Raw genomic sequence first — 115,343 nt, forward strand, 5'->3', positions numbered from 1 at the left:
ACCGACCACGCCGACGAGGTTTGCTGCGGCTTCACTCATCGGGTAATAGCGGCTGTCGTCGTTTTGGCTGGAGACACCGCCAAGGTGCAACTGGCCGATATCACCGGCAATCCCTTCTTCGATTTTTCGACCGAGATAAACGAAACGGCGCTGCGGATCACTGTTGATGGTTTGCTGTAATTGCGAAAGCGGGACATTCAGCGCAGAAGCCAGATATTGCCATTTCGGGCTGTTGAGGTCGCTGTGTAGTTCCAGAATACGGAACGGGTCAGCAATAATATCTTTTGACGCCACACTGAGCGCGAGAGGGTGCCCGTTGCGGTCGGCAATCGTGCCGCGCCCGGCGGGAATAATGCTGGAACGCAGTGAACGCGAATCCGCTTCTTTTTCCAGCATGGGCTGATTGAGCAGCTGTAAATAGCCTACGCGGCCCAGCAGAAGTGCCAGACAGCAGACAATGCCGAGACAGATCAGCGCAAAGCGCTTGGTGTAAAAATGAGGTTGGGCGCTGGATTTTCTTGGGCTCGGTGGCATGGCTGTTTCGCAAAGTCGTTGACGCGTTTGAAGCGAAAAGCGATGACGCGAAGGCAGTTAGCCGGATGAAATTAATCCAGACTGTGCCCGATAAAACGGCGGCTCATCGCTCTGAAAGATAATGAATTTATATAACGTTCACATCTTATATTAAGCGATAGCTATGGGTTGTTTAATTCAATTGCTCTTTGTAACCAAGTGCAACCGAGACGCACCTTTTTACTCGACCGAAAGCCATTCGTCGGCTTCTTCAAACATTTCTTCCAGCATTTGGTTTAATTGCGAACGTTCCTGCTTGCTGGCTCCGTGCGTATTCAGCCCGTTGGCCTGCATCGGTTTCACTTTTACTTCAGCGTCAGGGAACATGCGGTGTACCCGCTTAACCAGTTCTGCCTCAATTTTTTCACTGGCATTTGGGATCCTTGAGACATTCCGTTTGTCAAAAATCAGTTCGACCCGCATAGCTTTCCTCGTTTTCTGGCTGGGGGAGAAAAATAACTGTTGAAATATACAGTGTTATCTTTGCGGGTCCAAGCAATTTTTAGCGTAGTTTCTGGATGATGCCCAGACTGTCCAGCCGTTCACGGTTATGGGCGCGTCGTAAATCCAGTTCCGGGCCCGCCGGGACAATTCCGGTCGGATTCAGCCACAGAATTCCGTAATAGCCTTGTTTGATGTGCGCCAGATTGACGGTGTCACTGATCCCCGGCCACTGATAGAGTTCACGCAAATAATTTGAAAGATTAGGATAGTCTTCAATACGGCGGATATTGCATTTGAAAGCGCCGTGATATGCGCTGTCGAACCGCACCAGCGTAACGAACAAACGCCAGTCGGCTTCTGTGAGGTACTCCCCGGCGATATAACGGTGGCTGTCTAAATGGGCTTCCAGCATATCAAGTGTGCTGAAAAGCCGGGTGACGGCCACGCCGTAGCTTTCCTGCGTTTTCGCAAAGCCGGTTTTGTACACGCCGTTATTGACGTCGTGATAAATAATTTCGTTCCAGCGGTCGATTCCCTCGCGCAGCGGGGCAGGGTAGAAATCATCCTGATTGCCGTTGAGGGCGTCGAAAGTGTGGTTAAGGATGCGGATGATGTCGGCTGATTCGTTGTTCACGATGCGACCTGCCTGGCGATCCCACAAAACGGGTACAGAAACTTTGCCGGTGTAATGTGCATCGCTGGCGGTATACAGCTCATGAACGTGGCGGATGGCCGGGATTTTATCTCCGGCATCCTGAGGCTCGTCGAACGTCCAGCCATTTTCGCCAATGACCGGTTGTGCGATGGAAACGGAAATAAACTTTTCCAGCCCTTTCAGATGACGGAATATCAGGGTTCGCGAAGCCCACGGGCAAAGATAAGAAACGAAAAGCTGATAACGGCCTGCCTGCGGCTCGATGTGTGTTTCACGAAACGCGGTTTCCTCGCGATGAAAGGCGCCGTTTTTAATTTCTTCTTTAGCGACGTCGCCGCTTACCCATTTTCCGTTGACCAGTCCCGACACGATGGCTGTACTCCGATAACGTTATTATTGTTGATGAACTTACCGTAGCGGTTTTGTATGAGTTCATAAACGACATAATTTTCAAAAAGAAGGTCAAATAAACTGAAGGGGATTTTGACGGGAAGCGGAAGGGATGATTCCATAAAAAAACCAACCGGTTAAGGTTGGTTTTTCAGGTGTCCTGCAAAACGATTAATTGGCCAGGAAGCGTTTTTCGTCGGTCAGAACCTGTAACAGCAGGCCAAGTTCCGGCTTCTGATCTTTAATCCGTTTACCGTTATTATCGAAGGCGCGGTAATCCCCGTCGCTTTCCAGCTCAAGCGTCTGGTCTGGCGTGGTGATCACCAGCGTTCCGTCGTCGCTGGTCGTGACCCAGTTGTGACGGCGTTTCGCGGCAAACAAATCCTCGCCCTGCGAATAATCTGCCGGTGACGTGGTGACGTGAAGCAGACGCTGCATCAGCGTGGTCATCACATCCGCGTGATCGGTAAGCTTGCTGATACTCTGAGCCGGTGTGCCCGGCCAGTGGATAATCAGCGGAACCTGCAACTGGCGGCGGTTCATCGCGTTACCCGAACCCCAGGTGCCGTTCTCGTTAAACTCGATACCGTGCGAAGCGGTAATCACCACCACGGTTTTATCGAGATCGCCGCGATCTTTCAGCGATTGCAGCATGACCGCAATTTGCTGATCAACGCTTTGCGCGCCGTGCTGATAGCGATGAATAAACGTATTTCCGACCGGAACGCTGTCGCCGTCCTGACGCAATGAGGTGCTGATGCCATTCAGGTTGACGTACGAGAACCACGGACCGTTGCCGCGCACATTCAGCCATTGCTGCCACTGAGAAACGGTTTGTGCATCCGACTGTTTTACAGGCGCAGGCAGGGTGAAATCGGTCAATAGAGCCTGCCGGTACAGCGGGCTGTCAAAGCCGTCCGAAGCAAACAGACCAAATTCGTAACCTTGTTGCTCCAGCGATGTCACCAGCGCAGAAGGTTTACGTGCGGCCAGAATGCCCTGCATATAGGTCGGCGAAATTCCGTAGAACAGGCCAAACTGGCCGGTGTCATTACGGTTGCCGGAGCTGAAATGCTGGTCAAAACGAATATTGTGCTTGGCGAAATCGGCCAGCGCAGGCATGTCCTGATCGAGCGTCGCTTCATGCACGCCGTCCAGCACGACCATCAGCAGGTTATATTTCGAGCCGGTTTTGGCGAAACTGATGCTGTTAAGCGGATATTCCACCGCCAGCGCTTCCGGATTCCCTTGCTCAATCAGTCGCTTCTGGTATTCCTCGGCATTAAGCAGACCGTGTTTTTCGAGGAATTTACGCGCCGTCATCGGATACGACAGCGGAAGATTCGCGCGCTGCATGGTAATCGGACGATAGAAATTTGCATCCGCCCAGATGTACATCAGGTGCGACGCAAAGAAGCTCACGATAAACAGCACAACGATTGGCTTGGCGAAATTACGGCGGTTCAGGCTGCGCAGCTTTTGCCACGCCCAGGTGCCGAATAACATTTCGAGCAGGAAAATAACCGGCACGGCAATAAACATCAGCTGCCAGTCGCGCGCCATTTCGCCCTGACCCGGGTTAACGACCAGTTCCCAGACCACCGGATTAATATGCAGGTGGAAGCGGGTAAACACTTCGGTGTCGACCAGAATCAGCGTCAGCCCGGCGGTTGCCAGTATCGCGGATAAGAATCGCAACAACCGTTGCGACATCACCACGAACGTCAGCGGGAAGATAATCAGTAAATAGGCGGCAAAACCGATAAAGCTGAAATGCCCAAGCCAGCTGACCAGCGCGTAAATACGCCCTTCCAGAGAGGAAGGCCAGTCAGAAACAAACAGGTAGCGGCTGCCTAGCCCAAGAATCAACAGGATATTGAAGAGGGCGAACCAGTGGCCCCAGCTGATCATCTGGGAAACTTTTTCGCGATAGCGCTGACTATTTGTCACCATGAGAGGGTCTGGGCAATGAGTGAATTAATGGGCTTTATCTTCTCTTATCGACGCTTGCAAAGCTTTAGCAAAAGATTGGGACAATGCTTTGCGTTGTGCAGGAGCGACGCTGGTGTTAATAAGGTTTGTCACCATATTGCCCAGGACCATCAAAGAAAGGTCGGTCGGGGCGCGGTGTTTTTCCAGAACAGTTGCCAGCTCGGAAAGGATCTGTTCAACGTGTTCGTCACTGTAACGGGATGATTGTGCCATAGAGTAATGTGCTTCTTGATCTGACAAAGTCCAATATCTTAGCCGATCACGCCACCACTTTCCGCATTTTTATAACGGGGGGCGTGTCGGGGTCGTGATCGTATCTGTGAATCAGTATTTCAGAGGCTGGAACAGGTTGCGGCTTTGCCGCTTCGGTGTTTGAATACGCCCCGCAGGCAGACCCTTCTTACACGGCTGCAATTCTTACAGGAGAAAGTCCCCATGAGTCTGGATATTGAGCAGATCGCTCTGCACCAGTTGAATAAACGTGATGAGCAAACGCTGGATGTTGTGCTGCGCGATACGCTTTTGACCCCGAATGCCGCCGTTGATGAAATGATGGCTGAACTGCACCGTGTTTACAGCGCGAAAAGCAAAGCCTATGGCCTGTTCAACGAAGACAGCGAACTGTCAGTGGCGCTGCGCAGTTGCCGTAAAGGGGACGACGATTTCCTGTCATTCAGCCGTGCCGCGACCGGGCGTCTTCGTGATGAACTGGCAAAATACCCGTTCGCAGAAGGCGGCGTGGTGCTGTTTTGTCATTACCGTTTCCTGGCCGTGGAGTATTTGCTGGTTGCGGTGCTTAACAGCCGCAGCAGCATGCGCGTCAACGAACAGCTCGACGTCAGCAGCATCCATTATCTGGATATCAATCACGCCGATATCGTGGCGCGTATTGATCTGACCGAATGGGAAACCAATCCTGAATCTTCCCGCTACCTGACGTTTCTGAAAGGCCGCGTCGGGCGCAAAGTTTCTGACTTCTTCATGGATTTCCTGGGCGCTTCTGAAGGCCTGGATACCAAAGCGCAAAACCGCGGTTTGTTGCAGGCGGTAGATGATTTCTGTACTGAAGCGCAGCTCGATAAAAACGAGCGCCAGAACTATCGTCAGCAGGTGTACACCTACTGCAACGAGCAGTTGCAGGCCGGCGAAGAAATTGCGCTGGATGATTTATCCGAAGAGCTGCCGCCGTGGAATGACAAGAAATTCAAAGAATTCACGCAGGAACAAGGTTATCAGCTGGAAGAAACGTTCCCGGCCGATCGCAGCACGCTTCGCCAGCTGACTAAATTTGCCGGCAGCGGCGGTGGCCTGAGTATTAACTTCGATGCGATGTTAATGGGCGAACGTATTTTCTGGGATCCGGCGACCGATACGCTGACCATTAAAGGCACGCCGCCGAACCTGCGGGATCAATTGCAGCGAAAGTCCGGCAAATAAAACCTGGATCGCAGCCAATAAAAAACACCGCCGGGGCGGTGTTTTTTATTTGTTCTCGCACGGCGTCCCGATGCGCAACAACTCAGTCAGCGATTAAACGCGAACGAAGTCGATGTGAGCCAGTTTTGGCTTGAACGGGTGACGCTGTACAGCCTGAACTTTAACTTTGGTTTCTTTACCGTCGATAACCAGAGTAATAGCTTCAGAGTAGAACTCCGCTTTAACTTCCATGTTCTTAACAGAATCATGGTCCAGTTTGATAGAAACCGGAGCAGCTGAGCCACCGTAAACGATAGCTGGGAATTTGTTTTCTGTACGCAGGCGGCGGCTCGCACCTTTGCCCTGCTCGTCCTGTGGACGTACTTCTACATTGATAGTGAACATGTATGTTTCTCTATATATAAAAAAGTTTGCCCCGCCACCTGCGACCGAGTGACGAGTTGAGTACTACAAGCTTCCACACAAGGCGAAAGCGGGCGGTATGATACCGGAGCAGGGCAGTTGCAGCAATATAAATAGCCGGTTTCAGGTTATTTACTCACCCGCGCAGCTCATTGGCGCGCCGGTAACGCCCTTCATAATCGAACATTTTCTCGCGCACCTGCCAGAACTGGCCTTTCATCCGCGCGACAACAAAATCCGGATGACGCAGTAAAACCTGCTGCGCCACGATATCGGCGGCGGACTTCCATTCCAGCGGCACGCCCGGTGCGCGCTGATGCGGACGCAGGAAATTATGCAAAAAAGCCATCCGCTGGGCGGGCGTTTGCAGGCGGAAACGCTCGGAAACGTCCGCGCCATCCTCATCGTAATAGGTGATTTTCAGCCATTCGCCTTTGTCGTCGCGCCCGTGTTCAAGGTTCATGCCGCCGCAGCGTAAGACCAGCGCATCTTTCAGGCGCAGCGCGGCTTTCAGCATATCGTCCGGGTCGACCAGAATTTCCTGACACTGATGACAGCGCCGCGCCGCAATATCGTTTTCCGCGCCGCAGTGCGGGCAGCTTTTGAAGCGGAAACGGAAATCACACTGCTCGCGGTTGCCGTCGTCATCTTCCAGCACGCCCTGACAGCGGCGGCCAAAATGTTCTATAACCGTGCCGTCTTCGGTGGTTTTGCCCCAGAAGATATTGGCGAAACCGCAGGCCGGGCAGAAAACCTGCACCGGTTTGTTGTCGCCCGCCGGTTTGTGACTGCCCACCTCCGGCGTAAACAGGTCATGCGGATTTCCGGCGTAATCGAGGATCAGGCAATCCGTTTTGCCCGGCGACAGACGCAGCCCGCGCCCGACAATCTGCTGATAAAGGCTGACGGATTCGGTCGGGCGCAAAATGGCAATCAGATCCACATGCGGCGCATCAAAGCCGGTGGTCAGCACCGAGACGTTCACCAGGTAGCGCAGTTCCTGCTGCTTAAAGGCGGTGATCAGCCGGTCGCGTTCGACGGCGTGGGTTTGCGCACTGATCAGCGCCGCTTCGCCTTTGGGCAGCAAACCGAAAATTTCACCGGCGTGTTCCACCGTTGAGGCAAAAATCATCACACCTTTGCGGTCGTGCGCGAACTCAACAATCTGGCTGATGATGTGCGGCGTGATGCGTTTTTGCTGACGCAACTCATCGTTAAGATCCGCCTCGCTGAACAGCCCGTTGCTGTTGGCCTGCAACCGGCTGAAATCGTAGCTGACGACCGGCATATCGAGCCGTTCCGGCGGCACCAGAAAGCCGTTTTTAATCATGTAACGCAGTGGCAGTTCGTAAATACAATCGCGGAACAGGCTGTTGGAATCGCCGCGCATAATGCCCTGATGGTGATACTGATAAATCCAGCCTTTGCCCAGACGATAGGGTGTTGCCGTCAGCCCGAGCAGCCGCAGACGCGGGTTTTGCGCTTTAAGATGGCCGATAATTTGCTGGTACTGGCTATTATCGTCGTCGGAAATTCGGTGGCATTCGTCGACAATCAGCAGTGAAAACTCACCGCTGAATTCTGCCAGATTGGGCGCAACGGACTGCACGCTGCCGAACACCACTTTACCGCTGCTTTGTTTGAGATTCAGGCCCGCCGCGAAGATATCCGCTTCCAGCCCGTAAGAAAGATATTTGCTGTGATTCTGCGCGACCAGTTCTTTGACGTGCGCCAGAACCAGCACGCGCCCGCGCGCCACCCTTGCCAGCTCGGCAATCACCAGGCTTTTTCCGGCACCGGTAGGCAATACGATCACCGCCGGTTCATCGTGCTGGCGGAAATGACGCAGCGTAGCGTCAACGGCTTCCTGCTGATAGGGACGAAGGGTAAAAGCGGTCACGGGGAGAATCACCTCAGACTGACTTATTAAAAAAGTTTGTTATTAATGATCACTGTTAATAACTACAGTGGTGAAGTATGCCAAGAAATCCTCTTCATGGCGATCTGCAATCAAATCACCTGCCGTGAATGTTTAGCCTGCTTATTTTTCCTCTTCCTCCTAGGATGCGCCGCCAAGCACAGCTATACTCTTCCGCTCAATGCGGCAGTGAATCTGCCCCCTCGAAGTAATAATCACTCGTTGCAGCTATACGAACTGAAAGTATTACGAATCGAACAACCCTGAACCCTGTCAGTTGCCCTGTTGCAGCGGCGGGGTCTTGTGTTTTATCAGTAACGCGATCACTCAGATCGCCATGAAGGCAAGACTATCCAATGCGTCTGGACAAGTTTCTATCTCAGCAATTAGGTGTAAGCCGTGCGCTCGTTTTACGTGAACTGCGCAACAAACGTGTCACCGTTGACGGCGAAATCGTCAAAACCGGCTCGATGAAAATCAGCGCTGAACAGCGCGTCGAGTTCGACGGCAATGTGCTGGATCTCATCACCGGCCCGCGTTATTTCATGCTTAACAAGCCGCAGGGTTACGTGTGTTCCACCGATGATCCGGATCATCCGACCGTTCTGTACTTCCTCGAAGAGCCGGTGGCGTACAAGCTTCATGCCGCAGGGCGTCTGGATATCGATACCACCGGTCTGGTGTTGATGACCGATGACGGCCAGTGGTCGCACCGCATCACTTCGCCGCGCCATCATTGCGAGAAAACCTATCTGGTTACGCTCGAAAATCCGCTGGCTGACGACACCGCCGCGCAGTTTGAAGCGGGCGTACAGCTGCACAATGAAGATTCCCTGACCAAACCGGCCAAACTCGAGCAAATCGAAGAGAATCTTGTGCGTCTGACCATCAGCGAAGGCCGTTACCATCAGGTGAAACGTATGTTTGCGGCAGTCGGTAACCGCGTGGTCGCGCTGCACCGTGAGCGGATCGGCGAAATCGTGATGGATGAAGATTTGGAACCGGGCCAGTACCGGCCTTTAACTGAGCAGGAAATTGCCAGCGTTGGCGTTCCCTCGCGATAGTTTTTTCTGTTAACTGGAGCAGCTGAAAGTGCAAGAAAAACCGGTATCCCACATCGGACTGATTTTCATCCTGGGATTGATATCGATGCTGATGCCTTTGGCTATCGATATGTATCTGCCAAGCATGCCCGTTATTGCGCAGGAATATGGTGTTCCGGCGGGCAGTGTGCAAATGACACTCAGCGCGTACGTGCTGGGTTTTGCGATAGGGCAGCTGTTTTACGGACCGATGGCCGACAGCCTCGGGCGTAAGCCGGTTATCTTCTGGGGCGTGCTTATCTTTGCCGTGGCGGCCGGTGCCTGTGCGCTTGCGCAGTCCGTCGAACAGCTGGTGTGGATGCGTTTCTTGCACGGTTTAGCGGCGGCAGCGGCCAGTGTGGTCATCAACGCGCTGATGCGCGACATGTTCACCAAAGATGAATTCTCGCGAATGATGTCTTTTGTGGTGCTGGTGATGACCGTTGCGCCGCTGCTCGCACCGATGCTCGGCGGTCTGCTGATGGCGATTTTCAGCTGGCACGCGATTTTCTGGGCGATGGCGATTGCAGCGTTAATCGCCGCCACGCTGGTGGGCGTTTACATCAAGGAAACGCTGCCCAAAGAGCGGCGGCAAAAATTCCATCTGCGCACCACCGTTGGCAATTTCGTCTCCCTGTTCCGCCACAAGCGCGTATTGAGCTACATGCTGGCGAGTGGTTTCTCGTTCGCCGGAATGTTCTCTTTCCTCAGCGCCGGACCGTTTGTTTACATTGAACTCAATCACGTTTCGCCGCAGCATTTCGGTTTCTACTTTGCGCTGAACATCGTGGCGCTGGTGATCCTGACGCTGATTAACAGCCGTAACGTGCGCCGTGCGGGCGCGGTGAAAATGTTCCGTTTCGGCCTGTTTGTTCAGCTGACGATGGGCATCTGGCTGCTGGTGGTGTGCGCGTTCGGGCTGCCGTTCTGGGCGATGGTGATTGGCGTGGCGGGCTATGTGGGCGTGATTGCGATGGTGACCTCCAACGCGATGGCGGTCATCATGGATGACTTCCCGCACATGGCGGGCACCGCGGCCTCTCTGGCCGGAACGATTCGTTTTGGCACCGGTGCGGCAATGGGTTCCGTGCTTTCGCTGTTTACCGCCAAAAGTGCCTGGCCGATGGTCGGTTCGATGGCGTTTTGCGTCATTGCCGCCACGTTGCTGTATCTCTACGCCAGCCGTCCGGCGAAAGTCACGGCGCATGTGCTGGCCGAGTAAGGTTTTTCGTTTCGCTGCTGTGCATCACTCAGGTCGGAAATGACCTGAGTGACATCGTCAAGATGCCCAATCTGAACTTCACTGGTCCGGTTCAGTTTACTTTTATCAAGTAATAAAAGGCTTTGCGCCGCGCGCCGGAGCAGGGCGATTTTGTATTCCGCATTGCTGTCGTTGGAATCCCAGATAGCGCCAGCGGCGTCCACCGCCTCGCAGGAAAACAGAAACAGATCGATTTCCAGCGTTTTCAGCTGTGAGAACAGCGCCGGATTTACGTAACAGTCGTATTTGCGCAGAAGCCGGCCGCCGGAGCTGATGAGCTGAATATTCTGGCGTTTGGACAGTTCCCGGCATACGCGGGCGCTGTTGGTAAACACGGTGATGCTGATATCCGGCAACTGCCGCGCCAGCGACCAGCAGGTCGAGCTGGCATCGAGCGCAATCACCATTCCTTCATCAATCCACGACAGCGCCTGCCGCGCAATGTCCGCTTTCCGGCTCTGATGGCTTTTTTGCCGGGCGCGGAAAGAATCCCCGCTGTCCTGCGTTTCCCGTTTAACGATCTTCGCCCAGCCGTGGCGGCGGATCAGCTGGCCCTGCGTTTGTAATTCCTGCAAGTCGCGGCGGATGGTTTCCTTGCTGACCTGTAAATGGCTGGCCAGATTTTCCGTGCTCTGGCTGCCCGTTTCGCGGATCAGTTGCAGGATGGCCTGATGACGCACAGCTTTCATTTTTTATTTTTCTCCCGGCAATGACGGCAATCCCGATTGACCGTTTTTAACATTTTGCGCTGAAACGGACACGCCAATGCGTGGCGGTTTGCGCGAATCGTTCCCTGAATACGGGATAATCAGAAGCCAGTCACATTTTTACCGCCCGGTCACCGGTCAGCGCCGCCTGCGTTACAAAATAAAGTGACAGAAACCAACAATACGCAGACCAAAACCGACGGGGCAAACATGAAAAGAGAACAGCTGGCTGAACAAATTATAGAAACCTGCCTGCAAATGACGCGCATGGGGCTGAATCAGGGAACGTCCGGCAATGTCAGCGTGCGTTATGGCGACGGAATGCTGATTACGCCAACCGGGATCCCGTATGAGGAACTGACGCCACGGCAGATCGTCGAGGTCAGCGAAGACGGCAGACACGATCCGGCCAAAACACCGTCCAGCGAATGGCGTTTCCATCAGGCCATTTATCGCGCACGACCCGACGCACAGGCCGTTGTTCACAACCACGCGGTACATTGCACGGCGGTTTCCATTCTTAACCGGCCCATTCCGGCCATTCATTACATGATTGCGGCGACCGGCAGTACGGTGATCCCGTGCGCGCCGTACGCGATTTTCGGGTCGCAGGCGTTGTCTGATCATACAGAAGCGGCGATCAGACAATCCAAAGCGATTCTTCTGCAACACCACGGAATGATTGCCTGCGGCAGTAATTTGCAGAAAGCGCTCTGGCTGGCGCAGGAAGTTGAAGTGCTGGCGAGGCTTTATCTGATGCTGCTGCCGGTGACGCCGGAAGTACCGGTTCTGTCGGATGAAGCGATGGAAGCGGTACTGAATAAATTCCATCACTACGGAATTATTACGCGGGAAGAAGCCTGAAGGCTGAAATAAAAATGCCCGTCAGAATATGGCGGGCATCAGGGGATCCAAAAGTAATCAGTTCACGCCCTGCGCTTCCATTTGCTGGAGTTTGCGGGCTTTTTTGGCGCGGGCATATTCATCCGCCATGGCCTTGGCTTTTGCCCCCGGGATCAGCGCCATATCGCACTCTTTCGGCAACAGCGTAGTCACCAGCGCGGCAATCAGCAGGGATGCGACCAGTGCATAAATCGCCGTGCTCTGACCGTACAGACTGACTAACACGCCGACCAGATACGGACCGCAGAAACCGCCCAGATTCCCCAGACCGTTAATCACGCCGCGTGCGCTGCCTGCCACTTCCGGCGTGGTGACTTTGCCCGGAATGGTCCAGAAGGCGCTGGTCGCGGCTTGCAGGAAGAACCCTGCACCGACCAGAAAACCGTAGGCCGCCATAATATTGTGACCAAACGCCACGGATGCGGCCAGACAGGCGGCGAAACCGCACAACGGCAGGGCGATAAACATGCGGCGTTTGCCGGTTTTATCGGACAGCACGGACATCGCCAGGATCCCCAGCATGGTGCCCACATAAGGGATAATCGCCAGCATGCCGACTGAACTCATGTCGCCGCCGGTGAGGTTTTTCAGGATAGTCGGCAGCCACAGCGTGTAGCCGTAAATCCCGGTCTGATAGAAGAAGTTAATGACAATCAGTTTGACGATAGATTTATTGCGAAAGACCTCTTTGAGCGGCGCGTTATTGACCGGTGCCAGCGCCCGCAGTGCTTCGCGTTCACGGTTTAATTCGGTGACCAGATAATCGCGTTCGCGCTCAGACAGCCATTTCGCTTCTTCCGGACGGTCGCTGATGGTGAACCACCAGAACAGCATCACCACGAAAGATAATGCCCCTTCGATGATGAACAACCAGCGCCAGTCGAGCGTATCCAGGATCAGGCCGGACAGCGGCGCGGTAATCATCCCGCCGAGCGGCGCGAACATCAGCACATACGCATTGGCGCGGCCACGTTCTTTATCCGGGAACCAGTTGCTGACCATCGTCAGCACCACCGGCAACATCCCGCCTTCCGCCACACCCAGCGCAAAACGCAGGAACAGCAGCTGATACTGGTTAGTGATAAAGCCGGTCAGAATGGAGATCACCGCCCATGCAATCAGCGAGCAGGCGATGAATTTACGGCCGCTGCCGTGTACCGCCAGGCTTCCGCCGGGCACCTGTAAAAACAGATACCCGATGAAGAAGATACCGGCAGCCAGACCGGCCATTGATGCGGTGATACCTAATTCGGCATCCATTCCGCCGGGCATGGCAAAACTAATATTGACCCTGTCCATGAAGGAAATAATACAGGCGATAAGTATTGGGGCTATTACACGTAACCAGCGGGCCTTAGGAATTTTATTATTCATCGTCTTTCCTCTGTGTGCTTGTATCCGGCGATGACCTAATAAAAGCATTTTGAGGAAAGTATTTCGTGACAGGTGTCACGTTGAATTATGTTAAGAAAAGGTGTTACCTGCAACGTGATCCTGCACCGTAGTTGGCATGCAGGATGACAGGAAGGAAATAGCAGAAAAGGGCACGTTAAATCGTGCCACCGAGGGAAATCCGGTAGTGCAAATCGACACGCTCAATGGTCGGCAGTTTTTTGATTTTTTTAAGCAATATTTCGGCGACAACCTTGCCCATTTCAAAGCGCGGAGTAATAACGCTGGCCAGCAACGGCGTGGTCGCCAGCCCGATATCCAGCCCGTGAAAACCTGAAATCGCCATGTCCTGCGGGACGCGGATGCCCAGTTTCAGACATTCCTGTAACACACCGACGGCAATATCGTCGTTGGTACACAAAATTGCATTGGTGTGCGGATACAGCTGGCGCGCCATCGATAACATTCCGGCGCCGATAGACACCGATGAAACCTTATTCGGGGTGATATGCACCGGCGTCAGCCCGCGTTCAGTCATTGCCTGGCTGTAGCCCTGATAGCGTTTCTGGTCACGCGCGTCTGACATCGAACCGAAATACACCGCATGCTCCTTGCCGCTGGCGAGCAGCGTATTCGCCATGTCATATCCGGCTTGCTGATTATCAAAACCTACCGCAATACGGCCATTCTGATCGTCGAGATCCATCACCTGAGCGACAGGAATTTCAGCCGCATTCAGATACTTATCGGCTTTGAGCGTATGCACGGAATCCGTGAGGATCAGCCCTGCCAGCTGATAACCGAGCAGGTTGATAATGTGCTCTTCTTCGCGGTCCTTGCTGTAATCATAATTCACCACCAGCGTCTGGTAGCCCTGCGCGGACGTCACGGACTCAATACCGGCCAGCAAATCGGAGAAAATCTGATTGTTAAAAGAGGGCACCAGAATGCCGATGCGCGGCGCTTTGGCCGGTCCGCGGGCTTCTTCCAGCGGATAACCGACTTCTTCCATGACTTTGGTGATGCGTTCGCGGGTTTCAGGAGAGACTTTTTCCGGCGTGCGCAGAAAACGGCTGACCGTCATCTTGGTAACATCCGCCAGTTGGGCGATGTCCTGTAATGTCACGCGCTGGTTTCTCATGCGGGTTTCCCTGATTATTTCCCAAAATATACCCGATTATTGAAACAGAAAGCGCCGGAGATTGTTATCAAAATGATGATGATCACATCGGGAGTAACAGGGTTTTTTAACATCCTCCAAGGTGATCTGCATCACAGTTTGGCCGCCGGTAAACCGTTGTAGTGGGGCTAACTTTTCATAAGCAGCTTTTTAATAAGGCCAACGTCATGACAAATCTCTTCTCCCTGGATAATAAAAAGATTCTGGTCACCGGTTCTACGCGCGGTCTGGGTTTCCTGCTGGCGAAAGGGCTGGCGCAGCACGGGGCGGAAATTATCGTCAACGGCACGCAGCAGGAATCGACACAAAAGGCCGCTGAAGCGCTGCGTGCGGAAGGGTTTATCGCACACGCTGTGTCATTTGATGTCACGAACAGCCAGGCAGTGAATCAGGCGATTGACCATATCGAAAAGGCCATTGGCCCGATTGATGTGCTGGTGAATAACGCGGGGATCCAGCGTCGCCACAAATTTACCGATTTCCCGGAAAAAGACTGGGACGACGTGATTGCGGTGAATCAGAAGTCTGTTTTCCTGGTGTCGCAGGCAGTTGCGCGTTACATGATCCAGCGTGAGCGCGGCAAGATCATCAATATCGGTTCGATGCAAAGTGAGCTGGGCCGCGACACCATTACGCCGTACGCTGCCTCCAAAGGTGCGGTGAAAATGCTGACGCGCGGGATGTGCGTCGAACTGGCGCGCTACAATATTCAGGTGAACGGCATTGCGCCGGGCTATTTCAAAACCGACATGACGCAGGCGCTGGTCGATAACAAAGAGTTTTCCGAATGGCTGTGCAAACGCACGCCAGCCGCGCGCTGGGGCAACCCGGAAGAGCTGGTCGGCGGTGCGGTTTATCTGTCATCCAGGGCGTCAGATTTCGTGAATGGTCATTTACTCTTTATCGATGGCGGCATGCTGGCCGCCGTTTAGTATAGGAAAATTATGAGCAAAATCGCACTGGTCACCGGCGGTGGCAGCGGTATCGGGCTGAGCGCTGCGAAATCGCTGGCGGGTATTGGGTTTACGGTCATTCTGGCGGGGCGCAATACGGAAAAACTGGCGCAGGCCGTGGCACAGTTTGCACCGGGACAAGCGGTGGCGCGTCAGCTGGATGTCACCAGCCCGCAGTCGGTCGCCGCGCTGTTTGCAGATATTCAGGAAACCTTCGGGCGGCTGGATTTATTGTTTAATAACGCCGGGAATAACGTGAAAGATGTGCCCATTGATGAGCTTGCGGTGGAAGACTGGCTTTCGGTGATCAACACTAATCTGACCGGCGCATTTTTGTGTACGCAGGCGGCGGTCAAACTGATGAAACAGCAGTCTCCGCAGGGTGGCCGCATTATCAATAACGGCTCTGTTTCGGCGCTGTCGCCGCGTCCGAATTCCGCGCCATATACCGCCAGCAAACACGCCATTACCGGGCTGACCAAATCCACGGCACTTGATGGCCGCGCATTCAATATTGCGTGCGGACAGATTGACGTCGGCAACGCCGCAACGGATATGGGCAATAAAGCGCTGGCAGGCAGGATGCAGGCCGACGGGCATATTGCCGAAGAGCCGGTCATTGCGGTGGAGCGCGTCGGTGAAGCCGTGGCTTTTATGGCCGGATTGCCGCCGGGCACCAACGTTCTGACCATGACGGTGATGGCCAGCGCGATGCCGCTGGTCGGACGGGGGTAACGCTTTTCGCATTCAAAAAAAACGGCCCGAATCGGGCCGTTTTGCATTTCATCTTTCGTGATTATGCTTTTCTGACTTTACGCTTTCTGCCGAGCCAGAAAATCAGCACCAGCAGAATGATCACGCCGATGATCATCGCCGGCGCCATGAAAGGTTGCAGTTTTGCCAGAAGTGTCACCGGGCCGCCTGCGCGTAATACCGCCACATCCTGCGCGCTGACCTGAACGCCTGCGTTGCCGTAGTTTTTCAACACATAGTTGGAGATATCCGCAATCTGCTGATCGTCGAGCTGACCGACGTACGAACCCACGCCAAATTTTGGCATCAGAACATGATGGTCGCCCACCTGGCGATCGACGCCGTAAAGAATGGCGGAAATCAGGTTAGACGCATTTCCGAGGCCGGTCGCGGTGTTGTTAAACAGCGACGGATACGCCTGATTTTTGCTGCCTGAGCCGTCCGGCTGGTGGCAGCTGGCGCAATACCCGCTGAACAATGCCGCGCCGTTGTCGATGGTTTTATTCGCGTTAAACGGATGTGCGCCGCGCAGGCCGTCTTCCACATTTACCGGCTTACCGAAGGTGTCTGCCGCCTGTGTATCGCGCGGATCGCGAACCGGCGTGCTGTTTTTCAGGTAGTAGGCAATTGCGTTCAGATCGGTGTCAGACATGTATTGCAGACTGTTTTGCACCGCCTCCGCCATACCGCCCGCGGCCTGATTTTTCCCGGCGGTCCGGCCTGTTTTCAGGTATTCCACCAGCTGAGCCTGCGACCAGTTGCCAATGCCGCTGACCGGATCAGAACTGATGTTCGGCGCGTACCACGGGCCGACCATGCCGCCCGCCAGCGGTTTATCCGTCACCGAACCCATCATCAGATTACGCGGCGTATGGCACGTGTCGCAGTGTCCGGCACCGTTCACCAGATACGCACCCCGGTTCCATTGCTCACTTTTGGTCGGATCCGGCTTAAACGGCGTGCTGTCGAGATACATCAGATTCCAGCCCGCCATCGCAATACGCATGTTAAACGGGAACGGCAGGGCAGTTTCAGTATTCGGCTGTTCGACCGGTTTCACACCTTGCTGGAAATAAACATACAGCGCGTGCATATCGGCATCGCTCATATGGCTGTAAGAGGTGTACGGCATGGCCGGATACAGATTTGCACCGTCCGGACGCACACCTTCGCGCACAGCGCGGGTGAACTGTTCTTCGGTGTAATTCCCGATACCAAACTGCTTCGACGGCGTGATGTTGGTGGTGTAAATCGTGCCCATCGGCGAATGGATTTCATATCCGCCCGCGAACGGCTTTCCACCCTCAGGTGCCGTATGACAAGCCTGACAGTCTGCGGCCGTCGCGACTTCCTGGCCCTGGCGGACGAGTTCTGCCTCGTTGTCCTGTGCAACGGCAAAACCGCTCAGGGACGCAGTTAACAGGCAGGCGGTGAGAAGTTTTTTCATGCTGCACCTGCCAGTTTTTTCGACATATCGTCTGCGGCTTTCAGCGCCAGCGCAGCCATGGTTAGCGTACTGTTCACTACGCTGGACGACGGGATTGCGCCGCCACCCGGTAACCACAGGTTGGCATGATCGTGAGTCCGGCAATCGCCGTTCACCACGGAATCCTTCGGATCGTTGCCCATAATCGTGCCACCCATGATGTGGTTGTTGGCGTTCAGGCTGGTGGTGATGTTGAATTCTTCCGCCATAAACAGCGAGCCGATGTGCTCAAGTTGTTTATGCGCCGCTTCCGCGCCTTTACGCACGTAATCGCCGACGTCGTAATGAATATCCGGGCAGGGTAAACCGTGCGGATCTTTACGGGTTTTGCTCAGCGTCAGGCGGTTATCCGGATCCGGCAACGGCTCCAGGCTGATGGACAAGTCCACGCCGAAGATAGAACGGCGGCGGATTTCTTCGTCCAGCTCCTGACCCACCAGCCCCATCTGCAACGCTTTGGACGTTGCCGGGATCACGCGGCTGATGTTGTTGAGGATCATTTTGTTGGCGGAATAATCTTTGCGGAAATCACCGTCGCGCGGGCCGACCAGACAGCTGCTTTGCGCCGGGCCACGGCCAATCCACAGCGGTTCTTTAGCGATGAACGTACAGTGGAAACCGGAGTGGTCCATCATGTTACGGCCCACGTGATCAGAGGAGTTGGCGATGCCGTTCGGGTTTTTGTCGTTGGCTGCCATCAGCAGCAGACGCGGAGTCTCGATGCCGTTACAAGCCAGCGCGAACACTTTGCCGGTCGCTTTGTGGGATTTTTTCTGATTATCCAGCCAGTGAACCGCCGTCACATTGTTATTTTCGTCGGTATCAATCTTGTAAACCACGGCCTCGGCCAGCACCACGGCGCCTTTGTTTTCGGCGCGTTCGACGTGTGCGATACCGTTGTACATCGCACCTATCGGGCAGATCGGCTGACAGTTATTATTGCCGCAACAGGTCGGGCGGCCATTCCACGGACGGGTGCTGCGTCCTTGCGGGATTGGCACCGAGCGGTAACCGTGCGGGTTCACAATCTCGGCAAAACGCGTATCGCCATAGCCGTAAGGAACCTGTTCCATCGGGTAAGGCTTGCTGCGTTCAGAAGGGGATTGCAGTTCAGGATCGTTCGGGCCTGCAACGCCGATCTCTTCTTCTGCGCGGCAGTAATAAGGTTCGAGCTCGTCATACGAAATCGGCCAGTCGCGGCCCACGCCGTACAGCGTTTTCATTTTGAAATCGTTCGGGACGTGACGCCAGCAGGACGCCGCCCAGTGCCAGGTCGTGCCGCCTACGGTGCGCAGATAGCCTTGTTTAAAGCTGCCCGCACTGGGTCCGGTCAGATGAACGTAGTTATTTTCCGGGAAATACAGCGGGGCCGGGGCATTTTCTGACTGCGGGTACAGTCCCTGGAAATCTGAACCTGCACGGTTTTCAAAAGGCATATTGCGCCAGTTTTCGACGGCCTGCGCACGTTCGATGCGTAAACCGGCTTCCAGCACCAGAACGGAATAACCTTCGCTGACCAGTTGATCGGCAATCATGCCGCCCACGACGCCGGAACCGACAACAATCACATCAGCAGACGCATCGCCGTCTGCGGTAAATACGGGTTTTTTCATCAGGCTTTGCTCACATCAGATTCAGAAATACGGGTAAAACGATCGGCGTTCATGGACTCAGGCATCGCGGCATCAGGCGGCGCGGCGGTGAAGTACAGCGGGCCGTTACCGCAGTAGGTCGGCACAATCAGGCCGTCGCTCACCGGGCGATACATCAGCGCATCTTTATATGAAATCAAAATGGAATCGGTTCCATGTCCGACCGTGCCGGTATACCAGGCTGTGACGATGCTCGTCACCAGTTCGCCCAGACCGTTCTGCTGCGCGGCTTTCTGCAAATCTTTCGCAGCCTGCCCCGGTTTAACCAGTGCATGCAGTTTGCTGACCTGAGCCGGGAAGTCAGGCTGAGAGCGGAAGAAGGCATTGAAAATCTGGGCTGAAGTTCCTTCACTGATATTTTTATGCTCGGTGATGGCCTGTGATACCAGATAGAACTGGCCGAAGATGACCGGCGACTGCGTGGCTGTTTCTTTCTCCGCCTGGCTCAGGAAGGGAAAGCCGATAAGGGTTGTTGCGACCATCGCGGAGGTCAGCCCTTTCAGCAGTTCGCGACGACTGAAACCGGTTCCATTTTCGGTGTTATTGCTTGCCATGATTGAAGGATCGTTTTCCATCTCATTTCTCGCTGGGATTGGGTGTGAGCTAAATAACTCAGGATTTGCTTATCTGATTCTTATTATATGTCGCTAATGTCGAGACTTATCAGCAGGTTGATGATGCCCTGTGGTCTCTGCGATAGGGTATACCAGTAATAACGATGCGGATGATAAGCCAAAGAAGAAGAAATTGTGCAAACAAATTGTGCGGATTTATTAACATTAGATCCAGATTTTAACGTATGATGCGACGCCGTAAATTTTGTAACCAACTGGTTCATTTCAAAATGAAATTAACACCATCAAGAGCGGTGTGAAAAGTCAGGATTGATTTTAACTGACTGATTTAATGCTTTTTATTGACGTTAATGAGAAGACTAATAACATTGATTTGTATATTAAATGTAAATAAAAATGCAATAATAAGTAGCGGCATTTGATTAAAATGGTTGTGAATCAAGACTAAAAAGGTTACAAATAAACCAAAATGAGATCTGCCTCTCAGATTCATCGGGAGCAGTCATAAAAATAGCTGGGTCTGTGAGCTTGCACTGGAATGACGTTAATTTAATGTTAATTATTTGAGCGAGAAGTGGGCAAAGCAAAGTCTGTCGGCTATAACTTAATCCGTGTAGTTGTAGCTATTTTGTAAAAATATCGTGTAGATGATTGGTTAACATCATTGTCTGGGGAACCACGTGAATAATATTCAACTTTCGGTAGTACATCGTTTGCCGCAAAGTTATCGCTGGTTGTCAGGTTTTGCCGGTATCAAAGTTGAACCGATTCCGCTGCCTGGTAACGATGAAGATAACAATCTGATTGGCCTGAAACTGCTCAGTCATGAGGGTGAATTCGCCTGGCAGGTGATGCATCAGTTAACTGATGCCTTAGAAGATATTCAGGTGAAAGCGGCGATTGTTGAAATCGACGGCGAACCGTGTTTATTCGTCCATCGTGAAGATGAAAGCGCGACCCTTTGCTGCCTGAAAAATATCGGCGCGGCGATCGCGGAATCTGTCACCGCACTTTATCCATTCTGAACCGCCTGATAACAACGTCAGGCGGTTTGCTCCTGCGAATCGAACGCATCTGACGCACTCAGCAATTCACGGGTGTAAGCCTGCTGCGGCGCGGTAAAAATCTGCTCGCAATCTCCCTGTTCGACCACTTCCCCGTTCCTGAGCACCAAAAGCTGGTGACATAAAGACCGGACGACATGCAAATCATGGCTGATAAACAGATAAGTCAGGCCGTGGCGTTGCTGAAGTTCGCTCAGGATCGCCAGAATCTGCGCCTGTACCGATTTATCCAGAGACGATGTCGGTTCATCCAGAATCAGCATTTCAGGCTGTAAAATCAGGGCGCGGGCGATAGCAATACGCTGGCGCTGACCGCCGGAGAATTCAGTCGGATAACGGTGACGGCTCTGCGGATCCAGTCCGACTTCCTGCATCGCCCGAATCACTTCCTGTTCGCGCTCCTGCGCACTCACTTTCCGGTGAACCAGCAAACCTTCCGCAATAATCTGCTCCACGGTAAACCGCGGGTTCAGCGCTGAGAAAGGGTCCTGAAACACGACCTGTATCCGGCTGCGGAAGGGCAGCATTTGCTTGCGCGAAAACGTGTGCAGCGGCTGGCCGTCAAACCAGATTTCGCCCTGAGATTTCATCAGGCGTAAAAGCGCCAGCCCGGTCGTGCTCTTCCCTGAACCTGATTCACCCACCACGCCCAGACTTTCGCCGCGACGAAGCTGAAAGCTCACCTGATTAACGGCGTGTTTAACACCGACGGTGCGGCGCAGCAGGCCGCGCCTGACAGGAAAGCCCACATCCAGGTTTTTCACGTCCAGCAAAACGGCAGGTTCACCTTTCAGCGGCTGCGGGCGCCCCTGCGGTTCGGCCTGTAAAAGGTGTTGCGTGTAAGGATGCTGAGGCTGGCTGAATAGCGTGGCGCGCGGCTGCTGCTCCACCAGACGCCCTTGTTGCATCACGGCAACGTTATCCGCCAGACGCCGCACGATGCGCAGGTTGTGGGTGATAAACAGCATCGCCATGCCCATTTCCTGCTTTAGGTCGTCGAGCAGGGACAAAATCTGGGCCTGAACGGACACGTCCAGCGCCGTTGTCGGTTCATCGGCAATCAGCAGTTTTGGCTTTGTCAGCACCGCCATGGCGATCATGACACGCTGGCGTTCGCCGCCTGAAAGCTGATGCGGGAAATCCCGCAGACGGGAAGCCGCCTGGCGGATACCCACACGATCAAGGCAGCTTAGGATTTCGCTCCGCGCCGCATCACCCCGCAGGCCACGATGCAGCGTAAGCACCTCGGTGAGTTGCTTTTCAAGTGTATGCAGCGGATTGAGTGAAACCATCGGTTCCTGAAAAATCATCGAAATCTGGTTGCCACGGATCTGTCGCAGGGTCGAGCCATCGGCTTTGAGCAGCGACCGGCCTTCAAAGAGAATATCCCCTTGCGGATAGACGGCGACAGAAGGCAGCAGGCGCAGCACGGACAGCGCGGTCACACTTTTGCCAGAACCGGATTCTCCCACCAGCGCCAGCGTTTCGCCCGCATGAATATTCAGGGAAACATCGCTGACCACTTCACGCTGCTGATTTCCCTGACGGAAAGCCACGCTCAGGTTGCGGATTTGCAGTAAAGAGTCCGTCATCTCAGAGCGCCTCGCCGTGATGTGCAGAAGGGTTGAAGGCGTCACGGACCGCTTCACCGATGAAAATCAGCAAGGACAACAGGGACGCCAGCACGACAAATGCGCTGATGCCCAGCCACGGTGCCTGCAAATTATTTTTGCCTTCCATCAGTAATGTGCCCAGCGAAGGCGAACCCAGCGGTAATCCGAAACCGAGGAAATCCAGCGACGTCAGCGTGGTGATGGAACCGCAAAGAATAAACGGCAGATATGTCAGCGTGGCGACCATTGCATTGGGCAGCATATGACGCCACATGATGGCCCGATCGCTGACGCCCATCGCCTGCGCGGCGCGGATGTAATCAAAATTACGGGTGCGCAGGAATTCGGCGCGCACGACGCTCACCAGCGTCATCCAGCCCGAAAGCACGGTAATCAGCAACAGCCACCAGAAGTTGGGCTGCACCACGCTGGCCAGAATAATGATCAGGAACAGCGTCGGAATGCTGGACCACACTTCGATAAAACGCTGCCCGAGCAGGTCGATAAGCCCACCGTAATAACCCTGCGTGGCACCGGCAATAATGCCGATCACCGAGGTCAGGACGGTGAGAAAAATGCCGAAGAACAGCGAAATCCGTAAGCCATAAAGGATCTGCGCCAGCACGTCGTGCCCGTTGCTGTCGGTGCCCAGCCAGTTTTTCGCCGAAGGGGGTGAAGGGAAGGGCTGCGTGGTCGAGAAATTAATCGAGTTATAACTGCTGCGCACCGGTGCCCAGATGGCCCAGCCGTGATCTTCAAGCTGTTTGAGCACAAACGGATCCTGATAATCCGCCGGCGTTTCCAGCTCACCGCCAAACGTGGTTTCACTGTAATTCACCATAAAAGGCACATACCAGTGCCCCTGATAACGCGCCAGCAGCGGCTTGTCGTTGGCGAGAACGTTGGACAGCAGCACCAGAACCAGCAAAACCATAAAGATCCACAGGGACCAGAATCCTCGCCGGTTTTGGCAAAAACGTGCCCAGCGTGCCTGAGTGACTGTGCTGAGTTTGAAGAGTCTCACGGTCATCAGTGACGGCCCTCGAAGTCGATACGCGGATCAACCAGCGTGTAAGTGATGTCGCTGACGATATTGAGCAGTAATCCAATCAGCGTGAAAACGTAAAGCGTGCCAAAAATCACCGGGAAGTCGCGCTGGACGATGGCGTCATAGCCCAGCAATCCTAAGCCTTGCAGGGAAAACATGACTTCAATCAGCAGGGAACCGGTGAAAAACATGCTGATGAACGTGGCCGGGAAACCGGCAATCACCAGCAGCATGGCGTTGCGAAAGACATGGCGGTACAAGATCTGCTTTTCGTTCAGCCCTTTCGCCCGCGCGGTCACGACGTACTGTTTGCTCACTTCATCCATAAAGGAGTTCTTAGTCAGCATGGTCAGCGTCGCGAACCCGCCAATGACCGTCGCCAGCACCGGTAATGTGACATGCCAGAGATAGTCGGTGATTTTCCCGTACCACGGCAGCGTGTCGAAATTAGGCGACGTCAGGCCGCGCAGCGGGAACCAGTCGAGATAACTGCCGCCGGTAAACAGAACAATCAGCAGGATGGCAAACAAAAACGAAGGCACGGCGTAGCCGATGATAATAAAGGAGCTGCTCCAGGTATCAAACCGTGAACCGTTGCGCACTGCTTTGCGGATCCCCAGCGGGATCGACACCAGATAAATAATCAGCGTGCTCCACAAACCAATACTGACAGACACCGGCAACGCGCTTTTCACCAGCCCCATGACGGTTGAACCGCGAAACAGGCTATCGCCAAAATCAAAGCGCACATAGCTGGAGAGCATTTCGAAATAGCGGACGTGCAGCGGTTTATCAAACCCAAAGCGATGGGTAATTTCTGCGATAACTTCAGGATCCAGCCCGCGTGCACCGCGATACTGGCCTTCGCCAAACTGGGCCACACCGGGTGACGCTTTTCCGTTACCGCTGTTACCGGCAGAATTCGGCAGCCCGCTGGATTGTCCCATTTCTATCGCCGCTATGGCCTGATCTACCGGGCCGCCGGGCGCAATCTGCACGATAAAAAAGTTGATTGTAATGATGGCCCAAAGCGTTGGGATCACCAGAAGCAGTCGTCTTAAGAGATAAGCGGCCACATTGTGCTCCTCAACGGCGTTGTGCAGGCAGACGCGCTGCACGGTTCATGTCATACCACCACGTATCCAGCTCCAGACCGTTGGCCGGAGCGATCGCAGGCATCGAGAATTTATCCCAATAGGCATAGCGTTCGTGATGGGTATACCACATCGGGATCATATACATATTCCAGGTCAGCACCCGGTCCAAAGCATGGCCGAGCGACAGCAGCGCGTCCGGTTTACCCTGGTTAGCGGCAATCTCATCGGTGAGTTTGTCGATGGCCGGATCGCTGACCCCCGGTTTGTTGTAGGTGGAATCCAGATATTTGGTGTTCCAGTAAATCTGTAAATCGCTGCTCGGGTAAGACATCGCCGGATAAACCGTCGGGATCATGTCGTAATCGCGCTGGCGCATGCGGCGGACAAACTGAGAATTGTCGACTTCACGAATCGACATTTTGATGCCCAGACGCTGCAAATTATGCTGGAACGGCAGGACATACTGCGAGTTACCGCCGCCGGGCAGCAGGAGTTCAAAGGTAAACGGCTTGCCGGTTTTGCTGTTGACCAGCACCTGATTTCTGACTTCCCAGCCGGCTTCTTTCAGCAGCCCCGTCGCCTTCAGCAGATTTGCCCGGTCATTACCGGTGCCGTCAGTGCGCGGCGGCTTATACAGCGTGCTGAACACTTCAGCCGGAATCTGATTCTTGAGCGGCCCGAGCCACGCAAGTTCTGCTACGTTCGGGTAATCTTTCGCGGCGTACTCCGTATTCTGGAAATAACTGTCAACGCGCTGATAGGCATCGAAGTAAAGTGCCCGGTTCATCCAGTCGAAATCAAAGGCCAGCGTCAGGGCTTCGCGCACCTTGCGGTCGGCAAACTGAGGGCGGTGAATGTTGAACGCCAGCCAGCGCGTATCCTGCGCCGCCTGATTTTCCTCATCGGCCTTCACGATAAAGTTTTTGCTGAAATTACCGCCCTGATATTGCGTAGACCAGTTCTTTGGTGAGGTTTCCATACGGAAATCAAATGCACCGGATTTGAAAGCTTCAAGGGCGACGTTATCGTCAAGATAGTAGTCGTAGCGGATCGTATCGAAATTATAACGACCCCGGTTAACCGGAAGATTGGCGGCCCAGTAATCCGGCACGCGCGAGTAAGTGATGTACTGGCCAAGCTTGTAATCACTAATACGATATGGGCCACTGCCCAGCGGTGGCGTGCTCAGCGGCTCATTGAATTTATGTTTTTCCCAGAATGCTTTGGGCAGGATCGGCAGGCCGAGCAGCCCCAGCATCATGTCTTTGTCAGCCTTCGGCAGCACCATGCGTACCGTCAGCCGCGATATGGCTTTGACTTCCACACCCTTGTAAACCACGCGGAACTGCGGAACGCCTTCCGTCATGAATTTTTTGAACGTGAATTCGACGTCGCTGGCGGTGATCGGCGTGTTGTCATTGAAACGGGCGCGGGGATTGATATCCACTTCGACCCAGCGGTACTGGCTGTCGTAACGGGCAGAATCGGCAATCAGCGGATAGTAGCTGCCGATTTCATCACTTGATGTCGTGAAAAGCGGGTCATACAGTGAACCGCTGCGCACCGCCGGATTACCGCGGGAAGCGAAACGGTTGAAATTGTCATAAGTGCCGATGGCAGCCAGCGTGATCTGCCCTCCCTTCGGCGCGGCGGGATTGACGTAGTCAAAACTGGTGAAGTTTGAGACATATTTCGGTTCGCCTAAAATTGCGAACGCGTAGCTGTCTTGTATGACCTCGGCCTGTGCGCTGAGACTCAGCAGGCACAGCGCAACGGCAAACACGCGAGAAAACATCCTGGATCTGCACTCCTGTGATGACGACAGCATGGCGCGGACATGATCGCCGCAGGCTATTGTTCAGTGGTAATCAATTGATCGCTAAGACCTTGTAACACATCAGCCTCAGGTTTCATCCCTGATTTCGGCCTTTTTATCACACTCATGGGCAGACGGCGAAGAGAAAAATGGAACAAAAAGTACAGTGCTGATACAGATTAAATCTGATAAGTCGCTTCTTTCTCATTGAAATCGCGGATGAAATTCATCAGTTCACCGACGCCCAGCGGTTTGCTGTACAGATATCCCTGAAGATAGGTGACGCCGTGATTGCGCAGATATTGCGACTGCAACTCGGTTTCAACGCCTTCTGCCACGGTCTTGAGTTTCAGCTCTTCGGTGAGCTTGAGGACGGTATCCAGCACTGGCGCAATCAGCGTTTTCTGGTCAATGGACATCACGAATCCGCGATCAATTTTCAGGTAATCAAGCGTGAACTTTTCCAGATAAATCAGGGCGCTGTGCCCGGTGCCGAAATCATCAATGGCAATCTCAATGTTGTGGTGGCGCAGCCAGTTGAATTCCCGCAGTGCGCCTTCGGTATCGATCATTCCCCGTTCGGTAATTTCAAAAATCACCTGAAATGCGTTTTCCGGTAATGCCTCGATGAAATTCAGCACGTCGTCATGGAAGCTGACCCTGCTCATGTGGTGCGGGGAAATATTAATACTGAGTTTAGATTTTTCAGGTAAAGCGTGTTGCAGCTGGTGTGCGTCGGCGGCGACCATCGACATCATATGCTGGGTCAGTTCGACAATCAGACCCTGCGTTTCGGCGTAACCGATAAAGATATCCGGCGGAATGCGTCCTTCAATCGGATGCTGCCAGCGCAACAGGGCTTCCAGGCCGGTAACTTTCAAACTTCTGGATTCAATGACCGGCTGGTATTCCACGAAGAATTCTTTGTTTTTAAGGCCGCGGAGAATTTCACGTTCGACGTTGTGCCGGTTGAGCAGGCTGAAATAGATCAGCGCGCACACCAGCAGGCTGAGCAGCAATCCGCCGAGCAGGGTGAAACGAATGTTGTCGCCGGTCAGGGAAGGGGAGTAAAGGCGCAGCGTGAACGGGAGATCGCCGGGGTTCACTTCAGTGAAATGGCTTTGAGGCAGCTTACTGACCGGAACCAGCCCTTCCTCGGAAGAGATCAGCGCGCTGTCGCCGATAAGCAGTGCAAAACCGCGATAACCTGTGCCGGGCAACGCAAAAAGCATATAAGGCGAGAGAGTCAGTTCCAGCGTGGCAATCACGCCATCGTTCGATATGCCGGGATTACGCTGCCAGACAATGATTACTGGCCGATTGGGCACTGCCGGGGTGCCCATTTGCAGGTCGATGCTCATCATTTTATCGAAATCAATATCGTGAAGTGAACGTGTGGCCGAAATGTTCTGGTTACCGGAAGCAGAAGAACAGAAAACCATGCCGTTGCGCACCAGCTGGAAATCGCGGACAGCAATGCTGAATGCGGCCTCGCGGTTAATTTCACTGGCAACGGAAGGGCAGGATTCCGACGTCAGCAGACCAATCCTGCGCATTGTGTCGGTGAGCTGATGAAAATAGCGGGAACTGAATTCTGAGGTTCTTTCGGCAATCTGCCCCTGTTCGCGGGCATTGTTGGCTTTGATCACGGTCAGCGTGACGATAATAAACAGAATAAAGAACAACACTGAAAAAAGGAGGCTTCGTATCAAATAACGGCGCTTGGGCAATACGGTGTGTGTCAGCGCCGTTCGTAAACCCATGTGTTTTGCCCTTTTTCTCGCCAAAGAAATAAAAGTATAACGTAGTTAAAAAACACCAGACCCTTAATACACTTTATTACAGGCATAAAAAAACGCCATCCGGAGATGACGTTTTTTTATTCGCTTGGTATAGGACAACAAGAATTAAATCATGGGGTAACGGAATCAGCCGTTAGCCAGAACTCTTCTTGCTTCGCGGTACCGTTTATTCCAGTAAGTCTCGTTCAAATTCGAAATCATCACACCTGCGCTGGTGGAAGCATGAACGAACTGATCGTTACCTAAATAAATTCCGACGTGGCGCCCTGTTGAGCCCGCACCGAACAATACCAGATCACCCGGGCGTAGTTTAGAACGCTGGATTTTCTTACCTTTTTCTTCCTGTTCATACGTCGAACGTGGAAGGTCCATACCAAATTGTTCGCGGAATGTTACCTGGACGAACGCTGAGCAATCGATACCACGCTTGCTGTCACCGCCTAACCGATAACGAACGCCTTTCCAGCCAGCGTACTGATCCATAATTTTGGATTTAACGTTGACGTTACGAACCATTGCTTCGAATTCATCCTGAGAGGCTTGCAGTAGAAGACCGTCTTTGTCATTTACTGCACGCATATCAGTTTGTGCGTTTTCTGTGTTCGAAGAATGTGTACCACTACACGCAGAAAGAATAATTGCTGCGCCAATCGCGGGAATCAGCCGCGTGATATATCTCAGAAACGGTTGAGACTTGACCATTATTGTTGTTATCCCTTGCTGTCCTTAACGATGAAATCGTTATTAAAATTACCAAACCAAGCGAGACTACCTGCCGCGATCAGATGGGACAAACACCTAACGGGCAAAATGTGCGTCAGAGCACGTTTTTTCCTTCAAACCGGGTGTTTTTGCCACATTTCTGTTCAAGCGTTTTGGAGATTACCGTAATGAATAAGGGATTGCGAGAGGTTTTACGGGATTTTTTATAAGAAATTGTGATGTAAGCTGATGTAAGTAAAGATGTTAAAAACGATGGGTGATTTTTATACTAATTTGGGTTAAATCCGCATCACAAGCGGGTTTTCAAGCCATAATTTAGCAAAGTATATCTGGGAATTGTCTGGAAAAAAGATCATGCAGAACAAAACGTTCTGCATGATCATAATTAAATTATATGTATGGAAAAATCAGGCTGGCGTATTAGGACTTTTTTTACCGGGGAGTTTTCTCTCCAGCCAGTTAATCAGCAAATCACTGGCGGGCGTCATCAGCCACCAGCTTGCCCCGACCAGCACCACAGACAGTGAACCTACCGCGATATCCGTAAACCAGTGCGCTCCGATCATCACGCGCGGCAGCGAGAAGATGGCGGTGATCACCAGTGCAATCACAAATGCCGTCTTACTCAGATAGCGCAACATGAAGCAGGAGAAAATAATCAGCATCATGCCGTGGTCGCCCGGGAAGCTGTCTGCGGACGAATCTTTGGTCGGGATCCCGGTCAGCTGGCTGACGCGATTAACGCCCTCAAAGCTCAGCGACGGGCTCTTATGGCTGACCGGCAGCAAATGCCCGAGCTGATTGAGTACCACGGCGGTGAGCAGCATCACAAAACCAATAATGACGTAACGGCGGCGGCCGGCGGTGTCTTGTTTCAGGAAGTAGCTCAGATAAAGCACCCCCATTGCCAGCAGGGAAATCACGTCGAAAGCCCGGTTATTGGTCACCGCGACCAGATGCAGGAACCAGGCGTCCGTCGTCAGGTGACGGTTAAAGAAGAAGAAAATCGATTTATCAATCGGGAACCAGAAACCATGGTTTGCAGGTAAATAGAAAGATAAGAAAAGAGCAACGCCTAATACGTTGAGTATTAGGATTGCTGGAATATTTCGGCGCCACATAGCAGGAAGCCCTATTGTTAGCAGGATAAGTATTAATTTAGTCAGCGTTAACTTAATCGGTTGAACTTAAACGAACCTTCAACAAAGTGGATTGTAATGTGTTCCATTGTGCTTTATCGCGAGTAATCAGCTCAATTCTGCTGTCTGAGGGCGCCATTGGTTTGGTTTCAATTCTCAGGTCATTACCCTGACGATTTACCAGCAACGTCCCCTCTTTAATACGCAGAATGCCTTTCACACGGTCAACCGGTGCCTGACGCGCCCAGTCGAGAATACCCGCGGTATCAAAGACGGTTTCAGCATCAAAAATCCACCCGCAGCTGGTGTAACCGTCGGCTTCGTTCAACGCACGACGCCAGCGCTGTGTTTCCGGCAGGCTCAGTGCGGCCAGCCCGCGCACCGGGGCGTGCGCATGATGATGTTTACCCGCGGGTAATTCGGCCTGATTCAGACGCGGTAAATCGAGCAGCGCCGGGTCAATCTCACCCTGAACGGCAGTCACCAGCTGACGTCCGCCGCCGTTCAGGCTAAACCATGCATCCAGCGCCTGATTATCCTGCGCCTGCGCCACATCGGATTTATTGGCAATAATGACGTCTGCTGAAGCGAGCTGATCGCGGAAGTTTTCATTACCGATGACGCGCTGATCGCTTAACTGGCGGGGATCAATCAGGCATAACGTCGCGTTGAGCGTCAGCCAGTTTTTGTAAACCTCAGACGTTAATAAAGAAAGGATCTGCTTCGGATGGCCCAGCCCGGTAGGTTCAATCAGCAGACGATCAGGTTTTGCCTGTTGCAATAACATATTGAGACCCACCTGCATCGGCAGGCCGTTCACGCAACACATGCATCCGCCGGGAATTTCTTTGAGCACTGCGCCGCTGTCCGCCAGCAATGCCCCGTCAATCCCGACTTCCCCAAATTCATTTACCAATACAGCCCATTTTTCTCCCTCAGGCTTCTGAGCCAGCAGATGGCGCAGCGTCGTCGTTTTGCCGCTGCCCAGAAAGCCGGTGATCAGGTTGGTTTTGGTCATTTTCATGCATCCTTTAAATAAATTTACACGCCAATGTGCAATGACGACTTAAGAAAATCCAGCGTTGTGCCGATGGATAACATGGATTGCTTAGTTTCGACGTCGCGGCACTCAATTATTTTTAGCGGACCGATGCTAATTGGTTTAGATGTATTAATGTTAAATGGATGTATCGTGAATTTTAAAAATGTAAATTCAAATGAGGTGTTGCCATGAACAGGATCAAATGGGTACTGTTTTTGGGAGTTTTGGCCTCAGGGATGATGCAGTACGCCAGCGCGGGATCAACCGGTACTATCCATTTTTATGGCGCAATTGTTGAAAGTGGCTGTAACTTCAAAACCGGTGGAAATAAGCTTGTCAGCAGTTGTGAGCGGGGCGCTGCGAAAGTCACGCAGGCGCGTCAGATCAGCGCGACGAATCCACTTTCTTTCAGCCTGCCACTGTCTTTAGGCCACGTGACGACACAACAGGTGAACAACAATCCTCATCTGGCGCTGATGACGGTGTCGTATAACTGAATTTGTGAAAAACGATGAGCATTTCTGATTAGTTCATCACCGGTCATTTCTGCACAGACAGTATCAGCGTTAAGTGGCCCGACAACTTTGAAAACTGGCTGACCCAATTTTGATCGGGTCGTCAGTTTTCCCCTCTGGTTCTTCCCCTTTGTGCCCACATGTTATAATTTCCCCTCCTGTATCAGGCATCCGGAGCGCTGAAAAAAGCCGTTTCAGGTGTAGGACCAATTTCATAGCATCACCAGCGGGGCGACATTATGCGACTTTATCAGGAGATTGGCGGCCATCTGCGCCGTGATATCCATGCCGGAAAATACGCCCCTGGCGACCGCCTTCCTCCGGAACGTGATATTGCTGAGTTTTACTCGGTGAGCCGCAGCGTGGTGCGTGAAGCACTGATTATGCTGGAACTTGAGAAGGTCGTTGATGTCCGCAAAGGTTCCGGCGTTTACGTGTTGCACCAGACCGATGTATTGCCGCAGGAAGATGCGGACAGAGGTTACGGCCCGTTTGAACTGTTGCAGGCGCGGCAGTTGCTGGAAAGTGAAGTGGCGGCATTTGCGGCCATGCAGGCCACCAAAACCGACATTCTTCAAATGCGTGATGCGATTGAAGCGCAGCGAAGTTGTATTGCGCGCGGTGTTTCGGATGATGTGGAAGATCAGCGTTTCCACGCACTGCTGGCGCAGGCATCGCAAAACAGCGTACTGGTAAAACTGGTGGACGATTTATGGCAGATTCGCCAGCGCAGCTCTATGTGGGAAGGGATCCACCAGCACGTCGGGGATAAAAACTACAGCCAGATATGGCTGCTGGACCATCAGGCGATCCTTCAGGCGGTTTTACGCCGTGATGCCAAAGCCGCGAAACAGGCCATGTGGCAGCATCTGGAAAATGTAAAAGATATGCTGCTGAAAGTCTCGGACGCCGATGACCCGTCTTTTGACGGCTTCCTTTTTTCGTCAGTGCCTTCGGAACTGAATGACTGATTCTGCTCCACAATAAGAAACGGCTGCCGGAGCAGCCGTTTTTTTATACGGTGGATTTTCAGCCCATGTATTTCGCGACGGTTTTCTTCGCGCCAACCCTTTGCAGGTCGGCGTAAGCATTCTGGATGGCCTGCACCACTTTTTCTTCCTGCGGCAATTGCTCACCGAATACGCCCGTCAGCGCAAGCAGCGCTTTCACACGTGGTTCGCCATCAGCGGTAGACGACACGATTTCAGCCAGAGTTTCAGCCATTGGATCTTTAATCTCGATAGGCTGACCCGCATCATCCGTTCCGCCGATATAACGCATCCAGCCCGCAACGCCGAGCGCCAGTAACTCGTAAGAACCGCCGTTTTTCACATGCCAGCGGATGGAGTCGAGCATACGTTGCGGAAGCTTCATTGTTCCGTCCATGGCGATTTGCCAGGTGCGGTGTTTCAGCGCCGTGTTGCAGTAACGGGCAATCAGGCTGTCGGCATAAGCGGTGAGATCGACACCTTCTACGCTCAGCGTCGGTGCCTGTTCTGACAGCATCAGGCGATGGGCTGCTGCTTTATAATTCGCATCTTCCATGCAATCGTTGATGTGCTGATAACCGGCCAGATAACCGAGATAGGCCAGGAATGAGTGGCTGCCGTTCAGCATCCGCAGTTTCATCTGTTCAAACGGCAGAACGTCGGAAACCATCTGAGCGCCGGCTTTTTCCCAGTCAGGGCGGCCGGCAACAAAGTGATCTTCCACCACCCACTGAATGAACGGTTCGCAGGCAATGCCGCACGGGTCAGTCACGCCGCCCAGCGCTTCGGTGATTTCTTCCAGCGTGGTGTCCGTGGCCGCCGGAACGATACGGTCAACCATGGTGCTTGGGAAAGAAACGTTCTCAGTGATCCACTTCGCCAGTTCAGATGAGCGGGCTTTCGCCATACCCAGAACGGCGTTTTTGACCACCAGACCATTTTCAGGAATATTGTCGCAACACAGTACGGTAAAGCCAGGCAGGCCGCGCTCATGACGCAGACGCAGGGCTTCTACTAACACGCCGGGCGCTGTGCAGGGCGCCTGACCACCGGCCAGATCCTGCTGAATTTTTGGATTTTGCAGATCCAGCTCGCCGGAGCCGGGTTCAATGCAATAGCCTTTTTCGGTGATGGTCAGTGAAACAATTGCTACTTGCGGCTCGGTCAGTTTCGCCAGCACGGCATCCAGCCCGTCAATCCCGCCGTGGACCGACTCATGCGCTGAGCCGACGATAATGGCCTGATTTCCTTCGGCACCTTTTTCCAGCACGGTAAAAAGATGATCCTGCCCGCGTAATCTTTTGATTAATGACTCATTGCCAAACAGGCTGACTTCACAGATCCCCCAGTCGCCACCTTGCTGGTTTAACACCCGGTTGGTCAGCAATGCCTGATGGGCGCGATGGAAAGCACCAAATCCGAGATGAACAATGCGGCTTTTCAATGCGTCACGATCATAACCAGGTAATGACACTGCTGCTGGCAGGGACGCTGTGGCAATAGTTTTCATGCAATACTCCAGGCAAGTCAGAAATAATGAAATTGGTCAGGCCAAATTGGGGCTGTTTACCCGTAAACTGAAAAGTATGCTGGATAAAGCGACGATTTAAGCCGAAATCAGGCTTTAGAGTGTAAAGTCATATGATAGAAAGGGGAATTGGTAAGTCCAGACAGCCACTCGTTTTGTGATACAGATCGAGTGTCTGAGATATTTGTGATGAGAAATGCGGGGCAAAAAAAAGGAACGCCGTGGCGTTCCCTTAAAAAGCGGGGCAACTGACCTTAGTCTGCGCGGCCCATATAACGACGTTCAGCAATATGAATGCGGATTTTGTCGCCGGAGCTCAGATATTCTGGCACCTGAATATTCAGGCCGGTAGCCATCACAGCAGGTTTGGTACGCGAGCTTGCAGACGCACCTTTGATACCTGGCGCGGTTTCAACGATTTCCAGATCCACTGTCTGTGGCATTTCCAGCGCCAGCAGCTGGCTGTCCAGCGTCAGAACCTGCATACCCTGTAAACCCTCTTCAGGAATGAACAGCAGCTCTTCTTCAATCTGCGCTTTATTGAAGGTGTAAGGCGTGAAGTCTTCGTCATCCATAAAGATGTACTCATCGCCGTCAACGTAGGAGAAATTCACCTTACGGCGGGTCAGGGTGACGGTGTCGAGAATGTCGTCACCCTTGAAGCGTTCTTCCACCTTGCCGCCGGTACGCACATCGGCGAAACGCATTTTGTACAAGGTGCTGGCACCACGGGCACTTGGGCTCTGCACATCAATGTCTTTTACCAGCAGCAATTTGCCGTCGTAGTTCACAACGAAGCCGCGTTTAATTTCGTTAGCACGTGCCATATAAATAACCTGTCAGCAGAGAGAATAATAATTTGCGACACGTTACCCGCGCCGCTGATTTCAGGCAAGCAGATAGCGTAAAAAGAGTCGGGAAAACCCGCTTTCTGACGCAATTTTTGTGGTCTGCCCGCCGACATTAAAAATGTTCGATATACAGTGTTAAAGAGTAGTAAATATTTCGCTGGTGGCGGTGTTGCGCGCCTGCTATTGTCGCGCCTCAAAATGAGGCCTGAGGAGGCTGTTAATGGACTGTCGTACCGATTGCGGAGCCTGTTGCATAGCGCCTTCAATTTCCAGCCCGATCCCCGGAATGCCGGACGGCAAACCCGCCAACACCCGCTGCATTCATCTGGCCGATAACTTCCTGTGCCAGATTTTCACCTCGCCGCTGCGGCCAAAAGTTTGTGGCAGCCTGCAGGCCAGCCGCGAAATGTGTTTCACACACCGCGACCAGGCGCTGACATATCTCATCAAACTCGAAGCCGATACCGCGCCTTAAGCTGCGGCTTCCGGCGTTTCTTCCGCTGGCTTATCGACGTTTTTCACATTCCAGATGCACGCGACCGCGCCCACCACCATCACCAGTGCGGCGTAAAACACTGCGTGATACGTCCAGAACTGCGCGATCACGCCCGCCAGTGAACCGGCGAGGATCCAGCCTGCACGGGTGGAATTGGTGAACAGCGTTGTCGCCGCACCCGCCTGACCCGGCATTAAATCCTGAAAATACAGCATGCCGATGCCGGCCAGAATGCCGATGAAAATGGCGTTCAGCAGCTGTAAAGCAATCATCGCTGCGGCTCCGGTCGTAAATAAAATACAGGTGTAGAAAATCACTCCCGCCACCACGGCAAACCGCATCAGGAAACGCTTACCTAACTGTTTTGCCAGATATCCGGCGATCAGCATGGTCGGGATTTCGAGACAGGCGGCGCTGCCCATCAGCACGCCCGCCAGTTTCTCAGGCAAGCCCAGTTCGCGCACCACGTACAGCGGCATATTGATCAGATAAATACTGTTGGCCGCCCACATCAGAGAACAGGCGATAAACAACATCAGCGTGTCGCGGCGGTTGCGGCGCGGGGCTTCCAGCGTGGCAGTCGTTTTGATGTGCGCTTTAGGCATTGAGGGCAGGAACATCCAGACCATTGCGCCACATAACAGAAACGCCAGCGTGGCGGCGCAATACATGAAGGTAAATCCGAATCCCATCGACAGGGCGAAAGCCAGCGGCGGCCCGACAACCCAGGCCAGAGAAACCTGTGCGCGCAAAATAGAGCTGAACATCACGGCTTCGCGCCCGGTTTTCTCGGAATGCTCGCGCGCAAGGGCAAACATTTGCGGGTTGGCGGTTGAGCCGAAACTCGACAGTAAAACGCCGATAAACAGCAAAATAAAGTAGTTACGGTTGAAGGCGAAAAGGACACACGCCAGTGCGCCCAGAATGCAGCAATACAGGATCAGCGTTTTGCGGTCACCGCGTTTGTCCGACCAGGTCGCCAGCAGCTGGCTGACGAAAATGCCAATCACGGCGCTGCCGGTGAAGAAGATGCCGACCATAAACGGGCTGACGTGTACCTGAGAGGTCAGAAACAGGCTGAGCGTCGGGGTCTGAAGGGCACCGGCAATACCTGTGAGAAAGGCGATGATCAAAAAAGCAGTCGACGTCATGTCGGGTAAGCGGCGGGCTGACGTTGTAGAAATTCGCATTAGATAGCTGAACCAGAGTGAAGAGAAGGAGGACGAAATTTGCGCGAATGTTACGTCAGTTTAAAAAAAACAAAAACAGGTTTTGATCATCAAAAATGTAAACCGGAGTGTATTTGCCATACTGAATAATAAAACCGCACATTGTGTTAAAAATAACCCAAACCGGCAGCCGTCCGGTCACAGGAGGTCATCCACTCAAACCCGCCAGCTAACTTCAGCTAAACTGTTTTTGGCCGCTTCAGCCTGACTTCAGCATTTGCGTTAAGTCACAGGCTTCAGGGCGTCGCAAAAAAGGAAACTGTGCGTGGCATCAAAAAATTGTTACGTCAAATCAGGGAAAGCTTGATTTAAAAACAGGCCGGATTGAGACTCCTTGAAACGTTTCAGCGTTGTCAGTTTCTCTTCTGAAATTTGATGGCGCTCCTTTTTTCTCAGTAAAGCTGAAACGATTCAATTTCAGCAGGAGAGGAGAATTATGTTCCAACTGTCACAGCAAGATATTCATCTCGGTGCGGCTGCCAGCGATAAGCAGGAAGCAATTCGCCAGGTCGCAGCAGCACTGACTCAGGCTGGCCGCGTCAGCGAAGGCTATGTAGACGGCATGTTAGCGCGTGAGCTGCAAACTTCTACATACCTTGGCAACGGCATTGCTATCCCGCACGGCACCACCGATACCCGTGATCTGGTGCTTGATACCGGTGTCCAGGTTTTCCAGTTCCCGCAGGGCATCGCGTGGGGCGAAGGGCAAACTGCTTATGTCGTTATCGGCATCGCGGCGCGTTCTGATGAACACCTCGGTTTGCTGCGTCAGCTGACGCATGTCTTAAGTGACGACAGCGTGGCTGAGCGTCTGGCAAAAACAGATTCAGCTGAAGAACTGCGCAGCCTGCTGATGGGCGAGAAAAATGCCGCTGAATTCCTGTTTGATACCCAGCTGATTGCTGTTGATGTGGCGGCGGAAAGCCTGATCACATTGCAGGCGCTGAACGCAGGCCGTCTGCAACAGGTGGGTGCCGTTGATACCGCTTTCGTCAGCGATGTTATCAGCCGCAAACCACTGAATCTGGGGCACGGCATCTGGCTGAGCGACAGCACGGAAGGCAATCTGAAAAGTGCTGCCACCGTCAGCCGTGCGCATCGGGCGTTTGATCTGGCCGGTGAAAAGGTTTCTATGCTGCTGACGATTTCTGTCGCAGATGACCAGCCGCTGGACGTGCTGAATTACCTGAGCGACCTGCTGATTGCCAATAAAGCTGAACGCTTGCTGACGGCAGATGCCGTTGGCGTGCTGGCATTGCTGACCAGCGAAGTCGAAGAACAAGCCAACGTGCTGACGGCTGAATTCGTTATCCGTAACGAACATGGCCTGCATGCGCGTCCGGGCACGGCATTAGTGAACGTGATCAAACAGTTCAGCAGTGAAATCACCGTTACCAATCTTGATGGCAGCGGTAAACCTGCCAACGGCCGCAGCCTGATGAAAGTCGTGGCGCTGGGCGTGAAAAAAGGTCACCACCTGCGCTTTACCGCCAGTGGTGAAGATGCAGAACTGGCATTAAAAACCATCGGCGAAGCGATTGCCGAAGGTCTTGGGGAGGGCGCATGAGCCGTCGGGTCGCCACAATTACTTTAAACCCTGCGTACGATTTAGTGGGCTATGTGCCTGAAATCGAACGTGGTGAAGTCAATCTGGTGCAAACCACCGGTCTGCACGCCGCCGGTAAAGGCATCAACGTTGCGAAGGTGCTGAAAGATCTCGGCATCGACGTCACCGTTGGCGGCTTCCTGGGCAAAGAAAATCAGGACGGCTTCCAGTTGCTGTTCAGCGATCTGGGCATCGCGAACCGTTTCCAGGTCGTCAATGGCCGTACGCGTATTAACGTCAAACTGACCGAAAAAGATGGTGAAGTCAGCGACTTCAACTTCTCCGGCTTCAATGTGACGCCTGCTGACTGGGAACGTTTCGTGACGGATTCCCTGTCCTGGCTGGGTCAGTTCGACATGGTCGCCGTGAGCGGCAGCCTGCCAGCGGGCGTTGATCCTGACGCATTCACTGACTGGATGAAACGTCTGCGCGCGCAGTGTCCTTGCATCATTTTCGACAGCAGCCGTGAAGCACTGGTGGCCGGTCTGAAAGCTGCACCGTGGCTGGTTAAACCTAACCGTCGTGAACTGGAAATCTGGGCTGGCCGTAAATTGCCGGAACTGAGTGACGTGGTTGAAGCTGCGCATGCCTTGCGTGATCAGGGAATTGCCCACGTGGTGATTTCTCTGGGTGCTGAAGGCGCATTGTGGGTTAACGCCTCCGGCGCGTGGATCGCCAAACCGCCAGCCTGTGAAGTTGTCAGCACCGTCGGTGCCGGTGATTCCATGGTCGGTGGCCTGATTTACGGCTTGCTGATGCGCGAATCCAGCGAACATACGCTACGCCTGGCAACGGCTGTTGCCGCACTGGCTGTCAGCCAGAGTAATGTCGGTGTCACCGATCGTCCGCAGCTCGCGGCGATGATGGCCCGTGTTGATCTGAAACCTTTTTAATCCGCAGGAGGCAGAATGAAAACGCTGCTGATGATAGACAGTTCGCTGGGACAGGCTCGCAGCCATCTGGCGAAAAATTTGCTCGCTGCTGCTGCGGCGAAAGCAGGGCATCAGGTGGTCGATCAGGCCGCTGACGCTGAAGTTGTGATCGTGGCCGGTGAAACCGTGCCCAACGATGCGACGCTGACAGGTAAAAACATTTATACCGGTGATGTGGCGGATGCCGTTCGCGATCCTCAGGCATTTCTGGCACGCGCACTGACAGAAGCCAAACCTTACGTGGCACCGGCTGTTGCCGTATCAGCACCTGCCGGTGCAGTTGGTCCAAAACGTATCGTTGCTATCACCGCCTGCCCGACCGGCGTGGCGCACACTTTTATGGCGGCTGAAGCCATTGAAAGCGAAGCGAAAAAACGCGGCTGGTGGGTGAAAGTGGAAACCCGCGGTTCCGTCGGTGCCGGTAACGCCATCACGCCTGAAGAAGTGGCGGCGGCAGATCTGGTCATCGTTGCGGCTGACATCGAAGTGGATCTGGCGAAGTTCGCCGGTAAGCCGATGTACCGTACCTCTACCGGTCTGGCATTGAAAAAGACCAAACAGGAGCTGGATAAAGCACTGGTAGAAGCGGAAGTGTTTGCCCCTAATGCACAGGGCGCAACTTCCACGGCGAAGAAGAAAGAAGCGGGCGGTTCTGGGCCATATCGTCACCTGCTGACCGGCGTGTCTTACATGCTGCCGATGGTAGTGGCGGGTGGCTTGTGTATCGCGTTGTCCTTCGTTTTCGGTATTAAAGCCTTTGAAGTAAAAGGCACGCTGGCGGCTGCGCTGATGCAAATCGGGGGCGCTTCAGCCTTCGCATTGATGGTTCCGGTTCTGGCGGGCTTTATTGCCTTCTCCATCGCTGACCGTCCTGGCCTGACGCCGGGTCTTATCGGCGGTATGTTAGCCGTGAGCACCGGTGCCGGTTTCCTTGGCGGTATAATTGCCGGTTTCCTCGCGGGTTACGTGGCGAAAGCTATCAGTGGCAAGCTGAAGCTACCGCAAAGTATGGAAGCCCTGAAACCTATCCTGATCATCCCGCTGGTCGCGAGCCTGATTACGGGTCTGGTGATGATTTATGTTGTCGGTACGCCGGTGGCAAAAATCATGTCAGGTCTGACCGCATGGCTGCAATCTCTGGGTACTGCGAACGCCGTACTGCTCGGCGCAATCCTCGGTGCGATGATGTGTACCGACATGGGTGGCCCGGTAAACAAAGCGGCTTACGCGTTCGGCGTCGCGTTGCTGAGTTCTTCCGTGTACGCACCAATGGCCGCCATCATGGCTGCCGGTATGGTGCCACCACTGGCGATGGGTCTGGCGACCTTGCTGGCGCGTAACAAGTTCGAACAAAGTGAACGCGAAGGCGGTAAAGCAGCGCTGGTTCTGGGCCTGTGCTTTATCTCCGAAGGTGCGATTCCGTTCGCTGCCCGTGACCCGATGCGTGTTCTGCCGTGCTGTATCGCCGGTGGTGCACTGACCGGTGCGTTGTCCATGGCATTCCATGCACAACTGATGGCACCGCACGGTGGTCTGTTTGTTCTGCTGATCCCAGGCGCAATCACACCGGTACTTGGTTACCTGGTGGCGATTATTGCCGGTACCGTTCTGGCGGGTGGCGCTTATGCGGTTCTGAAACGTTCAGATGCGCAGCTGGCCGCTAAAGTAGCCTGATAATTGCTGTTCAGCAGGTGAGAGAAGCGCGACTTAAAAATGAGTCGCGCTTTTTTTTTGCAGCGGCTATCTGCAAAATTAAGCCGCGACTTCAGCCGCCGCTTCCCCTTTTAACCACGCGATCTCATCTTTCCAGATCTCCGGATCAACCGTCTCGAGGATCATCGGGATACCGTCAAACCGCGCGTCGCGCATCATCCAGCTGAACACCGTATTGCCAATGTTTCCCTGACCGAGGCTGTGGTGGCGGTCGACGCGGCTGTTGAATTCGCTCTTCGCATCGTTGAGATGCATACCGCGCAGGTACTTAAATCCGACAACGTCTTCGAAATGTTTGAAGGTCTTCTCGCACTCTTCGACAGTTCGCAGATCGTAACCGGCGGCGAAAGCGTGGCAGGTATCAATGCAGACGCCGACGCGGCTTTTGTCTTCGACGCCATCAATAATTTTCGCCAGATGCTCAAAGCGGAAACCCAGATTGCTGCCCTGACCGGCGGTGTTTTCGATGACGGCGGTGACGCCCTGCGTCTGTGCCAGCGCGATGTTCAGGGATTCAGAAATGCGTTCGAGACATTTGTCTTCGTCGATTTGCATCAGGTGGCTGCCCGGATGGAAATTGAGCAGCGAAAGGCCGAGCTGTTCGCAACGTTGCAGTTCATCAAGAAAGGCTTCGCGGGATTTTTCCAGCGCTTCGGTAACCGGGTGGCCGAGGTTAATCAGATAGCTGTCATGCGGCAAAATCTGGTTGCTCTGATAGCCATACTTTTCACAGGCTATTTTGAATTTTACGATGACATCTTCCGGCAACGGTGCTGCTTTCCACTGACGCTGGTTCTTGGTGAAAAGCGCAAAAGCCGTGGCTTCCAGCTCGTGTGCCCGCAGCACGGCCTGATCGACGCCGCCCGCAGCACTCACGTGTGCTCCTATAAACTTCATTTCCGCTCCTCATTTATTCTTGATCTAAGGGAGAATGATAGCGCCTGCACAAGGCAGGCGCAGCAGAGAAGTGTTAAAACCCGCAACATTAGCCAAAAAGATGCTGAACCAGTTCGTTGATCCCCGCACCGCCTGCAATCAGCCAGACAAACAATATTGCCGCCAGCAACATCGGTTTCAGCCCCGCCTGACGCAGCGCGCTGATGTGTGTTGTCAGGCCAAGCGCTGCCATCGCCATCGCAAGCAGCACGGTGTCGAGCGTGATGAGCGGCGGGATCCAGCTGTGCGGCAGAATATCCAGCGAGTTGAACGCCGCCACCAGAATGAACATCAGCGCGAACCACGGGATCGTGATGTTACGCAAACCTGATTTCTCACCGGCTTCTTTCACACTTTTACCGCGGGCAATCCAGCCGGATAACAGCAGCAGGAACGGAGCCAGCATCATGACGCGGATCATCTTGGCAATCACCGCCGCGTTTTCAGCGTCCGGGCTGACACCCTGACCGGCGGCAACCACCTGCGCCACTTCATGCACCGTCGAGCCGGTATAAATCCCGAACTGTGCAGCCGTGAGGTTCACCCAGTGATAATGCGCGTTAAGTTGCCATAACCACGGATACAGGAAGATGGCCGCGGTGCCGAAAATAACGACCGTAGCCACGGCAACCGTGACTTTTCCTGCTTTGGCGTTGAGCACCGGCTCTGTCGCCATCACGGCGGCCGCGCCACAAATGCTGCTGCCTGCGCCGATGAGCATGGAGGTGTCGCGGTCTAATTTAAACACGCGTTGTCCCAGCCAGCAGGCCAGCGCGAAGGTGGAACACAGCATCATGGCGTCAATCAGAATGCCGGTTGCGCCGACGTCAGCGATTTGCGCGAACGTCAGGCGCAGGCCGTAAAGAATGATGCCGAGCCGCAACAGGCGCTGCTTTGCCAGCGTGACGCCTTCCTCGCACCATGGCCGGGCTGCAGGATAAAACGTGTTGCCGATAACCATGCCGATAACGATCGCCAGCGTCAGGGCGCTCAGCCCGAGCTGGCTTAGCGCCGGAAAATCACTCAGCCAGATAGCCAGAGCAGTAATGACGCCGGTCAGCGCCAGGCCTGGAATGACACGACTCATCCGCAGCGGTTGCGGAACGGTATTTTTGAGTGTGTCGCGTTTATTGAGCGGCAATGTATTCATCGTCGTTTCCTCATCTAAGGAGTGATGCGATAAGGCTACGCCGCGCTTATATAAAAATGAAATTGATTATAACTTTATAACCTATCTGAAAAACTGGTATAGAATGCGCTGAAAACCGGGGGCAAAATGGTCGCCCCGATCTACGGGTCTATACTGAAGAAAGAGAAAGCGTGCGGTACGCGGCGGTTTTTCTTCTGAACAGATTTCTGAGCAGACATTTTTGAACAAGCAATCAGCGGACCGGAGGGCTTGTAAGGATAGCGGGACATTTATGCACATAACATTGCGACAACTTGAAGTTTTCGCCGAGGTGCTGAAAAGCGGGTCGACCACGCAGGCGTCGGTTGTGCTTTCATTATCACAATCCGCGGTGAGTGCCGCACTGGCCGATATCGAAGGCCAACTTGGCGTGCAATTATTTGACCGTGTCGGTAAACGGCTGGTAATCAATGAGCATGGGCGTCTGTTATACCCGAAAGCGCTGGCGCTGCTTGAACAGGCGGGCGAAATCGAGCGCCTGTTTAATCACGACAACGGTTCGCTGCGCATCGGTGCGAGCAGCACCATCGGTAATTACATGCTGCCGGCGATGATTGCGGAATACCGGCTGGATTTCCCGCATACGCCGATGGAGCTCAACGTCGGCAACACCAATGACGTGATTAACGCCGTCTCTGATTTTCGGGTGGATCTGGGGCTTATCGAAGGGCCGTGCCAGTTGCCGGAGCTGATTACGCAACCGTGGCTGGATGACGAGCTGGTGGTGTTTGTCGCGCCGGAAAATCCGCTGGCGGGGCAGACGGTTTCACTGGAAGCACTGGCGCGGGAACCGTGGATTTTGCGTGAACGCGGCTCGGGCACGCGCGAAGTGTTAGATCACATGTTGCTGCCACAGTTACCGGATTTCAATCTGGTGATGGAGCTGGGAAATTCCGAAGCCATCAAGCACGCGGTGCGTCACGGAATTGGCATCAGCTGTCTGTCGCGCCGGGTGATTGCCGAGCAGCTTAGCAGCGGCTCGCTGGTGGAAATCCGCCTGCCGGTTGCCCCGCTGGTGCGTAAGCTTTATCTCATTCATCACCGTCAGAAACACATCTCCAACGCCTTATCGCGGTTTTTAACCTATTGTCGCGAATCCTGATTACGGTCTTTCACTAATGATCCGCGGCCTGTTATGAAGGTGTCTTATAACAGGTCGTTCCTGCTATTCAGAGCGGCAGGTTTTGCTACAATCCGCGCTTAAATTTTATAATGACGAGCGGATATAGGGTAAAAATGGCTCAACAACCTACAAAAAATACGCAGGTGGCTCCCACACTGCGTCGCGAGCTCAAGGCACGTCACTTAACGATGATCGCCATCGGCGGTTCAATTGGTACGGGTTTATTCGTCGCCTCCGGCGCGACAGTTTCACAGGCGGGCCCGGGCGGCGCACTGCTGTCCTACGCACTGATCGGCATCATGGTTTACTTCCTGATGACCAGCCTCGGTGAACTCGCGGCATTCATGCCTGTTTCCGGTTCATTCTCCACGTATGGCTCCCGTTATGTCGAAGAAGGTTTCGGTTTCGCACTGGGCTGGAACTACTGGTACAACTGGGCGGTAACTATCGCCGTTGACCTCGTGGCCTCACAACTGGTGATGAACTACTGGTTCCCGGACACGCCGGGCTGGATCTGGAGCGCCTTGTTCCTCGGCCTGATCTTCCTGCTTAACTACATTTCCGTACGCGGTTTCGGCGAAGCGGAATACTGGTTCTCCCTGATCAAAGTGGTCACCGTCATCATCTTCATCGCCGTGGGCGTGCTGATGATCACTGGCATTATGCGCGGTGCTGAAACTGCGGGCTGGCACAACTGGACAATCGGTGATGCGCCGTTTGCAGGCGGGTTTGCCTCGATGATAGGTGTGGCGATGATCGTCGGTTTCTCCTTCCAGGGAACCGAACTGATTGGCGTGGCCGCCGGTGAATCTGAAAACCCGGGCAAAAATATCCCACGGGCAGTGCGTCAGGTGTTCTGGCGTATCCTGCTGTTCTATATTCTGGCGATTCTGGTCATCAGCCTGATCATTCCTTACACCGACCCAAGCTTGCTGCGTAACGAAGTGGGCGATATCTCTGTCAGCCCGTTCACGCTGGTGTTCCGTAATGCCGGTCTGCTTTCCGCCGCAGCGGTGATGAACGCCGTGATCCTGACCGCCGTATTGTCTGCCGGCAACTCAGGCATGTACGCGTCAACCCGTATGCTGTTTACGCTGGCCAGCGAAGGTAAAGCGCCGCGCATTTTCGCCAAACTGTCGAAAGGCGGTGTGCCGCGCAACGCACTTTACGCCACCACCATTGTGGCCGCGCTGTGCTTCCTGAGCTCAATGTTTGGTAACCAGACCGTTTACCTGTGGCTGCTGAACACGTCCGGTATGACGGGCTTTATTGCGTGGCTGGGCATTGCGGTGAGCCATTACCGTTTCCGTCGCGGCTATGTTTCACAAGGTCTTGACCTGAAGAAACTGCCTTATCTGTCCGGCTTCTTCCCGTTCGGCCCGGTCTTTGCCTTTGTGCTGTGTCTGATCATCACGCTGGGCCAGAACTATCAGGCGTTCCTGAAAGATACCATTGACTGGGGCGGCGTTGCGGCGACGTACATTGGTCTGCCACTGTTCCTGATCATCTGGTTTGGCTACAAGCTGACCAAAGGCACCAAAGTGGTGAAATACAGCGAAATGGAATTCCCGGAACACGTGGATAAATAACTGACCGGAAGGGCTATTTTGTTGCAAAGGCGGAGCTCAGGCTCCGCTTTTTTTATACCTTTCTTTCCGTAATGCTTTGTTACTTCAGCCCTGTTTCCCCGCGCCCGATCTCTCTGTAACCTTGATAGGTTCTGTAAACTGCATTGATAATCGTTATCATTTCTTTTATTGTTAGCCCCACTTCAGGGAAACGTAAAGGAATCGGAAGAAGATGAATTATCAGCAGAATTTTATCAGTACGCTGTTCAGCAAACGAATTGCTGGCGGATTATTAGGATGCACCCTTGGCATGTTAAGCCTGAGCGCTCAGGCGGTGACGGTCACGGATATTGCCGGAAGAACGGTCACGGTGCCGGATGACGTCCAGCGTGTAGTGCTGGGAGAAGGGCGGTTATTCTTTGCCGTTTCCCTGCTCGAAGGCCAGAAGCCGTTTGACCGCATTGCGGGCTGGCAGGGCGATTTCCGTAAGCTGGATCCGCAAACGTACGCGACGTATCAGGCTAAATTCCCGCAGATCGACAAAATCCCGCTGATTGGTAACACCAGCGCCGATAGCATCAGTCCGGAAAAAGTGCTGACGCTGAATCCGCAGTTAGCGATTTTTGGTTTGTCGGGCCACGGGCCGGGCAAAGAAAGTGCGCTGGTGACACAATTGCAGAAAGCCGGTGTGCCGGTGGTCTTTGTGGATTTCCGCACGTCGCCGCTGAAAAATACCCTGCCGAGCATGGAGCTGCTGGGTAAAGTGCTCAACCGCGAAAAACAGGCGCAGGACTATATCCGCTTTTATCAGGACAACATCAAACGCGTCACGGATGTGACGAAAGACATTCCTGAGCAGGATAAACCGAAAGTCTTTATCGAATTACGCGCCTCAACCGCGGATGAATGTTGCCGTTCTGCCGGTAAAGGCAACATGGGTGATTTCATCGATCAGGCGGGTGGGGTTAATATTGCCAAACCGTTGCTGCCGGGGCCGCTGGGTCTGGTCAATCTCGAAAAAGTGATTGCGGCGCAGCCGGATGTATATCTGGTCAGCGGTGGCGGGAAACCGGCGAAAGCGGGTGATCCGGCGCCAACCGGGTTAGTGCTCGGCGCACAAACCACGCCGGAAGAAGCACGTGCCAGCCTGACGCCGCTCCTGCAACGTAAAGGCATCAGCACGCTGAAAGCCGTGGAAAATGGCCGCAGTTTTGGCATTTGGCACAATTATTACAATTCGCCGTATAACGTGCTGGCCGTGCAGGTCTTTGCCAAAGCATTTTATCCGGAGAAGTTTGCGGATTTGGATCCGCAGGAAACGCAGAAACAACTCTATAAGCAGTTCCTTGCCGTGGAACCGACAGGCACTTACTGGACGGATGCGGTTAAACCGGAAAGCGGCAAGTAATTCCGCCGTCAGTTTTTACGTTAAAGAGACAGAAGCGAATCATGAGTACAACGACCGAACCCGCGCTGGCGGTGAAAGCCACTACCGACAACAGCGTGATGGGGCGATACCAGAATATCGTCCGCCGCCGTCTGTTAATCATGCTGGTCCTGGTGCTGGCGATTATCGTCTCACTGGTGATTGATTTCATTATGGGGCCGTCGGGGTTGTCACTCGGTACGCTGTGGAAAACGCTGTTCGATGCGGCAGCGGCAGATCCGGGCACGCGCGTGATTGTGTGGGATATCCGCATGCCTTACGCGCTGATGGCGGTGGCGGTGGGGATGTCTCTGGGGCTGGCGGGTGCAGAAATGCAAACCATCCTGAACAACCCGCTGGCCAGCCCGTTTACGCTCGGGGTTTCTTCTGCGGCAGCGTTCGGCGCGGCACTGGCTATCGTGCTGGGTATCGGCATTCCGGGGATCCCGGATCAATGGTTTATCTCCGCGAACGCCTTTATTTTTGCGCTGCTCGCCGCGCTGATGCTTGACGGCATCACCCGCTGGACGCGCGTCGCCAGCTCCGGCGTGGTGCTGTTTGGTATCGCGCTGGTCTTTACCTTCAACGCGCTGGTTTCCCTGATGCAGTTCATCGCCACCGAAGACACCTTACAGGGCTTAGTTTTCTGGACGATGGGCAGCCTGGCGCGTGCGTCGTGGGTGAAACTGGGCGTGATGCTGCTGGCGTTTCTGATTTTACTGCCGTGGTCGATGATGAGCGCGTGGAAGCTGACCGCGCTGCGTCTGGGTGAAGATCGCGCGGTGAGTTTTGGTATCGACGTGCGCCGTTTACGTCTTGGCACGTTGCTGCGTATCAGTATTCTTTCCGCACTGGCGGTGGCATTTGTCGGGCCGATTGGTTTTATCGGGCTGGTCGCGCCGCATATTGCGCGCCTGATGTTTGGTGAAGATCACCGTTTCTATCTGCCGGCGAGTGCGCTGATTGGTGCGCTGGTGCTGTCGATGGCGTCGGTGGCGTCTAAAAATCTGGTGCCAGGCGTCATTATTCCGGTCGGTATCGTGACTTCGCTGGTCGGCGTGCCGTTCTTCCTCAGCATTATTCTTCGCCACAGGGGGAACGTCTGATGTCTGCGATGCTCGAAACCGATCCGCAAACGTTGTTCAATGCCGCCACGCAGGGGCTGCAAATCCGCGATTTCAACGCGGGTTATCCTAAGCGCCCTGTGATCCGCAACCTGAACGTACCGATGCTGCCGCGCGGGAAAATTACCGTGCTGCTCGGGCCCAACGGCAGCGGGAAATCCACCTTACTGCGTTCGCTGGCCGGGCTGAACCGGGCGGAAGGGCAGTTGATGCTCGACGGCCACGATTTAATGCCGATGCCGTTTGCCCGTCGCGCGGAGCAGGTGGTGTATCTGCCGCAAACGCTGCCAGCCGGTGTGCATCTGCATGTGCTGGAATCCATTATCGTGGCGCAGCGTGCGTCCGGCGGTAAAGGAAAAGCCTCTGAAGGCACGGACAGCGTGATGGCGCTGCTGCGTCAGCTCGGTATTGAACATCTGGCGCTGAGTTATCTGGATCAGCTTTCCGGCGGGCAGAAACAGCTGGTCGGGCTGGCGCAATCGCTGATCCGCCAGCCATCGCTGCTGCTGCTTGATGAACCGCTCAGCGCGCTCGATCTGAACTACCAGTTCCACGTGATGGATCTGGTGCGCAGGGAAACGCAAAAACGCAATATCGTGACCGTGGTGGTGGTGCATGACATCAATATCGCGCTGCGCCACGGCGACCGCGTGCTGATGCTCAAGGACGGTAATCTGATTGCTGACGGCGAGCCGGAAGCGGTGATCACCCCGGAAAGTCTCGCGCGCGTTTACGGCGTGCGCGGGAGAATTGAACGCTGCTCGCAGGGAACGCCGCAGATCCTCATCGACGGACTGGTCAGCGACCCTTCGATTTAAGTTCTGACGAAATAAAAACGGACGCAACCAACGCAGCGGCGTCCGCCTTTCACATTGTGAGCCTGAAACTAATAAATACATCCTGATAAACCGGGCGGGTTTGTTCGCGCCGCGTTTACCGGTTTGACGGAATTTAATTACAACGTCCCGCACCGGCGGGGTTGTTTTATCTCATGGAGAGAAGAAATGGTTAAGGTCAAATTTACACCGGCGATCAAAGCCGGGCTGCTCGCTCAGTTGTTTGCCGCCGCGTGTCCTGCGATGGCGGAAGACGTTTCTGAAGTGAAAGAAAAAGAAGACCAGATGGTGGTGACGGCTTCCGCCATCCAGCAAAACCTCAAAGATGCGCCAGCCAGTATCAGCGTCATCACCCGCGAAGACCTGCAAAAAAAACCGGTTCAGAACCTGAAAGACGTTCTGAAAGATGTGCCGGGCGTGCAAATCACCAATGAAAGCGACAACCGTCAGGGCGTCAGTATCCGCGGGCTGGGCAGCGGTTACACCCTGATTCTGGTTGACGGCAAACGCGTGAATTCCCGCAACGCCGTATTCCGCCATAACGATTTCGATTTAAGCTGGATCCCGGCGGAATCAATCGAACGTATCGAAGTGGTGCGCGGGCCGATGTCCTCACTTTATGGTTCCGATGCGCTGGGCGGCGTGGTTAACATCATCACCCGCAAAGTCGGCACCGCGTGGCACGGTACATTGAGCGCGGACACAACGGTTCAGGAACACCGCGATCGCGGCGACAGCGGCAACGGAAATTTCTTCGCCAGCGGCCCGCTGGTTGACGATCTGCTCGGCGTAAAAGTCTACGGCGCGCTGGGTAAACGTAAGAAAGATCAGGCCAGCTCCGCCAGCGGCAGCACCGGCCAGCCACGCATCGAAGGCTACACGTCGCGCAACGCCAATGTGGAATTCTCCCTGACGCCAACCGAAGATCAGGATATGACGTTCGGCTACGGTAGGGATCGTCAGGACAGAGATTCCGATACGCTGGATAAAAACCGCATTGAGCGCGAAAACTACTCGCTGGGCCACAACGGGCGCTGGGGGCTGGCGAACACTGAACTGCGTTTCTACGGTGAAAACATCGAGAACAAAAACGCCGAGACCATCACCTCGAAGAATAATTCCCTCGACGGCAAAGTCGTGATCCCGCTGGGGGATTACAACCAGTTCCTGACGTTCGGCGGCGAATACCGTAACGATAAACTCGAAGATGGCGTCAACATGAAGAGCGGCGGCAGCACGCAGGCCAACCAGTACGCGCTGTTCCTCGAAGACGAATGGCGTATTTTCGAAAGCCTCGCGCTGACCGGCGGCGTGCGCATGGACGACCATGAAAACTACGGCGTCAACTGGAGCCCGCGTGCGTATCTGGTCTACAACGCCACCGACACCGTTACGCTAAAAGGCGGCTGGGCATCGGCCTTCAAAGCGCCGTCCCTGTTACAGCTCAGCCCGGACTGGCAAAGTGCTTCCTGCCGCGGCAGTTGTAATGTGGTCGGCAGCAAAGACCTGAAAGCAGAAACCAGCGAAAGCGTGGAATTCGGCATGTACTACGCCGGTCAGGAAGGCTGGCTGGAAGATGTGAGCGCCAGCGCCACGGTCTTCCAGAACGATATCGACGACATGATCACCGTTATCCGCACCGCCAACCGTAATCTGGCGCCGACCTACGCGAACTTTGTCGGCTTTGACGCCAGCGGTAATCCGATCTTCCGTTACTACAACGTCAATAAAGCCCGCATCCGTGGTCTGGAAACCGAAGTCAGCCTGCCGGTTACCGACGTGCTGAACCTGAAGCTGAACTACACCTACAACGACGCGCGTGACCTGAGCAACGGTGGAAATAAACCGTTGTCCGAACTGCCATTCCACACCAGTAACGCTACGCTGGACTGGAAACCGTGGGATGCCTGGAGCTTCTACGTTTCCGCCAACTACAAAGGTAAAAGCCGCACCGTCACCGACGGTAACGCCACACCTGGCGGATACACCGTCTGGAACACCGGCGGTTCGTATCAGGTGAATAAAGCCGTGAAACTGCGGGCCGGTGTGCTGAACCTGACGGATAAAGACCTGAACAGGGATGACTACAGTTATAACGAGGACGGACGCCGGTACTTTGCGGCGATCGACTATAGTTTCTGATTGCAGGAGGCCGCTGCAAAAGCGGCTTTTTTCTCGCGGCCAGCCAGAAACCGAGTCTTCTTCGATTTGAGCTTCCGGTGAAACCGGAAAAGTTTGCCAGCTTTCTGAAAGCGATTATTTTCCGTCCCACGCCTTTAAGTTTTGCTCTCTGACAGATAATTTCGCTTCCGGCGACAACTTATTGTAATCCTTCGCCAGACCGCTCTCCCAGTCACCGTACAGCGGGTTCGGCAGAACGATATATTGGGTGCCGAACTGCTGATGGTTCTGGTTCACGAAGGCGCGGCGCTGTTCGTTATTCTGGTGATAAGTGGCGGATCCGAAGTCGTTAAGATTGTCGCCCACGTATAAGACAACGTGATAACCGGCGGCTTTGACAGCGTCAAAACGGGCCTGCTTGTTGGAGGTATCGGAACTCAGCAACACGGTTTTGTCGTTGGCGCCGGTGAAGCCCAGACGGTTCATATTGTCGACAGTCGCGGCGTATTCACTGGTTTTTCGGTTTGAAACATAGAACATCGTGCCGCCGTGGGTATTGACGTAGTTGGCGAATTCAACAGCGCCCGGAACGGCGGTTGCCTGGCGGGCTGCCGTCCATTGTGACCAGGTTTTGCTGTCGAACGGTTTGTTCGCTTTGACCTGCCACGCGCTGTAAGCGCTGTTATCAAGCATAGTTTCATCAAGATCGACGATGACGGCTTTCTTCTGTCCTGCCAGTGGCTTGGCCTGGTCATACGCCATTTTCGCGGTGTTAAACGCCTGATAAGCCAGCGCCTGATATTCACCGGATTGCTGGAACCAGTTCAGCGCCATCACCGACTGATCGTTCAGTTTCTGCTGGGTATCCGGCTTTTGCTGCGCACAGCCGGTGAGGGCCAGCATGATCAACGCACTGGTGGTGCAAAGCGAAATTTTATTCATTAGTCATCCCTATGCTTGTTAAGAAAGATTCGCATTCATGAAAATCGTTAAAACTGTAGCAGATTCAGCGGGGTGTGGAAGAGTTTATGACGATTAACGCGAGGCGTGTCGGAAAATGGCAGAGATGAAAAAAGCCGGAGGGTGAGTCCGGCCAAAAAAATCAAAGACAGAGAAATAACAATGAGGGAGGATATTTGACTTAAATCAGAACTGATAAACCAGACCGACAGCCGTCACGTCGTCGTTATTCAGAGCCAATTTATTGTCGTCAGACAGTTGGTTGATTTTATAATCAACATACGCGGACATGTTTTTGTTGAAATAATAAGTTGCCGCTACGTCAACATATTTAACCAGGTCTGCATCACCGATATTTTCAATATCTTTCGCTTTAGTCTGAACATAACCCAGTGACGGACGCAGGCCATTTTCAAACTGATATTGTGCAACAGCTTCGAAAGTTTGTGTTTTATTAGCAAAACCGCTGCCAGCAGGTGCGCCAGCAATACCGCCAGGCACGGTAATAGCGATCATATTACGGGTTTCAGCATACATAGCGGCTAAATAAACACCGTTTGCATCGTATTTCATGCCGCCGGTCCAGGCGTCTGCTTTATCGCCTTTACCGTAAGTAGAATTGCTCTGGCCCGTTGTGCGGTCAGAAGAAGCATAAGCGCCACCGAAGCTCACGCCGGTATCACCCAGTGCGTAAGTGGTCGACAGGGCATAGCCGTCACCGTTTGCGGTGCTGCTGCTGCGGCTGTCGTTTTCGTTTTTACCCTGGTACTGAACGGCAACGTTCAGACCATCAACCAGGCCGAAGAAGCCGCGGTTACGGTAGGTTGCCACACCGTTGGTACGGCCTGTCATGAAGCGGTCAGCTTTGGTGTAACCGTCGCCGCCGAACTCAGGGAACATATCGGTCCAGGCTTCAACATCGTACAGTGCGCCGTAGTTACGGCCGTAGTCGATGGAACCGTATTGACCGAATTTCAAACCTGCAAAGCCCAGGCGGGTTTTGGTACCGGTAGTGCTTGGCGTTTTGCTGTCAGATTCAGCGTGGTTAGCCATCACGTTGTATTCCCACTGACCGTAGCCGGTGATTAAATCATTAATTTGTGTCTGGCCTTTAAAACCGAAACGAATGTAACTCTGGTCACCGTCATTGCTGGCAGAATCAGAGAAATAATGCAGCCCTTTAACTTTACCGTACAGATCCAGTTTATTACCGTCTTTATTATAAACTTCCGCTGCGTGAGCTCCTGATGCAATCAGTAAACCAGGAATTAAAAGTGCCAGAATATTACGTTTCATGAAATTGTACCCTGCATTTTTTATTAAAAGCTTTTCGGGAAAGCTTTATATGAAGTCTTATGGAAAGACGCTAATCATCATTTTTGCTATTCATTCCGCATCGGTTGGGAATTTTCTTAGCGAGGATTTTTTACCGTAGATTTGTGATCAATTTATGACAATCAGAAATGAACTTTTCTTTTTTTTACAAGTCCTCCACTTTTTATGCCGAATTATAAGGCGAATTTCGTCGTGATTTCGGGCTGCGCCAGAGGCGGGTCTGTGTGACAATAGACCCCAACATTCCTGTCCCGACGTACAAAAAAGAGATGCATGGCGCTTTCCCCCGCAGTAAAAAATCAGATAAGCCAGTGGTATAAAGCCCTGCAACAGCAAATTCCGGATTTCATTCCCCGTGCTCCGCAACGCGAGATGATTGCGGAGGTGGCGAAAGTTTTCTCCGGTGATTCTGCCCGGCATCTGGCCATCGAGGCGCCGACCGGCGTCGGGAAAACGCTGTCCTACCTCATCCCTGGCATTGCCGTCAGCCGCGAAGAAGAAAAGCCGCTGATTGTCAGCACGGCCAACGTGGCGTTGCAGGATCAAATTTTCAGTAAAGATTTACCCCTGCTGAAAAAAATCATTCCCGACCTGAAATTTACCGGCGCTTTCGGGCGCGGGCGCTACGTTTGTCCGCGCAATCTGGCGGCGATGAGCAATGAAAACGCGCAGGGCGATCTGGGATTATTTCTCGGCGATGAACTTGCGCCTTCCAGCGGTGAAGAACAGAAACTGTCTAAAACGCTGGAAACTGCGCTCTCACGCTACGAGTGGGACGGTTTGCGCGATCACTACCAGAAAACCATCGACGATCCGTTATGGATAAAAATCAGCACTGACAAAGCCAACTGCCTGAGCCGTAACTGTCACTATTTCCGCGAATGCCCGTATTTCGTGGCGCGAAAAGAGATTGAAAGCGCCGATGTGGTGGTCACTAACCATGCGCTTGTGATGGCGGCGCTGGAATCTGAATCCGTGCTTCCGCCGGCCAAAGATTTGCTGCTGGTGCTCGACGAAGGCCACCATCTGCCGGAAGTCGCACGCGATGCGCTGGAAGTGGACGCTGAAATTACGGCCGTCTGGAACCACCTGCAACTGGACAATTTTGTGCGCCAGATTGAGCAATGTCTGGCGCTGTTCACCCCGAAAAATCCGCCGCCGCTGACCAATCCCGAGCGCCTGCAAAATCACTGCGCGGAGATGCGCGAACTGCTGCTGTCGATTGAACAAACAGTAGGCCAGTACTTGCCGCCGGATGAGCCGGAAGCCGAATACCGTTTCGAACTGGGAATGTTGCCTGCGGAGCTGACAGAGCAGTGCAGCCGCCTGTTTAAGCTGACCGACGGGCTGCGCAGTCTGGCGGAATTCATGGTGAACGACCTCAGCGAAAAAACCGGTAAACACGACATCATGCGTCTGCACCGGGCGATTTTGCACATGAGCCGCATGCAGGGTTATCTCGAAACCATGAGCAAACTGTGGCGGCTGGCGGCGCTGGACAAAGCGTCAAACGCGCCAATCGGCAAGTGGGTCACGCGTACATATTTTGATAACCAGACGCATCTGGTGTTTCACTGCGCGGGTATACGCGTCAGCGAACAGCTGGAAAAAATGCTGTGGCGCAAAGTGCCGCACGTGGTGGTGACGTCCGCAACGTTGCGTTCGCTCAACAGTTTCTCGCGCATTCAGGAAATGAGCGGGCTGAACGAAAAAGCGGGCGACCGTTTTATCAGCCTGGATTCTCCGTTCAATCACGTGACGCAGGGCAAACTGGTGATCCCGCAAATGACGCTTGAGCCGGTTCTGGCGAACGAAGCGGCGCATTTGCAGGAGATGGCAGATTTCTTCCGCACGGAGCTGGCGAAAGGGAAACATACCGGCCAGCTGGTGTTGTTCGCCAGTAACCGCGCCCTGCAACAGTTCGTCTCACTGCTGCCGGATCTGCGCCTGATGCTGCTGGTACAGGGCGATCAGCCGCGCTATCGTCTGGTCGAGGAGCACCGCAAGCGCGTCGCTGCGGGCACCACCAGCGTGCTGATTGGCCTGCAATCCTTCGCCGAAGGGCTGGATCTGAAAGGTGAATTGCTCACGCAGGTGCATATTCATAAAATTGCGTTCCCGCCGGTGGACAGCCCGGTGATTCTGACGGAAGGCGAATGGCTGAAAACGCTGAAGCGTTACCCGTTTGAAGTGCAAAGTCTGCCGAGCGCGTCATTCAATCTGATCCAGCAGGTCGGGCGATTGATCCGCAGCCATGAATGCACTGGCGAAATTGTGATTTACGACCGCCGCTTGCTGACCAAAAGCTACGGTTCGCGCCTGCTGGCGGCTCTGCCGGTGTTCCCGATTGAGCAACCTGAAATGCCCGCGCCGGGGTCGGTTAAACGTCCGGATCTCCTTAAAACCGCGAAAAAAGAGCCCGCTCGTCGCCGTATGCGCCGCCGGTGATTTTTCTCGCAAAGTCTTGTTTACCCTGAATAAGCAGTTGAACTGATAAGGTAACGGTACGATGGATTACACCAAACTCATCAAAGAAGTCGGACGCGGAAAAAACCATGCCCGCGATCTGGACCGGGAGCAGTCGCACGCGCTGTATCGTGAAATCCTCGCCGGTGACGTACCTGATTTACAGCTCGGCGCGCTGCTGATTGCGTTCCGAATCAAAGGTGAAGCCGAGGAAGAAATGCTCGGTTTTTACAGCGCGATGGAAGCATTTGTGATGCGCCTTCAGGCACCCAAAAATCGCCCGCTTCCGGTGGTGATCCCGACCTATAACGGCGCGCGGAAACAGGCGAACCTCACGCCGCTGCTGGCGGTTTTGCTCAACCGGCTGGGTTTACCGGTGCTGGTTCACGGCGTAGACGAAGACCCGACGCGTATCACCAGCGCTGAGATTTTCCGGGCGCTGGGTATCGACGCCGCCCGGTCTCAGGGGCAGGCCCAGCAGCAACTCGATGCAGCCAACGCGCCGGTGTTTGTGCCGGTTTCCGTTCTGTGCCCGCCCATTGAAAAACAGCTGGCCCTGCGCTGGCAGATGGGCGTACGCAACAGCAGTCATACGCTGGCAAAACTCATTACGCCATTTGTCGGGCAGGATTCACTGCGCTTATCCAGCGTTTCTCACCCGGAATATGTGCAGCGCGTTTCCTCATTCTTTCGCCAGATCGACGGTCGCGCTTTGCTGACGCAAGGGACTGAAGGTGAAGTGTATGCGAACCCGTCACGTTTCCCACAGACGCACTTTATCGCTGGTGGTGAACTGAGTGTGCTGGCGGAGAAGGAAGAGATTTTTGCTGCGGATGTACCGGCCGGCAAAGATGTCGAAACGACCGTGAACTACATTCAGGAATGTCTGAAGGGCGAACGCGCTATCCCGCAGGCTATTATCACGCAGATGGCGTGTTGTCTGGTCGCCGCAGAAATTTGTGGCGATGTGGCCGAAGCCAAAATGATTGTGGATCAGATTTTTTAAAAGCCCCAATGAGCTCAGTTAGCTCCTCCCCCTGCGAAGGGGGAGGCGGGGAGGGGGTATTAAGGTCAAAACTGTAGTCAATGCATACTTCAAAATTTTTAGTTTTTCTTTAATACCCCACCCCAACCCTCCCCTTCGCAGGGGAGGGAGCTTAAAAAGCCATATTTATCATCGAGAAATTCACTCCATATGCCTGTCTCATTTCCCCAAAATCTCCCTTACCCTGTTCAAAAGTGTGGTTAAACGCTAAAATAAAGGAACTACGGAATCTATTTACTGATTTCATTCGTTTTTTTATAAAGTTTTATGGAGATTTAAAGATGGAAACGTTGCCAGCTTGCCCGACATGTCAGTCCGAATTCACCTGGCAGGACGGTGAAATGCTTAACTGTCCTGAATGTGGCCATGTCTGGTCAATGAACAGCGATCCGGCGGGTGATGACGATACACTGAAGGTCGTGGATGCAAACGGTAATCTGCTGGCGGACGGTGATTCCGTTACGGTAATCAAAGACCTGAAAGTGAAAGGTAGCTCTTCCATGCTGAAAATCGGTACCAAAGTGAAAGGCATCCGTCTGGTCGAAGGCGATCACAATATCGATTGCAAAATTGACGGTTTTGGGCAGATGAAACTCAAATCTGAGTTTGTTAAGAAAAACTAATCCCAAATTCTGAAGCCTGCCCGCATTCAGCGGTTTTGCCATATCGACAGAACCGCTGACTGAACATACACTCAATGTAAAATCTCTTTAACATTCAGCAGAGAAGATTACATGAAACAGGCTCAGGACTATTTTAACGCCCTCAATCACGACTATCTCGAAGTCCACCGGAACAAAGAAAATCTGTTCTGGCAAAACTATATGGGCACCGGCGATGAAAATGTCTCCCGTGCTTTCTCCGCTGCCGAAACGGCTTATAAACGCTTTATCTCCGAACCGACCCGCCCCGCGCAGTTGCGTGAGGTCATCGCTCGTCTCGAAAAACAAACGCCGGATGCAGAACGTGATGCGCTGCTGCATGGCCTGCGCGGCTGGCTGAGTTTCTTCGACTGCAACGTCATCGAAGACCCTGAAGCGCTGGTGCTGCTTGATGAAATCATTCAGGCGGAATCCGCTCTGTTTAGCAAACGTAAGCAGTACCGCATGACGCACATCAACAGCAAGGGCGAGCGCGTCAATGCCTCGCTGGGTGAGCTGCTGACCAATCAGGCGAACAACGAAAATGAAGCGTACCGCCGCAGTTCTCAAAACGCCTTACGTGAGCTGGAAGAGTGGCTGCTGCATAACGGTTTGCCGCAGCTGATCAACCTGCGTAACCGCTTTGCGCGTCAGCTGGGTTATCGCAATTACTTCGACTACAAAGTCAATAAAACCGAGCGCATGTCACCGGAACAGCTATTCGCCATCCTCGACCGGTTCGAAGAGCAGACGCGTGAGAGCAACACGCGCAGCCTTAATGAGCTGGTGGCGCGTGAAGGTGACGCCGCGCTGCTGCCGTGGAATATTCGTTTCGCCAGCGCCGGTGACGTTACCCGCCAGCTCGATCCTTACTTCCCGTTTGCCGATTCCCTGCGTCGCTGGATTGACAGCTTCAAGCGCCTGAATATCGGCTTTAACGGGGCAGAGATGCAGCTGGATTTGCTGGTGCGGGAAGGCAAATTTGAGAATGGTTTTATGCACGGACCGGTGCCACCGTTTTATGACAACGGCAAATGGGTGCCTGCGGTGATTAACTTCACCAGTCTGGCAAAACCGGATCAGATTGGCAGCGGTGCGAGCGGGCTGAATACGCTGTTCCACGAAGGCGGCCACGCGGCACATTTTGCCAATATCCGCCAGAATGCGCCATGCTTCTCACAGGAATTCCCGCCAACGTCTATGGCCTACGCCGAAACGCAGTCGATGTTCTGCGACAGCCTGCTGGAAGACGCGGACTGGCTGAAACGTTATGCGAAAAACACCGCCGGTGAGCCGGTGCCGGATGAACTGATTCACGCCAGTATCGAAGCCCGCCAGCCAATGCGTTCCTTTAACGAGCGCCATATTCTGCTGGTGCCGTATTTCGAATGGCAGCTTTATCAGTGGCCGGATGAAAAACGCACACCGGAAGCCATGATCGCGCTGGCGCGTGACGTAGAAACCCATATCCTCGGCGTGACCGGCAGCCCGCGTCCGACGCTGGCGATACCGCATTTGCTGTCGATGGAATCCGCCTGTTCTTATCAGGGCTATCTGCTGGCAATGATGGCCGTAGAACAGACGCGCGCTTTCTTCCTTAAACGTGATGGTTACCTGACCGATAACCCGGCGATTGGCCCGGATCTGGCGAAGCATTACTGGACGCCTGGCAACAGTATTAGTCACGACGAGACCTTGCGCAGCCTGACCGGTGAGGGCTTCAATCCGGATTATCTGGCGCAGGCGTGTAATCAGACGGTAGACGCCGCGTGGGAAGATGCTCAGCGCACAATCACAGGCGCTTCTGAACGCGAACAGCCGGAAGCCGATTTCGATCTCAATGTGCATATTCGCGTGGCAGACGGGAAACGTATCCTGGCGGACAGCGCCGACGGCGATGAGGCTATGTGCCAGGATTTTGCGGATTTTGTGGATCAGAATTACGGTTCGAAATAACCGCGGCATAACGTAAAAAACCGCCATCTGGTGCTGAACCGGTGGCGGTTTTTTTTATGGGTTAAATCAGCGGTTATTGGCGGGCGTCAGGGCGTATTAAATCGAACCGCAAATCTTCCGAAATGCCGTAGTAAGCCGAAGGGCCACCGGCACGCAGAACCGGCTCGGCGAGGGCGGTCTGATAAACACCGTCAACCAGCAGGTGCGGCGCGATATGTACGGCAACGACTTCGCCCAGCACCAGCCAGGTATCGATATCCTCACCTGTCGCCGTTTTTAACTGAATACACTGCGTCAGTTTGCATTCAAAATTCACCGGACTTTCCAGCACGCGATCGGCCGCCACAATCTTGCCCGGCTGCGGCGTCAGGCCGGCAAACGTAAATTCATCTTCGCCACGTTCCAGCGTGGCCGAGCTTTCATTCATTCTGACCGCCAGCGGGCGCGTGGTCAGATTCCAGACAAACTCGCCGGTTTCGACGATATTCGCCACGCTGTCTTTCCAGCCGCTGCTGGCGAAACCAATGATCGGAGGGCGATAATTGAAGCAGTTAAAAAAGCTGTAAGGTGCCAGATTTCGCTGACCGGCCGCATTGCGCGAGGAGATCCAGCCAATCGGACGCGGGCCGACAATGGCGTTCAACGGGTCATGCGGCAGGCCGTGACCGCTTGCGGGTTCGTAATAATAACGATCATCAACGCTCATGATATTCCTCAGTTAAAAGATTCATCAAAACACTGATTTGTACATTACCCGTTTTAAACAGGCGCTGAGCGTTTTTATGTGCCCGGATGCGCGCGGCAGGCTGCCCCGGTTTGTGTTATCTTGTGCGCCATTAATGAATATCAACGCCCCATCGCATACTTTGTGCGTCGCGCAACACCTTTCGGAGAGTCAATCAGGTGGAAAAAAAGAAAGTCTTCCCTCAGGAAAAAAGCGGTCTTCACCCGCGAAATCGTCATCGCAGCCGCTATGATTTCCCGGCCCTGATTGCCAGCAGCCCGGAACTGGCGCCGTTTGTCAGTGAAAATAAATGGGGCGATTTGTCTGTCGATTTCGCCAATCCGCAGGCTGTAAAAGCGCTGAACCGTGCTTTGCTCCGTGATTGCTATCAGATTGAAAACTGGGACATTCCGGCAGATTATCTTTGCCCGCCAATTCCTGGGCGCGCTGATTATGTTCACCATCTGGCTGATTTGCTTGCCAGCTGCAACAACGGCAATATCCCGCAGGGTAAAGACATTTCGGTGCTGGATATCGGTGTGGGCGCGAACTGTATTTATCCGATTATCGGCCTGCGTGAATACGGCTGGCGTTTCACCGCCAGTGAGATTGACCCGGTTTCGATGGCTGCCGCGAAAAAAATTGTCGCGACCAACCCGCAACTGACCAATCAGGTACGTTTCCGTTTGCAGGCGAAACCGCCGCGTATTCTCGACACCATTATTCGTCACGATGAGCGTTATGATGCCGTGCTGTGCAACCCGCCGTTCCATGCATCGGCGGCAGATGCGGCGTCAGGCAGCCAGCGTAAACGTCAGAATCTGGGTCTGGATCGCCGTGCCGGTACGGCGGATCTGAATTTCGGCGGTCAGCACAACGAACTGTGGTGTGAAGGCGGCGAAGAAGCGTTTGTTGTCCGCATGGCGGAAGAGAGCGCCGGTAAAGCACAGAACTGTATCTGGTACACCGTGCTGGTGTCTAAAAAAACAACACTTCCGCTACTGTATGACGCGCTCAACGAAGAGGGTGTGACGGATATCCGCACCATCGAGATGACGCAGGGGAATAAAATCAGCCGCTTCGTCGCCTGGACCTTCCTGACGCCATCGCAGCAAAAAAGTTGGGCGATTAAGCGCTGGTCAGTTTGATCACATTGTAATCTTCTTTATTCCAGCCTGTTATTCTGACGAAAAACAGGCTGGAAAAAATACTCCTGCCTGACCTTTCTTTTTCATTGGATTAAATTATGCTTAATTCACTATAAGAAAGTTGATTAATTATCCTGGTAATGATTTATCGCGTGACTTTATTTAAACGCGTTTTGTTTTGGTTCAGCAAACCTTCCTGCAACCCGCCCAGGGGTCAGACTAATGTTCTGTGAGTTATCGTTATTTGACGAATAACCCACAGGGATTAGCACGTGCGTATTTTTTAAATTAATTGCGACCACGCATTAATTCACGTTATCAGCCACAGGGTGTCTGTCCTATGCAATTATTTTCTCATCAGTTTAGTACGGCATGGCGTGATAAATTCGCAGCACTTCAGGACGCTGTCCCGATGATTGTCTTCACGCCAGAGGGCGTGGTGCTTGAGGTCAATGACCTGTTCCTGAAAGGCATGGGCTACAACAGGCAGGAAGTCGTCGGCCAGCCTCACCGGATTTTCTGCACGCCAGAGTTCGTTGCCAGCGATGCCTATCGCTTGCATTGGGAAGGTTTACGGCAGGGAAAGTCCATCAGCGGAAATATCAAACGTGTACATAAAAGTGGGAAATTAATCTGGCTCGAAGCCACGTATGTTCCTGTTAAAAATAAACAAGGCAAAGTCACTGAAATAATTAAAATTGCCAGTGATGTCTCTGAAAGAATTACAGAATCGCACGAGCATCAGGGGATTTTACAAGCACTTGACCGTTCAATGGCACTGATTACTTTTACCCCGGAAGGTAATGTGATTTCTGCAAACAATAACTTCCTGAAAGTCATGGGTTATTCTCTGCAACAAATTAAAGGCCACTCTCATGCGATGTTTTGTCTGCCGAAGTTTGGTGATACCCACGAATATAAAAATCACTGGCAGCGTCTGCGTAACGGTGAATTCATCCTCGGGCGTTTCGAGCGGATGAACGGTCGCGGCCAGGCGATCTGGCTGGAAGCCAGCTATAACCCGGTCATGGATGATGACGGTAAGGTGTTGAAAATCGTCAAAATCGCTCAGGATATTACCAGCCAGATGGCGCAGCAGCGTCAGCAGGAAAGCATGATGACGCACGTCCACGAACTGTCGCTGACGACGGACAAAACGGCGGCAGAAGGGGTGACCATCGTCCAGAAAGCCGTAGAAGATATGCAGGAAGTCGAAGCGCTGGCGCGCCGCACGTCGGACATTATCGGTCAGCTCGGCCAAACCTCAGAACGGATTGGTGAGATGGTGGATACCATCCGGCGCATCTCGTCGCAAACCAATTTACTGGCGATTAACGCCACCATCGAAGCCGCGCACGCGGGCGAACAGGGCAGGGGATTTGCCGTGGTTGCCGGTGAAGTACGTTCGCTGGCAGATCAGTCACGGAAAGCCGCCGTGGAGATTGACCAATTGACGCAAAGTATCCGCGACGGTGTGATGGCGGCGATTGATGGTATGGGAAATTGCGTCAATCGTGCCGGCGGCGGGGTTGCGCTCAGCCGTAATGCGGGTGATGTGATTAATCAGGTCAATCTGGGGATGCAGGATCTGGTACGAATGATGGCGGAGTTTTCGGTTATCACCGGGGATCAGGGGCAAACGAGGCATTGATTGCAGGAGGTCGCTGCACCGGGGCGGCTAACCGATCTTTTTCTCACTTGCAGTGAAGGCGGGATCGAGAGGATTTCGGTTTTTCACTGGCCGTGAGGGCTGAATTGTGAAAATTTCGGTTTTTCACTGGCCGTGAGGGCTGATTTGAGAAAGTTTCGGTTTCTCACGTGCGGTGATCGCTTAACGCGCTGTGGCGAAACCGCCCAAGAGAGGAAAGTGCTTTCCCTCTCTTGGATCTCTCCCCGCTTTTACAACACGCGCTATCGCTTGCTGGCTATGTTCCAGATACCACAGGCTGGAAATCTTGCCGCTGCGCGGTGCCTTCTCCCGGTCCTGAAGCCATAGGTCTTCAGGCCGCTCCGTTCAGCAAGATTTCTGAATCGCCCTCGGGCAAAGAGCCTGTCTCTGATGTAACTCCATGTAACGACTTAAATTTACTCTGAATCAACTTCTCAACTTCATGATTTCGCAATTGGCACGCGGTAAGTCATTACGGTATGATCACTTCGCTGCGGCTCATCCGCAGTTGGGAGTTGCGGCCCAGATTACTGGAGGTAAAGAACGTTCAACGTGATCGTTTTTTACTGATGCCTTGTCACATCCATCGAAAATGATCGCATCATGCGTGAATATAGATGTTCTATGGTGGCTCAGGTGGGGCTGACTTCGGTCAGGCCGGTTTCCAGTAATCCGGTACCGCAATCCCTGTCTGGGCTACCACCCAAAGAGTATTGCGGCTCTCCGGTGGTGGCGTTATTCCATCAAAACTGGAAATGCAAATATGCGAACTCTTCACAATCCGACCTTCCTGCCATTTATACCAAATTTTCACTTTGTTCTCTGGCATGGAGGTATCCAATGAAAACCTATACCGACTGGCATCAGGCCGACATTATTGCTGCTCTGCGTAAGCAGGGAACAACGCTTGCCGCCGTTTCACGCGCAGCGGGTTTATCCTCTTCTACCCTGTCTAATGCGTTATCACGTCCGTGGCCGAAAGGCGAAATGCTGATTGCTTCAGCACTCAATATTCCACCCGCACAAATCTGGCCTAGCCGCTATTTTGATGCGCATGGCCAACTCATCAGCAAGACATTAAGAAATCTCCACGACAAATCAAGAGAATAGTTTTTTGAATTTGTCGAATGGCGCGCTCAAAAATGGCAATCCACATCTCTTAAAGATGGAAAACAGTCTTCTTTTGAATTTAAGATCGTGCGGGCGATTCAGAAATTTTGCTGAACGGAGCGGCCTGAAGACCTATGGCTTCAGGACCGAGAGAAGGCACCGCGCAGCGGCAAGATTTCCAGCCTGTCACGGTGGTAACTGGAACATAGCCAGCAAGCGAAGCGCGGAGTAAAAAGCGAGGGGAAATCCAAAAGGGGAAAAGCACTTTCCCCTTTTGGGCGGTTTCGGCGCGAGAGGCCGCGTGATCACCGCACTTAAAAAACCGAAATATTCTCGATCAAGCCCTCACCGCACTTAAAAAACCGAAATATTCTCGGTCAAGCCCCTACGGCGAGTGAAGAAACCGAAATTATCTCGATACAGCTTCAGCCCTGCGGCCAGCACATCACCTGACTGGCCCTACCACCGGTAAGGCGCCCCCACCGCCAGCATCTCCTTCATCTTTATATATCTGCACCGCCTGCCTTGGCATCACCATGCCCGCTTTCTCGAAGTGAATCTTCACCAGTCTGTCCAGCGCATACTGCACGGTCCACTGTTCCAGCGCTTTTGTGCGCACCAGCACCCGCAGGGTGAAGAACTGATCGCCTAATCCCACGACACCCTGAAAAGTCGGTTCGCCGAGCAATAATGGTTTGATGCTTTCATCCTGTTGCAGCGCTTCTACGGCCTTACGCAGGACGGCGTTGGCGGCGTCCACATCTTCATTGCGGCTGACGTTATAGCTGGCGCGGTAGACGCCAAACTCACGTTCATAATTCGAAAGCGTCGTTATCGAAGAGTAGGGAACGATGTGATACACGCCATAGATATCGCGCAGGCCAATCGAGCGGATGGTCATGCGCTCAACCGTGCCGCTGATGCCCATCACCGTGACGTATTCGCCGGTATTCATACCATTTTCGAACTGGATGAAAATACCGGTGATCACGTCTTTCACCAGCGTTTGCGCACCGAAACTGACGGCCAGACCGAGCGCACCGGCACCGGCCAGCAGTGGGGCGATATTCAGCCCGACCTGCGAGAGCATGATCATAATGGTGATCGTACAAATCACGATCGCGAGGACGTTGCGGAACAGGGTCAGCAGCGTGCGCTCACGGGCGCTCGGACGTGCGCCGTTACTCAGTTCCTGCGCCAGACGATGTTCAATCACGCTGGCAAGTAACGTCCAGGCCACAATGGCGAAGCACAGAATAAACAGCATATGGCCCAGACCGCTGATCACTTTCCCACCGGTCTCAGTCATAAACCATTTGTTGAGATTGAAAATCTGCCACGCGTCGAGCAGCGAGAGCGTCACGCTCAGCACCACCAGCACGCGGATGATTTTCAGACCCGCCGGAATGTACGAATTAATGCGCTTTTGCAGCAGCGGGTAACGGCGGTTAACGTCATCGGGCAGGGTGATACGGCGGTTAATCCAGCGCGAAAGCAGGCCGGAGATGAGCGCACCGATGCCGATAATCACCAGACTTTTAATCGTCGCGGCCATCATAAAGCGCAGACTTCCGGCGAAATCAAACTGCGAAAGGAAGAAGAGCACCACGAAATAACTGACCGCCAGAAGATGCCAGACATGCCCGAGGGCGCGGAGAATGACGCTGAAAAATGCCATCGAGCGTTCAGCCAGCAGGTTGAATTCATGATGAATCGTGCGGCGGTTATGCAGAATCAGCCAGCTGGCGTAAACCGTCAGGGCCAGCATCACCACGAAATTCACTACGGCGGCAGTGGTGTAATTGATTTGTGTGGCAACCACCGGTACGCCGACCATCAGGGCGTAACCAATCAGCCCGCTGACCCACGCCAGACGGGTATTCCAGTAGCGCGCCGTGACATCCGCCAGCGGGAAAGGGCGCAGGTAGCTGAAGCCGGGCGCAAAGATCAGGCGCAAAACGGCTTTGAAGAATTCAATCACCGCAAAGGCGCTGAGGAACAAAGCCTGCAGGCGCGCAATCAGCGGGCTGCCGCCGTTGAAATATTGCGTGAACAAATTCCCGGCAGCGACAGTCAGCAGCAGAATACCGAGGTCAACTGCGAACGCCCCGATAATGCTGGCGGGCAGTTTGTACCAGTGGGCTTCTTTCAGTCGCGCATGGTTTCCCCAACGCCCGAGGCGCAGATAAAGCGGCCCGATTAACCGGCGAATCAGATGGAAAAACGCAAAGGTCACGGCGACGGTCAGCAGAAAATACCCCAACGCCGGGAAGAAACGCGCGGCATTAAAATGATGCTGCGGGCCGGAATTGATGGTGTCTTTAAGCTGCTGTACACGCTTCATAAATCCGGAAGCGGTTTGCTGCGTGGTATCCACCAGCTGGTCAATCAGCGAAAGCTGTTCAGCCTGCGGTGCGGTGTTTTCGGCAGGCGCTTTTGCTGCCGGTGCGGTTCCGGCGGCTTCCCGCAGATGGGTAATCAGCTGCGCACGGGCTTTATCATCCTGAAGAATATCGGCCAGCGCGGCGTAAGAAGCTTTCTGTTGATCGGCGGCAGCGGGTTTTTCCTCAGCCGCATGGCTGAAGGCGCTGAACAGGGAGATTGTGATAAACAGCAGAGCTGAAAATATCGGTGTCTGGATGCGGTGAGCCAACGGAGTCCTGTCGTTATGCGGCATTGTTCCTCTCTCAAAATAGCGTTAGTCGGAAGTGTTGCTGCCCTAAGGGTAAAGCATCGGTGACGGTATTGTAGAAAAATTGTGGCAAAACGTTGTGGGGGGACGTGCCATAAGGGAATGACCGGCAGATCGAGTGTGTTGAAACTCACGGGCGATTCAGAAATCTTGCTGAACGGAGCGGCCTGAAGACCAAAGGCTTCAGGACCGAGAGAAGGCACCGCGTAGCGGCAAGATTTCCAGCCTGTCACGGTGGTAACTGGAACATAGCCAGCAAGCGAAAGCGCGGAGTAAAAAGGCGAGGGGAAATCCAAAAGGGGAAAAGCACTTTCCCCTTTTGGGCGGTTTCGGCGCAGCGCGTTAAGCGATCATCGCACTTGAGAAACCGAAATAATTCCGGTCAGAGTTAAAAGCCGCTCTTGCCGCGGCCTTTGGCATCAGGAAACGTGTTGCAGGAACTCCCGCAGACGCTCACTCGGTGGATTATTCACCAGATCTGCCGGTTTACCGTCTTCCGCAATACGCCCTTTATCGATGAAGATTAACCGTGATGCCACTTTCTCGGCGAAGCCGACTTCGTGGGTTACGATAACCATCGTCATGCCTTCTTCGGCCAGCTGCTTCATGACGGTTAGCACTTCATGACGCAGTTCCGGATCCAGCGCAGAGGTTGGTTCATCGAACAACATCAGCTTAGGTTTCACCGCCAGCGCACGGGCGATTGCCACACGCTGCTGCTGCCCGCCAGAAAGTTCAGACGGATAGTGGTTACCACGCTCGGAAAGGCCGACTTTTGCCAGCAATTCTTTCGCCAGTTTATTGGCTTCATCTTTCGAGGCACCACGAACGCGGATCGGGCCGAAAGCCACGTTTTCCAGGGCTGTCATGTGCGGGAACAGATAGAACTGCTGGAAAACCATACCGGCTTCCTGGCGGATCAGACGTTCGTCGACTTTCGGGTCATTCACTTTCAGGCCATCGACAATCAGCTCGCCGGACGTGATTTCTTCCAGCTTGTTGATGCAACGCAGCAAAGTGGATTTACCGGAACCGGAAGGCCCGATAATAACCACGACTTCACCCTGAGAAATGTTCAGATCGATGTCGTGGAGCACCTGGGTTTTACCAAAGTGTTTTGAGACGTTCTTGAATTCAATCATATAATTTTCAGTTTGCGTTCTAAGCGGCGCAGAACAAAGCTCAGAGCCAGCGTGATGATCAGATAGATAACGGCAACCGCACTCCAGATTTCCATGGCGCGGAAGTTACCGGCGATGATTTCCTGGCCCTGACGGGTCAGCTCGGCGACACCGATGACGATAAACAGCGAGGTATCTTTGATACTCACAATCCACTGGTTGCCCAGCGGTGGCAGCATGCGGCGCAACGCCAGCGGCATGATGATGTAACGCAGGGTCGCACGACGCGACAGACCCAGCGCCAGGCCCGCTTCGCGGAAACCATTATGGATGGACAACACGGCACCACGCGTAATTTCAGCGATGTACGCACCTGAGTTGATCATGATTGTCACCACCGCCGCGCTGAACGGGTCGATACGCAGATCGGGAACCATCATCGGCAGTGCGAAATAAATGAACATTACCTGTACGACAATAGGCGTACCGCGGATAAGCTCGATAAATACCAGTGCGATATTGCTGCTAAACCAGCCACCAAACGCGCGGGCAAAACCCGCAATCACACCAATAATCAGACCGCCAACCAGACCGAGGACCGAAATCCACAATGTCATCTTGGCGCCTTCGAGCAGGATAGGCAGAGCGGGCCAAATTACGCTCCAGTCAAACTGCATGGATTATCTCCTGGTAAAACAACAAACTGCGCCTGTCCGGAGAATTCCCCGTCAGGCGCTTCTTATCAAGTCAGATTTCTATATAGAGGAACGACTTAAATGAAAAAATCTTACTTAGGTTCAGTATCGAACCATTTTTTGTAGATTGCCGCGTAGGTACCATTCTCTTTGATGGTTTTCAGAGCCGCGTTGGCTTTCTCGCGCAGGTCACTGCCTTGCGGGAAGGCGATACCGTATTGCTGACCAGCCAGTGAATCACCGACGGCCTTGAACTGGCCTTTACCGGCAGTTTTGATGAAGTACAGAATGTTCGGGGTGTCGTGCATTACAGCATCAGCACGGCCTGTGCCCAGTTCCATGTAAGCGCTGTCGATGTTCGGGAACTGACGCAAATCTTTGGTCTGCACGTTGGCTTTCATGTAGTCAACGGAGCTGGTGCCGCTTTTCACTGCAACCACTTTGCCTTTCAGATCATTAACGCTTTTGATGGCGTCGTTGTTGCTCTTAACCATCACCATCAGGCCGCTGTTGTAGTAGCCGTCAGAGAAGTCGATCGCTTTTTTACGCTCTGGCGTAATGGTGATACCGGCCAGTGCCAGATCGATGTTGTGAGTTTGCAGGGCAGGGATGATGCCGCCGAAATCCATTGGTTTCAGTTCATAAGAGACTTTCATCTCTTTAGCGACCGCGTCCCACAGGTCGATATCGAAGCCGACATACTTGTCGCCTTGTTTGAATTCAAACGGTACAAACGCAGTGTCGGTAGCTACGATCAGTTTTTTGTCTGCTGCGTGTGAGCTAACGGCAAAGGCCAGGGTCAGCGCGGCCAGGGAAACTTTTAAGAGTGACTTCATCAGTGAATTTCCTTTGTACATATTATGGGAACGACCTTATGTTACGACGCTTAACTGCAAAATTCATGCCATTATTCATCTATATTTAAATTCAATGGCTTATCGTCTTGCTGAACCGTTCAAGCAGCGGATAAATCCGAAATTGCACATTTGTGGTGCATTGTTACATTTTGCAATGTTCTATCGTGGTGCATCGCGTCATCATTAACCAGATGTTGTATTTTAAACAATCATTAATTAACAATCATGCCATCCAAATGATAACTCGCTCTAACTTTTTCAGAACGTGCGTAAAACCACTGCTCAATATTGAAGCAAATGTAAAGAGGGGAAGGGTGGGATCTGAGGAAAAACCGAGGTTGGTTGAACTATTATGGTGCAACCGGTCATAAGGAAAAAATCTAGCGCAGCTGGCTGTCTTTACTTCCACGGCGATTATATCCGGCGTGATCCTGCTGCTTTTTATCCAGCTCAGCCTGGCAGGTGACGCAATACTGAACGCCCTGAAGCGCTTTCCGGCGAGCTTCCGGAATCGGCTCCCCGCATTCCCGGCAGAAATGCTCACTTTCGCCGTGCCCGAGCGACTGACGAGCGCGGTCAACCGCATCATTGACTGTTGAATCTATCTGGTCCTGAACTGCGCCATCTTGCGCCCATCCGCTTGCCATGGTGACCTCCGAATGTTTATCAGATTTATTGGAAAGCAATCTCAGTATTAATCTGAAACGCTATTTTAAGAATAATTCTTAGCAGTGAAGATGATTTTTATTGTAAAACAATGGGTTAATTGTTTTGTTTGTTAATGCTCTGCCTTTATTATAGCTCCGCGTTTACTAAGAGTTTTCTGATAAGATTTGTGTTATTTCGTGCCATATGTTAAAAAAACGCATGAATTGAATGAATGTGTTTCTGTCATCAATTGTTCGTGTGAATATGTGCATATTTGTAACAGCTATTCTCCCCATGGACACCTTATTCAGGCCAGTTTGCGCTGACTTCTCATTCAATTCCCTTCTGCTGCATGGCAGCTGCAACTGGCCCGACTAAGAAATGGAATTCATCAGGACACATTTGCTTGATCGGCTAACCATTATAAGTACCCACTCTTTTGCATCGTGACGGAGTGAGTTTAATCCCAGGCAGGGTATTAAAGTGGCAGATAATCAGGTAGTTGGCGGCACGGCAGGTGCATCTTTACAGCCGGGTCTGATCGAATCCGTTCGCAGCACACTTTCCGAGCAGGCCGATGCGTTGCAACGCCTCTCTGCTCAGCTCGACAGCGTCCAGTATCAGAAAGCATTAAAACTGATTATGGAATGCAAAGGCCACGTCATCCTTTCTGGCATGGGAAAGTCAGGCCATGTGGGGCGTAAAATCTCCGCGACGCTGGCCTCGACCGGCACTCCAAGCTTCTTTATTCATCCGGCAGAAGCCTTTCATGGCGATCTGGGAATGATCACGCCGTATGACCTGCTGATCCTGATTTCAGCCAGCGGTGAAACGGACGAAATTCTCAAGCTCATTCCTTCTCTGCGTCAGTTCGGTAACCGGATTATCGCGATCACAAATCACAGCGCATCGACGCTGGCGAAATATGCTGACGCCACGCTTGAGCTGATGATGGAAAGCGAAAGCTGCCCGAATAATCTCGCGCCGACAACGTCAACGACGCTAACCATGGCAATTGGCGATGCGCTGGCCGTTGCCCTGATCCATCAGCGTAAATTCCTGCCGACGGATTTTGCACGTTATCACCCGGGCGGTTCTCTGGGCCGCCGTTTGCTGACCCGCGTAGCGGATGTCATGCAAACCAACGTGCCGACCATTCAGGAAGATACGGTGTTCCGCCAGGTGATCTCAGCAATTACCTGCGGGTGTCAGGGCATGGTGGCCGTTAATAATGCCCGGCAGCAACTGGTCGGCATTATTACTGACGGCGATTTACGCCGTTATATGGAAAAGAATGCACAGCTCGACAGCGCTTGTGCCGCCGACATGATGACCCGTTCGCCGCTGACATTACCGGCGGACATGATGATTACGGATGCAGAAACGCTGATGCAGAAACATCGGGTTTCTGTATTGCTGGTCACCAACAAAGAGAAAAACGTCGCCGGTCTGGTGCGCATTTTCGACTGAAATAATATTTGAAATAATTACGCACCGTGAGTATTCCGCAGGGGAAATAAGGCAGATTCACGGGACTTTTAATAAAGCACGACGCTAAAAGCGTGCTATTTGTCATGATGATAATAAATAAATGCTTATTGAAAAAATGAAGTCTGCCTGGCCCGGGGAACATATTGCCCGGGTTCGTCGATCTCCGCATTTTAGTATGGCCACGCTGAACCGCAATTTGGGCAAAATTGTAGTGGGATTGCCGATGGCGTTGCTGATTATCTATCTGGTGATTTTCAGCCACCCGCGTTATCTCAGCGAATCTACGGTTGCGATTAAAAGCTCAAACGACATCAGTGGCTCCAGTCTGAATGTCGGCTTGCTGCTGGGCGCTGCAAACCCAAGCACTGCTCAGGACGCAATGTATTTAAAAGAATACATAAACTCGCCTGACATGATGATGGCGCTCGATAAGCAACTCGACTTCCATTCTGCCTTTGCAAAAAGCGGCCTGGATTTCTTCTACCGTCTGCCAAAAGACGCGACAAGCGAACAATTCCTCAACTATTACCGCGACCGTATTTCCGTCACTTATGACGATAAAACGGGCCTGTTAACCATCGGCACACAGGGTTTTACGCCTGAATTTGCCAAACAGTTCAACAATGCGGTTTTGAAAGAATCCGAACGCTTCATCAACGAAATCTCCCATAAGATTGCGCGTGACCAGCAAGCCTTTGCCGAAAAGGAAATGCTTGATGCGCGTGCGCGTCTGAACGTCAGCAAAACACAGCTACTGGCTTATCAGAACCAGAACAACATTCTTGATCCTGAAGCTCAGGCCGTGGCCGCCACCTCGCTGGTGAACACAATGGTCGGGCAAAAAATCCAGATGGAAGCCGAGTTGCGCAATCTGCTGACCTATCTGCGTGAAGATGCGCCGCAGGTGATCAGTGCGCAGAATGCGATTACGTCGCTGGGCAAACAGATTGATCAGGAAAAAAGCAAAATCACCGCGCCGGATGGCCGTCAGCTGAACAGCATGGCGGTTGATTTTGAAGAGATTAAGGCAAAAGTTCAGTTCGACACCGACCTGTACAAGCTCACGCTGACGTCGATTGAAAAGACCCGCGTCGAAGCCGCCCGCAAACTGAAAGTGCTGTCGGTGATCAGCTCGCCGCAACTGCCGCAGGAATCCAGCTTCCCGAATGTGCCTTACATGATTGCCAGCTGGCTGCTGGTCTGCTGCCTTCTGTTCGGGACGATCAAATTATTGCTGGCGGTCATCGATGACCACAAAGATTAATGCGGTTTGTTCCGCTGTCCTTTTAGCCTGAAGAATCGCACACAGAGCTTGTTATGAAATTATTGAAGTCCGTTTTGATTTTGCTGGCCTGCCAGCTCACCCAGGCGAATGCCGTGGGAATTAATGCCGATCCGAACATGACCGGTGCGGCACCTTTGCCGACATTTTTGACCGGCCAGACGCAGCAAACGTCGTCGGATACCGGGTTTGATGATTCTCCACCGCCGCCGGTTCCGGCGGTGATGAGCCGTATGTTTGGTGCGCAGTTGTTCACCGGCGGTGCGGCGGCGGATAACGCGGCAAGTATTGGTTTTAACCCGAACTACGTGGTCGGGCTGGGCGATCAGGTTCAGATCCGCCTCTGGGGCGCTTTCAACTTTGATGGCGCGCTGACTGTTGACCCCAAAGGCAATATCTTCCTGCCAAACGTTGGCCCGCTCAAAGTTGCCGGTATTTCTAACAGCCAGCTGAACAGTGTGATCACCACCAAAGTGAAACAGGTTTATCAGGCCAACGTAAACGTCTACGCCTCGTTGTTACAGGCGCAGCCGGTAAAAGTCTTTGTGACCGGTTACGTCACTAACCCCGGCTTATACGGCGGCGTGGCGTCTGATTCTCTGCTCTCTTACCTGAGCAAAGCGGGCGGCGTCGACACCGAACGCGGCAGCTATGTCGATATCGTGGTGAAACACAACGACCGCGTGCGTTCGCGCATCAATCTTTATGACTTTTTGCTGAACGGCGATCTGCGTCTGTCACAATTCTCTGACGGCGATACCATCGTTGTCGGGCCACGTCAGCACACGTTCAGCGTGGAAGGCGACGTCTTCAACAGCTACGACTTTGAATTCCGTGACAGCACGATCCCGGTCAGCGAAGCCCTGAGCTGGGCACGTCCGAAACCGGGCGCGACGCACATGACCATCATCCGCCAGCAGGGCAGCATGAAACGCAGCGAATACTACCCGCTGAGCTCTGCGCCGGGCCGGTCATTGCAGGATGGCGATAAGCTGATCATCAGCTCTGACCGCTATGCCGGCACCATTCAGGTGCGCATCGAAGGCGCACATTCCGGTGAACACGCCGTGGTACTGCCGTATGGCGCCACCATGAGCCAGCTGTTGCCGAAAATCCGCACCAACTCCATGTCGCAGATCAATGCCATTCAGCTGTACCGCCGCTCCGTGGCGATCCGCCAGAAAGAGATGCTGGATCTGACCTTGCAGAAACTGGAAGAAGCGTCTCTTTCTGCCCAGTCCTCCACGCAGGAAGAAGGGCGTCTGCGCGCACAGGAAGCGCAGCTGGTCAGCCGCTTTGTGAATAAAGCGCGTCAGGTGGTGCCGAAAGGTGAAGTGGTCCTGAACGAAGACAACCTGAACCAGGTGATCCTGGAAGACGGCGACGTGATTAATATTCCGGAAAAAACCTCGCTGGTCATGATCCACGGCGAAGTGCTGTTCCCGAACGCCGTCAGCTGGCAGAAAGGGCTGAGCCCGGAAGATTACATCGAGAAAGTCGGTGGCTTTACGCAGAAAGCGGGTAACTCGAAAGTCATCCTGATTAAACAGAACGGCGAAGCGATTAACGCGGATGACGTGAAAACGCTGCAACCGGGCGATGAGCTGATGGTTCTGCCGAAGTATGAATCGAAGAACATCGAAGTCACGCGCGGTATCTCGACGATCCTGTATCAGCTGGCCGTTGCCGCGAAAGTGGTGCTGACAATTTAATGATCGGGATCTTTTCTGCGGGCATTCAGCGCATCCCGCATCTTGAAGCATTTCTCGGTGAACCGTGCCGCAAGCTTTCGTTGCTGCGGCCGGTGCCGGATGACATCACGCGGATTGCCGTGTGGGGTTACCGGCCAACGGGCGCGAAAGCCGTTGCGCTGGCCGAAAAATCTGGCCTGCCGGTATTACGCCTTGAGGACGGTTTTATCCGTTCTCTGGGGCTGGGCGTTTCAGGATGTCCGCCGCTTTCCATGGTGCTGGACACGCAGGGCATGTACTACGACGCCTCGCAGCCGAGCACGCTGGAAACGCTGATCCATCAGCACGAAGAGAACCGCCTGCTGCACGACGATGCCCGTCAGGCGATGCAGATGATCGTCGACGGTGACCTGTCGAAATACAACCAGGCACCGGTGTGTACCCTGGCGCAACCGGGACAGGGCGCTGTGCTGGTCGTCGATCAGACGTTTGGCGACATGGCCGTCGTGTACGGCAACGCCGGGAAAGAACAGTTCGACAATATGCTGCAAGCGGCGCTGGCTGAAAACCCGCAGTCTGAGATTTGGGTGAAGGTGCATCCTGATGTGTTATCGGGGAAAAAAGCCGGTTACTTCACGCAGCTCGGGGAGCAGGCGAAACAGGATCCGCGCATAAAACTGATTGCGCAGGACGTCAGCCCGCAGTCGTTATTGCAACGCGTCACCCGCGTGTATGTGGTGACGTCGAATTATGGTTTTGAAGCGCTGATCGCCGGTAAACCGGTCAGCGTGTTTGGTCAGCCGTGGTACGCGGGTTGGGGGCTGACGGATGACCGTCATGTGCTTGCCGCAGAACTTCGCGTCCGACGCGGTAATGCCAGCATCGAGGATTTATTCGGGGCAGCCTGTTTGCGTTACAGCAGATATCTGAACCCGGTAAACGGCCAGGCGGGAACGTTATTTGACGTACTGAACTGGTTGCTGATGCAGCGTCAGCATCATCAGCAGCGGACAGGGCGCTTGTGGTCGCCGGGTCTGACACTCTGGAAGCGCAGCATTCTTGCGCCATTCCTGCGGACCAAAACAAACAAAGTGAATTTCAGTAAACGTCATGCCGGTGAATCCGCCTGCGTGGTGTGGGGCACCAAAGGCGAACGCCGCTGGCACGAGGATGCACAAAGAAAAAGCCTCCCGCAATGGCGAATGGAAGATGGATTTCTGCGTTCGGCCGGGCTGGGTTCTGATTTGCATCCGCCGCTTTCTCTGGTGCTGGATAAAACCGGTATTTACTACGACGCCACGCGGCCAAGTGACCTCGAAACGCTGCTCAGTGCGAGCCGTCTGACCGGTTTCCAGCAACAACGCGCAACACGACTGCGCCAGAGACTGGTGGCCAGCAAAGTCAGTAAATACAACCTCGGCGCGGCGTTTACGCTGCCAGCCGGAGCCAGCGGAAAGACCGTGATTCTGGTGCCGGGACAGGTGGAAGACGACGCGTCGATCCTGACCGGGACGATGGGATTACGCACCAACGGCGAGCTGTTGCGCACGGTGCGGGAACGCCACCCGGATGCCTACATTATTTATAAGCCGCACCCGGATGTTCTGGTGGGGAACCGGCAGGGAAATATTCCTGCTGAAGATGTCAGCCGGTGGGCAGACAGTCAGGCCCTGGATGCGGACATAATCCAATGTATTCAGGCTGCTGATGAGCTGCACACCCTGACGTCATTGTCAGGATTTGAAGCCTTACTCCACGGCAAAAAAGTGGTGTGTTACGGCATGCCTTTTTATGCCGGTTGGGGACTGACGCACGATGAACATACCTGTTCACGCAGAACGCGCAGCCTCACATTAGACGATGTGGTTTATCAGGCGCTGATTGCCTACCCGTCGTATATCGACCCGCATAGCCGGGAGCCTATTTTAGCGGAGCAGGCGGTTGAACTTCTTGCTGCGACGCCACGGGCGCAAATGCAATTCTCAAAGATTAAGGCGGGCAGGATAGTTCGCTATTACAGGAAACTGCTCATGTTGATCCGGGTGACATTGACCACCTGAACCAGCCTCTTTTAAGCTTTTTGCGTAAATGGACACGGACAGAAATGGACAGTAAGGCGCTTACGACATTACTTTCTGGTAAAAAATATCTGCTGTTGCAGGGGCCGATGGGGCCTTTCTTCAGTGATTTAGCACAGTGGCTGGAGTCACTGGGGCGTGAAGCGGTGAACGTTGTTTTCAACGGCGGTGACAGATTGTATTCGCGAAAGCGTGAATACCGTTTGTACCAGCAGACGCCTCAGGAGTTTCCGACCTGGCTGAAAGAAACCTGGCAGGAGTACGACTTCGACACCATCGTGTGTTTCGGGGATTGTCGTCCGCTGCATCAGGCGGCTAAACGCTGGGCGCAGGCCAAGGGCGTGAGATTCCTCGCCTTCGAGGAAGGCTACCTGCGGCCGCATTACATCACGCTGGAACAAGGTGGCGTGAACGCCTATTCCGGCCTGCCGCGAGATGCGGAGTTCTACCGCAGCCTGCCAACAATGACTATGCCGGAAATCGAGCACCTGAAACCTTCAGGCTGGCAGCGCGTCCGCCACGCGACCGTATATTATCTCGCCGGATGGCGCTATCGCCATGATTTCCCGAAATACCGCCATCACAAATCCTTCTCGCCGTGGTACGAGGCGCGTTGCTGGACCCGTGCTGCCTGGCGTAAAAAACTGTATGCCTTCCGTCAGCGCCATGTGTTGCAGCAACTGCAAACAGATCTGGATCAGCGCTATTATCTGGCCATTTTGCAGGTGTATAACGACAGCCAGATCCGTAACCACAGCCCGTATAACGACGTGCGTGATTACATTAATGAAGTGATGCACTCGTTCGCTAAAAAAGCGCCTTCAACCGAGTTTCTGGTGATTAAACATCACCCGATGGACAGGGGGCACCGTCTGTACGGACCGCTTATCCGCCAGCTGGGTAAAAAATACGGTATCGCTAACCGCGTTATTTACGTGCATGACCTGCCGATGCCTGAGTTGCTGACACACTCCAAAGCCGTGGTTACCATCAACAGCACAGCGGGTATCTCCGCGCTTATCCATAACAAGCCGCTGAAAGTGATGGGCAGCGCGCTGTATGACATTAAAGGCATTACCTATCAGGGACATCTGAACCAGTTCTGGACCTCAGGATATAAGCCGGACATGAAACTGTTCAAACAATTCCGTCTATACTTGCTGCAAAATACGCAGATTAATGCGGTGTATTATGGCGGTCGCAAAGCCGATATTGCTGCAATAGCCGACAGCCAGTATCAGCCGGTATTTATCAGCCAAAAGCTGGTGATGAATTACATCAAGAGACAACCTTCGTAACGATCACCTTTGAGGAATATGCTCAGATGCAAAAATGTTTACCGATCAAACTCTGCGCATATTTCTCATTACCCATCCTGCTCTCCTTGTTTCTTTCCGCCTGCGCGGACGCCGTTCCCTCGATGCATTCTCATGAGTGCGAACTGCCTGATGTCCGCGGTAATACCACGCTATCCCCTCACTGCGTTTATAAAGAAGCGGTCATCATCACCAGCAGCAATACCACGTTAGACTGCCGGGGTGCGGTGCTCGAGGGGGGCAACCAACGCCCTTTTGGCATACTGATCAACAGCAAGGGTAAGCCGTTATCCGCTGTCACTGTCCGTAACTGCAAAGTGCGCAACTTTACCCACAGCGGCATCCGTATCACTTCCGACATCGCCGCCAACAAACTCAGCCCGAACCATGAAGAAAACTACCGCCGGACACCGACACGGATAACCCTCGAAAACGTTGAAGTCACCGGCAGCGGACGCGTAGGGATATACTTTGACGATTACGTCACTCATTCGACGTTGAGCCACTCGGTTGTCCGCGACTCGTATATGTCGGGTATCTACCTGGAACATTCATCGCGCAATAACAAAATCGTGGATAACCAGATTATCAATAATGGACATGAGAGTTTCGGCAAGGGAAAGCGGGAGGGATTAGCGGTGGACTCGTCGGCATACAATCTTATTGAAGGAAACCGGTTTGAATCGAACGGGGCAGGGGGCGTGTTTCTGTATAAGAACTGCGGCGAGCATTTCAGCACAGGCAAATCCGTGATCCGCTGGCAGCACAGCGACTACAACGTCATTCGCAATAACACCTTTGTAAATGAACCCGTGGGCATCTGGTTGGCATCCCGGCAAAACCGGGACTTATCAGGATTTGATTGCGGGGATAAACCGAGGGACAGTTCTGGTAAATACTTTAACGATTATGCGGATAATAATGTGGTAGAGGGGAACAAGTTTGATGGGAAAGGAACTCATTTAAGAGATACATCTTTAAAAGAAGGGCCTCAAAAATTGAAATGAAGCCTCTCATGTTTTTCAAAGCAGATATATAATAGTTAATCTAGTTTATTTAATATGTCTGCTAAATGCTTTTCATCTCGCTCGTAATTAAACTCGTAGTCAGACATGAATGCTTTAACAGACCACGAGCTCCCGTGTTTAATTAGAGAGTCAGCCCAGATATAATCTAGATGTATGTTTTTAACTGCACAAAATAGGTGTTCGTTAACAGCCGTATAAGAATCAGAGCCTATTGATATAAGATGTTTTGTATGATCTGTGAACATTGTATTAAACAAACCGCTTCCAGAATATCCAGCAATATATTTCGCCTGACAAAAAGTCCTAATTTGATCTTCCCATGCATAATTTTCTGGGCTGAAAAATTCAAAGCCTGATTTTTTGAAAGTTTCTTCCATCTTATTCGGATTGAGACATTTTCTTCCACCAGTAACTGGCCTTGCAATGAAAAGTTTATTCCCTTTGATCTTTGTTTCCCCGCCTTTAACGCCTTTTAAAATATCGCTCCAAACCTCATTCATCTCAGGATGTACATGACTCCCAATTACATAATAAGAGCTGGCTGTATATAGATTCTCGACGCAAATGCTGGAGTAAAATAAAGTTATGTCTTCATCAGGTATACCGAAACTATTTAAAATGGATTTTGCAAAACTAGGTAGACCTTTTCCTTTAGGCATGCTTAGAAGTACTTTAAGATTGGGGACAGTTGTTTTTAATTTTTTCCATGCCCAGAGTCTAGAAATTACTTCTGAAGTGAAATGACCAAAATGTCCAGGATACTCAGAATCAAGATATAAGTAATCCCCTAAGAGTTTCTCTGGGTTTTCATCATGTGGCAAGCTATAAAAATAGTTATCCAAAAACTTGATGTTTTTATTCATTAACTTTGGATGATGTTGCATTCTAAATGAATCAGGCAAGAGATAATTGTTTTGATAAACTACTTGCCCAGGAAAGCATACAGCCATGGTGTATTTGTTAATATAAGAAGGAGGGATTTTAATCTCGGCGCGATGTCGATTAAGCAATTTTTGTGAATTGCCACTAAATGAGGTTTTAACCTTGAGTATATCTGGAGTACTTAAGTTAAGAATATTTAACCCATGTAAAGCTCCACATTCAAAAGCTTTAGACGCTTGTTCTGATCTCAAACCTCTAAAGGTAGTCCCTTTTTTGCTAACCATAGCAAGTTTAGATTTTATAGTGATCTCATCAATATGGTTAGAAAGTGATGTGGTAAATAATTCAGAACCATTTTTTATTTCCGGTGGAGATATTTTAAGGTTGCAAATATTGAAAAGTGTTTCTAATATATCATAGCCTTCGCAATCGTTTAATTGAGTGATGAACTTGGCATGTAGTTCTTCTATGAAATAAACCCCATTCTTGCTCAAGTATAGAAAAAGTTCGTTGAATAAGATTGTTTTGTGAGACTTGTAATTTGAGCAGTGTTCGATGATTATATCAACCAATCCAATGTTTTTAGTCCAGGTTAATAACTCTTGAAAAGAGTTAAAATTAATGGATTTTATTTTTTTTGATGTCAAGTCTGTATCGGACTTTGCATCTTTAATATATGACAACACCAGAACATTAGAGTCAGGGAATCTCTCTAATAAAATATTAGAAAGTTTGATTCTATTGTTATTATTGGATACGATCACGATATTACATTTACCATCAAAACGTGTTTCTATTTCTTTTTCGTAAGAATTTAAATAGTTATTCGCGTTAGAGGCTTGAGATAGGTTTAAACGTAGGCCTAATTCATCTAGAGTTTGCATCTTAATATCCAAATCAAAATTGGTAATTCACTATAAAGAATAGATGTCTGATATGTTTGTGAAATAATGAATTAGGAACGCGCAAAATTAGGCGAGCGTAACTCCATAACAGCTTTCATTAACTGAGCATTATTTAACCGTGACCAACTGTCTTTTGGTGCCTCTTCGGAGAAGTCTCGAAGTATCGCAAGCCAGCTTTCACAAGCTTCATCCCATTTAAGGCAAAGTTGGCATAACTCAGCTCTCAGAATCCAGTCATTAATGTTTTGAGGTGGTCTTTTATTCGTGTCCACTATTAATAATAGTGCTTGGTCTATTTGACCATTCATTCTGTAAGCTCGAGCTAAGCGGAAATATGATACGTTGCTGTAATCAAGCAAATCAGTCCATAGTTTTGTTGCATCAGCCCACTGACCTAACGAGGTGTAAATTTCTGCGAGTTCATATTTGACATCTTTGTTATCATAAAATGCAATGTCGGAGTTACATATAAATGATGCCGCTTCACTATATTTTCTTTGGGATCGTAATGCTTTAATGTAAATTAATTTTAATGAATCTGGAATTAGGTGTAAATTTTGGAATTCTTTGCTCAATATTTCTATGGTTTTATTCCAATCCTTTTGTAAGAAGGTCAATTGAGCGTGATAAAGTTTAAGGTCATATTTAATTTTACAATACGTAGATATTTTATCTAAGTTTTCCTTTGAAGAAGTAAAATCCTCCAAGTTCATACTTGCTTTAGCTAATATTAAATACGCATTAAATTTTATGAAATCATTGAGAACTAAAATTGATATGTTTTTTTGAATGATTTCATATGAAGCGGACCAGTCGCCTTTACTCATCAAATACCAAGCATCTCTAAGTATCAATGATTCTGTTGAAAATAACATATCTTGACTGGCAAGTTTTTCAAACATTAAGTAGTTATAATTTTCAGCATAGCATCTCATTGATATTAAAATATCTTCTTCAGTTGGAGTAGCTATCATGTCAATAATTTTTAGAGATTTTGTCCAGTGCAAAACATTTATGTATGATTTTGCACACTCGCGTAGTAATTCATCTGATATCTTTATATAAGTATTATTAAAATCTAAACCTAAATTCTTTTCAAGAAAATCTATTGCGGCGTTAGTATCACCAATGTGATTTAAGGACTTTAATATTTCAATTTTAGCTCTTTCTTTTATCTCACATTGAGCAATGTTGAAAATCTTACTCCAGCGGTGTAATGCGAGTTTCCAATCATTTTCTGATAAAGCTCTTTCAGCGTATTCAATTTCAACGTCTAAATCAAAGAATTCTTCAGGTAGCGGTCTATCTAAGGCCAAGATCGCCTCTAAGACACGCTCGCAACTATTCCCATCACGAAGAGTTAGAGTCGAATTTATTCTAGCTTGTATAAGTTCTGTCGTTTTAGCATTATTACATAACATTTTTTCTAAAAATAAGAAGAAATCTTCTTCATCAGTTGCGACATTTCCAAAACCATCTTTTCGGTAATCGAAATAACCTTTAGAGTAAGTGTGTGAGCCATTGAATATTTGGTCTTCATCAAACTGATAATAAAGCGTTGGTTTTGACTGTACAGCCATATCAAAAGCTACTGACGAATAATCAGTTATCAATAATGAAGAGTTGGAAAATACTTTCTGTATTCTTCTGTTTTTGACAAGTTCAATAAATTCAGGGGTCTCGAACAATTCTATATAAGGCAGAATGTTAATATGTGGAAGGAATAATACTTTATAATTGTATTTTTCGGATAAAGCACGCAGTTTTTCAGAATGAATAATACTGCTCCAGTGTCTGAAATACTCTGTATCCTTAAAGGACTTGTTTATTTCCCTTAATGAACCACTTTTAATGGGGTCGCCTACTATATTTGATCTCCACGTAGGCATGATTAGTATTGTTCTGGCATCAAGATTTATATTTGAAACCAAACTGTCATGTCGCGGGAGACCTGTAAGAACAACTTCTTTTTTGCTATATTTGTATGCTGAGTTATTAGATATTATAGACTCAAATTCGGGTTTTGACGCAGTAATAAAACAATCAATATTATCTTTGGAGTTAAGCCACCTAGATAAATCATCTTTAATCACGCCATGCTGCAAAAAAACAAAATGTCTATTGTGAAGCATTTTGGGGCCTAAAAAATTGGTGACACAATAATCGGCATGAGAACTAATAACTTTTGAACAATTCTGCAATACACTAATGTGCTCATTACTACCAAAATCGAGTAAATTAAAGCCCTCTGATTTCAAGCGATCCCAATCATTAGATTCTTTTCTAAGTGCGAAAAAAATATTTATTTCTGGTTTGTTTTTTTGTAAAAATCTGTATAGATGTTCAGCATTATCATCTGCGCAACTATCCCTATCCATCAATAACCAAGCATTTTTATAAGCTAAGTTGATAGGATAAATTGGCGTCATTTTTTTAAAGTGCTCAACTATAGTGGTACCACGTAAGCCATTTTTTTCTTGCTTTGCTGCTAATGAAATGCTTGTGTTTTTACCTGAGATTTCAACTTTTATAAGTGAGGATGAATGTAATTTTACCCATAATCTTCTTTCATTAACAAAGTTGTTACCAAGAAAGTCATGTCTAATAGTTTTTGTAAAGCTTGGCGTTATATCTATCCCATTAACCAATACTGACTCTAGTTCCTGTTTACGGCTGAAATATCTTAATTGGACTAGTTCCTTAACTGTATCATATGATTCTACATAGACGATTTGAAATGCCGGATCGGAATTTTTAAAACATCCTAACATTCCTACTTTATGATAGAACCAACAACCAGCTAGGCTAAATTGTAAAATGACTTTTTCATCAATCATTGAAAAAATTGTATGAACCTGATCCTCAAACTTACGAATTTCAACATCTGTTAGGAACGACAGCTTTTCTCGATTATTAATATAACGCTTTAAATACCAAAATAAATGATACAATATTTTTATTTGTAGTGATTCAGGGATGTATTTTCCTGAATCCAAATATTTTCGCATCGAATCAATACATCCTTTCTGCAATACAACATCATACAAGCCGGGTTTCTCCCAAGCTTTATCTAACGTCGAAGTTCCATCACTACGTTTTCTGTAAAAATATTTTGCGGATTTTAGAAATGCAATATTTCCGGATTGTAAAGGGAATAAATATTTTGTAATGAATTCGGCATCTTCATAGTTTGGCTTTATTTCTTCGTCAAATGTTATTTCGTTTTCTTGAATTATTGTTGTTTTGAATAATACTGAGTTAACAGACAGTTGAACATGTTTACCCATGTTTGTTATAGGAATTAGTTGATCACCCTTTGAAAAGCGATATTTAAGCGGATGCGTGTCCTTGAATAACTTCACATCATCAAAATAAAAAATAAAGTTACAAGAAATTAATTTTATATCTTGATTTTTTTTCTCTTCGGCGAAGTGGTCAACTGAAAGAAAATAATTATTATCAACAAAATCATCGGGATCGATGAAAGTAACCCATTCGGTTTTAACGTGCTGTAATCCAAGGTTTCTTGCTGAGGCCTGACCTCCGTTCAACTTAGATATGTATTGTATGTTGTTTGGATATTTACTCTGCCACTTTTTTATTATTTCTGCGGAGTTGTCCGTTGAGCCATCATCAACTAATATAAGGTATATATTATTTTTAAAATCTAATCGTTGAGTGGTTAAACTTTTGAAATATTGTTCTAAATACCGACCCACATTATATACTGCCGAAACAACTGTGTATTCATAGTGGCCATTTCTCACCTTTTCCATAAGGTTTTTTTTGTTTTTTTTGTTTTTTATCATGTCAGAGATAAATAATTTAGGATCGCGAATTAGTTTTTTTACTTTTCTGTTAAGCATTTTCAATCTCTGATTCAAAGTGATATTTAAGTGCAGTACTTAAAAGGAATTGATAATTTTCGAGCGATATTTTTTGCGTATTAAAATCATTTGCACAAAAGGAATGAGGCGAGGCATCGTCCTGTTTCGCTTTCATAAGTGCTTTGAAATAACTTCGCGCCGCTGTTGAACGGATATTAAAGTAGTAGCAAATGTCCCGTGATGGGGTTGCTTTACCTGTAATATAACTTAGCCAGGGTACAAAGAAAGTGGCTAAGTTTATATCCTGATTGGTGCGGAACTTATTAGGCAAAAAACATGTTATTTCAGACTCATATACACGCCAGGCTTCTTCGAAAACACTTTTTCTGAGCGGTACATAAGTATGAACTAAGGGTGTATCAATAAGCGACTCAAAGTCATCTCTGAAAATCCTACAGGCCCTTTGAGATGCTGATAAGGTGGGGGTGTTGGTGCCCCGCGCCTGCATTGCCGTCAGGCTTTTCTGTGACAAGAACAAAGATGAAATACCATTACTTTTGAAGAAGTGTCCTGGTGGAAGTTCTCTTGCGACAAATACGTCATCATTAAAATAAATGAAATGCTCTGCAAGCCCGGATATCTTATGTAAGTTTGCTTCTATGACGTGTGAGTTAAAAGTTGGGAGGTACTTGTTATCGATAATCTCTTTGTGGTCAATGATTTTTATCTTTTCGTTCGACTCACACCAGTTGGGTTTTTGATTATCAGTGATAATAAAAATATTTCTTACCCAGGGGATATAGCGTTCGATGCTTTTTATTGAATAACGCAGTTCATCATGATTACTAAATCGGGCATCATCAGTAGCAAAATTGCCTAAGGTTTCTGCACCAATTTCAGCCTTGTAATGCAAATACTTTTTTTTCCACTGCGGATCTGAGTCATCTACCCATGTAAATACCACATCGATGGGAAAGTTAATGTGCAGTAGCTTTTCAATTGCGAGATCATGCCTGATTAAAATATTTTCTTCTAACTCAGGGCACTGAATTTCATTTCTGATAATCGGATATTTTTTGTTAAAATAATCCCGGAAAAAAATTCCAGGACTTTTCATAAATTTTTTGATTTTTTTCATTCGATAAAAAATCCTTAGGGGTAAAGCCCTAACTATTTTCTGTCAGCAATATGCTGCGCAAGTTCGCTATGACGGGGCTATAACCTGGTGATGACAAATAAAACCGGATTCAGATCCCCTCATCATTCTTATAAGTTGTAATAGCTTCATCCACAGATTCGAAGTACTTAACTTTGTTATCCCTGCCGATAAACAAAGCCACATCGCAAAACTCTTTTAGCGATCCCAGGCTATGCGATACCATCAAAAAGCTGGCTTCTTTGTGTCGTGCTTTAAACAAGTCAGCGCATTTCTGTTTAAATCTGGCATCACCCACAGCGGTCACTTCATCAACCAGGTAGTAATCAAATTTGAATGCCATGCTCAGGCCAAAACCGAGTCGGGATTTCATCCCTGAAGAATAGGTCTTAATCGGCATATCAAAGTATTTACCCAGCTCGGAAAATTCCTCGACGAAAGCGACTTTTTCGCGTAACTGGTCGGGAGTGGAATACAGACGGGCGACGAATTTCACATTCTCCCTTCCGGTCAGGCTCCCCTGAAATCCACCGGCCAGACCGACAGGCCATGAAATGGTTTTGTCGGTGTGAATGTTGCCGGAATCAGGACGGTCAATTCCGCCGATGACGCGTAGTAACGTTGATTTACCCGCACCGTTTCGACCAATTAATGCCACGCTTTTACCCGAAGGGAGTTCAACGTTCAGATCTTTAAATACGTAATGCCGGCCTTTGGGTGTGCGGTAGGATTTTGTCAGTTTTTCGATTTTTATCATGATGTCAGCATCGCCTCTTCACGATTCCGGTAGAGGGCGAGTCCGATGAATAATACAACCAGAGTACAACCCGCAAGATAATTCAAACTCACGCCTTCGCTGATATAACCCGGTACAACGGATTCACGGCAAAGTTCAACGACATGAACAATTGGGTTCCACAAGAGATATGGCCAGTACTCTTTCGGAATGTTGTGCAGTGAAAACATAATGCAGGAGATAAAATAGAGCGGCTTGATCAGTATAGGCAGGAATTTTTCTGTTTCAGGGAAGCTTTTACCCACGACCATAAAAATTAACCCGACGCCACAAGAGAAGAGGACTAACAAAATCCAGACAAGAACCAGTGTAATCAGTTTAGTCACTTCAAATTCTTCGCCAAGGAGGCCGACAATGGCCATCAGTAAAATATAAACAACGGCGTAGATAAGGGCTTCTAATATGGCACGGGCAATGATGGTATCGATCGGCTTAACAGGGCGGTAATTGAATAACCCCTGATTGGCTTCAATAGCGCCGATCGACCGGTTGCTAATATTACTGAATACAAAGAACGGGATAATGCCGTTAATCAGGAATACAGGGAACGAAATATCAGGCATGGTGCGGTGCATGATGTAGCCAAAGATTCCCAGAAGAATCAGCATATGCGCCATCGGTTCCAGCGCTGCCCACAGATACCCTAAACGGTACTTACCAAAACGGGTTTTAATTTCCCTCAAAAAAAGCGCTTTAACGGCTGCTTTTTGTACTTCCAAGCCACTACGTGCCATCAGATTATTCCAGTATTTTTACGTTTTTCCACGCTACCGCCCCTGGCTTACAGCAGCCAATGTGCTTTGAAACTGAGCAGAATGTGAGAAAACAGCAATGCATTACACGTCAGTGATACTGCCGCAGGGGAGAATCACTTTTGCGTGAGTTTTCGTGTTGGGGGTTAACGCCGGATACCATCCCTGAAAACTATCTTCCTTTTAATTTTTAGTGAGTTAGCAAGAAATGATTTTTCACAAAAATGTAAAGGTTGCGAAAAAATATTTCAGCAAGTTTCAGGGGTGATCACAACTATGTAAAATTGCTTTGAACTATTAATTTGCATTAAATCATTCATCACGCCTATTGGTTTAGGATTTCTCTGAGGTAAAAATTAAAAACTCTATTTTTCAGTGAGATAGTGAAACCGGTTCCATCGGTGAAAGTTGCCAATATAGTTGAGTCTGTAACTATTCATTAGCGGCATTATTCAATTTTGATTAAAAGTTACAGAGATAGGGTGTTTTAAGTGAAATTGTCATAAGAGGGTGGGGGCAGGCGTTTGTTATTGCACAAAAAAAGCCAGTGACTTGCGTCACTGGCTTTCTCGCATTAATCACTCAAATCACCGCAGCCTGATCCTGCGGTGCCGGAATGTGATTATTCGATATTAGATTCGATAAACCACAAGAATTTATCCAGGTCGCGGGATGCGGCAGTGAAGATATCTGCGGTGTCTTCATCTTCCACTTCGCTGATGGCTTTGCGGGTATCGTTAGCCACAACAGCATAACGTTCAGCCAGCGCTTTCAGGTGTTCCTGAACGGTGTGGATATTGGTCGGGTAACTTTTCAGCGGGGTTTTATCGTTAACAACCTGCACGGTACCCAGCGCAACGCCACCTAACTGAACGACACGTTCCGCGATGGTGTCCTGATGGTCAATAATTGCGGTGCGGAAGCCGTCGAGCATTTCATGGACCGCAATAAAGTTTGCGCCACGCATGTTCCAGTGTGCCTGTTTGGTGATCAGCGATAAATCGATATATTCAGTCACCAGACGATTAAGCACTTTGATGGTATTGAGTTTAACACTCTCATCTAAATCGTTGCGTGTGTAGATAAGTTCAGAAGATTTCGTTTTGACCAGTTTAGCGGTACTCATATTCATATCTCCTTGTTTCATTAAAATAAACGCTAAATAATGTATTTCTTAACTGCATTCAGTATAGCAATAAATCGAAATTTTGCAGGACAGTCGTTCCTATCGTTCTGATAGCGTGTGTCTAAAAGGACTGTCTCGTCGACCTGTTTAACCTATCATACTGATTTCTCAGGTGCATAGGATTCATCCGTAATTGTATTTTTTATTCCGGCATTCATAAGTATTAATAGTGATAATTATTTTCATTTAAGCGTGATAAATATTTGTGAATGTAACTTCTGATGTGAATATATATTCATGATGCTCATGTTTAATATCTGGGAATAACAATCAGATCGGGTAATTATTTATTTTGAATAGAATTAGCAAAAACGGCAGAAAAATATCTGCCGTTTTATATAAGTAACTTGAAAGGATTACAGTGCCAGCGTACCGCTATAAAGCACTGCGCCGGTAGGTTGTCCGGTTGGAGAGCCGCCGCGAGGTTCGAGGCTGATCGCAAGCGTATAACCCGGATCCGGCATTTTTGCGGCCAGCGTTAACTGCGTCGGTTGCTGAGTGTTGAGCAAGCCGAGCGAACGCGGTTTACCACCCGGTGGTATCGCCCACAGTTCCAGACTGCGGTCTGCCGCAAGATCCGGTGCGCTGAGCGGTGTCAGCAACAGGCTGCGCGTGCTCATATCGACGCTGACCACCCATTGCCCGTTTTGCTGCCCTGCGCTGCTGGCCAGAATGGCGACCGGCGTTGGCGCAGCGGGTTGTACCAGAAGGTGAGGGATCAGCAACAACGCGGCCAGCCCGGCGGCCAGCGCCCAGCCAATGTATCCGCGCACCGGTCTTTTCGCCGGAGCAGGGCGCTTATCGGGTTGTAACGTCAGATTGTGCTGAATGCGCTTCCAGACTGACGCGGGTGGGATCACCGGGATAATCTGGTTATCGAGTTGCGTAAACGCCTCCTGCCAGCGGGCGACTTCAGCCGCTAGCCCAGGGTCATCGTGCATCTTGCGCTCAAACTGAATCCGCGCCGCGCCGCGCAAGGTGCCGAGTGCATATTCGGCTGCGAGGGCAGCCTGATAATGGCTTCTGCTTTTCATAGTCCGACGCAGCTCTTAAGGTGATCCAGGGCGCGACGGATCCAACTTTTTATCGTCCCCAGGGGTTGTTGTAAATGTGAGGAAACCTCGCCGTGAGACAGGCCCTGATAATAGGCAAGGATCAGGCTCTGTCGTTGTTCTGCGGGAAGGTGCGCCAGGCAGGCCGCCAGAATTTTGGCATCGCTGTCCTGTTGCAGCCGTTGCAAAGGCTCATCAACGTCGCTGGCGTCGCTGTTCATGACGTCGTCATCCAGCTCATCGAGCTGATTGTCGCTCCCGCGCATCCAGTCGATGGCGCGGTTGCGGACAATGTGTGTCAGCCAGGTCATCGGGGAACTGAGCGCCGGATTATACGAACCGGCGCGGTTCCACGCGGTGATGTAGCTGTCGTGCAAAACTTCTTCTGCCCAGGCGTGCCGGCGCAACATGCGTAATGCGACGGCAAACAACCGGGGGGACGTCAGACGGTATAACTGCTCAAATGCCTGTCGATCGCCAACGGCCATGGCGCTCATCAGTTCACGCTGTACTTCCAGCGCATTCTCTGGTGTTGGCTTAACTAAAAAATTGTCATGCATTCGCCCGTCCTGACATGCTGAGGTGCTGTTTCATAAAGAAATCATGCCCTCAGTATAGTCGGTATTATTTTGGCATCAGGACGGTATCAATGACGTCGATCACACCGTTCTTCTGCTGGACGTCATAAGTGCTGATATTGGCGATATTCCCTTTGCCATCTTTAAGCTGAATATTGTGCGGGCCATTATTGAGGATCCACAGTGGCTGGCCGTTTACGGTTTTAAGCTCTGCGGTGCCGTTGCCTTTTTTCAGCAGTTTTTCGAGATCTTTCATTTCATATTTACCCGCAACCACGTGATACGTGAGGATACTGGTCAGCGTGGCTTTGTTCTCCGGTTTTACCAGGTTATCAACGGTGCCTGCTGGTAATTTTGCGAAGGCGGCATTGGTTGGGGCAAACACGGTGAACGGGCCTTTGCCTTGTAAGGTATCAACCAGACCTGCGGCTTTAACGGCAGCCACCAGCGTGGTGTGATCTTTAGAGTTCAGGGCATTTTCTACGATATTTTTAGACGGATACATTTCCGCGCCACCGACCATGGTGGTGTTTTGAGACATCATTGCAGCCATTGACGCAGTGCTCAGCAGAAGAGAAGCACAGATAGCAGTATGGAGTAATGTTTTCATGATGGTGTCCTTCGCAGGTTAAGTTGGTAAGGTCTTGCCTCACATCTATACATACGAATGACCCCCTGCTTTTGGATGCAGGAAAAGATGAAATAAAATGAAAAAGGCGAAAGTATTTTTTCAACATATTGATAGAAAAGAAAAAAGCCACATCGTGATGACGTGGCTTTTTTGAAGATTCGGGATGAATTTACTTCCCTGAAGGATTATTGCCCGGAATATCGACCGTTTCTATTTTGGCTTTGCGTTGGAGCGTCAGCGTTGAACCGGCAGATGCCGCAATAATCGCGGCCAGCCCCAGCCACTGCGAGGCCGTCAGGAACTCACCCAGGAAAATAATCCCGGAAAGTGCCGCCATGGCGGGTTCCATGCTCATCAGCGTGCCGAAGGTTTTCGCCGGAAGCTTGGTCAGCGCCATCATTTCCAGCGAATAAGGTATGGCCGAGGTCAGCAGGGCAATCAGCAAACCTAGCGGCAAAATCTCCCAGCTGAAAATTGAGGTATGCGCCTGAATCGCACCAATCGGGAAGAATATCAGTGCGGCAATCAGTGAACCCATCGCCGCCGTGCCGGGGCCATAACTGCTGCCGGCCCGCTGTCCTGCGAGGATATAAATCGCCCAGCAGGCACCGGCAATCAGCGCAAAACAGGCACCTTTCAGGTCCACACCGCCCGCGCTTTGCCCCAGCGGCAGCAGGAACAATAACCCGGCGACGGCCAGCACGACCCAGATGAAATCGACCGGACGGCGCGAGGAAAACATCGCAACGGCCAGCGGCCCGGTGAATTCGAGTGCAACAGCGATCCCTAACGGCACGGTACGTAGCGCCAGATAAAAGCTGTAGTTCATGCAACCGAGCGCGAGGCCGTACATCAGCAGCGCGCGGAAATTACCGCCGCGCATTTTAAGCCGCCACGGTCGGAAATAGAGAAGTAACAGAACAGAACCGATGCCCAGACGCAGCGCAGTCACCCCTTGCGGCCCGACGACCGGAAACAGCGTTTTGGCCAGCGACGCGCCACCCTGTAATGATAGCATCGCGACGAGTAATAAAAGGATGGCGATCAGTGGTGAAGCTTTCCGGGGTAACGCGGGAAGTGGCGGGCCATTATTATGTGCCGCGTCCTGAGAGTCCTGCGGCTGATTTTGTTCTGACTGTGACATCCATTGCGCCTTTTGAGGTGATCCCATGAATCCAGAATCTTCAGATTTATAGTTTTGAAAAGAAAGGTAAAGCACAGTCAGTGTAGTGGGAAATCACGCGAGAAAAAATCCTCAAAAAAAGTTTTTTCAGAATGAGTTTCTTAAAAAATTGTCAAAAAGTGGCGTTTTTTTGCCCAAAAATTTAGGAATTATCTGCTAATTCCAAAAAGTTCAATAAGTTTATCTTATAGTTTTAGTGACGAAAATCTCAATAAATTTAGATAGATACTAAGTACTGGAAACTTCCTGTTACACCATATGATGCTTTGGACATCTTAATTGAGGCAGAGTTTCACACTGGTTTTTGTTATATTTTGGAACGTGAAGGTTACTTTGGTTTCTCTTTTTGAGGTGGTTTATGAAAAAAATTGCATGTCTTTCCGCATTAGCTTGCGTCGTAGCACTGGGTGTTTCCTCTAGCGCATTCGCTGGTACCAGCACCGTTTCTGCTGGCTACGCTCAGGGTGACGCACAAGGCGTTGTAAACAAAGCAAACGGCTTCAACCTGAAGTACCGTTACGAGCAAGATAACAACCCACTGGGCGTTATCGGCTCTTTCACTTACATTCAGGACGACAGCAACCCAACTTCTGGTGACTACCGTAAAGCAGAATACTACGGCATCACTGCGGGTCCTGCTTACCGCATCAACGACTGGGTTTCTGCTTACGGCGTGATCGGTGTGGGCTACGGTAAATTCCAGTACAACGAAAACGTGGCTTCTACTGCTAACCGTGAAAAATCAGACACCAGCGATTATGGTTTCTCTTACGGTGCTGGTCTGCAGTTCAACCCAATCCAGAACGTTGCTCTGGACGTTTCCTACGAACAGTCCCGCATCCGCAGTGTTGATGTTGGCACCTGGATCGCAGGCGTGGGTTACAGCTTCTAATTCTTCGCCCTGTGTAACGCTTGCCGTTACCCTATCGCGAAAACAAAAACCGCTCGAAAGAGCGGTTTTTTTATGTCTAGGATTCAACGTATTTTACTCTCACACGGTTGCACGTTCATTCCACGCGTCGGCGAACTGAATATTTCCATCTCTAAACTTCCAGGTGATTTTTTCATAGCGCAGGGCAACGCTTTCCATGTGGCCCGTTCCCGTACATTCGCGGGTATCATGCATTACCGGTGAAATCGATATCACTTTGACTTCTTCAAGCAGGATATTGAAATATTCAACTTCTTGCCCCGCGTCGCTGATGCAGTACCATCTGATTTCTGCCGATTTTAGCGTTTGGCCTGTTGCGGCAGCTTTGTACAAATAAGGAGATGCGCTATCAATTTCTTTTTCAAACTGAAATGGAGCATGTTGACGGGTGCCGGTCAGTTTTCCTGTTGTACCGTCGGTGGGAATACTCAGGTTATGATGAATTCCTCTCAATTCTATGCTGCCTTCACGCCCCCTGACATCGGAAGAGCCGCGGATTGCCGCGCCGCCATCATCTTTAAGCCATAAGTGAACAGGTACAGCCATCGTTAAAACTCCTTTTTATTAATCGTATAACCAGCGGCCCGCTTTGGCCGATTCTATTAACATTCCGATAGTGAAATCAGGCACAGGGATTGGGATAGGCTTTTTAAATGGATTCCATGAAATAGGCTCATACGGATAATATTTTTCAATATTAAAGTTATCTCTCTGAACGTTAAATTCAGAAAAGTACTTATCCATTAAATCTTCAGCCTCACCGATATCTAACTTCAAATCTGTATCCAGATCCGTCTCCGGCGTAAAAACTTCCTGCCTCTTCTTATTATTGAAAAGATAAACGCCGTTAAAAGGCCTGACCAGCGCGTATATGCGTTGTTCAATATCATCTACCATATCTTATCTTCACCCCGCGCAATCATGTTGTAGTCCCGTACTGTACGATAAGTTATTTCACTGATATCAACGAGAAGAATGACTTCACCAACAACGGGAATTGTTCGGCCGATAAAGGTACTTATTTTTGCAACCATTCTTCTTTCAACTGTCCAGGGTGTATATCCACCGACCCAGGTAGGCAATGTTATGCCAAAAGGAAACTTAGCCGTTTTGAATATCCTCCTAACCGCTTTCGACGCACGGGATGTTCCTTCTTTTGCTCCTTTGGGCTTTGTCCGGGTTTTCAGGTTATTCATTCCACTGTATAACGCGACGACAGCACCAAAATCTGCGATACCCAAGCCAAATTGTTCTACCGTGTTCTCACAAAAAATCATAAACAGGAGTTCACCCGCAGTCAGGTTGGACTTCCCTGCATAGAAGTAGGTTCCTTTTAGCTCTTCAACCGTATCCATACTTTCTCTTAATGGCGTGTTTATGAATCCTTGTATATTACGCGGGCCGAAATTCAGCAATATAGAGGAAGTGGACTCTGTCGTTAAAAAGCCTGTTTGTTGATCTGGGTTATATATTATGTGTTATTTTGCAGGGTTTTAAAAATATAATGGATGAGCCGTTAACTATTTCACTAATCAGTCTGGCTTAAATGAAGGGAGAGCTTTTTAAGACGAGTAATTTAAATAATGAAGTTGAAATTATGCCTTTCCGGCAGGGATGACTGGAAATGCCCTTTATTATTGATCCGGATAATGAATTCTACTTATTGAATTTCAGCCGGAATATAGAATAAAGGGCTACGGTATTATCAAATCCCGCTAAACCAGTTATAACCCTGGTCTTCCCAGTAACCGCCCGGATTAGTATTGGTGACGAAAATCGCGCCGATATGTTTGGCGTTTTTGAAACCTAGCTTCGTAGGCATTCTCAGCCGCAGCGGGTATCCGAAATCCGGAGGCAGTGGTTTGCCGCCAAAATCCAGTGCCAGAATGGTTTGCGGATGCAGCGCAGTGGCCATATCGATGCTTGAGTAATAGCGATCATCGCATTTAAACCCGACATATTTAGCCGTCAGATCGGCTCCGACGTGTTGAAGAAATGTTTTGAGCGGCACGCCTTTCCACTGCCCGATAGCGCTCCAGCCTTCAATGCAAATCAGCCGGGTGATCTGGCTTTCCTGCGGCAGGCGCTGAAGTTGTTCCAGCGTCCACGAGGCTTTCTTTTGCACAAGTCCGGACACTTCCAGCCGGTAGTTCGGGATGTCGATTTCCGGCACATTGTATTCGGGGTAATACGCGTTGAAGCGAAACGGTGTCGTAATCTGGTCGGCGCGGTAAGTTTGCGCCAGCTTCTGCCCGCCAAATAACCAGCCCTGAACGCGATCATTCCAGCGCGACATCGCCCACAGCACTTTGTCGACTTCGTCGCCGTCCTGCAAATTACAGCCGGTCAGCATGGAAACGGCACCGAGCGTTAATCCTGAGCGCAGCAGTAAACGTCGCTGGATATTCACCAGTTGCTTGCGCTGATCGGGCTCCAGAATGATTTTTGGCCGTTGCGATTTTTCACTCATCGGCACTTTCCTCTTTATTCATTACCTTGCCGCCGGTAATCATCGCCACAAATGTTTTCGGCACCAGCAGCACCATCAGGACATGAATGACCACAAACAGCATCACGCCACTCATCGCAAAAAAGTGTACATATCGGGCAATATCAAACCCGCCGAACAGCCATACCAGCCCGCTGAACTGCACCGGTTTCCAGATGGATAAGCCGGAAAGCACCAGCAATGCGCCGAGCAGCAAAACGCCGCTGTACATCAGTTTTTGCACGGCGTTGTACTGGCCGAGTTTATGGGGCAGATGGAAGGTCAGGGCACGAACGGTATCGCGCCAGACGCTGCGGGCTGAAAACGGGAAAAAGTCCCGTTTAAAATGGCCGCTGAAAACGCCCCACAGCAGATAAAAGAGAGCGTTAGCCGCCAGCAGCCACATCACGGCGAGATGCCAGGCGATGTTGCCGCCCAGCCAGCCGCCGAGTGTGGTGTTTTGCGGAAACGTAAAGGTAAACAGGGGATCCGCGTTATAAATCCCCCAGCCGCTCATCACCATACCAATCATTGCCAGAAGATTAATCCAGTGGCTGATACGCACCGGCCAGGAATGGATCCTGCGTTTTCGAACTGAAGAGGGCTGAGGTTTCACGGTAAATCTCCTGTTAAACAGCCTGATTACATCGGTGGCGCGATGCCGTCTTTACCGGCGGCGATGCCACGGGCAACCAGCGCACCTTTGTCATCTTTCATGGCGAACAGCACGATTTTAGTGCCCGGTTTCAGCAGGCTGCGGTCGCCCGGTGCCAGCAGAACCACAGGAACGTCGTCAGGAACAACAACTGTTTTCTCAGCATCGTGATACTTCACGGTCAGCGTGCGGCCATTGCTGTTGACCAGTTTGCCGACGGTACCGTTGGTCATGGTATTGATTTTCCCGTCAGCAGATTCAAACGGGTTGAAGCCTTCACCGCTGCCGCGCAGGCTTGGCGCGAAGACGTGGACTTCCAGCGCTTTCAGCGTGCCGTTAGCCTGCGGAACTGCGGCGGTACCGATGAAACTGTCGGGTTTGATATCACTGATCTGGCCTTTGGTGACGGCGTTGATCTTGGTCTGGTCAGTCAGCTTCACATCGAGCTTTTCACCCTGACGTGTGGTGATTTGCACCGATGAGTCATTAACTGAATCAATGGTTCCGCGCGTCGGTTTAATCACGTTATCGGCCGCAAAGGCGGATGTCATTCCGCTGCACATCAGCAGGGAACCCAGTAATAAACCGGCAAGGCGTGTAGGTGTGTTCATGATCAACTCTCCATTTTCTAGCGTTATTTCATTCTGTTAGATGAATCACTGAACCGGCCAGTGATGAATAACTTCATTAAGAGTGGACGATAAACCGGGATTGGTTGATGACAAGTTGATGACAAAATTGTCATCAAAGGTGTCTGATGAAACTGATAAACTTCCTCTGAATCATTCTTTGGGGGAATGATCTTGCGGCGCCGAGGGCCTGAATGCGGATACTGGTGATAGAAGATGATGTCAGCACAGGCGACTACCTGAAAAAAGGGCTGACGGAGGCGGGTTACAGCGTGGATCTGGCGCGCAACGGAGCAGACGGTCTGTTTCTGGCCCTGGAAGAGGGTTATGACACCGTGATCCTCGACGTCATGCTGCCCGGCCTTGATGGCTGGCAGGTGATGGAAGTGCTGCGTAAAAAAAGTGACGTGCCGGTGCTGTTTCTGACGGCGCGTGACGAAGTGCAGGATCGCATTCACGGGCTGGAACTCGGCGCGGATGATTATCTGATTAAACCGTTTTCATTTACCGAGCTGGTGCTGCGGATCCGCACCTTACTGCGCCGCCCGACGGCACGCGAGCCGGACACGTTTTCAGTCGCCGATCTGAATCTCGATGTGCTGCGCCGCCGCGTCACCCGTCAGGATCAGACCATCGCGCTGACCAATAAAGAGTTTATGTTGCTGGAGCTGCTGATGCGCCGGGAAGGCGAAGTGCTGTCGCGCACCATGATCGCCTCGCAGGTCTGGGACATGAATTTTGACAGTGATACCAACGTTGTGGATGTGGCGATTAAGCGCCTGCGCGCCAAGGTGGATCGCGCCTTTGAGGTGAAACTGATCCATACCGTGCGTGGCATTGGCTACGTTTGTGAAGTGCGCAATGACTAACGTGATGAAAGAAACTGCCCGTCCGTCCGCCTCAAAACGAGCGATGTCGCTGACCTTGCGGGCGACATTACTGTTTGCGCTGATTGCCTCGCTGGTGGTCAGCGCTGTCGGTTTTTATCTCTATTATTCGATGGATAAAGAGCTGGTGCGCCGTGCGGATTATCAGGTCAGCGGGCGCGTGCAGTATTTCCGCCATCTGCTGGCGAATGAATTTCCGTTATCACAGCTGAGCCGTAATCCCGGTTTGTTTGAAAATATGCTCGGCAACGAGCGCGATATTCTGACTTTTCGTCTCGAAGGCGAGCCGCCACTGATTAACGTTAATCCCTCGCAGCTGATCTTACCGCCGGTTGCGCCCGTGCCCGACGGCCAGCCGCTCACCCTGCAAACCGTGCATCACCTCATGTCGCCGGACGGAACGCCGGTGCGCTTTGCCCGTGCAAGTGTGCAGATTGAGGATGGCAGAACGGTAGAAATTACCGGCGCGCATTTCATGACGGAAGAATCGCGTCTGCTTGAGACATTTCGCTGGGAAATCATTGGCGCCGTGCTGTTCGCCTATTTGCTGATTGCCGCACTCGGTTATGTTGTGATCCGCAGAGGCTTAAAGCCTTTACGCAACATGGCACAGGAGGCGACGCAAATTCATCCGTCCAGCCTGTCTACCCGGCTGAGCACGGAGAATGCGCCGCAGGAATTGCAGCAACTTATCTATTCTTTCAACGACATGCTGGAAAGGCTTTCGGAGGGCTATCAGCGCCTGACCCAGTTTTCAGCCGATCTGGCGCATGAAATCCGCACGCCGGTGGGCGCGCTGATGGGGCATTGCCAGGTGGCGTTGTACCAGCCGCGCACGGTGGAAGAGTATGAAACGCTGCTGGCAAACAATATGGAAGAGCTGGAACGTATTTCCCGCATGGTGGAAAACATCCTTTTTCTTGCCCGCGCCACCGACGCGCGGTCTGTTTTAACCATCACCGGTATTGATGTTTCCTCTGAAATTACCCGTATTCAGGAATATTTTGAAGGTCTGGCGGAAGAGCGTGAAATGGAGTTGTACGGCGAAGGGCAGGGGATTTTGTACGCGGACGCTATCTTGTTTCAGCGCGCGATCAGCAATCTTGTCGCCAACGCCGTGCGTTACGGTCATGACGGCAGCACCATCACGATCAGCGCACAACCGCAGGGTAAAGGCATGGAGATTGATGTGACCAGCCAGGGCAATCCGATCCCGCCGGAAAAACTGGGCAAACTCTTTGACCGTTTCTACCGGGCCGATGCATCACGCAGTGAAGGCGGCAGCTCCAGCGGTCTCGGTTTATCGATAGTTCAGGCGATTATGGCGCTGCATCAGGGAAGCGTTCGGGTAACGAGTTCGCCGCAGGGCGAAACCCGGTTCACGCTGTCATTTCCGGGGCCATTATCCGATCCGGATCACAGGCTTTCTTAATAATTCTTCAACAGCTCGGAAAAATTTCAGAAAATCTTAAAGAAAATTCATTTTTTACTTATTGAAAAGTAAGGGTTTCGTTAATTTGGTTACATTATCACAATGGCAGAAACCTTTGCATTTGAACAAAAATGCTTGTCCCGGGGTCTGAATAGTCCTAAGGAGTGGGTTCCATCCTCCGGTTCGAACGGTCAGTACGACGTAAACAGACTCACAAAAGAGCCATTTATTACTAATGCATAAAATACGTTCACTTTCGCTGCAGAGCATTTCTGTTTTCATTGCGCTTTATCTTGGGATCCTGTTAAACCTTCCGATTTTCATCCGCCGTTACAGCCAGCTGCATTATGACAATATGCTGTCGATCGTGGTCGAGATGGTGGCGTGTGTTGCCCTGGTTTACTTCCTTTGTATGCTGCTCTCCTATACCGGCAAAACGGTTTTCCGTGTGCTGATGACTGCCATTGTGATTTCCTCGGCGGCGGCAAGTTATTACATGATCCTGTTCAACGTCGATATCGGCTACGGGATTTTGGCGGCAGCGCTGGCCTCAGACTCCATTGATTTATCGAAAGAATCTGTCGGTACGCATTTTGTAGCCTGGACGGCGCTCGTCAGCCTGATCCCGGTACTTTTGATGTGGCTCAGCACCCTGCCGGGCGCGGCACTCAAACAAACCACCTTCAAAAAAGTGGCGGTGAAAACCGGCCTGCTGGTGATCTCCGGTCTGCTTTGTTACATGCCGCTCCGCCTGATGGGCAAAGTGCAGGATCGTCATGACAAAGAAAGTAACCGCATGATGGCAAGCTACGGCGGCGTCGTGGCAGGAACTTATTCTCCGTCCAACTGGTTGTCCGCGCTGGGCTTGTACTCCTACAGCAGCTACAGCCAGGCCGAAGACACCAAAAATCTTTACGACCCGGCGAAACATTTCACCTACACCGCACCGGCGGATGCCAAAGATATGTACGTGGTATTCGTTATCGGTGAGAGTGCACGTCGTGACCACATGGGCCTTTACGGCTATGACCGCGATAACACGCCGAACCTCGACAAAGAGAAAAATCTGGTCGCGTTGCAGGGCTATTCCTGCGATACCGCCACCAAACTTTCCCTGCGCTGCATGTTTGTGCGTGAGGGCGGCGCTTCGGAAGCGCCACAGCGTACCCTGAAAGAGATGAACGTTTTTTCTGTGCTGAAAAGCAACGGCTGGAGCTCTGAGCTGTATTCCATGCAAAGTGAAGCCTGGTTCTACAACAAAACCCGCGCCGATGATTATTCATTGCGTGAAAACATCGCCTCTGAAAAACGTAACGCAGGCAAGCCGGTCGATGACATGCTGCTGGTCGATGAAATGAAAGATTCGATGGCTAATCATCCGCAGGGAAAACACCTGATTATTCTGCATACCAAGGGTTCGCATTACCTGTATTCAGACCGTTATCCACGTTCATTTGCCAAATATCAGCCGGAATGTATGGGCATCGATGACTCCTGTTCAACGCAGGAAATGATCAACGCTTACGACAACACGCTGCTCTATACCGATTACTTCCTGTCGCAGGTGTTTGATCAGCTGCGCGATAAAAACGCTATTGTTTTCTACGCATCCGATCACGGCGAATCCATTTCCAAAAGCATGCATTTCCACGGTACGCCACGTGATCATGCGCCAGTTGAGCAACGCACTGTGCCGATCATGGTCTGGGCGTCGGACAAGTTCCTGTCTAACGATCAGAACAAGGCAAGCTTTGCACAGTTGCAAAAAATGGCCGCTGAGAAGAAACCGGCATTTCATGAAAAACTGTACGACACCCTTCTCGGCTGTATCGGATACACCTCGCCAAACGGCGGGATTGTAGAGCAGCACAACTGGTGCCATACGCCTGATCCGGCAGCACCGGCGAAGTAACACCGCTAAAATCGCCGTCTTTTTCTGATGAATGAAAAAGGCGGCGACATCCTTCTGGTCGCTCCACCCTTTTTGAGTCACAATCGGCTAACAAAATTCCCGTCATACTTCACGTTGCATGTGCGCTGGCTACGCTTACTCACCCGAATCACTGACTTATGTCAGCTCATCGGGATCCCTCAGCTTGCCGCCTTCCTGCAATGCGAATTATCCAGGGTATTACTAATTGATTTCTCTTTATCAGGGCTGATAACCGATGCAAGCACTCCGAATTATCGTCTGCGTTCTGACGGTCATCATGACCTTACTGACGCTGCTTCCTCTTTCCAAAAATCAGCGCTGGTGGGTGCGTGTGTGGGATTTCCCTCGCCTGCAAATGGTTTCCCTGTGCCTGCTTTTTCTTCTGACTGAACTGCTGATTTTACCGTTTGACGGTGTGCTGACCGGCATTGTGATTATCCTGACGGTCGCCTGCATGGCGTATCAGGGCTGGTGGATCCTGCCTTACACCCGTTTATACCGCGTGCAGGTGAAGAAGACGGTGCCCAATGGCCATTCGCGTATCAAAATCATGAACAGCAATGTGCTCACTACCAACCGGGAGAGCGCGCAGTTACTTAGTCAGATTCAGGAACACAAACCGGACATTATCGTGCTGCTGGAAACCGACCAGTGGTGGGAAGACCAGATGGCTCCTCTGGAGGCCGATTACCCGCACAGCCTTCGCTGCCCGCTGGATAACCTCTACGGCATGCACGTCTATTCGCGTCTGCCAATGCACGGCGAGCAAATTCAGTTTCTGGTGGCGAAAGATATTCCTTCCATGCATTTTCGCGCAGAACTGCCGTCGGGCGAACAGGTGGTGCTTCACTGTCTGCACCCGAGGCCGCCAAGCCCGACCGAAGCGGATGAATCAACCGCCCGTGACGGTGAGCTGATCGCCGTCGGGCATACCGCCGCGAAAGCGCATTTCCCGACCATTGTGACCGGTGATCTGAATGACGTCGCGTGGTCGCGTACCACCCGTTTATTTATGAAAATCAGCGGATTGCTTGACCCGCGCCGCGGTCGGGGAATGTACAATACTTTTCATGCGAGCTATCCGTTTCTGCGCTGGCCGCTGGATCACGTTTTCCACAGCAAAGATTTCACGCTGATTGATCTGAAACGACTGGATTTCATGGGCTCCGATCACTTCCCGATCCTGGTCGAACTGGCGCTGACGCCTTGTCAGGGGAAAGATCAGGAACCGCTGGAAATCGAAAATGACGATCTTGAAGAAGCCAGAGAAAAACTTGAGCTGGCGGGTGTAAAACTCACGGATATCTATCCTGCTAATAAAAAACAGGCCAATAAAGAACCGGCCAATAACAAATAACGTGAGGGCCAGGGCGTAATCCATGACTACTGAACGTGACCGCTTGCCGCTGGCTGAAGACTTACGGGTTTTTCTGGCGGTGGTGAACAAGCAAAGCTTTGCCGCGGCGGCGACCGAACTCGGGCAGTCTCCGGCCTATGTCAGTAAGCGTATTCAGATCCTCGAAGAGTCCCTGAACACCCGTTTGCTGCATCGTTCAACCCGCGGCGTTCGCCTGACTGAAGATGGCGAACGGGCGCAACGCTGGGCGCTGCAAATTCTCGACACGTTCGACCAGTTTATTGGTGATGTTTCAGACTCCCGCAGTGAGGTTCGCGGCAACGTGCATATTTGCAGTTCGTTCGGTTTCGGACGTTGCCACGTTGCGCCCGCTGTTGCAGAACTTGCCGAACGTTATCCGCAGCTGAACCTGCGCCTCGACCTGTTCGACAGGGTTGTTGATCTGGTCGCCGAAGGCATTGATCTCGAAATTCTGGTCGGCGATGACATTCCCGAACAGCACATCGGTAAAAAGCTGGCGCAGCATCAGCGTATTCTCTGTGCTTCTGCGCAGTATCTGGCCACGCACGGCGAACCCGGTTCACCGGACGACCTGACGCGACATCAGTGTCTGGTGCTCAAAGAGCGCGACAACCCGTTTGGCATCTGGTCGCTGACCGGAGAAGGGCAGGAACAGCGCGTACGGGTCAAAGGCGTGTTGTCATCCAACAGCGGCGAAGTGGTATTGCAGTGGGCGCTGAAACACCACGGAATTATTTTGCGCTCTGAGTGGGATGTCCGGCCTTATATCGACCGCGGTGAACTGGTGCAGGTTTTACCGCAGTTTTCCCAGCCAGCCAGCGTCTGGGCGGTCTACCCCACACGGCTGGCAGATTCTGCAAAACTGCGGGTTTGCGTTGAATTCCTGCATCAGCGCTTTAGCCAGTTACTGCAATAAGGCTTTCACGCCAGCCACGGATTACGCTGCAAATACGCCTGCTGAAATTCAAGGATTTCATCGCTATATCGCAGCGTATTCCCCACCGCATCCAGCCCGTTGAGCAATGACAGTTTGCTCAGTTCGTCGATGTTGAAAACGATCTCTTTGCCATTGTGCAAACTTATTGTCTGCGCCGGTAAATCGACGGTAATTTCGTTGCTTTCCGCCTGCGTAACCTGTTCAGCCAGCTGTGCCCATTGGTTCGGGGCGAGCTGTACGGTGAGCACGCCGTTGCGCTGGCAGTTGTCGAAAAAGATCCCCGCAAACGTGGTGCCGATTAGCGCCCGTATCCCCAGCAGTTTCAGCCCCCACACCGCATGTTCGCGACTGGAGCCGCAGCCAAAGTTCGGCCCGACCAGCAGGAATTTGGCGTTTTTCCATTCAGGCTGATTGAGGATAAAAGCCGGATCGGGTGAACCGTCTGCCAGAAAGCGCAAATCGAAAAATACCCCACGGTCTAGCCCGTTGCGGTCGATGCCTTTTAAAAATTGCTTCGGCATGATCACATCGGTATCGACGTTGGCCGCCGGGAAGGGCGCGGCTGCGCCGCTTAACACAGTAAATGCTTGCATGTTTTTTCTCCTCACACTTCGCGAACATCGGTCAGATGACCGCAAATTGCGGCGGCGGCAACCATCGCCGGGCTCATCAGATGGGTTCGCGCTCCGGCGCCCTGACGGCCTTCGAAATTACGGTTGGTGCTCGACGCACACCGGTCGCCTGGCAACAGCACATCATCGTTCATCGCCAGACACATTGAACAGCCGGACTGCCGCCATTCAAAACCGGCACGGGTGAATATTTCAGCCAGACCTTCCTGCTCGGCCTGAGCGCGAACCTGGCTGGAACCGGGTACGATCATTGCGCGTACGGTCGGTGCAACGGTTTTTCCGCGCACAACGTCGGCGGCGGCGCGCAAATCTTCGATGCGCGCATTGGTGCAGGAGCCAATAAAGGCGTGGCTGATGGCGATACTGTTAAGCGGTTGCCCGGCGCGTAATCCCATATAGCTGAGTGCGCGTTGCAGGTCTTTTTGCCGTGCGGGATCCGCTTCGGATTCCGGATCGGGTACGTGTCCGCCAATGGCCACCGCCTGATCCGGGCTGGTTCCCCAGCTCACCATTGGCGCGATTTCTGTGGCGCTCAGTTCGACTTCGCGGTCGAAAACGGCGTCCGCATCGCTGTGTAATTCACGCCAGACATTCACGGCATCCGCCCATTGCTGGCCTTGCGGCGCGCGCGGTTTGTCTTTCAGATAATCAAAAACTTTGTCGTCAGGTGCCATAAATGCACCGCGCGCACCGGCTTCCACCGCCATATTACAAATCGTCATACGGCCTTCCACACTCAGCGCGCCGATGCCTTCACCGCAAAACTCAATGGCGTAGCCGGTGGCACCTGCTGCACCGATTTTTGCCACCAGCGCCATCACCACGTCTTTGGCAGTGATCCCGTTCGCCAGCGCGCCGTTTACGGTGACGCGCATTGTTTTCAGACGTTTATAAATCAGCGTCTGGGTCGCCAGAAGATGCTCGATTTCAGAGGTGCCGATACCAAATCCGAATGCGCCGAGCGCGCCATAAGTGGTGGTGTGGCTGTCACCGGCGGCAATCACCATGCCCGGCAAGATAAAGCCCTGCTCCGGCGCGACAACGTGCTCAATCCCCTGACGACTGTCGAGAATATCAAACAGCTCGATGCCAAATTCTGCGCAGTTCTCGGCCAGATACGAAACCTGGCGCGCGCCACCGGCGTCCGGCATCTGGCGTGTGCGCAAAGGCGCAGTCGGATTGACGTGATCGACCACCGCCAGCGAGGTTTCCGGTCGCCATACCCGGCGGTTTGCTTCACGCAATCCGCTGAAAGCCTGCGGGCTGGTGTACTCGTTAATTACCTGCCGGTCGATGTACAGCAACACGTGCCCTTTGTCGTCCAGCGCGCGGACTGTGTGGCTATCAATGTGCTTTTCATACAGCGTTTTTGGCTTCATTTCATTGCCCTGATGAACGTAATGGATAATGCCAGCGTCGCAAACTTACCCGTTATCGGGCAACGGCCTGAGTGTGGTGTCTCAAAACACAGATCGTGAAGCGGCAATCTTCATTTGTGACCTTGTTGCTCAAAAGCCAGCGACTAAGATGGGTAAAAAAGGAGAAAACCCATGTTTGAACATTTTACCCAAGGCCGGATGGACGTGAACGGCACAGAGATTGCCTACCGGATTGCCGGTCAGGGCGAACCACTGTTATTGCTGCACGGACACCCGCAGACTCAGGCGATCTGGCATAAAGTCGCGCCGTTTCTGACGTCTCAGTTCACCGTCGTTCTGGCTGATTTGCGTGGCTATGGCGACAGCGGCAAACCCGAACCCGACACGGAACATCTGCGCTACAGCAAACGCGAAATGGCGCAAGACCAGCGGGAGTTAATGGCCGCGCTCGGCTTCAGCCGGTTCAGCGTTATTGCCCATGACCGGGGCGCTCGCGTGGCGCACCGGCTGGCACTGGATCATCCGCAGGCCGTTAAACGCCTGGTGCTGATAGATATCGCGCCGACGCTTTCGATGTATCAGCAAACCAATGAAGCTTTTGCCCGCGCTTACTGGCACTGGTTTTTCCTGATCCTTCCGGCACCGCTGCCGGAAACGCTCATCACCGCCGATCCGGATCAGTATCTGCGCAGTGTGATGGGCAGCCGCAGCGCCGGTATGCAGCCTTTCACCGCCGAAGCTTACGCAGATTATTTGCGCTGTCTGCAACAAAATGGAACGGCGCGCGGGATTTGCGAGGACTATCGGGCGTCGGCAAGTATCGACCTGCAACACGACAAAGAAGATCTGGATGCAGCCCGCAAACTGACTTGTCCGTTGCTGGTGCTTTGGGGCGAGAAAGGCACGGTCGGACAATGTTTTGCGCCGCTTGAGGAGTGGAGAAAAGTCGCTGAAGACGTACAGGGTGAAGCGCTGCCTTGCGGGCATTACATCGCCGAAGAGCAACCGGAATTGCTGCTGGAAAAAGTCCTGCCGTTTTTAGGTTAGGCGCACGTTTCCGGACATTAAAAAACCCGCATTACGCGGGTTTTTGTTAATCAGTGTTAAACCGGTTGTTCCGGGAAGGTCAGGGTATTCCCCGGCGCTTCGCGGTTGATGTGCAGGAAGTTAAGATGACGTTCGTACTGGTCCAGAATGTCATTGATCACCTGATGTTTGGTGAAGTCCATCAGGTCATTGCCTTGCGTGCCTTCGAGCAGGAAGGTTTCCAGCCGGTAATAGTGCGATTTCCCGGCGCGGGCGCGGTAGGTAAAAGCAGGAACGGCATAACGTACCGGCCAGATCTGATACACAAAGTTCTGCTCTTCGCCCAGTGCCACCTGTAGTTCCAGTGGCCCGATTTTTTCATCTTCCTGCGGCTCATGTTCGTTGAACGTGACTTTTGCACCGCGCAATTCCAGTTCCTGCGCCACTTCCTGCATCGCCGGACGGCACACGGTATCCATCATTTTTTGCGTATGGCGCGTGCCAGGATAATTCATGACCCGTGAAAGCCGCTGCTTCCAGTTTAGCGCAGCATCGCTCGTCGCCGGCAGCGGTGCCAGCGTTTGCTGGGTGCTGGCGCGGCGGTAATCTTCCAGACGCAGGGATTTATACAGCCCGGCCATGATGAAGAAAATCACAAAACTGAACGGCAGCCCCATGATTACCGTGGTGTTTTGCAGCGCAGAAACGCCGTCGGTCATCAGCATGCCGAGCGTCAGCACGCCGATGGTAACTGACCAGAAAATCCGCAGCCAGTTCGGCGCATCGTTGTTAATGTCCGCGAGCTTCGAGGTGAAATTCCCCAGCACCAGCGAACCGGAATCTGCCGAGGTGACGTAAAACAGTAAACCGGTGATGGTCGCGACAGACGCACTGAGCGTAAAGCCCGGATACTGCGCCAGCAGGCTGTAAACGCCGCGTTCAGGGTGCGCGATCACTTCGTTCGCGAAATCCAGATTGCCGTGCAGGATTTGATAAAGCGCGCTGTTACCGAAAATCGACAGCCACAGCAGGGTGAAGACGAACGGGATGATCAGCGTACCCAGCACAAACTGGCGGATCGTGCGGCCACGGGAAATACGGGCCAGGAACAGGCCGACAAATGGCGACCACGCTACCCACCAGGCCCAGAAGAACAGGGTCCAGCTGTTCATCCATTCCGTCGGGCGGTCAAAAGCAAAGGTATTGAGCGTCATGCCCATAAAGCGGTTGATGTAGTCGCCGATATTGAGCACCAGCGCGTTGAGCAGGAATTCGGTGTTACCAAAGAACAGCAGGAACAGAATCAGCCCCAGCGCCAGCAGCACATTGAGTTCCGACAGAATACGGATGCCTTTATTCACGCCGGACGTCACCGAGACGGTTGCCATAATGACCGACAGCAGGATCAGCGCCGCCTGAACAGTCAGATTTTCCGGAATATGGAACAGCACTTTCAGCCCGTAATTGAGCTGCACCACACCGATACCCAGCGTGGTCGCGATACCAAAGATAGTACCGACCACTGCTGCGATATCTACGCTGTGGCCGATCGGGCCATTAATGCGCTTGCCGAAAATCGGGTACAGCGCCGAACGGATGGTCAGCGGCAGGTTATAACGGTAACTGAAATACCCGAGCGCGATACCCATCAGCGCATACATCGCCCAGCCGGTCAGCCCGTAGTGGAACAGCGTCCAGGTCATCGCCTGTCGCGCGGCTTCCAGCGTCTGGCCGTTGCCTTCCGGCGGCAACATGTATTGCGTGACCGGTTCGGCGACCGAGAAGAACATCAGGTCGATACCAATGCCCGCGGCAAACAGCATTGCGGCCCAGCTCATCATGCTGAATTCGGGTTTGGATTGTTCAGGGCCGAGTTTGATCGAGCCGAAGCGCGAACAGGCTATGAACACTACAAACACGATGTACAGCGTTGCCGCCAGCATGTAATACCAGCCGAAAGTGGCGGACACCCAGTTGAGGGTCAGGCTGATCCATTTTCCCGATAAATCAGTGAAGAAAATGGTCATTAATGTGAAGGCTAAAATCAAACCTGCTGAGGTGAAAAACACGACCTTGTTGAGCTGGTCGCGAGGTTTTTCGCTCTGTTTTTCTGTCGTATCGGCAATCGCCATCTGTTCCCCTGTCTTGTTAATTATTCACTGTTTTTCAATAAATTGGCGCTAAATTCATCTCAATAATCATACAAAATACTAACGTATTGGTAATAAAATATATGCATTTTTAATTGAACGTTCAATCAAAAAAAAGTTAAATAGGTGACGTCAGAGCGTTAACAAGGTTGGACGAAAGCGTAAAAAAACGGTTTTTTAAGCGCGTCTCAACCCGCTCATTTTCAGGAGCCGGATCCATGCCCAAAGTAGGAATGCAGCCCATCAGACGGCAGCAATTGATTGAGGCAACGCTGGCCGCAGTGAACGAAGTCGGGATGCACGATGCCTCGATTTCGCAAATTGCGCGCCGCGCAGGCGTCTCCAACGGCATCATCAGTCACTATTTTCGTGACAAGAATGGGCTGCTGGAAGCGACTATGCGCTATCTGCTCAGTCATCTGGGGGAAGGGGTGCAGTTGCGGTTAGCGCAGCTGACGGATACCGCACCGACAGCGCGGCTGCATGCGATTGCAGAAGCCAATTTTGACGACAGTCAGACCAACAGCGCGGCGATGAAAACCTGGCTGGCCTTCTGGGCAAGCAGCATGCATCACCCGCAGTTGTACCGGCTGCAACAGGTCAACAGCCGCCGGCTCTATTCAAATTTATGTTCTGAATTCAGGCGTTTTCTGCCCAAAGGTGAAGCGCGGCTCGCGGCGCAAAGTACCGCTGCACTGATTGACGGCCTGTGGCTGCGCGGTGCGCTGAGCGGTAAGGAATTTAACCGCGCCGAGGCGATGCAAATTACCCGCCGCCACATTGAGTCGCAGCTCACCTGAGCGCAGCAGAAAACCTTCAGACCGCACAGACCGAGGAGAGATTTATGTCCCGCTACGGCACGCAAAAACTTTATATCAACGGACGTTTTCAGGACAGCACCGGTGATGAAACCTTCGACGCAGTTAATCCGGCCAATGGCGACGTGATTGCGCATTTGCAATCCGCCACGCACACAGACGTGGATCTGGCGGTGAAAGCCGCGCAAAAAGGTCAGAAAGTTTGGGCGGCGATGACAGCCATGAGCCGTTCGCGCATCCTGCGCCGTGCGGTAGATATCTTGCGCGACCGCAACGATGAGCTGGCCGCGATAGAAACTGCCGATACCGGCAAACCGCTGTCGGAAACGCTGGCAGTCGATATTGTCACCGGCGCAGACGTGCTGGAATATTACGCCGGTCTTATCCCTGCCATTGAAGGCCAGCAAATACCGCTGCGCGATTCTTCCTTCGTTTATACCCGCCGCGAACCGCTGGGCGTGGTGGCCGGTATCGGCGCGTGGAACTACCCGATTCAGATTGCCCTGTGGAAATCCGCACCTGCGCTGGCAGCCGGTAATGCGATGATCTTTAAACCAAGCGAAAACACCTCGCTCACCGCCCTGAAACTGGCTGAAATCTACACCGAAGCGGGCGTGCCGGGCGGCGTGTTCAGTGTGGTGACCGGCGCGGCCAGTGTCGGGCAGGCGTTAACCGATCATCCGGATATCGCTAAAGTCTCGTTCACCGGCGGCATCAAAACCGGTAAGAAAGTGATGGCCAGCGCGTCAGCATCCACATTGAAAGAAGTCACCATGGAACTCGGCGGCAAATCACCGCTGATCGTCTTTGAAGACGCGGATCTCGATAAAGCCGCGGACATCGCCATGATGGCGAACTTCTACAGTTCCGGTCAGGTATGCACCAACGGCACTCGCGTGTTTATTCCCAAAGCACTCCATAAAGCGTTTGAAGCCAAAGTGCTGGAACGTGTGAAGCGTATCCGTCTGGGCGATCCGACTGACAAAAACGTCAATTTTGGCCCGCTTGTCAGCTTCGCGCACATGGAATCTGTGCTGCGTTACATTGAAAGCGGCAAGCGTGAAGGCGCAACATTGCTGACCGGCGGCGAGCGCGTCACCACCGGCGAATACGCAAAAGGCGCTTATGTGGCACCGACCGTGTTTACTGACTGCCGCGATGACATGCTGATCGTTCGCGAAGAAATCTTCGGACCGGTGATGAGCATTCTGACCTATGAAAGTGAAGAGGAAGTGATCCGCCGCGCCAACGATACCGAATACGGTCTGGCGGCCGGGCTGGTGACGCAGGATCTCAACCGGGCACATCGCGTTATTCACAAACTCGAAGCCGGGATTTGCTGGGTCAATACCTGGGGCGAATCAGCGGCTGAAATGCCGGTCGGCGGCTATAAACATTCCGGTGTTGGCCGCGAAAACGGCGTCAGCACACTCGAGCATTACACCCAAATCAAATCCGTGCAGGTCGAACTGGGCGAATTCAGCTCAGTCTTTTAATCCGCCGCATCAGAGGAGATTTTAATGGATTACGATTACATCATTATTGGTGCCGGTTCTGCCGGCAACGTACTCGCCACCCGACTGACTGAAGACAGCGCCATCAATGTGCTGCTGCTCGAAGCCGGTGGCCCGGATTATCGTCTGGATTTCCGCACGCAGATGCCTGCCGCGCTGGCTTTCCCGTTGCAGGGACGCCGTTACAACTGGGCGTATGAAACCGACCCCGAGCCACACATGAATAACCGCCGTATGGAATGCGGACGAGGTAAAGGTCTGGGCGGTTCGTCGCTGATCAATGGCATGTGTTACATCCGCGGTAACGCGATGGATTTCGATAACTGGGCGAAAGCGCCGGGTCTGGAAGACTGGACTTATCTGGACTGCCTGCCGTATTTCCGCAAGGCAGAAACCCGCGATATAGGCCCGAATGATTTCCACGGTGGCGATGGCCCGGTGAGCGTCACGACGCCTAAAAAAGGCAATAATCCGCTGTTCCACGCGATGATTGAAGCGGGCGTTCAGGCCGGTTATCCGCGCACTGACGATCTGAACGGGTATCAGCAGGAAGGTTTTGGCCCGATGGACCGGACCGTTACGCCGAAAGGTCGCCGCGCCAGTACCGCTCGCGGTTATCTGGATCAGGCAAAACCGCGCGCGAATCTGACCATCGTCACGCACGCCATGACTGACAAAATCCTCTTTGAGGGCAAGCGCGCCGTGGGCGTCAGCTATTTCAAAGGTGACGGCGATAAAGCGGTAAAGGCCAAAGCGAAACGGGAAGTGTTGTTGTGCAGCGGCGCGATTGCCTCTCCGCAAATTCTGCAACGTTCGGGCGTTGGCCCGGCAGAATTGCTCAATAAGCTGGATATTCCTGTGGTGCATAATTTGCCGGGCGTTGGCGAGAATTTGCAGGATCATCTGGAAATGTACCTGCAATACAGCTGTACCCAGCCGGTTTCGTTGTATCCGGCGTTGCAGATGCACAATCAGCCCGCGATCGGCGCGGAATGGCTGTTCAAAGGCACCGGCGTCGGCGCGAGCAATCAGTTCGAAGCGGGCGGTTTTATCCGCAGCCGTGAAGAATTTGCGTGGCCAAATATTCAGTATCACTTCCTGCCGGTGGCGATTAATTACAACGGCAGTAACGCGGTGAAAGAGCACGGTTTCCAGGCGCACGTAGGCTCGATGCGTTCGCCAAGCCGCGGACGCGTGCAGGTGAAATCGAAAGATCCGCATCAGCATCCGAGCATACTGTTTAACTACATGGCGAGCGAGCAGGACTGGCAGGAATTCCGCGATGCCATTCGTATCACGCGTGAAATTATGAATCAGCCGGCGCTGGATCCTTATCGTGGCCGCGAAATCAGTCCGGGTGAAAACGTGCAAACGGATGAAGAGCTGGATGCCTTTATCCGCGAACACGCGGAAACGGCTTTCCACCCGTCCTGTTCGTGCAAAATGGGCACCGACGAAATGGCGGTAGTGGACGGAGAAGGGCGCGTTCACGGCTTGCAAAGCCTGCGCGTGGTGGATGCCTCCATCATGCCGCAGATCATAACCGGTAACCTGAACGCGACAACAATTATGATCGCCGAAAAGATTGCCGATAAAATCCGTGGTCGCCAGCCGTTACCGCGCAGCACGGCGGATTATTACACCGCAGGCGATGCGCCGGTTCGTAAATCACCGCTGAAAAAATCTGCCTGACAAATTGGCTGTAAAACGTATGTTAAAAAGAGATATTCTCAGGAATATCTCTTTTTTTTGGCTTTCAGACGCAGGCAGGGCACTTATTCATGACTGAAAAATCATCACTTCACTGGCAGGATTATCATCACAGCGAACTGAACACGGCGCAGATTTACGCCATTCTGGCACTGCGCAACGAAGTCTTTGTGGTCGAGCAAAACTGCGTGTATCAGGATATCGACGGGCAGGATCTGAGCGGAGAAAATCGTCATATCGTCGCCTGGCTGGACGGGAAACCGGCGGCATACGCGCGTATTTTGCGTCATGAAGATGACGTCGCCATCGGACGTGTGATCGTCGCGCCTTCCGCCCGCGGCCTGAAACTGGGGTATCAGCTGATGGAACAGGCGCTGGCCGCCTGCCAGAAACACTGGCCGGGCGAGCGGATTGCGATTTCCGCGCAGGCGCACTTACAACAGTTTTATGGCAGGCTGGGATTTGTGGCGTATACGGAGATTTATGATGAAGACGGGATCGCGCATGTCGGGATGGAGTTGAGGTAAAGGGTTAGCCTTTAGCGTCAACGTCAAAACCATGGGTGGCAACCCAAGGTTTTGAACCGGGAATCCGAAATTTTCCCGGACTAATCGAAAGAGCCCTCAGTGCAACTGACTCACTCCCAGTATGCCGGGCTCCCGAATTTCTCCACCAGATAATCAATCACCACCCGCACCTTAACTGAAGCCTTGCGGGCATTTGGATACAACGCCGAGATAGTCTGTGGTTCCGGCGACGTGGAAACCTGGTACTCAGGCAACACGCTCACCAGCGTTCCGGCGCGCAGCGCATCGCCAATCAGCCAGGTTGGAAAAACCACTAACCCCATTCCGCCGATGGCTGCCTGCGTCAGGGTTTCTGCATTATTGCTGGTCAGAACGCCGCGCAGATTCCAGGAGCGCCATTCCTTTTCCGGCTGGCGGAAGTACCAGCGCTGGGAACCGGCAAACCCTTTAAAAACCAGGCAACTGTGATTAGAAAGATCGTCCGGCGTGGCCGGTTTGCCTGCGCGGGTAAGATACGCCGGGCTGGCGGCGAGACGGAAGTTCTGGTGGCCGAGCGTTCGTGCCTGAAGGGTGGAATCGGCCATGACGCCAATCCGGATCAGCAGATCGACGCTGTCCTGCAACGGATCGATAAAATCATCCGTCTGCATCAGTTCAATATTCAGCCGGGGAAAACGCGTACTCAGTTCCGGTAGCCAGGGCGCAACATGACGCTGACCAAAAACCACCGGTGCATTAATTCGTACCAGTCCGCCCGGTTCACTGCTTTGTTCCTGCAAATCCTGTTCGGCGAGATCCAGCTGTGTCAGCACCTGACGCGCATGCTCCGCCAGTAACTTTCCGGATTCAGTCGGGCTGACCGCCCGCGTGTTGCGGTACAGCAATTGCGTTTGTAATGCCTGCTCCAGTTGAGCAATAACGCGCGAAACCGTTGAAGGGGACATCGCTTCGCGCCGCGCCACTTCGGAGAAATTCCCCTGATCGAGTACCGCCACAAACAGGCGCAAAGACTGAATGTTGATCTGATTGAAGCTTTTCATCTGTGCGATTCCTGCAAAGGTATTTTCCTGATTGTGCTGTTTTTCGCATAGCGTTGTCACGCTATAGTCGCCGCTTCTTAAGTACCGGCAGTAAAAATAATGAGAACAGGGCAATGATGAATCTGATGTTAATTCCGCTGGTCGTTCTGGCGGGGATGGGGCTTTCACTGGAGGCGGGGCTTATCGGCCCGCTGGGAACAGAAGTCGGGCACTTGTGGGCGACGCTCAGCATTTTTGGCGTCGGCGCGGTGCTGACCGGTTTACTGGTACTGTTTTTCAGCCCGCGGAATGCGCCTTCTTATACTGAGCAACCCGGCTGGCAACTGCTCGGCGGTGTGCTGGGGCCGGTGTATGTCGTGGTGCTGACTATTGCGACGCCAGTGATTGGTATCGGGATGACGATGATTGCAATTTTGTCCGGGCAGGTAGCGAAAAGTGTTCTGATTGACCATTTCGGCTGGTTTGGTACGCCGCATAAAAAAGTGGGCAGTGAACGCCTGCTGGCGCTGGTGTTTATTGTTGCTGCACTTGTTCTGATTGCCTGGGGTTAACCAATGACTGAAATGATTATGATTGTCCTGGCTATCGTGGCCGGTGCGGCGCTGAGTATGCAGGCGGCGGTAAACGGGCAACTGGGCGAAAAGGTTGGCGTACTGAAAAGCGCATTTCTGACGTTCAGCGTCGGCGCGGCCATCACGGCAGTGCTGATTCTGTTTTTGCAAACACCGCAGCAGGCAACGCTGCTCACCGTACCCAAATGGCAGCTGATGGGCGCGTTATTTGGTGTGCCTTACATCATTGTGATGGTGACAGCCGTGCCGCGGGTAGGGACGGCGGTCGCTACAGTCGCCGTGATTTTAGGGCAACTGGCGATGGGAATGCTCATCGACAATTTCGGCTGGCTGGATAATCCGCAAATCGCGCTGTCATGGCACCGTCTTGCGGCGATCCCTTGTCTGATTATCGCGCTGGCGCTGATTTACCGGAGCAACCGGAAAGCAGCATAAGTGAGGGCTGTTTGCTTCATGCCATAGGGCGGGAAAATTATTGCAGACGCGGGTCAAACATCATGGGCTCGCGTTCTACGGAATCCAG

Annotated in this window: 100 protein-coding genes (2 of these 100 cut by a window edge); 45 read left to right on the forward strand and 55 right to left on the reverse strand. The window is 51.9% G+C overall.

Annotation, left to right across the window (positions count from 1 at the left end; all coding sequences use genetic code 11):
* From M2403_RS10770 to M2403_RS10790, 5 genes are all read right to left on the reverse strand, one after another.
* Positions 1-534: the 5' end (the start) of a penicillin-binding transpeptidase domain-containing protein gene (locus tag M2403_RS10770; RefSeq protein ID WP_152324337.1), read on the reverse strand. It extends 1,239 nt beyond the left edge of the window; the window shows 534 of its 1,773 coding nt (coding positions 1-534); its start codon is at positions 532-534; the stop codon falls past the left edge of the window.
* Positions 535-753: 219 nt separating this feature from the next.
* Positions 754-996 (reverse strand): DinI family protein, encoded by a 243-nt coding sequence (locus M2403_RS10775; protein ID WP_152324336.1) that lies wholly within the window; start codon positions 994-996, stop codon positions 754-756.
* Between the two features lie 79 nt (positions 997-1,075).
* Entirely contained in the window at positions 1,076-2,041 is a 966-nt protein-coding gene (locus M2403_RS10780; RefSeq protein WP_259229114.1) for a glutathione S-transferase family protein, read from the reverse strand.
* A 192-nt stretch (positions 2,042-2,233) separates the two neighbouring features.
* The gene (yejM, locus tag M2403_RS10785) at positions 2,234-4,015 is read right to left on the reverse strand and encodes an LPS biosynthesis-modulating metalloenzyme YejM (RefSeq protein WP_152324334.1); all 1,782 of its coding nucleotides are present in this window, start codon (positions 4,013-4,015) and stop codon (positions 2,234-2,236) included.
* A 24-nt stretch (positions 4,016-4,039) separates the two neighbouring features.
* Entirely contained in the window at positions 4,040-4,267 is a 228-nt protein-coding gene (locus M2403_RS10790; protein WP_104921319.1) for a YejL family protein, read from the reverse strand.
* A gap of 222 nt (positions 4,268-4,489) precedes the next feature.
* On the opposite strand from M2403_RS10790, the gene yejK reads away from it, so the two are divergent.
* The gene (gene yejK, locus M2403_RS10795; RefSeq protein ID WP_259229115.1) at positions 4,490-5,491 is read left to right on the forward strand and encodes a nucleoid-associated protein YejK; all 1,002 of its coding nucleotides are present in this window, start codon (positions 4,490-4,492) and stop codon (positions 5,489-5,491) included.
* A 93-nt stretch (positions 5,492-5,584) separates the two neighbouring features.
* Here the strand turns inward: yejK and rplY are convergent, their stop codons facing one another.
* Both rplY and M2403_RS10805 read right to left on the reverse strand, forming a co-directional pair.
* Positions 5,585-5,875 carry a 50S ribosomal protein L25 gene (gene rplY, locus M2403_RS10800; RefSeq protein ID WP_095922802.1) on the reverse strand — a complete coding sequence of 97 codons (291 nt, stop codon included), beginning with the start codon at positions 5,873-5,875 and terminating at the stop codon, positions 5,585-5,587.
* Positions 5,876-6,029: 154 nt separating this feature from the next.
* Positions 6,030-7,793, reverse strand: coding sequence for a DEAD/DEAH box helicase (locus M2403_RS10805; RefSeq protein ID WP_259229116.1), 1,764 nt, complete (start codon positions 7,791-7,793; stop codon positions 6,030-6,032).
* 374 nt (positions 7,794-8,167) lie between these two features.
* Between M2403_RS10805 and rsuA the strand changes: the two genes are divergently transcribed.
* On the forward strand, positions 8,168-8,875 hold the full coding sequence (gene rsuA, locus M2403_RS10810; RefSeq protein WP_152324331.1) for a 16S rRNA pseudouridine(516) synthase RsuA: 708 nt from the start codon (positions 8,168-8,170) through the stop codon (positions 8,873-8,875).
* A gap of 85 nt (positions 8,876-8,960) precedes the next feature.
* Positions 8,961-10,115 (forward strand): Bcr/CflA family multidrug efflux MFS transporter, encoded by a 1,155-nt coding sequence (locus M2403_RS10815; protein WP_405047819.1) that lies wholly within the window; start codon positions 8,961-8,963, stop codon positions 10,113-10,115.
* Here M2403_RS10815 and fucR read toward each other — a convergent pair.
* The gene (gene fucR, locus M2403_RS10820) at positions 10,067-10,843 is read right to left on the reverse strand and encodes an L-fucose operon activator (protein ID WP_259229118.1); all 777 of its coding nucleotides are present in this window, start codon (positions 10,841-10,843) and stop codon (positions 10,067-10,069) included. The two genes, M2403_RS10815 and fucR, sit on opposite strands and share 49 nt — an antisense overlap.
* Before the next feature lie 228 nt (positions 10,844-11,071).
* Between fucR and M2403_RS10825 the strand changes: the two genes are divergently transcribed.
* Positions 11,072-11,725 (forward strand): L-fuculose-phosphate aldolase, encoded by a 654-nt coding sequence (locus M2403_RS10825; RefSeq protein WP_165058234.1) that lies wholly within the window; start codon positions 11,072-11,074, stop codon positions 11,723-11,725.
* Between the two features lie 57 nt (positions 11,726-11,782).
* On the opposite strand, the gene M2403_RS10830 is transcribed toward M2403_RS10825, so the two are convergent.
* Entirely contained in the window at positions 11,783-13,138 is a 1,356-nt protein-coding gene (locus M2403_RS10830; protein ID WP_165058233.1) for an MFS transporter, read from the reverse strand.
* Positions 13,139-13,313: 175 nt separating this feature from the next.
* Positions 13,314-14,297, reverse strand: coding sequence for a LacI family DNA-binding transcriptional regulator (locus M2403_RS10835; protein ID WP_259229119.1), 984 nt, complete (start codon positions 14,295-14,297; stop codon positions 13,314-13,316).
* Between the two features lie 206 nt (positions 14,298-14,503).
* Between M2403_RS10835 and idnO the strand changes: the two genes are divergently transcribed.
* Entirely contained in the window at positions 14,504-15,268 is a 765-nt protein-coding gene (idnO, locus tag M2403_RS10840) for a gluconate 5-dehydrogenase (protein ID WP_152324325.1), read from the forward strand.
* 12 nt (positions 15,269-15,280) lie between these two features.
* Entirely contained in the window at positions 15,281-16,024 is a 744-nt protein-coding gene (locus M2403_RS10845) for an SDR family oxidoreductase (RefSeq protein ID WP_152324324.1), read from the forward strand.
* Between the two features lie 61 nt (positions 16,025-16,085).
* Here M2403_RS10845 and M2403_RS10850 read toward each other — a convergent pair whose 3' ends face one another.
* The 3 genes from M2403_RS10850 to M2403_RS10860 are packed head-to-tail and all read right to left on the reverse strand — an operon-like array spanning position 16,086 to position 19,755.
* Positions 16,086-17,489, reverse strand: coding sequence for a cytochrome c (locus M2403_RS10850; protein ID WP_152324323.1), 1,404 nt, complete (start codon positions 17,487-17,489; stop codon positions 16,086-16,088).
* Complete coding sequence (locus tag M2403_RS10855; protein ID WP_152324322.1) at positions 17,486-19,141, reverse strand: GMC family oxidoreductase; 1,656 nt, start codon at positions 19,139-19,141, stop codon at positions 17,486-17,488. The genes M2403_RS10850 and M2403_RS10855 overlap by 4 nt, the downstream gene beginning before the upstream one ends.
* Entirely contained in the window at positions 19,141-19,755 is a 615-nt protein-coding gene (locus tag M2403_RS10860; RefSeq protein WP_259229120.1) for a sorbitol dehydrogenase family protein, read from the reverse strand. Before M2403_RS10860 ends, M2403_RS10855 begins: the two co-directional genes overlap by 1 nt.
* A 680-nt stretch (positions 19,756-20,435) precedes the next feature.
* Between M2403_RS10860 and M2403_RS10865 the strand changes: the two genes are divergently transcribed.
* Entirely contained in the window at positions 20,436-20,780 is a 345-nt protein-coding gene (locus M2403_RS10865) for a YejG family protein (RefSeq protein ID WP_015689537.1), read from the forward strand.
* Positions 20,781-20,797: 17 nt separating this feature from the next.
* On the opposite strand, the gene yejF is transcribed toward M2403_RS10865, so the two are convergent.
* The 8 genes from yejF to M2403_RS10905 all read right to left on the reverse strand — a co-directional run bounded on the left by yejF (position 20,798) and on the right by M2403_RS10905 (position 31,075).
* The gene (gene yejF, locus M2403_RS10870; RefSeq protein ID WP_152324320.1) at positions 20,798-22,411 is read right to left on the reverse strand and encodes a microcin C ABC transporter ATP-binding protein YejF; all 1,614 of its coding nucleotides are present in this window, start codon (positions 22,409-22,411) and stop codon (positions 20,798-20,800) included.
* A 1-nt stretch (position 22,412) separates the two neighbouring features.
* Positions 22,413-23,462, reverse strand: a complete 1,050-nt coding sequence (locus M2403_RS10875; protein WP_195812911.1) for an ABC transporter permease — start codon at positions 23,460-23,462, stop codon at positions 22,413-22,415.
* Positions 23,462-24,556 (reverse strand): microcin C ABC transporter permease YejB, encoded by a 1,095-nt coding sequence (yejB, locus tag M2403_RS10880; RefSeq protein WP_165058222.1) that lies wholly within the window; start codon positions 24,554-24,556, stop codon positions 23,462-23,464. The genes M2403_RS10875 and yejB overlap by 1 nt, the downstream gene beginning before the upstream one ends.
* 10 nt (positions 24,557-24,566) lie before the next feature.
* The gene (locus tag M2403_RS10885; protein ID WP_165058221.1) at positions 24,567-26,372 is read right to left on the reverse strand and encodes an extracellular solute-binding protein; all 1,806 of its coding nucleotides are present in this window, start codon (positions 26,370-26,372) and stop codon (positions 24,567-24,569) included.
* Between the two features lie 200 nt (positions 26,373-26,572).
* Positions 26,573-28,156, reverse strand: coding sequence for a cyclic di-GMP phosphodiesterase (locus M2403_RS10890; protein WP_259229121.1), 1,584 nt, complete (start codon positions 28,154-28,156; stop codon positions 26,573-26,575).
* Positions 28,157-28,321: 165 nt separating this feature from the next.
* Positions 28,322-28,897 (reverse strand): bifunctional murein DD-endopeptidase/murein LD-carboxypeptidase, encoded by a 576-nt coding sequence (gene mepS / locus M2403_RS10895; protein WP_152324316.1) that lies wholly within the window; start codon positions 28,895-28,897, stop codon positions 28,322-28,324.
* Between the two features lie 428 nt (positions 28,898-29,325).
* Entirely contained in the window at positions 29,326-30,039 is a 714-nt protein-coding gene (locus M2403_RS10900) for a phosphatase PAP2 family protein (protein ID WP_165058219.1), read from the reverse strand.
* Positions 30,040-30,091: 52 nt separating this feature from the next.
* A complete protein-coding gene (locus M2403_RS10905) occupies positions 30,092-31,075 on the reverse strand; it encodes a GTP-binding protein (protein WP_217153379.1) in 984 nt (327 codons plus the stop codon).
* 212 nt (positions 31,076-31,287) lie between these two features.
* On the opposite strand from M2403_RS10905, the gene M2403_RS10910 reads away from it, so the two are divergent.
* Entirely contained in the window at positions 31,288-31,596 is a 309-nt protein-coding gene (locus M2403_RS10910; protein WP_152324313.1) for a hypothetical protein, read from the forward strand.
* Positions 31,597-31,853: 257 nt separating this feature from the next.
* On the forward strand, positions 31,854-32,585 hold the full coding sequence (locus tag M2403_RS10915) for an FCD domain-containing protein (RefSeq protein ID WP_152324312.1): 732 nt from the start codon (positions 31,854-31,856) through the stop codon (positions 32,583-32,585).
* Positions 32,586-32,643: 58 nt separating this feature from the next.
* Here M2403_RS10915 and M2403_RS10920 read toward each other — a convergent pair whose 3' ends face one another.
* Positions 32,644-34,113: a mannitol dehydrogenase family protein gene (locus M2403_RS10920; protein WP_259229122.1), complete on the reverse strand. Its 1,470-nt coding sequence runs from the start codon at positions 34,111-34,113 to the stop codon at positions 32,644-32,646.
* A 272-nt stretch (positions 34,114-34,385) separates the two neighbouring features.
* Positions 34,386-34,958 (reverse strand): elongation factor P-like protein YeiP, encoded by a 573-nt coding sequence (gene yeiP, locus M2403_RS10925; protein WP_152324310.1) that lies wholly within the window; start codon positions 34,956-34,958, stop codon positions 34,386-34,388.
* Positions 34,959-35,202: 244 nt separating this feature from the next.
* On the opposite strand from yeiP, the gene M2403_RS10930 reads away from it, so the two are divergent.
* Positions 35,203-35,457, forward strand: coding sequence for a YkgJ family cysteine cluster protein (locus M2403_RS10930; protein ID WP_101076044.1), 255 nt, complete (start codon positions 35,203-35,205; stop codon positions 35,455-35,457).
* Here M2403_RS10930 and M2403_RS10935 read toward each other — a convergent pair.
* Positions 35,454-36,668 carry a sugar efflux transporter gene (locus tag M2403_RS10935; protein ID WP_152324309.1) on the reverse strand — a complete coding sequence of 405 codons (1,215 nt, stop codon included), beginning with the start codon at positions 36,666-36,668 and terminating at the stop codon, positions 35,454-35,456. The two genes, M2403_RS10930 and M2403_RS10935, sit on opposite strands and share 4 nt — an antisense overlap.
* A gap of 475 nt (positions 36,669-37,143) precedes the next feature.
* On the opposite strand from M2403_RS10935, the gene fruB reads away from it, so the two are divergent.
* The 3 genes from fruB to fruA are packed head-to-tail and all read left to right on the forward strand — an operon-like array spanning position 37,144 to position 40,919.
* A complete protein-coding gene (fruB, locus tag M2403_RS10940) occupies positions 37,144-38,274 on the forward strand; it encodes a fused PTS fructose transporter subunit IIA/HPr protein (RefSeq protein WP_259229123.1) in 1,131 nt (376 codons plus the stop codon).
* The gene (fruK, locus tag M2403_RS10945; protein ID WP_056778537.1) at positions 38,271-39,206 is read left to right on the forward strand and encodes a 1-phosphofructokinase; all 936 of its coding nucleotides are present in this window, start codon (positions 38,271-38,273) and stop codon (positions 39,204-39,206) included. The genes fruB and fruK overlap by 4 nt, the downstream gene beginning before the upstream one ends.
* 15 nt (positions 39,207-39,221) lie before the next feature.
* Complete coding sequence (gene fruA, locus M2403_RS10950; protein WP_152324307.1) at positions 39,222-40,919, forward strand: PTS fructose transporter subunit IIBC; 1,698 nt, start codon at positions 39,222-39,224, stop codon at positions 40,917-40,919.
* A 78-nt stretch (positions 40,920-40,997) separates the two neighbouring features.
* On the opposite strand, the gene nfo is transcribed toward fruA, so the two are convergent.
* A complete protein-coding gene (gene nfo / locus M2403_RS10955) occupies positions 40,998-41,855 on the reverse strand; it encodes a deoxyribonuclease IV (RefSeq protein ID WP_259229124.1) in 858 nt (285 codons plus the stop codon).
* Positions 41,856-41,943: 88 nt separating this feature from the next.
* A complete protein-coding gene (locus M2403_RS10960) occupies positions 41,944-42,981 on the reverse strand; it encodes a YeiH family protein (RefSeq protein ID WP_259229183.1) in 1,038 nt (345 codons plus the stop codon).
* A gap of 334 nt (positions 42,982-43,315) precedes the next feature.
* Here M2403_RS10960 and yieE point away from each other — a divergent pair, with 334 nt between their 5' ends.
* The 6 genes from yieE (at position 43,316) to cirA (ending at position 51,302) form a co-directional block, all read left to right on the forward strand.
* Positions 43,316-44,185 carry a DNA-binding transcriptional regulator YeiE gene (gene yieE / locus M2403_RS10965; protein WP_152324304.1) on the forward strand — a complete coding sequence of 290 codons (870 nt, stop codon included), beginning with the start codon at positions 43,316-43,318 and terminating at the stop codon, positions 44,183-44,185.
* 134 nt (positions 44,186-44,319) lie between these two features.
* Positions 44,320-45,795, forward strand: a complete 1,476-nt coding sequence (locus M2403_RS10970) for an amino acid permease (protein ID WP_152324303.1) — start codon at positions 44,320-44,322, stop codon at positions 45,793-45,795.
* 211 nt (positions 45,796-46,006) lie between these two features.
* Positions 46,007-47,182, forward strand: a complete 1,176-nt coding sequence (locus M2403_RS10975; RefSeq protein WP_217153384.1) for an ABC transporter substrate-binding protein — start codon at positions 46,007-46,009, stop codon at positions 47,180-47,182.
* A gap of 41 nt (positions 47,183-47,223) precedes the next feature.
* Positions 47,224-48,306 (forward strand): iron ABC transporter permease, encoded by a 1,083-nt coding sequence (locus M2403_RS10980; protein ID WP_152324301.1) that lies wholly within the window; start codon positions 47,224-47,226, stop codon positions 48,304-48,306.
* Positions 48,306-49,142 (forward strand): ABC transporter ATP-binding protein, encoded by an 837-nt coding sequence (locus M2403_RS10985; protein WP_208951366.1) that lies wholly within the window; start codon positions 48,306-48,308, stop codon positions 49,140-49,142. The genes M2403_RS10980 and M2403_RS10985 overlap by 1 nt, the downstream gene beginning before the upstream one ends.
* Before the next feature lie 186 nt (positions 49,143-49,328).
* Positions 49,329-51,302: a catecholate siderophore receptor CirA gene (gene cirA / locus M2403_RS10990; protein ID WP_259229125.1), complete on the forward strand. Its 1,974-nt coding sequence runs from the start codon at positions 49,329-49,331 to the stop codon at positions 51,300-51,302.
* 114 nt (positions 51,303-51,416) lie between these two features.
* Here cirA and M2403_RS10995 read toward each other — a convergent pair whose 3' ends face one another.
* Both M2403_RS10995 and M2403_RS11000 read right to left on the reverse strand, forming a co-directional pair.
* Positions 51,417-52,223 carry a 5'-nucleotidase, lipoprotein e(P4) family gene (locus M2403_RS10995; protein WP_165058204.1) on the reverse strand — a complete coding sequence of 269 codons (807 nt, stop codon included), beginning with the start codon at positions 52,221-52,223 and terminating at the stop codon, positions 51,417-51,419.
* Between the two features lie 204 nt (positions 52,224-52,427).
* On the reverse strand, positions 52,428-53,537 hold the full coding sequence (locus M2403_RS11000) for a porin (protein ID WP_152324297.1): 1,110 nt from the start codon (positions 53,535-53,537) through the stop codon (positions 52,428-52,430).
* Between the two features lie 312 nt (positions 53,538-53,849).
* Here M2403_RS11000 and dinG point away from each other — a divergent pair, with 312 nt between their 5' ends.
* From dinG to M2403_RS11020, 4 genes are all read left to right on the forward strand, one after another.
* Positions 53,850-56,024: an ATP-dependent DNA helicase DinG gene (gene dinG, locus M2403_RS11005; RefSeq protein WP_259229126.1), complete on the forward strand. Its 2,175-nt coding sequence runs from the start codon at positions 53,850-53,852 to the stop codon at positions 56,022-56,024.
* A 61-nt stretch (positions 56,025-56,085) separates the two neighbouring features.
* Positions 56,086-57,048, forward strand: a complete 963-nt coding sequence (ybiB, locus tag M2403_RS11010) for a DNA-binding protein YbiB (RefSeq protein ID WP_259229127.1) — start codon at positions 56,086-56,088, stop codon at positions 57,046-57,048.
* A gap of 320 nt (positions 57,049-57,368) precedes the next feature.
* The gene (locus M2403_RS11015) at positions 57,369-57,710 is read left to right on the forward strand and encodes a zinc ribbon domain-containing protein YjdM (protein WP_152324294.1); all 342 of its coding nucleotides are present in this window, start codon (positions 57,369-57,371) and stop codon (positions 57,708-57,710) included.
* Between the two features lie 111 nt (positions 57,711-57,821).
* Positions 57,822-59,684, forward strand: a complete 1,863-nt coding sequence (locus M2403_RS11020) for a M3 family metallopeptidase (protein WP_259229128.1) — start codon at positions 57,822-57,824, stop codon at positions 59,682-59,684.
* Between the two features lie 73 nt (positions 59,685-59,757).
* On the opposite strand, the gene M2403_RS11025 is transcribed toward M2403_RS11020, so the two are convergent.
* Positions 59,758-60,390, reverse strand: a complete 633-nt coding sequence (locus M2403_RS11025; RefSeq protein WP_259229129.1) for a flavin reductase family protein — start codon at positions 60,388-60,390, stop codon at positions 59,758-59,760.
* A gap of 197 nt (positions 60,391-60,587) precedes the next feature.
* On the opposite strand from M2403_RS11025, the gene rlmF reads away from it, so the two are divergent.
* The 3 genes from rlmF (at position 60,588) to M2403_RS11040 (ending at position 64,335) form a co-directional block, all read left to right on the forward strand.
* Complete coding sequence (rlmF, locus tag M2403_RS11030; RefSeq protein WP_259229130.1) at positions 60,588-61,556, forward strand: 23S rRNA (adenine(1618)-N(6))-methyltransferase RlmF; 969 nt, start codon at positions 60,588-60,590, stop codon at positions 61,554-61,556.
* Positions 61,557-61,896: 340 nt separating this feature from the next.
* Positions 61,897-63,207 carry a PAS domain-containing methyl-accepting chemotaxis protein gene (locus M2403_RS11035; RefSeq protein WP_165058195.1) on the forward strand — a complete coding sequence of 437 codons (1,311 nt, stop codon included), beginning with the start codon at positions 61,897-61,899 and terminating at the stop codon, positions 63,205-63,207.
* An 858-nt stretch (positions 63,208-64,065) separates the two neighbouring features.
* Positions 64,066-64,335: a helix-turn-helix transcriptional regulator gene (locus tag M2403_RS11040; protein ID WP_259229185.1), complete on the forward strand. Its 270-nt coding sequence runs from the start codon at positions 64,066-64,068 to the stop codon at positions 64,333-64,335.
* 445 nt (positions 64,336-64,780) lie between these two features.
* On the opposite strand, the gene ybiO is transcribed toward M2403_RS11040, so the two are convergent.
* The 5 genes from ybiO to M2403_RS11065 form a co-directional block, all read right to left on the reverse strand.
* Positions 64,781-66,937: a mechanosensitive channel protein gene (ybiO, locus tag M2403_RS11045; RefSeq protein WP_405047820.1), complete on the reverse strand. Its 2,157-nt coding sequence runs from the start codon at positions 66,935-66,937 to the stop codon at positions 64,781-64,783.
* 509 nt (positions 66,938-67,446) lie between these two features.
* Positions 67,447-68,169, reverse strand: a complete 723-nt coding sequence (gene glnQ, locus M2403_RS11050) for a glutamine ABC transporter ATP-binding protein GlnQ (RefSeq protein ID WP_165058189.1) — start codon at positions 68,167-68,169, stop codon at positions 67,447-67,449.
* Entirely contained in the window at positions 68,166-68,825 is a 660-nt protein-coding gene (glnP, locus tag M2403_RS11055; protein ID WP_152324286.1) for a glutamine ABC transporter permease GlnP, read from the reverse strand. Before glnP ends, glnQ begins: the two co-directional genes overlap by 4 nt.
* Before the next feature lie 110 nt (positions 68,826-68,935).
* Entirely contained in the window at positions 68,936-69,679 is a 744-nt protein-coding gene (glnH, locus tag M2403_RS11060; protein WP_152324285.1) for a glutamine ABC transporter substrate-binding protein GlnH, read from the reverse strand.
* A 401-nt stretch (positions 69,680-70,080) separates the two neighbouring features.
* On the reverse strand, positions 70,081-70,347 hold the full coding sequence (locus M2403_RS11065) for a DksA/TraR family C4-type zinc finger protein (protein WP_165058188.1): 267 nt from the start codon (positions 70,345-70,347) through the stop codon (positions 70,081-70,083).
* A 484-nt stretch (positions 70,348-70,831) separates the two neighbouring features.
* Here M2403_RS11065 and M2403_RS11070 point away from each other — a divergent pair, with 484 nt between their 5' ends.
* From M2403_RS11070 to M2403_RS11095, 6 genes are all read left to right on the forward strand, one after another.
* Positions 70,832-71,818, forward strand: coding sequence for an SIS domain-containing protein (locus M2403_RS11070; RefSeq protein WP_259229135.1), 987 nt, complete (start codon positions 70,832-70,834; stop codon positions 71,816-71,818).
* A 196-nt stretch (positions 71,819-72,014) separates the two neighbouring features.
* Positions 72,015-73,103, forward strand: coding sequence for a capsule biosynthesis protein (locus M2403_RS11075; RefSeq protein WP_371819738.1), 1,089 nt, complete (start codon positions 72,015-72,017; stop codon positions 73,101-73,103).
* Positions 73,104-73,156: 53 nt separating this feature from the next.
* Positions 73,157-74,833 (forward strand): polysaccharide biosynthesis/export family protein, encoded by a 1,677-nt coding sequence (locus M2403_RS11080; RefSeq protein ID WP_152324281.1) that lies wholly within the window; start codon positions 73,157-73,159, stop codon positions 74,831-74,833.
* Positions 74,833-76,872, forward strand: coding sequence for a capsular polysaccharide biosynthesis protein (locus M2403_RS11085; RefSeq protein WP_259229136.1), 2,040 nt, complete (start codon positions 74,833-74,835; stop codon positions 76,870-76,872). Before M2403_RS11080 ends, M2403_RS11085 begins: the two co-directional genes overlap by 1 nt.
* Positions 76,873-76,916: 44 nt before the next feature.
* Positions 76,917-78,188 (forward strand): capsule biosynthesis protein, encoded by a 1,272-nt coding sequence (locus M2403_RS11090; RefSeq protein ID WP_217152377.1) that lies wholly within the window; start codon positions 76,917-76,919, stop codon positions 78,186-78,188.
* Positions 78,189-78,214: 26 nt separating this feature from the next.
* The gene (locus M2403_RS11095; RefSeq protein WP_259229137.1) at positions 78,215-79,213 is read left to right on the forward strand and encodes a right-handed parallel beta-helix repeat-containing protein; all 999 of its coding nucleotides are present in this window, start codon (positions 78,215-78,217) and stop codon (positions 79,211-79,213) included.
* 35 nt (positions 79,214-79,248) lie between these two features.
* Here the strand turns inward: M2403_RS11095 and M2403_RS11100 are convergent, their stop codons facing one another.
* The 10 genes from M2403_RS11100 to rhtA form a co-directional block, all read right to left on the reverse strand.
* The gene (locus M2403_RS11100) at positions 79,249-81,000 is read right to left on the reverse strand and encodes a DUF563 domain-containing protein (protein WP_259229138.1); all 1,752 of its coding nucleotides are present in this window, start codon (positions 80,998-81,000) and stop codon (positions 79,249-79,251) included.
* A gap of 71 nt (positions 81,001-81,071) precedes the next feature.
* A complete protein-coding gene (locus M2403_RS11105) occupies positions 81,072-84,887 on the reverse strand; it encodes a CDP-glycerol glycerophosphotransferase family protein (protein WP_259229139.1) in 3,816 nt (1,271 codons plus the stop codon).
* Entirely contained in the window at positions 84,880-85,986 is a 1,107-nt protein-coding gene (locus M2403_RS11110) for a stealth family protein (RefSeq protein WP_259229140.1), read from the reverse strand. The genes M2403_RS11105 and M2403_RS11110 overlap by 8 nt, the downstream gene beginning before the upstream one ends.
* 109 nt (positions 85,987-86,095) lie before the next feature.
* Positions 86,096-86,761, reverse strand: a complete 666-nt coding sequence (locus M2403_RS11115; protein ID WP_259229141.1) for an ABC transporter ATP-binding protein — start codon at positions 86,759-86,761, stop codon at positions 86,096-86,098.
* Positions 86,758-87,534 carry an ABC transporter permease gene (locus M2403_RS11120; protein WP_208950546.1) on the reverse strand — a complete coding sequence of 259 codons (777 nt, stop codon included), beginning with the start codon at positions 87,532-87,534 and terminating at the stop codon, positions 86,758-86,760. The genes M2403_RS11115 and M2403_RS11120 overlap by 4 nt, the downstream gene beginning before the upstream one ends.
* A gap of 640 nt (positions 87,535-88,174) precedes the next feature.
* A complete protein-coding gene (gene dps / locus M2403_RS11125; protein WP_015696542.1) occupies positions 88,175-88,678 on the reverse strand; it encodes a DNA starvation/stationary phase protection protein Dps in 504 nt (167 codons plus the stop codon).
* 416 nt (positions 88,679-89,094) lie between these two features.
* Positions 89,095-89,772, reverse strand: a complete 678-nt coding sequence (locus tag M2403_RS11130) for an anti-sigma factor domain-containing protein (protein ID WP_152324272.1) — start codon at positions 89,770-89,772, stop codon at positions 89,095-89,097.
* Entirely contained in the window at positions 89,769-90,350 is a 582-nt protein-coding gene (locus M2403_RS11135; protein WP_152324271.1) for a sigma-70 family RNA polymerase sigma factor, read from the reverse strand. Before M2403_RS11135 ends, M2403_RS11130 begins: the two co-directional genes overlap by 4 nt.
* 64 nt (positions 90,351-90,414) lie before the next feature.
* On the reverse strand, positions 90,415-90,978 hold the full coding sequence (locus M2403_RS11140) for a fasciclin domain-containing protein (RefSeq protein WP_259229142.1): 564 nt from the start codon (positions 90,976-90,978) through the stop codon (positions 90,415-90,417).
* A gap of 190 nt (positions 90,979-91,168) precedes the next feature.
* Positions 91,169-92,143, reverse strand: a complete 975-nt coding sequence (gene rhtA / locus M2403_RS11145; RefSeq protein ID WP_217153146.1) for a threonine/homoserine exporter RhtA — start codon at positions 92,141-92,143, stop codon at positions 91,169-91,171.
* 397 nt (positions 92,144-92,540) lie between these two features.
* Between rhtA and ompX the strand changes: the two genes are divergently transcribed.
* The gene (ompX, locus tag M2403_RS11150) at positions 92,541-93,074 is read left to right on the forward strand and encodes an outer membrane protein OmpX (RefSeq protein ID WP_152324268.1); all 534 of its coding nucleotides are present in this window, start codon (positions 92,541-92,543) and stop codon (positions 93,072-93,074) included.
* 99 nt (positions 93,075-93,173) lie between these two features.
* On the opposite strand, the gene M2403_RS11155 is transcribed toward ompX, so the two are convergent.
* From M2403_RS11155 to M2403_RS11180, 6 genes are all read right to left on the reverse strand, one after another.
* Positions 93,174-93,659: a type VI secretion system tube protein TssD gene (locus M2403_RS11155; protein ID WP_259229144.1), complete on the reverse strand. Its 486-nt coding sequence runs from the start codon at positions 93,657-93,659 to the stop codon at positions 93,174-93,176.
* 18 nt (positions 93,660-93,677) lie between these two features.
* A complete protein-coding gene (locus M2403_RS11160) occupies positions 93,678-94,010 on the reverse strand; it encodes a DUF1493 family protein (protein WP_259229146.1) in 333 nt (110 codons plus the stop codon).
* A complete protein-coding gene (locus M2403_RS11165) occupies positions 94,004-94,468 on the reverse strand; it encodes an STM2901 family protein (protein WP_259229147.1) in 465 nt (154 codons plus the stop codon). Before M2403_RS11165 ends, M2403_RS11160 begins: the two co-directional genes overlap by 7 nt.
* Positions 94,469-94,818: 350 nt before the next feature.
* Positions 94,819-95,583 (reverse strand): molybdopterin-dependent oxidoreductase, encoded by a 765-nt coding sequence (locus tag M2403_RS11170; RefSeq protein WP_152324264.1) that lies wholly within the window; start codon positions 95,581-95,583, stop codon positions 94,819-94,821.
* Positions 95,576-96,217, reverse strand: coding sequence for a cytochrome b/b6 domain-containing protein (locus tag M2403_RS11175; RefSeq protein ID WP_259229148.1), 642 nt, complete (start codon positions 96,215-96,217; stop codon positions 95,576-95,578). The genes M2403_RS11170 and M2403_RS11175 overlap by 8 nt, the downstream gene beginning before the upstream one ends.
* A 26-nt stretch (positions 96,218-96,243) precedes the next feature.
* Positions 96,244-96,867 carry a hypothetical protein gene (locus tag M2403_RS11180; protein WP_152324262.1) on the reverse strand — a complete coding sequence of 208 codons (624 nt, stop codon included), beginning with the start codon at positions 96,865-96,867 and terminating at the stop codon, positions 96,244-96,246.
* 212 nt (positions 96,868-97,079) lie between these two features.
* Between M2403_RS11180 and M2403_RS11185 the strand changes: the two genes are divergently transcribed.
* The 5 genes from M2403_RS11185 to M2403_RS11205 all read left to right on the forward strand — a co-directional run bounded on the left by M2403_RS11185 (position 97,080) and on the right by M2403_RS11205 (position 103,431).
* Positions 97,080-97,754 (forward strand): heavy metal response regulator transcription factor, encoded by a 675-nt coding sequence (locus tag M2403_RS11185; RefSeq protein WP_152324261.1) that lies wholly within the window; start codon positions 97,080-97,082, stop codon positions 97,752-97,754.
* The gene (locus M2403_RS11190) at positions 97,747-99,204 is read left to right on the forward strand and encodes a heavy metal sensor histidine kinase (RefSeq protein ID WP_259229149.1); all 1,458 of its coding nucleotides are present in this window, start codon (positions 97,747-97,749) and stop codon (positions 99,202-99,204) included. Before M2403_RS11185 ends, M2403_RS11190 begins: the two co-directional genes overlap by 8 nt.
* Positions 99,205-99,439: 235 nt before the next feature.
* Complete coding sequence (gene eptB / locus M2403_RS11195) at positions 99,440-101,116, forward strand: kdo(2)-lipid A phosphoethanolamine 7''-transferase (RefSeq protein WP_152324260.1); 1,677 nt, start codon at positions 99,440-99,442, stop codon at positions 101,114-101,116.
* A 256-nt stretch (positions 101,117-101,372) separates the two neighbouring features.
* Positions 101,373-102,494, forward strand: a complete 1,122-nt coding sequence (locus M2403_RS11200) for an endonuclease/exonuclease/phosphatase family protein (RefSeq protein ID WP_259229150.1) — start codon at positions 101,373-101,375, stop codon at positions 102,492-102,494.
* Between the two features lie 22 nt (positions 102,495-102,516).
* Positions 102,517-103,431, forward strand: a complete 915-nt coding sequence (locus M2403_RS11205) for a LysR substrate-binding domain-containing protein (protein ID WP_208950540.1) — start codon at positions 102,517-102,519, stop codon at positions 103,429-103,431.
* A gap of 5 nt (positions 103,432-103,436) precedes the next feature.
* On the opposite strand, the gene leuD is transcribed toward M2403_RS11205, so the two are convergent.
* Positions 103,437-104,045 (reverse strand): 3-isopropylmalate dehydratase small subunit, encoded by a 609-nt coding sequence (leuD, locus tag M2403_RS11210; RefSeq protein ID WP_152324257.1) that lies wholly within the window; start codon positions 104,043-104,045, stop codon positions 103,437-103,439.
* 11 nt (positions 104,046-104,056) lie between these two features.
* The gene (gene leuC / locus M2403_RS11215) at positions 104,057-105,463 is read right to left on the reverse strand and encodes a 3-isopropylmalate dehydratase large subunit (RefSeq protein ID WP_259229151.1); all 1,407 of its coding nucleotides are present in this window, start codon (positions 105,461-105,463) and stop codon (positions 104,057-104,059) included.
* Between the two features lie 171 nt (positions 105,464-105,634).
* On the opposite strand from leuC, the gene M2403_RS11220 reads away from it, so the two are divergent.
* Positions 105,635-106,510: an alpha/beta fold hydrolase gene (locus tag M2403_RS11220; RefSeq protein ID WP_259229152.1), complete on the forward strand. Its 876-nt coding sequence runs from the start codon at positions 105,635-105,637 to the stop codon at positions 106,508-106,510.
* 56 nt (positions 106,511-106,566) lie between these two features.
* Here M2403_RS11220 and M2403_RS11225 read toward each other — a convergent pair whose 3' ends face one another.
* Entirely contained in the window at positions 106,567-108,621 is a 2,055-nt protein-coding gene (locus M2403_RS11225) for a choline transporter (RefSeq protein ID WP_152324254.1), read from the reverse strand.
* Between the two features lie 236 nt (positions 108,622-108,857).
* On the opposite strand from M2403_RS11225, the gene betI reads away from it, so the two are divergent.
* The 4 genes from betI to M2403_RS11245 all read left to right on the forward strand — a co-directional run bounded on the left by betI (position 108,858) and on the right by M2403_RS11245 (position 113,208).
* A complete protein-coding gene (betI, locus tag M2403_RS11230; protein ID WP_152324253.1) occupies positions 108,858-109,439 on the forward strand; it encodes a transcriptional regulator BetI in 582 nt (193 codons plus the stop codon).
* 44 nt (positions 109,440-109,483) lie between these two features.
* The gene (betB, locus tag M2403_RS11235; protein WP_259229154.1) at positions 109,484-110,953 is read left to right on the forward strand and encodes a betaine-aldehyde dehydrogenase; all 1,470 of its coding nucleotides are present in this window, start codon (positions 109,484-109,486) and stop codon (positions 110,951-110,953) included.
* A gap of 24 nt (positions 110,954-110,977) precedes the next feature.
* Positions 110,978-112,663 (forward strand): choline dehydrogenase, encoded by a 1,686-nt coding sequence (gene betA, locus M2403_RS11240; protein WP_259229158.1) that lies wholly within the window; start codon positions 110,978-110,980, stop codon positions 112,661-112,663.
* An 89-nt stretch (positions 112,664-112,752) separates the two neighbouring features.
* Complete coding sequence (locus tag M2403_RS11245; protein WP_152324250.1) at positions 112,753-113,208, forward strand: GNAT family N-acetyltransferase; 456 nt, start codon at positions 112,753-112,755, stop codon at positions 113,206-113,208.
* A 110-nt stretch (positions 113,209-113,318) separates the two neighbouring features.
* On the opposite strand, the gene M2403_RS11250 is transcribed toward M2403_RS11245, so the two are convergent.
* Complete coding sequence (locus M2403_RS11250) at positions 113,319-114,248, reverse strand: LysR family transcriptional regulator (RefSeq protein ID WP_152324249.1); 930 nt, start codon at positions 114,246-114,248, stop codon at positions 113,319-113,321.
* 116 nt (positions 114,249-114,364) lie between these two features.
* Here M2403_RS11250 and M2403_RS11255 point away from each other — a divergent pair, with 116 nt between their 5' ends.
* Both M2403_RS11255 and M2403_RS11260 read left to right on the forward strand, forming a co-directional pair.
* The gene (locus M2403_RS11255; protein ID WP_208950549.1) at positions 114,365-114,799 is read left to right on the forward strand and encodes a DMT family transporter; all 435 of its coding nucleotides are present in this window, start codon (positions 114,365-114,367) and stop codon (positions 114,797-114,799) included.
* Positions 114,800-114,802: 3 nt separating this feature from the next.
* Positions 114,803-115,255 carry a DMT family transporter gene (locus tag M2403_RS11260; protein ID WP_101075994.1) on the forward strand — a complete coding sequence of 151 codons (453 nt, stop codon included), beginning with the start codon at positions 114,803-114,805 and terminating at the stop codon, positions 115,253-115,255.
* A 37-nt stretch (positions 115,256-115,292) separates the two neighbouring features.
* Here the strand turns inward: M2403_RS11260 and M2403_RS11265 are convergent, their stop codons facing one another.
* Positions 115,293-115,343, reverse strand: partial view of an RES family NAD+ phosphorylase gene (locus M2403_RS11265; RefSeq protein ID WP_152324248.1) — the end only. Its footprint extends 408 nt past the window's final position; the window shows 51 of its 459 coding nt (coding positions 409-459); its start codon lies off the right edge, out of view — the gene reads right to left on this strand; its stop codon occupies positions 115,293-115,295.

This window comes from Rahnella sp. BIGb0603, from assembly GCF_024808755.1.
GTDB lineage: Bacteria > Pseudomonadota > Gammaproteobacteria > Enterobacterales > Enterobacteriaceae > Rahnella > Rahnella contaminans.

Coding starts and splice junctions, on each gene's coding strand:
- betB (WP_259229154.1), top strand. CDS start 109,484: ATGTCCCGCTACGGCACGCAAAAACTTTATATCAACGGACGTTTTCAG.
- glnH (WP_152324285.1), bottom strand. CDS start 69,679: ATGAAGTCACTCTTAAAAGTTTCCCTGGCCGCGCTGACCCTGGCCTTT.
- M2403_RS10790 (WP_104921319.1), bottom strand. CDS start 4,267: ATGGCACAATCATCCCGTTACAGTGACGAACACGTTGAACAGATCCTT.
- rplY (WP_095922802.1), bottom strand. CDS start 5,875: ATGTTCACTATCAATGTAGAAGTACGTCCACAGGACGAGCAGGGCAAA.
- yejF (WP_152324320.1), bottom strand. CDS start 22,411: ATGACGGACTCTTTACTGCAAATCCGCAACCTGAGCGTGGCTTTCCGT.
- betA (WP_259229158.1), top strand. CDS start 110,978: ATGGATTACGATTACATCATTATTGGTGCCGGTTCTGCCGGCAACGTA.
- M2403_RS11105 (WP_259229139.1), bottom strand. CDS start 84,887: ATGCTTAACAGAAAAGTAAAAAAACTAATTCGCGATCCTAAATTATTT.
- M2403_RS10910 (WP_152324313.1), top strand. CDS start 31,288: ATGAACAGGATCAAATGGGTACTGTTTTTGGGAGTTTTGGCCTCAGGG.
- mepS (WP_152324316.1), bottom strand. CDS start 28,897: ATGGTCAAGTCTCAACCGTTTCTGAGATATATCACGCGGCTGATTCCC.
- M2403_RS10835 (WP_259229119.1), bottom strand. CDS start 14,297: ATGAGAAACCAGCGCGTGACATTACAGGACATCGCCCAACTGGCGGAT.
- M2403_RS11015 (WP_152324294.1), top strand. CDS start 57,369: ATGGAAACGTTGCCAGCTTGCCCGACATGTCAGTCCGAATTCACCTGG.
- M2403_RS10885 (WP_165058221.1), bottom strand. CDS start 26,372: ATGTTTTCTCGCGTGTTTGCCGTTGCGCTGTGCCTGCTGAGTCTCAGC.
- M2403_RS10995 (WP_165058204.1), bottom strand. CDS start 52,223: ATGAATAAAATTTCGCTTTGCACCACCAGTGCGTTGATCATGCTGGCC.
- M2403_RS10850 (WP_152324323.1), bottom strand. CDS start 17,489: ATGAAAAAACTTCTCACCGCCTGCCTGTTAACTGCGTCCCTGAGCGGT.
- M2403_RS11255 (WP_208950549.1), top strand. CDS start 114,365: ATGAATCTGATGTTAATTCCGCTGGTCGTTCTGGCGGGGATGGGGCTT.
- M2403_RS11160 (WP_259229146.1), bottom strand. CDS start 94,010: ATGGTAGATGATATTGAACAACGCATATACGCGCTGGTCAGGCCTTTT.
- M2403_RS10915 (WP_152324312.1), top strand. CDS start 31,854: ATGCGACTTTATCAGGAGATTGGCGGCCATCTGCGCCGTGATATCCAT.
- M2403_RS11025 (WP_259229129.1), bottom strand. CDS start 60,390: ATGAGCGTTGATGATCGTTATTATTACGAACCCGCAAGCGGTCACGGC.
- betI (WP_152324253.1), top strand. CDS start 108,858: ATGCCCAAAGTAGGAATGCAGCCCATCAGACGGCAGCAATTGATTGAG.
- eptB (WP_152324260.1), top strand. CDS start 99,440: ATGCATAAAATACGTTCACTTTCGCTGCAGAGCATTTCTGTTTTCATT.
- M2403_RS11115 (WP_259229141.1), bottom strand. CDS start 86,761: ATGATAAAAATCGAAAAACTGACAAAATCCTACCGCACACCCAAAGGC.
- M2403_RS11185 (WP_152324261.1), top strand. CDS start 97,080: ATGCGGATACTGGTGATAGAAGATGATGTCAGCACAGGCGACTACCTG.
- M2403_RS11120 (WP_208950546.1), bottom strand. CDS start 87,534: ATGGCACGTAGTGGCTTGGAAGTACAAAAAGCAGCCGTTAAAGCGCTT.
- M2403_RS11020 (WP_259229128.1), top strand. CDS start 57,822: ATGAAACAGGCTCAGGACTATTTTAACGCCCTCAATCACGACTATCTC.
- fucR (WP_259229118.1), bottom strand. CDS start 10,843: ATGAAAGCTGTGCGTCATCAGGCCATCCTGCAACTGATCCGCGAAACG.
- M2403_RS10825 (WP_165058234.1), top strand. CDS start 11,072: ATGAAAAGAGAACAGCTGGCTGAACAAATTATAGAAACCTGCCTGCAA.
- fruK (WP_056778537.1), top strand. CDS start 38,271: ATGAGCCGTCGGGTCGCCACAATTACTTTAAACCCTGCGTACGATTTA.
- glnP (WP_152324286.1), bottom strand. CDS start 68,825: ATGCAGTTTGACTGGAGCGTAATTTGGCCCGCTCTGCCTATCCTGCTC.
- nfo (WP_259229124.1), bottom strand. CDS start 41,855: ATGAAGTTTATAGGAGCACACGTGAGTGCTGCGGGCGGCGTCGATCAG.
- M2403_RS10975 (WP_217153384.1), top strand. CDS start 46,007: ATGAATTATCAGCAGAATTTTATCAGTACGCTGTTCAGCAAACGAATT.
- M2403_RS11250 (WP_152324249.1), bottom strand. CDS start 114,248: ATGAAAAGCTTCAATCAGATCAACATTCAGTCTTTGCGCCTGTTTGTG.
- M2403_RS10985 (WP_208951366.1), top strand. CDS start 48,306: ATGTCTGCGATGCTCGAAACCGATCCGCAAACGTTGTTCAATGCCGCC.
- M2403_RS10860 (WP_259229120.1), bottom strand. CDS start 19,755: ATGGAAAACGATCCTTCAATCATGGCAAGCAATAACACCGAAAATGGA.
- M2403_RS11260 (WP_101075994.1), top strand. CDS start 114,803: ATGACTGAAATGATTATGATTGTCCTGGCTATCGTGGCCGGTGCGGCG.
- M2403_RS11170 (WP_152324264.1), bottom strand. CDS start 95,583: ATGAGTGAAAAATCGCAACGGCCAAAAATCATTCTGGAGCCCGATCAG.
- leuC (WP_259229151.1), bottom strand. CDS start 105,463: ATGAAGCCAAAAACGCTGTATGAAAAGCACATTGATAGCCACACAGTC.
- leuD (WP_152324257.1), bottom strand. CDS start 104,045: ATGCAAGCATTTACTGTGTTAAGCGGCGCAGCCGCGCCCTTCCCGGCG.
- M2403_RS10970 (WP_152324303.1), top strand. CDS start 44,320: ATGGCTCAACAACCTACAAAAAATACGCAGGTGGCTCCCACACTGCGT.
- yejK (WP_259229115.1), top strand. CDS start 4,490: ATGAGTCTGGATATTGAGCAGATCGCTCTGCACCAGTTGAATAAACGT.
- M2403_RS10935 (WP_152324309.1), bottom strand. CDS start 36,668: ATGCGAATTTCTACAACGTCAGCCCGCCGCTTACCCGACATGACGTCG.
- fruA (WP_152324307.1), top strand. CDS start 39,222: ATGAAAACGCTGCTGATGATAGACAGTTCGCTGGGACAGGCTCGCAGC.
- M2403_RS10845 (WP_152324324.1), top strand. CDS start 15,281: ATGAGCAAAATCGCACTGGTCACCGGCGGTGGCAGCGGTATCGGGCTG.
- M2403_RS10855 (WP_152324322.1), bottom strand. CDS start 19,141: ATGAAAAAACCCGTATTTACCGCAGACGGCGATGCGTCTGCTGATGTG.
- idnO (WP_152324325.1), top strand. CDS start 14,504: ATGACAAATCTCTTCTCCCTGGATAATAAAAAGATTCTGGTCACCGGT.
- yejM (WP_152324334.1), bottom strand. CDS start 4,015: ATGGTGACAAATAGTCAGCGCTATCGCGAAAAAGTTTCCCAGATGATC.
- M2403_RS11245 (WP_152324250.1), top strand. CDS start 112,753: ATGACTGAAAAATCATCACTTCACTGGCAGGATTATCATCACAGCGAA.
- M2403_RS11085 (WP_259229136.1), top strand. CDS start 74,833: ATGATCGGGATCTTTTCTGCGGGCATTCAGCGCATCCCGCATCTTGAA.
- M2403_RS11080 (WP_152324281.1), top strand. CDS start 73,157: ATGAAATTATTGAAGTCCGTTTTGATTTTGCTGGCCTGCCAGCTCACC.
- M2403_RS11135 (WP_152324271.1), bottom strand. CDS start 90,350: ATGCATGACAATTTTTTAGTTAAGCCAACACCAGAGAATGCGCTGGAA.
- M2403_RS10830 (WP_165058233.1), bottom strand. CDS start 13,138: ATGAATAATAAAATTCCTAAGGCCCGCTGGTTACGTGTAATAGCCCCA.
- M2403_RS10900 (WP_165058219.1), bottom strand. CDS start 30,039: ATGTGGCGCCGAAATATTCCAGCAATCCTAATACTCAACGTATTAGGC.
- M2403_RS10890 (WP_259229121.1), bottom strand. CDS start 28,156: ATGGGTTTACGAACGGCGCTGACACACACCGTATTGCCCAAGCGCCGT.
- M2403_RS11090 (WP_217152377.1), top strand. CDS start 76,917: ATGGACAGTAAGGCGCTTACGACATTACTTTCTGGTAAAAAATATCTG.
- M2403_RS11220 (WP_259229152.1), top strand. CDS start 105,635: ATGTTTGAACATTTTACCCAAGGCCGGATGGACGTGAACGGCACAGAG.
- M2403_RS11065 (WP_165058188.1), bottom strand. CDS start 70,347: ATGGCAAGCGGATGGGCGCAAGATGGCGCAGTTCAGGACCAGATAGAT.
- M2403_RS10875 (WP_195812911.1), bottom strand. CDS start 23,462: ATGACCGTGAGACTCTTCAAACTCAGCACAGTCACTCAGGCACGCTGG.
- M2403_RS11100 (WP_259229138.1), bottom strand. CDS start 81,000: ATGCAAACTCTAGATGAATTAGGCCTACGTTTAAACCTATCTCAAGCC.
- M2403_RS11180 (WP_152324262.1), bottom strand. CDS start 96,867: ATGAACACACCTACACGCCTTGCCGGTTTATTACTGGGTTCCCTGCTG.
- ybiB (WP_259229127.1), top strand. CDS start 56,086: ATGGATTACACCAAACTCATCAAAGAAGTCGGACGCGGAAAAAACCAT.
- M2403_RS10930 (WP_101076044.1), top strand. CDS start 35,203: ATGGACTGTCGTACCGATTGCGGAGCCTGTTGCATAGCGCCTTCAATT.
- M2403_RS11190 (WP_259229149.1), top strand. CDS start 97,747: ATGACTAACGTGATGAAAGAAACTGCCCGTCCGTCCGCCTCAAAACGA.
- M2403_RS11000 (WP_152324297.1), bottom strand. CDS start 53,537: ATGAAACGTAATATTCTGGCACTTTTAATTCCTGGTTTACTGATTGCA.
- M2403_RS10905 (WP_217153379.1), bottom strand. CDS start 31,075: ATGACCAAAACCAACCTGATCACCGGCTTTCTGGGCAGCGGCAAAACG.
- M2403_RS11130 (WP_152324272.1), bottom strand. CDS start 89,772: ATGAAAAGCAGAAGCCATTATCAGGCTGCCCTCGCAGCCGAATATGCA.
- M2403_RS11040 (WP_259229185.1), top strand. CDS start 64,066: ATGAAAACCTATACCGACTGGCATCAGGCCGACATTATTGCTGCTCTG.
- fruB (WP_259229123.1), top strand. CDS start 37,144: ATGTTCCAACTGTCACAGCAAGATATTCATCTCGGTGCGGCTGCCAGC.
- M2403_RS10980 (WP_152324301.1), top strand. CDS start 47,224: ATGAGTACAACGACCGAACCCGCGCTGGCGGTGAAAGCCACTACCGAC.
- rsuA (WP_152324331.1), top strand. CDS start 8,168: ATGCGTCTGGACAAGTTTCTATCTCAGCAATTAGGTGTAAGCCGTGCG.
- glnQ (WP_165058189.1), bottom strand. CDS start 68,169: ATGATTGAATTCAAGAACGTCTCAAAACACTTTGGTAAAACCCAGGTG.
- M2403_RS11200 (WP_259229150.1), top strand. CDS start 101,373: ATGCAAGCACTCCGAATTATCGTCTGCGTTCTGACGGTCATCATGACC.
- M2403_RS11205 (WP_208950540.1), top strand. CDS start 102,517: ATGACTACTGAACGTGACCGCTTGCCGCTGGCTGAAGACTTACGGGTT.
- M2403_RS11155 (WP_259229144.1), bottom strand. CDS start 93,659: ATGGCTGTACCTGTTCACTTATGGCTTAAAGATGATGGCGGCGCGGCA.
- rhtA (WP_217153146.1), bottom strand. CDS start 92,143: ATGTCACAGTCAGAACAAAATCAGCCGCAGGACTCTCAGGACGCGGCA.
- ompX (WP_152324268.1), top strand. CDS start 92,541: ATGAAAAAAATTGCATGTCTTTCCGCATTAGCTTGCGTCGTAGCACTG.
- cirA (WP_259229125.1), top strand. CDS start 49,329: ATGGTTAAGGTCAAATTTACACCGGCGATCAAAGCCGGGCTGCTCGCT.
- M2403_RS10920 (WP_259229122.1), bottom strand. CDS start 34,113: ATGAAAACTATTGCCACAGCGTCCCTGCCAGCAGCAGTGTCATTACCT.
- M2403_RS11095 (WP_259229137.1), top strand. CDS start 78,215: ATGCAAAAATGTTTACCGATCAAACTCTGCGCATATTTCTCATTACCC.
- dinG (WP_259229126.1), top strand. CDS start 53,850: ATGGCGCTTTCCCCCGCAGTAAAAAATCAGATAAGCCAGTGGTATAAA.
- M2403_RS11110 (WP_259229140.1), bottom strand. CDS start 85,986: ATGAAAAAAATCAAAAAATTTATGAAAAGTCCTGGAATTTTTTTCCGG.
- M2403_RS11165 (WP_259229147.1), bottom strand. CDS start 94,468: ATGGATACGGTTGAAGAGCTAAAAGGAACCTACTTCTATGCAGGGAAG.
- yieE (WP_152324304.1), top strand. CDS start 43,316: ATGCACATAACATTGCGACAACTTGAAGTTTTCGCCGAGGTGCTGAAA.
- M2403_RS11075 (WP_371819738.1), top strand. CDS start 72,015: ATGGCCACGCTGAACCGCAATTTGGGCAAAATTGTAGTGGGATTGCCG.
- dps (WP_015696542.1), bottom strand. CDS start 88,678: ATGAGTACCGCTAAACTGGTCAAAACGAAATCTTCTGAACTTATCTAC.
- M2403_RS11225 (WP_152324254.1), bottom strand. CDS start 108,621: ATGGCGATTGCCGATACGACAGAAAAACAGAGCGAAAAACCTCGCGAC.
- yeiP (WP_152324310.1), bottom strand. CDS start 34,958: ATGGCACGTGCTAACGAAATTAAACGCGGCTTCGTTGTGAACTACGAC.
- M2403_RS11140 (WP_259229142.1), bottom strand. CDS start 90,978: ATGAAAACATTACTCCATACTGCTATCTGTGCTTCTCTTCTGCTGAGC.
- M2403_RS10960 (WP_259229183.1), bottom strand. CDS start 42,981: ATGAGTCGTGTCATTCCAGGCCTGGCGCTGACCGGCGTCATTACTGCT.
- M2403_RS11035 (WP_165058195.1), top strand. CDS start 61,897: ATGCAATTATTTTCTCATCAGTTTAGTACGGCATGGCGTGATAAATTC.
- M2403_RS10815 (WP_405047819.1), top strand. CDS start 8,961: ATGCTGATGCCTTTGGCTATCGATATGTATCTGCCAAGCATGCCCGTT.
- M2403_RS10775 (WP_152324336.1), bottom strand. CDS start 996: ATGCGGGTCGAACTGATTTTTGACAAACGGAATGTCTCAAGGATCCCA.